The organism is Pseudomonas sp. ADAK7 (assembly GCF_012935675.1).
Taxonomy (GTDB): Bacteria; Pseudomonadota; Gammaproteobacteria; order Pseudomonadales; family Pseudomonadaceae; genus Aquipseudomonas.
This window is the reverse complement of sequence record NZ_CP052861.1, coordinates 5,949,893-6,065,235: the sequence shown is the minus strand read 5'-3', so window position 1 is coordinate 6,065,235 and position 115,343 is coordinate 5,949,893. Positions and strand designations below refer to the sequence as shown.

Below are 115,343 nucleotides of genomic sequence, written 5' to 3'. Positions count from 1 at the left end.
ATCACCGCCACGCCGCCCGGGCCGTAGCCTTCGTAGGTCAGTTCGACCATGTCGTCGGTATCGGCAGCGCCGGCACCGCGGGCCACCGCGCGATCAATGATGTCGCGGCTCATGTTCGCGCCGAGGGCTTTGTCCAGCGCCAGGCGCAGACGCGGGTTGGAGCCTGGATCGCCACCGCCCTGACGGGCCGCAACGGTCAGCTCACGAATCCACTTGGTGAAAATCTTGCCCTTCTTGGCATCCTGACGTTCTTTGCGGTGCTTGATGTTCGCCCACTTGGAATGACCCGCCATATCTCGCTCCGAATTCTCTTTGAAACATTGCCCGCTGCGCGTCTTCGCGCCAGCCAGCAACAAAAAATCTCGACCTGTAAAAAAGGCGCACCCCATCAGGATGCGCCTTCAGGGTCAGCCTTACTCAGCCTTTGGCGTTTCGCGCAGACGAATGTGCAATTCGCGCAATGCCTTGGCATCTACAGCACCCGGAGCCTGCGTCATGACGTCAGCCGCGCTCTGGGTTTTCGGGAAAGCGATCACTTCACGGATCGACTGGGCGCCGGTCATCAGCATCACCAGACGGTCCAGACCGAAAGCCAGACCACCGTGCGGCGGCGCGCCGTATTTCAGGGCGTCGAGCAGGAAGCCGAATTTCTCTTCCTGTTCCGCTTCATTGATACCCAACAGACGGAATACGGTCTGCTGCATTTCCTTGCGGTGGATACGGATCGAACCGCCACCCAGCTCGGTGCCGTTCAGGACCATGTCGTAGGCACGGGACAGCGCGGTCGCCGGGTTGGCTTCCAGTTCTTCCGGGGTGCACTTCGGCGCGGTGAACGGGTGGTGCAAGGCGGTGAAGCTGCCGTCGTCGTTCTCTTCGAACATCGGGAAGTCGACGACCCACATTGGCGCCCACTTGCAGGTCAGCAGGTTCAAGTCGTTACCGACCTTGATCCGCAGCGCGCCCAGGGCTTCGCTGACGATCTTGGCTTTGTCGGCACCGAAGAACACGATGTCGCCGTCAACCGCGCCAACGCGATCGAGGATCACATTGAGGTTGGCTTCAGGGATGTTCTTGACGATAGGCGACTGCAGGCCTTCGACGCCTTTGGCGCGCTCGTTGACCTTGATATACGCCAGGCCCTTGGCACCGTAGATGCCGACGAACTTGGTGTAATCGTCGATCTGCTTGCGCGGCATGCTCGCAGCGCCTGGAACGCGCAGGGCGGCAATACGGCATTTCGGGTCGTTGGCCGGGCCGCTGAACACCTTGAAATCGACTTCTTTCAGCTGGTCGGCAACGTCAACCAGTTCCAGCGGGTTACGCAGGTCTGGCTTGTCGGAACCGTAACGGCGCATGGCTTCTTCGAAGGTCATGTGCGGGAAGTCACCGAATTCCAGATCCAGCACTTCCTTGAACAGGTTGCGGATCATTTGTTCGGTGATGGCCATGATCTCTTTTTCATCGAGGAAGCTGGTCTCGATGTCGATCTGGGTGAATTCCGGCTGGCGGTCAGCGCGCAGGTCTTCGTCACGGAAGCACTTGGCGATCTGGTAGTAGCGGTCGAAGCCGGCAACCATCAGCAGTTGCTTGAACAGCTGTGGCGATTGCGGCAAGGCGAAGAAGGAACCGGCGTGGGTACGGCTCGGCACCAGGTAATCGCGAGCGCCCTCTGGCGTGGCACGGGTCAGGATCGGCGTCTCGACGTCGAGGAAGCCGTTCTCGTCCAGGAAGCGACGGATGCTGGTGGTCATGCGCGAACGCAGGCGCAGCTTCTCGAGCATTTCCGGGCGACGCAGGTCGAGGAAGCGATAACGCAAGCGGGTTTCTTCGCCAACGTCGGAGAACTCGTTGAGCGGGAACGGCGGGGTTTCCGATTCGTTCAGCACTTCAAGCTCGTAGCCCAGCACTTCGATCATGCCCGACGCCATGTTGGCGTTGGTGGCACCGGCCGGACGCAGACGCACCTTGCCAGTGATCTTGACGACGTATTCGCTGCGCACGCGATCGGCGGCGGCGAAGCTCTCGGCGCGATCCGGATCGAATACCACTTGGGCCAGACCGTCACGATCACGGATATCGAGGAAAATCACCCCACCGTGGTCACGGCGACGGTGAACCCATCCGCAAAGGGTAATTTCCTGGCCTTCCAGGGCTTCGTTCAGTTGGCCGCAATAATGGCTGCGCATCATGGTAGTGGTTTCACTTCTCGTAATCGAAATTCGGTTGGAGGCCTTGCAGATGCTGCAAGAGCTCACTCGTGTCGTTCAACTCAGGGTCCAGACCCTAGTCAGCTTTGTCGCCGCCGGCCAGATTTTTCTTGGAACCGGTCTTGAAGTCGGTTTCGTACCAGCCGGTGCCGCTGAGGCGGAAGCCCGGCATGGACAGCATCTTCTTGAGCTCTGGCGCCTGGCATGCAGGGCAGTCGACCAGCGGTGCTGCGCTGATCTTTTGAATGGCTTCCAACTGATGACCACAGGAAGCACATTGATAGTCGTACATCGGCATGGGGGTTGTCTCGGCGATCAGATTGCTACCGCTTACACTGGGTTTTGCGGCAAAGAGCGGGATTATATCCATTAAATGCAGCCTGTGCAGCCGTAAGACTGCACAGGCCGACATACCACCCGCTGCGGCATGAGCCACGGGAGGAACGTGCACTACTTCAAGCTGTGTACGACGCAGACAACGCGCACCAGCCCGGTGAAATTCTTCACCCCGCCATGACGCAAATGCACCTCGCGATCCACGTGGGACAACAGTGCACTGACGGAGCAACCATTGAGCGTGGCCATTTCGCCCAGGATTTCCCAATAGACCTGCTCAAGCCGCAGGCAAGTCGCAAAACCGTTCAAGCGCACCGATCGGGATAACGGCCTGGCCAGCCCCATATCGAATTCACTGACGAACGGGTCAACCTTTATAGCCGGTTGCGCACCAGGCCTCCACTCGCTTCTACTTTCTCCATAAACCATACCGCTGACACTCCTTTGTCATCCCTGGTTTCGATAAGAGCAACCTCCTGTGCCCTTATCAAAACGCAGGTGCAAAGTTATATCCAGATGACTTTTTGACCATCAACGTAGGATAAGCCAACAGCTGGGAGAGGATCATGGACACGGTCCTACGCCGGACCGTTTCCTACAAAAAACGGGGTATTTTCTTTAGCTGAAAGGGCTTCTGGCTGAGAGAAAAAGCCGTGCGCGAACAACGCTCCCCGACGTCATCCGCGCACCTTCGCGGTTACTGATCGAGCAATGAGCGCAACATCCACGCGGTTTTTTCGTGAACCTGCATGCGCTGAGTCAGCAAATCCGCGGTGGGTTCGTCGCTAACCTTGTCCAGCAAGGGGAAGATCCCGCGGGCCGTGCGGGTCACGGCCTCCTGGCCGTCGACCAATTGCTTGATCATGTCTTCGGCACTCGGTACGCCCTCTTCTTCCTTAATAGAAGAAAGACGCGCATACACCGAATAGGCACCGGGTGCCGGGAAGCCCAATGCACGAATGCGCTCAGCAATCGAATCGACCGCCAGGGCCAGCTCGTTGTATTGCTCCTCGAACATCAAGTGCAGGGTACGAAACATGGGCCCCGTGACATTCCAGTGGAAGTTATGGGTTTTCAAATAAAGCACATAAGTGTCCGACAACAGCCGCGACAGCCCGTCGACGATGGACTTGCGATCCTCTTCACTGATACCGATATCGATTGCCATGCTTATCCCCTAAAGGTGATGAAATTCATCCGACAAGTGCAGGACCACTGTAGCAAGGCTGTCCACACCCTGCAGCCCTGGATGGCCAGTCGAGCTGCGACAAATCGACCACGGGGGCACCGCCGGCCTGCCTGATTTGAGTAGCCGCAGGCTTTGCTGTTAAATAGGCAGCGTGTCGCCATGCCCTATTTTTCCGGGTGCGGCGCATAGGCTGGTAGCGGGTACGTGTCCACCGCCTCTTATTGTTCTGAAGCGAACCGTGCTCAATCAGCTCTTCCTTGTGATCCGTCTTAACGTGAGTCAATCAAAATGTTGAAAATCGTCCACCTGCTAATGGGCGCAGCTGCTTTGCTGCTGTCCTTCATCCCTAGCCTGCGATCCGAAGCGGTACCTTACCTGCAACAACCCGATGCGCTGTACCTGGCCTTTTTCGGCCTGCTCAACCTGACCCTCGCTCCGGTTATCCCTTACTGGAACAAAGGTCCTCGTCACCAACTGCAAAACCTGGTCAGCGCCCTGCTGGTCCTGGCTGTCGTGCTGCAAACCCTGACGCTGATCGCGCCAATGCCGGTTATCGCCGGTCAACCCGCGGTCCTGTTCAGTCTCGTTGTTACCCTGGTCGCCGTGCTCCTGCACCTGGCCATCAGCTTCTACAAATCGTCACCGGCCGCCTCCTCGCCAAGCTATGACATGAGCAACCGCGATACCGGCACCGTCAAGTGGTTCAACACGTCCAAAGGCTTCGGCTTTATCTCCCGGGATTCCGGCGATGATATTTTCGTGCACTTCCGGGCTATTCGTGGCGAAGGCCACCGCGTCCTGGTCGAAGGCCAGCGCGTGGAGTTCTCCGTGATGAATCGCGATAAAGGCCTGCAAGCCGAAGATGTGATTGCCGCACTGCCCCGTCGCTGATTCCCAGCGATAAAAAAACCGCGAACAGCCTGGCTGTTCGCGGTTTTTTATTGCCCGGCGTTTTGTCGTCCACTCAATAGTGTGGCGGCGGCGCCTCTTCTTCGGAGGACTCGAACTGGCCGGCCATTTCTTCCTGGCGCCGCAGCAGCGCGGCCATTTGCAGTTGCAGGCGTTCGACCGCCCGCTGCTGCGTCACCAGGATATCGTTCAGTGACTGAATGGTGTCGTCCTGGAACGCCAGTTGGCTTTCCAGATCGTTGACGCGTTCTTCCAGGCCCATGGCTCAGCCCTCCAGAAACGTTAAGTGATCGGTCAAGACCAGGCGCAGCCGTTCGCGGATCGCCACGACCTGCTCGGCGCTGTAGGGCTTGGCCGGGTGTTTGCCCCAGACCGGGGCGGGCCAGGCGGCATCTTCGCGTTTGCGCACTATCACGTGCATATGCAACTGACTGACGACGTTACCCAACGCGGCAACGTTCAACTTATCGGCGTCGAACGAATCCTTGAGCATTTCCGCCAGCGCGGTGGTTTCCTGCCACAGCTGCTGCTGATCGGCGACATCTAACTGAAACAACTCGCTGATATCTTCGCGGCGCGGTACCAGGATGAACCAGGGGTAGTTCGAATCGTTGGACAAGAGCAACCGGCACAGAGGGAAATCGCCGATGGGTAAGGTGTCTTGTTGAAGTCGTGGATCTAAAGCGAACACTGTGCGCACTCCCGCCTGTTTCATCATTTTCAGCTTAGCGCCGCTCCCCGGAGGCTGCGCGCCAAGCGACAGGACCGCAGCATACCTGCGAATGACCCGGGCTTCACGACGAACCTTATTGCACAACCTTCAGCCCAGCCAGCCGCACGGAACAACGCCCCGTCATGAGACATTTTTCGCCGGAGCGCACCATTACAGAACCGACCACGCTACGAAAAATGCTGAAGTGACCCATGAACCCTCACCCGTTCCCACTGAGCCATCGACCCTGCTGTATGAATTCAGCACAGCGATTGAAATTTTTTGCACCAAAACCGCACATCGCGTCTACGCTCAGGCCGTCGGGGATCCGCCAATTACTCACTTACGGGGTGAACCGGTAACGTTTTTTGTGGTCGCGCAATTGTCATCAGCGTGCAACACAATGCCGTGGATGGCGTCAAGCGCAAACAAAAGGCGCTTGGAACCCCCGGCTTTATGAGGTTTTTACAGAGACAAGCGTGCCAGTAGAAAAAAACGGCAACAGAATTCTGGTTTGAGCACGCTTGTTGCATTCACACCCATATGGTCTACAAGTGCCCCGCTGGAAGTGGGAGCCTTGAAGGCAAATAAAAACAGCGGCAGGGTTGCCCGATGGAGATTCAAACGTTTCACCAGGGACTCTTTTTATCGACGCTAAAGCTTTGGAAAACAGCGCCTAAGTTGTTAATCCGCTTGCATCGAGGTTGTAAATTTGCGACATCTACCAAGCTGTTTGCGACAGTGTCGTAAAGAAGCTGAAAGGTTAGATGCGCAAGTATCGCCAACATTGTCGGCGTGATATAAGTTTGCGCCGACACAAAAAGAAAGAGCCGCCCAGATAATAAAACAGGTGGGACGGCAGTACTCTTCTAAAAACCAAAGGAGCAAATCACGATGCGCGTGATGAAGTGGAGCATGATCGCACTGGCTGTTTCAGCAGGCACCTCGCAGTTCGCAATCGCGTCCTCCCAGGACGACGCTAAAGGTTTTGTTGAAGATAGTCATCTGACAGCAAAAACCCGTATTGAGTACATGAACCGCGACTTCCGTAATGGCGCTGGCAACATTTCAACGGGGCCAAATACCTTCAAAAGCGGTTATCGCCAGGACACCGGTATCAGCGAACTGCTGACCTACGAATCGGGCTTCACTGAAGGCACTATCGGGTTTGGCCTTGATGGCTTCCTCGGGGGCACCGCCAAGCTGGATGGCGGCTCGGGCCGCGCTGGTAACGGCCTGTTCGCTACCGACAGCGAAGGCAACCCTGAGAACACCCAATCCAAAGGTGGCGCAGCTGTTAAATTCCGCCTCTCCGACACCACGCTGAAATACGGCCGTCAATTCGTTGCCAGCCCTGTATTCGCTACCGATGACAGCCGTCTGCTGCCAGAAGTCGCTGAAGGCACCTTGATCACCAGCAAGGAAATCAAAGGCCTGGAAGTCAGCGCTGGTCGTTTCACAGCCCTGAGCTCGCAAACCGGCATGGGCAAGGACAGCATCAACGGCAAGCACACCCCGGGCTTGACCAGTGCCAACATCGCTGGCGCAACCTATCAGTTCACCGATAACTTCGTTGCTGGTGTGGCTGCATCCGACGTTGATGACTACTTCAAGAAGCAGTACATCAACGCCAACTACACCTTCCCGATCAATGACGAACAGTCGCTGAACATCGACTTCAACGGCTACAAGACCAAGTCCCAGGGTCAAGAGCTGTACGGCGATCTCGACAACAAACTGTGGAGCCTCGCGGCGGCCTACAGCATTGGTGCGCACAAATTCACCATTGCTCACCAGCGTTCGACTGGCGACACCAACTACCTGTACGGCGTGGACGGTAACGGCACGATCTTCGTAGCCAACTCCATCCAGATCTCCGACTTTATCGGTATTGACGAACGTTCGTGGCAGGCTCGCTACGACTTGAACATGAAAACCTACGGCGTTCCTGGCCTGAGCTTCATGACTCGCTACGTATACGGCGACAACATCAAGACGTCTTCCGATACCGAAGGTAAGGAACACGAGTTCAACTTCGAAACCAAGTACGTTCTCCAGGAAGGTCCGGCCAAGGATCTGTCGTTCCGCCTGCGTAGCGCGATTTATCGTGCAAACGGTGCCTATAACGCCGACTACACCGCAGACAACAACGATGTGCGTCTGATCGTTGAGTACCCGCTGACCATCCTGTAATCAGGATGTAAACCGGTCGTACTGTAGAGCTCTGCTCTAACAAAAACCGCTCACCTGTTTCAGGTGGGCGGTTTTTTTATGCCGGTTGCACGGCAACTTCGCAAGCAAGCTAATTAACTTCAACTAATAACATTAGGAAGCTATCTTTTATTAACGACAACCATAAAAAAACCCAAGAGCCTTATCGACTCTCGGGTTCACGGTTTTAACTTGACCGAACAGCCAAGTTAAAAAAAGCACCGTTACTGTGGCGTTGCTTCCTGAACCACACGAATAACTCGCTGCGGGAACGGGATATCGATACCGGCAGTCTTCAAGCGATCACGGGATTGTTCATTGAACATGAACATCACATCCCAGTAATCCGCAGTCTTGACCCACACTCGCAGGGACACAGTGATCGAACTGTCACCCAGGGTCGAAATAACGGCCTGAGGAGCCGGTTCGGCCATAATGCGCTCATCCTTGGCCAGTTCCAGTAACACTTCACGGGCCTTCTGCAAGTCCGCTTCGTAATCCACGCCCACATCAAACACGACTTTACGGGTCGGCTGACGGTTGGTGTTGGTGATGATGCCGTTCGACAGGTTGCCGTTCGGGACAATGATGGTTTTGTTGTCACCGGTACGCAGCACGGTGTGGAAGATCTGGATGCTGTCGACCGTACCGGCCACACCTTGCGCTTCGATCCAGTCACCAATACGGAAAGGACGGAACAGCAGAATCAGCACGCCGCCGGCGAAGTTGGCCAGGCTGCCCTGCAATGCCAGGCCGATGGCCAGGCCAGCCGCACCGATCGCCGCGACGAACGAAGTGGTTTCCACGCCGATCATCGAAGCGACGCTGACAATCAGCAGCACCTTGAGAATGATGTTGGCCAGGCTGCTGATAAAACCTTGCAGCGCCAGGTCGGCGTTACGCAGGGCCAGCAAGCCGCCGAGCTTTTGCGTGACCTTATTGATCAGCCACCAGCCGATGGCCAGGGTAATCACCGCCAGCAAGACGCGGCTGCCGTATTCCATGATCATCGGAATCCAGGCTTGCGATGCCTTGACCAGATTGTCCACTTCGCTATTCAAATCCATCTACTTTCTCCTGATTTCCGGCCATCCGGCACGCGAAAAATAAGCGGCAGAAAAGACCATACCCATAGGAATTTGATCGTTTCTGCCATTGCTGGGGCCTCGGACGCCGAAAACGCCAGGAGGTTCCCGCGTTAAAGGTCAGTCGCGGAAGTTGTTGAACTGCAGCGGCATGTCGAACGTCTTGGCGCGCAGGGCTGCAATGGCTTCCTGCAAATCGTCGCGTTTCTTGCCGGTGATGCGCACTTGCTCGCCCTGGATGGAGGCCTGGACCTTGAGCTTGGCGTCCTTGACGTGGGCGACGATTTTCTTCGCCAGCTCCTTATCGATGCCTTCCTTGAGCACGGCTTCCTGCTTCATCAGCTTGCCCGAGGCGTAGGCGTCCTTGACTTCAAGGCACTGCACGTCGATCTTGCGCTTGACCAGGGACAGCTTGAGGATTTCGATCATCGCTTCGAGCTGGAAGTCGGCTTCAGCGGTCAGGTTGACGGCCAGGTCCTTTTCCTTGAACTCGAAGGAGCCCTTGCCTTTCAGGTCATAACGACGATCGAGTTCCTTGACGGCGTTCTCGACCGCGTTGGTGACTTCGTGTTTGTCCAGTTCGGATACCACGTCGAACGACGGCATGTAGTTTCTCCAATAAAAAGGCGCGCTCGATCACGATGGAGCGCGCTTGGCTTGCGGTTAAAATCGGGCTCATTATAACGGGTCTTTTCCAACCGATACTGCGAGCCGCACATGCCAGCCTCAAACCGAGCAAAAAGCTGATGTCCACCACCTGGCATGTCCTGGGCGCCGGCAGTCTCGGCATGTTGTGGGCCACCCGTCTGGCGCGGGCCGGTGTTCCGGTTCGGCTAATTCTGCGCGATGAGCAACGCTTGCAGGCGTATCAGTCCGCTGGCGGTCTGACACTGGTGGAGCACGGCGAAGCGAAAACCTATGCGGTGCCCGGCGAAACGCCTGACAGCGGCAAGCCGATCAACCGCCTGCTGGTCGCCTGTAAAGCCTACGACGCCGAGAACGCCGTGGCCCGACTGGCGTCGCGCCTCACACCGGGCGCCGAGCTGATCCTGTTGCAGAATGGCCTCGGCAGTCAGGATGCCGTCGCCGCCAAAGTGCCCCAGGCACGCTGCATCAGCGCCTCGAGCACCGAAGGCGCGTTTCGCGATGGCGACTGGCGCGTGGTGTTCGCCGGCCACGGCTACACCTGGCTGGGGGATGCCGGCCATCCGGTGGCACCGATCTGGCTGGACGACCTGACCGCCGCCGGGATTCCCCACGAGTGGAGCATCGACATCCAGACACGCCTGTGGCGAAAGCTCGCGCTCAATTGCGCGATCAACCCACTGACCGTGCTGCACGATTGTCGCAACGGCGGGTTGCAGCAGCACCACTGCGAAGTCGCCACCCTCTGCGCCGAACTCACCGAATTGCTCGAGCGTTGCGGCCAACCAGCCGCCGCCGAAGATCTCCAGCAGGAAGTGGAACGGGTGATCCACGCCACCGCCGCCAATTACTCCTCAATGTACCAGGACGTTGCCAATCAGCGCCGCACCGAAATCAGCTATCTATTGGGGCATGTCTGCAAAGTCGCGGCGCGACACCAGTTGCACCTGCCGCATCTGCATCAATTACAGCAGCGACTGATCGCCCATCTGCACAGCCTTGGATTGCCCAGCGACTGAGCAGCGGCTACGCTGGCCACTTGTTCCTTTGCAGCGATGAACCTGATGCCACTGCGCCAGCGCCTCGAAAACCTTCCCGTCGGCCAGAAACTGCTGGCCGCCCTGCTGGTGCTGTTGATCACTGTCCTGCTGGTCGCCAACCTGACGTTCATCAGCGCCGCGTACTACATTTCCCAGGAAAGCATGGCGCCCCAGGCCCTGCAGACCATCGGGCGACTGGTGTCCAACCCGAGCCTGGTGGCCGAGGCACTGAAGTCGCCGCAAAGCGCCGAGCGCCTGCTCAACGAACTCAACAGCTATTCACCTTTGCGCGCAGCGGCGCTGTATGACGGTGACGGCGTGCGTCTGGCGCAGTTGCAGCACGGCGAGAAACTCAAGTTGCCGGAGCGCTACCGGCATATCGAAGCGTGGCAAGCCACGGAATTTCGCAGCAATCAAATCATCACCCTGCCCCGCCCCGGCACCGAGCCGGGCCACCTGCTGCTGGTGGCGAGCAGCGAACTGCCGGTGGCGTTCTATACCGGGACCCTGACCGCAAGTTTGGGAATCCTGATCTTCAGTGTGCTGCTGTGGCTGGTGATCGCCCGGCAGATCAAACGCCTGATCACCCGCCCCATCCACGAACTCGAAGAACTGTCCCGACAGGTCACCCGAGAAGAGAACTACGCCCTGCGCGCCTCTCGCGGCAACCATGACGAAATCGGCAGCCTGGCCGAGGCGTTCAACACCATGCTCTCGCGCATTGAAGCCCGGGAGCAGCAACTCAAACGCGCCCGGGACGATTCCCAGGCCGCTTACGATCAGGCCCAGGGCCTGGCAGAAGAAACCCGCCATACCAACCGCAAGCTGGAGCTGGAAGTCCAGGTGCGGAGCAAGATCGAAAAGAAACTCACCGGGTTCCAGAACTACCTCAACAGCATCATCGACTCCATGCCCTCGGCGCTGATCGCCCTCGATGAGCAGCTCTACGTGACCCAGTGGAATCAGGAGGCCAGCGCCCTGTCCGGCACGCGCCTGGATGAAGCGCTGAACCAGCCGATCTTCCTCGCCTTCGAACCGCTCAAGCCATTTCTGCCGCAGCTCAAGCAAACCGTCGAGCAGCACACCGTGGCCAAGATCGAGCGCGTCACCTGGATCAAGGACGATGAAGCCAAGCACTACGCCCTGACTTTCTACCCGTTGATGGGCGGTGCCGGGCGTGGCGTGGTCATTCGAATCGATGACATCACCCAGCGCCTGTCCCTGGAAGAAATGATGGTGCAGTCGGAGAAAATGCTCTCGGTCGGTGGCCTCGCCGCCGGTATGGCCCACGAAATCAACAACCCGTTGGGCGCGATCCTGCACAACGTGCAAAACATCCGTCGACGGCTGTCCCCGGACCTGCCGAAGAACCTCGAACAGGCCGAGCACGTCGGCATCGAGCTGGAAACGGTCAATCAGTACCTGCAAGCGCGGGAAGTCCCGCAGTTGCTCGATGGCATCCAGCAGGCCGGCGCGCGGGCGGCAAAAATCGTCACGCACATGCTCAGCTTCAGCCGCCGCAGCACCCGGCAAATGGCCCCGTGCGACCTGCCGGCGCTGATCGATCAAGCGGTGGAAATCGCCGGTAATGACTTCGACCTGGCCATCGGCTTCGACTTCAAGGGTCAGGCGATCATTCGCCAGTTCGACCCGGCGCTGGGCCCGGTGCCCGGTACCGCCAACGAACTGGAGCAGGTGCTGCTCAATTTGCTGAAAAACGCGGCCCAGGCGATCCACCAACGGGGAGACGACCGCGAACCCGGGCGGATCATCCTGCGCACCAAGCTCAATCCACCGTGGGCAGAAATCCAGGTCGAGGACAACGGCATCGGCATGAGCGAGAACGTGCGCAAACGCACCTTCGAGCCATTCTTCACCACCAAGGAAATCGGCCAGGGCACCGGCCTTGGGCTGTCGGTGTCGTATTTCATCATCACCAACAACCACAAGGGCCAGATGGAAGTGCAATCGACCCTCGGCCAAGGCACCTGCTTCACCTTGCGCCTGCCGTTGGCGGGCACCCCGCTCGTCTCCCAAGAACTCAATCAGCTACCGAGGTAACCCATGGGCTTTCGCTTGTCGAAGATTTACACCCGCACCGGCGACAAAGGCGAAACCGGCCTGGGCGATGGCCGCCGCGTGCCCAAGGATCACCCGCGGATCGAGGCCATTGGCGAAGTCGATACGCTGAACAGTCAGGTCGGCGTATTACTCGCCGGATTGGCCGCGCAAAGCGCCACTTATCCAGGCTTGCAGGAAGTGATCGAAGTGTTGGCCCCGTGTCAGCATCGGTTGTTCGACCTCGGCGGCGAACTGGCGATGCCGGTGTATCAGGCGCTCAATGTCGCGGAAATCGAACGGCTGGAAGCGGCCATCGATGTGTGGAATGAAGAGTTGGGGCCGCTGGAGAATTTCATTTTGCCGGGCGGTTCGGCGCTGATTGCCCAAGCCCATGTGTGCAGAAGCCTGGCGCGCAGTGCCGAGCGGCGGTGTCAGCATCTGAACGCGATTGAGCCGTTGGCCGGGGTCGGCCTGGCGTATATCAATCGGTTGTCGGATGTGTTGTTTGTAGTGGCGCGGGTGATTGCCAAACGTCAGGGGATTGCCGAGATTTTGTGGCAGGCGGCGGCGAAACCCTCTAACTGATCATTCCCACGCTCTGCGTGGGAATGCAGCAAGGGACGCTCCGCGTCCCAAAAGCGGACGCAGAGCGTCCGCAGAGGCGTTCCCACGCAGAGCGTGGGAACGATCGGGTGTTACGCCTCAGGCCAAAACGCCCGAATCCCCGCCACACCCTGCGCCCCAACTTCCCAAGCCTTCTGCCGATCCGCCGGGCCAACGCCACCCAACAAGAACACCGGTTTGCTGAAGCCTTCGATCAGGGCCGCTGCCTGTTCCCAACCCAACGGCTCGCCATCCGGGTGCGTCTGGGTCAGTTGCACCGGCGACAGGGTGACAAAGTCCACGTCCATCTGCTCGGCCAATGCCAATTCTTCAGCGTTATGGCAGGACGCCGCCAACCAGCGCGACGCCGGCAGCGGTCGGCCCTTCTCCGCGTACTTGCGTAATTGCGCAGCCGTAATGTGCCAACCGGCGGACGGGAAGTCGCCCAGCCACTCGAACGGGCCTTTGATCATCAACTGCGCCTTGCCGGCACACAGCCCCGCCGCGTCCACCGCCAGGTCGCGGTATTTCGGGTCGTAGCCGTTGGGTGCGCGCAACACAATCAACTTGATGCCACCGGCAATGGCTTTCTGGATACCGCGCAACAAGGCCGGGGTTTCCAGGTCTTCCGGGGTAATCAGGTACTCCGCCGGCAACCTGGCGGCGGCGACGATTGGCTGGTTGGCCGCCGGGAATTCGTAGTTCAGCAGATCGCGAGGCGCGACCCATTCCAACGGTTGGCCTTCGGCGCCATGGGGTTCGCCGGTAAACGCCGAAACGTCCCAGACATCCAGCAATACCTGCTTGTCCGGGTAGTCGTGGCGAACCTTGATCAGCGGCCGCGCGGCAGCGACGACAATCCCCAACTCTTCCTGAAGTTCCCGGGCCAGGGCGGTTTCGACCGATTCGTCAGCCTCGACCTTGCCACCGGGAAACTCCCACAGGCCGCCCTGGTGCTGGGTATCGGCACGACGGGCAATCAGAATCCTGCCAGCGCTGTCACGGATGACGGCGGCGGCGACGTGTATTCGTTTCACTGCATTACCTCCGCAAGACCGGCCTTCTGCCAGGCCTTGAAAAACGGCCATTGGTAAATTGTTTCCACGTAAGCCTCATCGGCCGCCGGCAACTGCACCCGGTAAGTGCGCAAGCGCACGGCAATCGGCGCGAAGAACGCATCGGCCAGCGTTGCAGCGCCAAACAGAAACGGGCCGGTTTCGGTGGCAACGGCGCGGCATTCCGCCCACAACGCCAGCATGCGATCGATTTCCGCTTGAACGTCTGACGGCGTCGATGGCAGCGCCTGGTCGCGGCTCAAGTCGAACGACATGTTGCTGCGCAGGGCAAAAAAGCCGCTGTGCATCTGAGCGCAGGCCGAACGGGCCTGGGCGCGGGCGGCGGTGTCTTTCGGCCAGAGATTGGCGTCGGGAAACTGCTCGGCCAGGTACTCGGCGATCGCCAACGAATCGGCAATGATGCCGTGTTCGGTTTTCAGCAGCGGGACTTTGCCGGTGGGCGAATGCTTGAGTACACGCTCACGGGTGTCCGGTTGGCCGAGCTTGATCAATTCTTCGGTGTAGGGAGCGCCGGTCAGGTCGAGGGCCAGTGCACCGCGCAGGGACCAGGAGGAAAGCAGCTTGTCGCCGATGATCAGGTGGAGGCTCATGTTCGGGACCTTTTGATGAGGAATGCACGCCAGAATCTCTAGCGTCTGGTCGGCCGTCATCGCGGTCAAGCCTTGCGCCTACAGATCACATTATCCATAGGAGCGAGACTTGCCCGCGAATGACGCGACTCGGTCTTACGTGCGGTATTCGGCGTTGATTTTCACGTATTCGTGGGACAGGTCGGTGGTCCAGATGGTTTCGCTGCAATCGCCGCGACCCAGCTCGATACGGATGGTGATTTCTTCCTGCTGCATCACCGCCGAGCCCTGGGCTTCGGTGTAGGTTTCGGCACGAGCGCCACGGCTGGCGATGCACACGTCACCGAGGAACACGTCGATCTTGCTCACGTCCAGGTTCGGCACACCGGCACGGCCGACAGCGGCGAGGATGCGGCCCCAGTTCGGGTCGGAGGCGAACAGCGCGGTCTTGATCAGCGGCGAGTGGGCCACGGTGTAGCCGACGTCCAGGCATTCCTGGTGATTGCCGCCGCCGTTGACTTCAACAGTCACGAACTTGGTCGCGCCTTCGCCGTCACGGACGATGGCCTGGGCCACGTCCATGCACACTTCGAACACGGCCTGTTTCAGCTTGGCGAACAACTCACCGCTGGCGGAAGTGATTTGCGGCAGCGAAGCCTGACCGGTGGCAATCAGCATGCAGCAGTCGTTGGTCGAGGTGTCGCCGTCGATGGTGATGCGGTTGAACGACTTGTTGGCACCGTCCAGCAGCAGGTTTTGCAGGACGTCGCGGGCAACTTTGGCGTCGGTGGCGATGTAGCCGAGCATGGTCGCCATGTTTGGGCGAATCATGCCTGCGCCTTTGCTGATGCCGGTGACAGTGATGGTCACGCCGTCATGCTGGAACTGGCGGCTGGCACCTTTAGGCAAGGTGTCGGTGGTCATGATGCCGGTAGCGGCGGCTTCCCAGTTATTCACAGAGAGGTCGTCGAGGGCGGCTTGCAACGCGCCTTCGATCTTTTCGACCGGCAGCGGCTCGCCGATCACACCGGTGGAATATGGCAGCACCAGGCTGGCATCGACGCCGGTCAGTTCAGCCAGTTTGGCGCAGGTGCGCTCGGCGGCGGCCAGGCCCGGTTCGCCGGTGCCGGCGTTGGCATTGCCAGTGTTGGTCAGCAGGTAGCGCACCGGGCCTTGCACTCGTTGCTTGGCCAGGATCACGGGAGCGGCGCAAAAGGCGTTGAGGGTGAACACGCCCGCGACCGTGGAACCTTCGGCGCAGCGCATGACCACGACATCCTTGCGCCCAGGGCGCTTGATGCCGGCCGAGGCGATACCGAGTTCAAAACCGGCAACCGGGTGCAACGTTGGCAAAGGACCAAGACCAACAGCCATGAATGCGCTCCTTAATAAATGATGTCAGCACCGGCGTCGCAGCGTCGGTGGTTTAAATGGCAAAACGCCGCGACGGCTGATGCCGGTCGCGGCGCGGGTATTTCAGCGATTGAAACGGGTTTTACTGGATCTGCCCGTGGCAATGCTTGAATTTCTTGCCCGAACCGCAGTAGCACAGTTCGTTACGGCCCAGCTTCTGTTCGTTGCGGACCGGCGCGGTGGCGAGGGCAACATCGACCTCTTCACCGAGCAGCTCAGGCTGCTCAAGACCCGGCGCTTCGTCGTGCTGGAACTGCATGCGCGCCGCCAGTGCCTCGGCTTCCTGACGCAGGCGTTGCTCTTCTGCTTCCGGATCTTCGCGGCGAACCTGAACGTGGGACAGCACACGGATCGAGTCGCGCTTGATCGAATCCAGCAGCTCGGAGAACAGCGTGTACGACTCGCGCTTGTACTCTTGCTTCGGGTTCTTCTGCGCATAACCACGCAAGTGGATGCCGTGACGCAGGTGATCCATGGTCGACAGGTGGTCTTTCCACAGGTCGTCGAGTACGCGCAGGACGATTTGCTTCTCGAAGGAGCGCAGCGCTTCGGCGCTGGCCGCTTCTTCTTTCTCGTTGTAAGCCGCCAGCAGCTCGGTCATGAGCTTCTCGCGCAGGGTTTCTTCGTACAGGTGATCGTCTTCGTCGAGCCATTGCTGGATCGGCAGCGCCACACCGAAGTCGCTCTGCAAGGCAGCTTCCAGACCGGCCACGTCCCACTGCTCAGGCAGAGATTGCGGTGGAATGTGCGCGCTGACAGTCGCGTTGAGCACGTCCTGACGGAAATCGGCGATGGTTTCGCCAATGTTGTCGGCAGCCAACAAACTGTTACGCATGTGATAGATCACTTTGCGCTGTTCGTTGTTGACGTCATCGAACTCAAGCAGTTGCTTACGAATGTCGAAGTTGCGGCCTTCAACCTTGCGCTGAGCCTTCTCGATGGCGTTGGTCACCATGCGGTGCTCGATCGCTTCACCGGACTGCATGCCCAGGGCCTTCATGAAGTTCTTCACCCGGTCAGAGGCGAAGATGCGCATCAGGCTGTCTTCCAGCGACAGGTAGAAGCGGCTGGAACCGGCGTCGCCCTGGCGACCGGCACGACCACGCAGCTGGTTGTCGATACGACGCGATTCGTGACGCTCGGAGGCGATCACCTGCAGGCCGCCGGACTCCAGCACTTGCTGGTGACGTTTCTGCCAGTCGGCCTTGATCTGGGCGATTTGCTCAGGGGTCGGGTCTTCCAGCGAAGCCACTTCCACTTCCCAGTTACCGCCCAACAGAATGTCGGTACCACGACCGGCCATGTTGGTGGCGATGGTCAGTGCGCCTGGGCGACCGGCCTGGGCGATGATCTCGGCTTCTTTTTCGTGGAACTTGGCGTTCAGGACCTTGTGTTCGATGCCTTCTTTGACCAGCAGGCTGGACATGTGCTCGGACGTTTCAATGGTCGCAGTACCCACCAGCACCGGACGGCCCTGGGTCATGCATTCCTTGATGTCGGCAACGATGGCCGCGTACTTCTCGTCCGCGGTGAGGAACACCAGGTCGTTGTAGTCTTTACGCGCCAGCGGTTTGTTCGGCGGGATAACCATCACCGACAGACCGTAGATCTGGTGGAATTCGAACGCTTCGGTGTCCGCGGTACCGGTCATGCCGGACAACTTGTTGTACAGACGGAAGTAGTTCTGGAACGTGGTCGAGGCCAGGGTCTGACTTTCGGCCTGGATGTTCAGGTTTTCCTTGGCTTCGATAGCCTGGTGCAGGCCTTCGGACAAACGACGGCCCGGCATGGTACGGCCGGTGTGTTCGTCGACCAGGACAACCTGACCGTCCTGCACGATGTATTCGATGTTGCGGTGGAACAGCTTGTGCGCACGCAGGCCGGCATACACGTGGGTCAGCAGGCCCAGGTTATGCGACGAGTACAGGCTCTCGCCTTCCGCCAGCAGGCCGACGCGGGTCAGCATGTCTTCGATGAACTGGTGACCGGCTTCGTTGAGCTCGACCTGACGGGTCTTCTCGTCAACGGTGTAGTGGCCAGCCTTGGTGACTTCGCCTTCGACTTCTTCGACGTGCAGTTCCAGTTGCGGGATCAGTTTATTGATCTCGACATACATTTTGGAGCTGTCTTCGGCCTGACCGGAAATGATCAGCGGCGTACGGGCTTCGTCGATGAGGATGGAGTCGACTTCGTCGATCACGGCAAAATTGAGTTCGCGCTGGAATTTTTCTTCCATGCTGAACGCCATGTTGTCGCGCAGGTAGTCGAAACCGAATTCGTTGTTGGTGCCGTAGGTAATGTCGGCAGCGTACGCCAGGCGTTTCTCTTCCGGCGGCTGGAATGGCGTGACCACGCCGACGGTCATGCCGAGGAATTCGTAGAGCGGACGCATCCAGTTGGCGTCACGACGGGCCAGGTAGTCGTTCACGGTAACAACGTGCACGCCTTTGCCGGACAGCGCGTTCAGGTAAACGCCCAGTGTGGCCACCAGGGTCTTGCCTTCACCGGTACGCATTTCCGCGATCATGCCTTCATGCAAGGTCATGCCGCCGATCAACTGGACGTCGAAGTGGCGCATACCCATGACACGCTTGCCGGCTTCGCGGGCGACCGCAAAGGCTTCTGGCAACAGCTTGTCGAGGGATTCCCCTTTGGCGATGCGGGCCTTGAACTCATCAGTCTTGGCACGCAATTGATCGTCCGAAAGGGCCACCATTTGCTCTTCGAAGGCATTGACGAGTTGCACCGTCTTGAGCATGCGTTTGACTTCACGCTCGTTCTTGCTTCCAAAAAGTTTCTTTAACAAAGGCGCAAACATATCGGCAGGATCTTCCACACTAAAGGGATGGAGGGCGGCCCCGTGAGTCGCCCGAGCAGCCCTCATGGCCGCATGCGAACGAGCATTCTACCCGGAAACGATGGTGAGGAAAGTGGCGTTATTCCACGATGCATGCACTGCGCTGTTACGGGGCTCACTTAAAATAAGGGCTTTTTGCTGAACTTCAACCCACTCGAGGCAGAAGTTACTTGTTGATTTAATGGGTAAAGCGCTCGCAAAGCAATGGGTCAGGCTCATCGAGTGCTTTCTGCTACCATGGCCGCTCTGTTACTTCAGGTGTCTGATCATGGCATTTCGCCCTCTCACGGCCAGAGCACCCGCCGTTCTGCTTCGCGAAGCCAAACCGCTGAAAGCCATCTTTGGCCAGGCTCAACGCCTGGGTCATTTGCAGCGTCTGGTGGAAAGCCAACTGCAACCCGCCGCGCGCGAGCACTGCCATGTGGCGTCGTGGCGCGAAGGCAGTTTGTTGCTGATTGTCACCGACGGTCATTGGGCCACCCGCCTGCGTTACCAGCAAAAGCGTCTGCAACGGCAACTGCAGTTGTTTGACGAGTTTGCCAGCTTGACCCGGATCCTGTTCAAGGTGCAACCGCCAACCGTCCAGCAGGGCGCGGCGGGGCATACCATCAGTTTATCCAGCGATGCGGGTGCGACCATTCAGGCGACGGCCGACGGGATCAGCGATCCGAATTTGCGGGCAGCGCTGGAGCGCCTGGCGGCGCACGCCAAACCCAAGGATTGACACACATCCTGTAGGAGCGAGGCTTGCCCGCGAAGAGGTCCTTGAGGACGCCAAAAGCTTCGCGGGCGAGCCTCGCTCCTACATTGATTATGGCCATTCAGGTATTCAACGGCGTTTGCTGCCTCCGAGCAATGAGCCCATCAACCCGCGCACCAACTGTCGGCCCAATTGATTCGCCGCCTGTCGCATGGCCGATTTCAGCGCCTGCCCCGCCGCCGTGCCGAGGAATTCCCCGGCCTTGTCGGTGAAGCTCGGCTCTTCAGCGACCGGTTTGCCCGGTACAGCTTCAGCCTCCGGCGCCAAGCCCTTACGTCCCATCAACACTTCATACGCCGATTCGCGGTCGACCGGCTTGTCATAACGCCCCTTGAACGGCGACCCGGCAATCAGCATGGTGCGTTCGGTTTCGGTCAACGGCCCGATCCGCGACTGCGGCGGCGCCACCAACACCCGCTGGACCATCTCCGGCGTGCCCTTCTCCTGCAAAGTACCGACCAGCGCCTCGCCGATCCCCAGCTCGGTCAACACCGACAAGGCATCAAACGCCGGATTCGGCCGGAAGCCATCCGCCACGGCACGCAAGGACTTCTGTTCCTTGGCCGTGAACGCCCGCAAGCCGTGCTGGACCCGCAGACCAAGCTGGGCCAGCACGTCGTCCGGCAAATCCCCCGGCGACTGGGTGACGAAATACACACCCACGCCCTTGGAACGAATCAAGCGCACCACTTGCTCCAGACGCTCTTGTAACGCCTTGGGCGTGTCGGCGAACAGCAAGTGCGCTTCGTCGAAAAACAGCGCCAGCAGTGGTTTGTCGGCATCGCCGCGCTCTGGCAGTTGTTCGAACAATTCCGCCAGCAGCCACAGCAGGAACGTCGCGTAGACCTTCGGCGCTTCGTGCACCAGACGACTGGCATCGAGCAGGTGAATGCGCCCGCGGCCATCGGCGGCCGGTTGCAGGATGTCTTCGAGTTGCAGCGCCGGCTCGCCGAACAAGGCTTCGGCGCCCTGCTGTTCCAGGGTTGCCAGCCGCCGCAACAGCGCCTGGCTGGAACCGGTGGTCATCAAAGCCGCGTCTTCGCCGAGCAATTGCGGGTTGTCGCGCAAGTGATTGAGCAGCGCTTTCAAATCCTTGAGATCCAGCAGCAACAGGCCTTCGCGGTCCGCGACCTTGAACGCGGCGTACAGCGCCGATTGCTGGCTGTCGGTCAATTCCAGCAACGCGCCGATCAGCAGCGGGCCCATTTCGCTCAGGGTGGTGCGCAATGGATGACCGGACTCACCGTGAATGTCCCACAGCGTCACCGGATACGCCTGAGGCTTGTAGTTCAGCCACGGCATCCCGGCGATCCGCTCGGCGACCTTGCCTTGCGGGTTACCGGCGGCGCCGAGGCCGCACAGGTCGCCCTTGATGTCAGCAGCGAACACCGCCACGCCGGCATCACTAAACGCTTCGGCCAGGCGCTGCAAGGTGACGGTCTTGCCGGTGCCGGTCGCGCCCGCGACCAGACCGTGACGGTTCGCCAGGCGCATGGCCTGGGCGATCGGCTGCCCCGCGAGGTCGGCGCCGATAACGAGTTGCGATGAGTCAGGCATTTTGTCACCCATGGTTAATCTTTGATCCTGCACGGCCGATAAAAAGAGGCGAGAGACCAGACTGAAAAGAGCGTCGGTAATTCCCTAAGGAGAGACGGAATATCAGCTTACTTTCAACACCGCCCATTTTGCGCGCCTTTATAAAAGCACGCCCTGGACATTAAGACCTTAGCGGACACCCCAAGCCATGAACAAAAATCTGCGTTTCAGCCATAAGATACTGCTTGCCGCCGCCCTGATCGTCATTGCTGCCTTTGCCTCGTTCACGCTGTACAACGACTATTTGCAGCGCAATGCGATTCGCGAAGACCTGGACAACTACCTCAACGAAATGGGCGAGGTCACCGCCAGCAACATTCAAACCTGGCTGGCCGGTCGTATCCTGTTGATCGACAACCTGGCGCAAAACATCGCCATCAACCCTGAACAGTCCACCGTTGCCAGCCTGCTTGAGCAGAAAGCCCTGACGTCGACGTTCATGGCGTCCTACCTCGGTGACGCCACCGGCCACTTCAGCATCCGCCCGGATGTGAAAATGCCTGACGGCTTCGATCCTAGGGTCCGCCCTTGGTACAAAGGCGCCGAAAGCAGCAGCACCGCGACCCTGACCGAACCGTACATCGACGCGGCCACCGGCCAGACCATCATCTCCATCGCCACCGCCTCGAAAAAGGCCGGACAGAGCGTGGGCGTGGTGGGCGGCGACCTGAGTCTGCAAACTCTGATCGACACCCTCAGCGCCCGGGACTTCGACGGCATGGGTTATGCCTTCCTGGTCAGCGCCGACGGCAAGATCCTGGTACACCCGGACAAAGCCCTGGTGATGAAATCCCTGAGCGAGGCCTACCCGAAAAACACCCCGCGCATCAGCAGCGATTTCAGTGAAGTGGACGTCGAGGGCAAGACTCGCATCGTGACCTTTACCCCGATCAAAGGCCTGCCATCGGTCAACTGGTACATCGGCCTGTCGGTGGACAAGGACAAGGCTTTCGCCATGCTCAGCGAATTCCGTGCCTCGGCGGTGGTTGCCACGATCATCGCCGTGGCCATCATCATCGCCCTGCTCGGCATGCTGATCCGCATCCTGATCCAGCCGTTGAATGTCATGACCCGCGCCATGGAAGACATCGCCGATGGTGAAGGCGACCTGACCAAACGCCTGACCATCCAGAACAATGACGAATTCGGCATTCTCGGCACCGCGTTCAACCGCTTCGTGGAACGGATTCATACCTCGATCCGCGAAGTGTCCTCGGCTACCGGCCAGGTCAACGAAGTCGCCTTGCGTGTGGTCGCGGCCTCGAACTCGTCGATGTTCAACTCCGACCAGCAAGCCTCGCGTACCAACAGCGTGGCCGCCGCAATCAACCAGCTCGGTGCCGCCGCCCAGGAAATTGCGCGCAACGCCGCGCAAGCGTCGAACCAGGCCAGCGATGCGCGCAGCCTGGCCGAAGACGGCCAGCAAGTGGTGGATCGCAGCATCAAGGCGATGAATCAACTGTCGAGCATGCTCAGCGCGTCGAGCACCAATATCGAATCGCTGAACAGCAAAACCGTGAACATCGGGCAGATTCTGGAAGTGATCACCAGCATTTCCCAGCAAACCAACCTGCTGGCGCTCAACGCGGCGATTGAAGCGGCGCGTGCCGGTGAAGCCGGGCGCGGGTTTGCCGTAGTGGCCGACGAAGTGCGCAACCTGGCGCACCGCACCCAGGAATCGGCACAACAGGTGCAGACCATGATCGAGGAGCTGCAAGTCGGCGCCCGCGAATCCGTCAGCACCATGAGCGAAAGCCAGCGCCACAGCCAGGACAGCGTGGAAATCGCCAACCTGGCCGGCGAACGCCTGAACAGCGTGACCCTGCGCATCGGCGAGATCGACGGGATGAACCAGTCGGTGGCCACGGCGACCGAGGAACAGACGGCAGTGGTGGAGTCGATCAACGTCGACATTACCGAGATCAATACGCTGAACCAGGAAGGCGTGGAGAACCTGCAATCGACCTTGCGCGCGTGTTCGGACCTGGAACAGCAGGCGGCGCGGTTGAAGCAGTTGGTGGGTAGTTTCCGCATTTAGCGTTTTCGAGGGCGCCATCGCGAGCAAGCTTTGCTCCTACGGAGCGAGGCTTGCCCGCGAAGGCGGTCTGCAAAACCCCGCAACACCTCGCTGACACCCCGCCCGCAAAACCCCAACCGAACATCTATCCTTCATAAAGGTCAACCTAGGGAGAGCTGAGACCGGAGGGATGTTCATCGTGCATATCGCTGACATAACCATGTTCTACGCCCCTGCCAGCGGTGGCGTGCGCACTTATCTGGATGCCAAGCACCGTCGCCTGAGCGTCAAGCCGGGAATTCGTCACAGCCTGCTGATACCCGGTTCGCACCTGAGCGAACAGGACGGCGTGTACAAGGTTCCCGCCCCCGCCCTGCCCTTCGGCAAGGGTTATCGCTTCCCCCTCCGTCTCGCGCCTTGGCGCAATGTTCTGCAGGGTCTGCAGCCCGATCTTATTGAAGTCGGCGACCCCTATCTCACTGCCTGGGCGGCGCTGGATGCCCGACGGCAACTGGATGTGCCGGTGATTGGCTTTTATCACTCGGATTTGCCGCTGCTGGTCAGCAATCGCATGGGCAATTGGGTGACCACCAATGTCGAGGCTTATGTCAGCAAGCTCTATGGCAACTTCGACCGGGTGCTGGCGCCGAGCCAGGTCATGGCGGACAAACTGACTGGCCTGGGGGTGCGCAATGTCTTCGTGCAGCCGCTGGGCGTCGACCTGCAAACCTTCAACCCGAGTGCCCGGGACCCGGAACTTCGGGCCGAACTGGGGATTGCCGAAGACACCCGGCTGCTGATCTTCGCCGGCCGCGGCTCCAAGGAGAAGAACCTGCCGGTGTTGCTCAATTGCATGAAACGCCTGGGGCCGCGCTATCACTTGCTGCTGGTCGGTTCATCGATGCCGGCCCAAGTACCAGACAACGTCACGGTGATCGATGAGTTCTGCCCGGCGACCCAGGTCGCGCGCTTGATGGCCAGTGCCGATGCGCTGCTGCACGCCGGCGATCAGGAAACCTTCGGCCTGGTGATCCTCGAAGCCATGGCCAGCGGCATTCCGGTGGTGGCCGTGGCGGCCGGGGCCTTCAAGGAAATTGTCCCCGATCACTGCGGCCTGCTCTGCGCGCCCAACAATCCCTTGGCCATGGCCAATGCAGTACGCGAATTGTTCAGCCGTGGCAGCGTCACGCTGGGCGAGCAGGCCCGCCAGCATGTGGAACGGCATTACGCCTGGGACGCGGTGGTCAACAGCCTGTTGGGCCATTATCACGCCGTGCTCGGCGATCCCTGGCCGCTGACCGCCAATGGCTGAGCCCCCGCTGCCACCCGCCCTGTTGTTGGTGCTGCACGACGTGGCTCCGCAGACTTGGGCCGATTACCAGCCTTTCGTCGAAGCCGTCGATGCGCTGGGCGCGGTGCCGATGACCTGGCTGGTGGTTCCCGATTTTCATAAACACAACGATCTGGAGGCTCATCCGGGATTTCGCCGGATGCTGAGCGGTCGCGTCGACCGGGGTGACGAACTGGCCTTGCACGGCTACTTTCATTGCGACGACAGCCCGGCGGCGACGACACCTCGAGACTGGTTCATGCGCCGCATCTACACCCACGAAGGCGAGTTCTACAGTTTGTCTCAAGCAGCAGCCCTCGCCCGCCTGCGTGCTGGCATCGAACGGTTTCACCGTTACAATTGGCCGCTCAAAGGCTTTGTCGCCCCTGCCTGGCTGATGAGCGAAGGAACACGCCAGGCCTTGCGACAGTTGCCATTGAGTTACACCAGCGACCCGCAACATCTGTATTGTCTGCCCGACTTCACGGCGATCGACGCCCCCGGGCTGGTCTGGAGTGCGCGCAGTGCCTGGCGCCGCGGGCTATCGAAAATCGTCAGCGAGCAACGGCAACAACGCTGGCAGCATGCGCCAGTGATCCGCCTTGGCCTGCACCCGGTGGACATGCGTCACCGATTTTCCCGTGATTATTGGCTGCAAACTCTTAAACGCTTACTCGACGAGGGCCGTGTGCCAATGACCAAGGCCAACTGGCTGACCCTGCATCAAGACCGCATCGGCCGCGCCGCATGAGTCGGGGGATTCTGCTGTTTCTCGCCCTGCTGGCGGCGGTGCTGATTCCGTTGGTGCTGGGCGGCAACGAAACCTGGTCGCGCCTGCAAAGCTTTCCGCTGAGCGGGCTGCTGATCATGTTCGGCATGATTTTGCTGTGCTGGGTGGTCAATACCATGCGCTTGCGCCTGTTGCTGGGCGATCAGCGGGATAAGGTCAGCCGCCTCAAAAGCCTCGGCGTGGTGATGGCCGCCGAGTTTGCCTACTGCGCCACGCCCGGCGGCAGTGGCGGACCGCTGACCATCATGGCCCTGCTGGCGCGTAACGGCGTGCGCCCGGCCAGGGGCAGCGCGGTGTTTGCCATGGACCAGTTGAGCGATCTGCTGTTTTTCCTCTGTGCCCTGAGCGGGATTCTGATTTACGCGCTGTTCCAGCACCTGAGCCAGCGCATGGAGTGGCTGCTGATGGTCAGCGCCGTCTCGCTGTTTGGCGGGCTGGTCAGCTGCGTGGTAGTGGCTCGCTACCACCGACTGCTGATCCGACTGGGCGGCCGGTTGCTGGCGCGCCTGAATGTCAAAACCACCACTCGCCTGCGCTGGGCACGCAAACTCCTGCATTTCCTGGCGGCGTTCACTGACACGTTGAAGTTACCCGTTCAGACACTGGCCAAGGTGTTTGCCTTGACCTGCGTGCATTGGCTGCTGCGCTATAGCGTGCTGTACCTGGCGTTACGCGGGCTCGGGGCGGACTTGCAATGGGCGTGGAGCTTTCTGATCCAGATGCTCTCGTTGGGTGCGGGGCAATTCAGCCTGTTGCCGGGTGGAGCCGGCGCGGCGGAATTGACGTCGGCGGCATTGTTGGCGCCGATGGTGGGGAAATCCACCGCAGCGGCGGCGATCCTGATCTGGCGGGCAGTGACGTATTACTTTTACCTGGTGGTCGGCGGGCCGGTGTTCTTGCTGATGCTGGGGCGGCCGCTGCTCAAGAAGTTGATGAAGTTCAAGCAGGCTTAGGTTTGTCGTCGGACTCTTCTTGCAACTGCTCCCACAACTCGGCGGCGCCGGGGAATTCGGTGCCGTCTTCAGGGCTCATGTCATCCGGGTCATAGCGACTCAAACACCCCTCGCCCAAGGTGGCAGGCGCCTTGGAAGTGGCTTTGTCCAGTGGATCGGCCATGGTCAATATCCTCTCGCTACACAGATCGTTCCCACGCCGAGCGTGGGAACGATCATTGCGTAGTTTAGAACACGACGGTTTTGTTGCCGTGTACCAGCACCCGGTCTTCCAGGTGATAACGCAGGCCACGGGCCAACACCATCTTCTCGACGTCGCGGCCGAAGCGCACCATGTCTTCGATGCTGTCGCTGTGGCTGACACGCACCACGTCCTGCTCGATGATCGGACCGGCGTCCAGCTCTTCGGTGACGTAGTGGCACGTGGCACCGATCAACTTCACGCCACGCAGGGACGCCTGGTGATACGGCTTGGCCCCGACGAACGACGGCAGGAAGCTGTGGTGAATGTTGATGACCTTGTGGGCATATTCGCTGCACAACGCCGGCGGCAGAATCTGCATGTAACGGGCCAGTACCACCACTTCGGCATCGTGCAGTTTGACCAGGCGCGAGACTTCGGCAAACGCTGGCTCTTTGTCCTGCGGGTTGACCGGCACGTGGTAGTACGGAATGCCGTGCCACTCGACCATGCTGCGCAAGTCGTCATGGTTGGAAATCACGCAGGAAATTTCGCAGTCCAGTTCATCGCTGTGCCAGCGGTGCAGCAAGTCCGCCAGGCAATGAGACTCACGGCTGGCCATCAGTACCACGCGTTTTTTCTGCGCGGTATCGGTAATACGCCAGTTCATCGAGAACTCTTCGGCGATCGGCGCAAAGGCTTCGCGGAAAGCTTCAATACCAAAAGGCAGCGAATCGGCACGAATTTCGTGACGCATGAAGAACCAGCCACTGAGATTATCCGAGTGATGGCTCGCTTCAGTGATCCAGCCGTTATGTGACGCCAGAAAGTTACTGACTTTAGCAACGATACCGACGCGGTCCGGGCAAGCAATCACCAGCCGAAAAGTGCGCATGAGGGTCAAACTCCAGAACTTCGCAAAGGCCGCCATTCTAGCGATTGCGCAGCAAAACTGCAGTATTGATGACGGGTCACCCTGCACATCGGCCAACGGCCCGGGTTCGGTCAGCGTCACGCGCCAGCGCGATGGTGCTGTTGCAGACCATGTTCAAGCACTCATTTGTGAATATCTGTGTTGACTGCGTCACACTATTTAACTGCACATCGAGTTCATGCCCTATTCACCGCAACTCATTTAAATAAAACTTCGGTTAAATGTTTACTTGATGAAACACCCTGACTATTATTGCCGCACTGTCCCTGCCATCCTGCGTCCTACATAAGGTAGTCCTCAATGTCCTTGATCAACGAATACCGCGCCACCGAAGAAGCTATCAAAGAGCTGCAAGCCCGTTTGAAGAATCTGTCCCAAGACGACAAACTGCAAACCGAGCTGGAATTCGAAGGCAAACTGCGCACCCTGATGGGCGAGTACTCCAAATCCCTGCGTGACATCATCGCGCTGCTGGATCCAGAGTCCAAAACCAAAGCACCACGCGGCGGCGCAGTAAAAACTACTGGCACCAAGCGTGCTCGCAAAGTTAAACAATACAAAAACCCGCACAACGGCGAAGTCATCGAAACCAAAGGTGGCAACCACAAGACTCTGAAAGAGTGGAAAGCCAAGTGGGGCGGTGATGTGGTTGAAGGCTGGGCTACCCTGCTGGGCTAAGCCGCACGCCTGCCGCAGATTAATTCTGCGACAAAAAATAACGCCAGCGGATGCTGGCGTTTTTTTATGCCTGGCATTCAGACTTCAATCATTGCATTTCAAAGACTCAAACGTTTGCGTAATCCCTGGACATAATGCTGCCATTCATTCAGCACCTCTTGCTGAAACGATGTAGCGCTATTCGCCAATTGTGCCGCCGCTTGCGCAAAAGATTCGAGGGTATTTGGCGCGCCCCATTCCGCAGCGGACAAACGTTGCTGACAAAACATCCGCCAGCGTTCTTGCTCTTCGAAATTCAACGTGTCCGGGAAGTTGCGTGCGCGGTATCGAAACAATAATTCAGGTAAACGTTCATCATCGAACGGCCATTGTTGTTGCGCTAATTGCGCCGGGTCTGCGGCCCGGACTTGCTCACATAGACGCCGATCCCGATCGCCGATAAAGCCGTCGTATAACTGTTGCTCCGGATCCTGACTGGCAGCAAAAGCTTCGCTGGCATAAATCGCCATGACTTTATCTCGCCAAACTTGTTGTGCGTCACTTAGCCGCAGCGCCCGCGCCTGATATAGCGCCATATCCAGCCCCAGGCGTTGCTGATCTTCAGGACGCAGTACCGACAGCGGCGCCACCACCGGGCATTTATTGATGTGAATGAGTTTGAGCGGCACCGGCAGTTCGCCTTCGACCAACTCATCGCGGCGGGTATACAACCGCTGGCGCAGCGTTTCGGCATCCAGATCCAGTAAACCCTGAGGGTCGAGGTGCAAGTCACAGACAATCAGCGCGTTCTTGTTACGTGGATGCCAGGCCAGGGGCAGTACCACGCCGATATAACTGCGCGCCGCCGAAAACCGCCCGGAGATGTGCACCATCGGCTGCATCAGTCGAACCTGATCCATGACCTTTTGTTTGCTGCGCAACTGGAACAGCCAGTCATACAACTTCGGTTGTTTCTCGCGAATCAAACGAGCCAGGGCGATGGTCGCGCGCACATCCGACAAGGCTTCGTGGGCATTGCCGTGGTCGATGTTATTGGCGACCGTCAGGCGGTCGAGCTTGAGCGTCACCCGCCCTTCGTCATCCGTGGGCCAGACCAGGCCATCGGGGCGCAAGGCATACGCTGCGCGCACTACATCGATCAGGTCCCAACGACTGTTGCCGCCTTGCCACTCCCGCGCATACGGGTCGAAAAAGTTTCGATAGAGGCTGTAGCGGGTCATCTCGTCGTCGAAACGCAAGGTGTTGTAACCCGCCCCGCAGGTACCGGGGGCCGCGAGCTGGGCATGCACCCGGGTCATGAAGTCGGCTTCGCTCAAGCCTTGCTCGGCCAGACGACTGGGGGTGATGCCGGTGATCGCGCAGGCGGCCGGGTGCGGCAGGATGTCGTCACTGGGCTGGCAATACAGATTGACCGGCGCGTCTATTTCATTGAGTTCGAAATCGGTGCGAATCCCCGCCACTTGCAACGGCCGGTCGCAACGGGGATTGATGCCAGTGGTTTCATAGTCGTACCAGAAGATGGAGGTCACGGGCTGTTCCTGTACTTAAGACCGGCGAAGTCTAGGCGCAGACAAGTCGCCGCGGCCAGTCCTCTTGTCATTCAATCACTTCTGGCTTTGCATCATGCAATACATAGTTATGTCGTTTTCCCCCAAGAGGCTGCTAGCATCTGCGCAATATTGAATCCCGATCCGGCCCGATCATTCAGGTTGCCCATGCTCGAGACCGCAGCACTGCCAAGGAAAGCGACGCTGTCCCCGCCACTGGACACGCGGTATCAAGTCGAAACGCCCGAAGGCATCGACTTGCCACTGCGCCCGGCCGGGTTGATGGTCCGTGCGCTCGCGTTCTCTATCGACCTCGGCCTGCGCGGGTTGATCCTCGGCGTGCTGTTCATCGTCCTGGCATTTCTCGGCCAGCTCGGCGCCGGGCTGGGTTCGATCCTGCTGTTCGGGGTCAGTTGGTGGTACATGGTGCTGTTCGAGGTGCTCAACCAGGGGCGGTCACCGGGTAAGCAATGGATGGGGCTGCGCGTGGTGCAGGACGATGGCACGCCAATCGGCTGGTCGGCCTCGTTGCTGCGCAACCTGCTGCGTTTTGTCGACCTGTTGCCGTTTGGCTACTTCCTCGGGGCCATCAGTTGCCTGCAACACCCGAGCTTCAAGCGCCTGGGCGATCTCGCCGCCGGTACGCTGGTGATTTACAGCGAAAAACCGCTCACCCGCCCCGAATTACCCGAAGCCCAACCCCGGCGCCCGGCGTTTGCCCTGACGCTGACTGAGCAGCGCGCCATCCTCGGTTTTGCCGAACGCCAGGGTGAACTCTCCGCCGCCCGGGTCAATGAACTGGCGAGCATCCTTGCTCAACCGTTGCAGGTTCCGCCGCCGCAGGCCGTGGCCGAACTCAATGGCATCGCCCGCGGCTTGTTGGGCTCCACATGAAGCAAAGCCTTTTCGAAAGTCGCCACAAGGCCGAATGGGAACAGTTCGCCCTGGTCCTCGACCGGTTGGAACGAGGCAAGGATGCCTCACGCATCGCCAGTTTCCCCAAAGACTATCGCCGGCTCTGTCATCACCTGGCCCTGGCCCGGGAGCGTGGCTACAGCAGTTTCCTGGTGGACGTGTTGCAGCATCAGGTGCTGCGTGGCCATCAACAGTTTTATCGGCATCGCAGTCGGCTCGGGGCCAACGCGCTGGCGTTCATCCTCGCCGGCTTCCCGCAACTGGTGCGTCAGCAGTGGCGGTTTGTGCTCGCCGCCGGCCTGATGTTTTTCGGCAGCCTGATCGGCATGGGCGTGCTGGTGTACCTGTTCCCGGACCTGATCTACAACCTGATCCCGGCCGACCAGGTCAGCGAGATGCAAAGCATGTACGACCCGGTCGCCGGGCACCTCGGCCGTTCGGCGGAACGGGCGTCCAGCGAAGACTGGGTGATGTTCGGCTACTACATCATGCACAACATCGGCATCGCCTTTCAGACCTTCGCCAGCGGCTTGTTGTTTGGCTTGGGCAGTGCGTTTTTCCTGGTCTTCAACGGTTTGATGATCGGTGCGGTGGCCGGGCACCTGACCCACATCGGCTATGGGCAAACCTTCTGGCCCTTCGTGATCGGCCATGGTGCTTTCGAATTGAGCGGCATCGTCCTGTCCGGCGCCGCCGGCCTGCAATTGGGCTGGGCCCTGATCGCACCGGGACGCCTGCCCCGGGCCGAAGCCTTGCGCCTGGCCGCGCGCCAAAGCGTGTTGCTGATTTGCGGGGTCATGCTGTTTCTGCTGCTGGCGGCGTTTGTCGAAGCCTACTGGTCGTCCATGACCGCGCCCACGCCGATGACCAAATACCTGGTCGGCGCCGCGCTGTGGTTAGGGGTGGCGCTGTATTTGCTGTTGGCCGGACGGACTCGCCATGCGCCTGAGTGACGCCACCGTGGTGATTCGCCCGCGCAATACCTGGGAAGCCATGGACCTGGGCGTGCAGCTGAGTCAGCGACACCGCCGGTTGTTGATGACCAGTTGGGCCATCGTCACCTTGCCGATTTTCGCCCTGATCAGCCTGCTGCTATGGGATTCGCCGTCGCTGGCGGTGGTTATTTTCTGGTGGCTCAAACCGGCGTTCGATCGCCTGCCGTTGTTCATCCTGTCGAAAACCCTGTTCGGTGAAACGCCCACGCTCAAAGAGGCGTTGCGCCAATGGCCGCGACTGCTCAAGCCGCAATTATTGGCCAGCCTGACCTGGCGCCGCCTGAGCCTGAGCCGCAGCTTCCTCATGCCAGTGGTGCAACTCGAAGGCCTGGGCGGTACGGCACGCCAACAACGCTTGCACGTCCTGTTGCAACGCAACGCCGGTGCCGCGCAGTGGCTGACGATCATCGGCGCGCACCTGGAAAGCGCCCTGTGGATCGGCTTGGTGGTGCTGTTCTACCTGCTGGTGCCGCAACAGGTCGAGCTGGACTGGAGCTGGCAAACGCTGATCGACGCAGCCAATCAGGATTGGCTATGGCTGGCGCACCTGACCAACTCCTTTTACGCCCTGGTGCTGGTGGTCTGGGAACCGGTTTATGTGGCGTGCGGTTTCAGCTTGTACCTGAATCGACGCACGGTGCTGGAGGCCTGGGACATCGAACTGGTGTTCCGTCGAATGCGCCAGCGCCTGAGTAGCGCGGCAGCCGTCCTGCTGTTGGCGGTGGTTGTGCTGATGCCGAGCGCGCAAAGCGTCTGGGCCGCCGAGCCGGTCATTTCACCGGACACGCCGCGCTTGCTGGACCAGCCCCTGACCAGCCAGGCGTCCCGGGACAGCATCAAGGCGATTCTCGATCAGCCGCCGTTCAAGAATAAGGAAACCGTCACCCGTTATCGCTTTGGCGAGGACAAACCCGCCACCCAGACCGCGGACGATGGCAACACCCCGGAATGGCTGAAGGGGTTGGCGAGGATGCTCGACAATCCGCGTTTCGGTGCATTGGCCAATTTGATGGAAGTGCTGTTGTGGGGCGTGCTGGCGGCTGGACTGGGCGTGTTGATCTGGCGCTATCGCGAGTGGTTGCAGGCGTTTGTCAGCCGCCGGCCGGCCCTGCGCCGCAAGGTTGATCACCCTATGCCCAAGCAACTGTTCGGGCTGGACGTGCATCAGGAAACCCTACCCGCCGACGTCGCAACCAGTGCCGAAACCCTCTGGCAAACCCATCCTCGCGAAGCCCTCGGTTTACTCTACCGCGCCCTGCTCAGCCGCTTGCTGCACGACTTCAACTTGCCCTTGAAAGACGCCGACACCGAAGGCCAGGTATTGGAACGGGTCGGGCAACTGCAACAACCGGCCTTGCTGGCGTTCAGTCAAACCCTGACCCGGCACTGGCAGAACATGGCCTACGGGCATCGCTTGCCGCCGGAGCAGCTGCAACAGGAACTCTGCGACGGCTGGCGCGCACTGTTCAATCCGGGAGCCGCCCGTTGAGCCGGCGTGGGTGGCTGGTGCTCGGCGCGGTGTTTGCCGTGTTGTTCGGCGCGTTGTGCCTTTATCTGTACCTGAAAGCCACGCCTTATCAGGAGATCGTCGATCACGGTGCCTCCCCCGAGGCTCGGGCCAATCCCTATCTGGCGGCGGAGCAGTTCCTGCGCAAACAGGGCATAGCTGTGAACCACGCCAACAGCCTCGACGTGCTGCCCGGCATTGACCCGCGCCAACACAGCCTGTTGCTGTTCGGCGACCGCTCGAACATGACCCCGCGCCAGATCGATCAAGTGTTGAACTGGACCCGCGCCGGCGGACGCCTGGTATTCGTCGCTGAATCGCTGTGGGACGAAAAGACCAAACAGAGTAATGACCTGCTGCTCGACCGCGTGCAGGTGCATCAGTCCTTGAGCAAAGACCTCAAGGACCCGCCGCCCGATCCGACCGACGATCCGTATCCGAACCTGACCAAGCTCTACCTCGAAGACGAGGACGCCCCGGCTTACGCCAGCTTCGATACTGCGTTCCATCTCGAAGACCCGAAAAATCTCGCCCAGGCCTGGGCCAACAGCGGCAAGGCCACGCACATGATGCAACTGAGCCATGGGCTCGGCTCGATCACCGTGGTCACCGATGCCGACGTGTGGAAAGCCCCGGCCATCGAGCAGTACGACAATGCCTGGCTACTGTGGTACCTGAGCGCCGACACCAGCGTGACCTTGCTGTACAACACCGATCACGACTCGCTGCTGACCTTGCTGCTGCGCTATTTCCCCCAGGCGCTGGTCGCACTCGTCGCCCTGATCGCCCTCGGTGGCTGGCACGTCGGCGTGCGTCACGGTCCACTGCTGCAACCGGCGCCAAGGGCGCGCCGACAGCTTCAGGAACACTTGCGTGCCAGCGCCGATTTCATGCTGCGCCGCAACGGCCAGGTCCACCTGTTGCAGGCCTTGCAGCACGACATCCTGCGCCGCGCCCGGCGCCGTCATCCCGGTTTCGAACACTTGGCGGTTGCCGAACAATGGCTCGTATTGTCGCGCCTGACCCGGCAACCCACCCGCGCCATCAGCCAGGCCCTGAGCCCGCGCCCGAAACAGCGGCTGTCCAGCGCTGAATTCAGCCGTCAGGTCGCCCACCTGCAAACCTTGAGGAATGCCCTATGAGTGACATCGAGCCCGGCACACCCAACCACGCCGCCCAACAACGCCAGCGCGCCAGTCAACTGGCCCAGGCCGTGCGCGGCGAATTGCAGAAAGCCGTGATCGGCCAGAACAGCGTGATCGACGACGTGCTCACCGCGCTGATCGCCGGCGGCCACGTGCTGCTCGAAGGCGTACCGGGGCTGGGCAAGACCTTGCTGGTGCGCGCACTGGCGCGCTGCTTCGGCGGCGAGTTCGCACGCATACAGTTCACCCCGGACCTGATGCCCAGCGACGTCACCGGGCACGCGGTGTACGACCTGCAAACCGAGCAGTTCAAGCTGCGCAAAGGCCCGCTGTTCACCAACCTGCTGCTGGCCGACGAGATCAACCGCGCCCCGGCCAAGACCCAGGCCGCATTGCTAGAGGCCATGCAAGAACGCCAGGTCACCCTTGAAGGCCGGGCGCTGCCGATTGCGCAACCGTTCATGGTCCTCGCCACGCAAAACCCGATCGAACAGGAAGGCACGTATCCACTGCCGGAAGCCGAGCTGGATCGCTTCATGCTCAAGGTGCGCATGGACTACCCCGACGCCGAGCAAGAGCTGGACATGGTGCGCCAAGTCAGCCGCTCGACCCGGGCCGACATGCTCGACGTGCAGCCCTTGCGCACCGTGCTGCAAGCCAAGGACGTGATGGCGCTGCAACGGATTGCCAGCGATTTGCCCCTCGATGAACAGGTGCTCGACTACGCTATTCGCCTGTCCCGCGCCACCCGTACCTGGCCCGGTCTGACTCTGGGCGCAGGGCCGCGGGCATCCATCGCGCTGGTGCGTTGCGCCCGCGCCCGGGCGTTGCTGCGCGGTGGCGAATTCGTGATTCCGGATGACATCAAGGGCTGTGCCCTGGCGGTGCTGCGCCATCGGGTGCGGATTGCCCCGGAACTGGATATCGAAGGGCTGGATGTCGATCAGGTGTTACAGCAATTGCTCGATCAAGTGTCGGCGCCGCGCCTGTGAAACCGTCGCGCCTGCTGCTGATCTGGCTCTCGGTGCTGCTCGGTCTCGGCCTCCTGCTGGGCGCCTTGCGCGCGCTGGAAATTGCGATGCCGCAAAACCTGCAATCGATCAGTTGGGGGCTGCTGCTGGCGCTTCTGGCCTTGGCCATTCTCGACGCTATCCGCCTCAAACGCCTGCCCTCGCCGCGCCTGAAACGGCAGATGCCCGGCAGCCTGGCCCTGGGACGTTGGGGTGAGGTGCAACTGGCGATCGAGCATGACTTTACCCAACCCTTGAACGTGCAGATGTTCGATCATGCGCCCGAAGGCCTGGTCTTCGAACACTTGCCGCAATCAGTTGAATTGCAGCCCGGTCAACATAGCCAGATCACCTATCGCCTGCGCCCGCTGCAACGTGGCCATTTCCATTTCCAACACTGTGAAATCAACCTGCCCAGCCCGTTTGGCCTGTGGTCCGACAAACGCGTGTTGAGCGTGAACGACAGCACCCGCGTCTACCCGGACTTCGCCCGCCTCTATGGCGGCGAGTTGCTGGCGGTGGACAACTGGCTCAGCCAGCTCGGCGTACGGCAACGCCAACGGCGGGGCCAGGGGCTGGAATTTCATCAACTGCGCGAGTACCGCGAAGGCGACAGCCTGCGCCAGATCGACTGGAAAGCCACGGCCCGCCAGCGCACGCCGATTACCCGGGAATATCAGGACGAACGCGATCAGCAAATCATCTTCATGCTCGACTGCGGCCGGCGGATGCGCAGCCAGGACGGCGAACTCAGCCATTTCGACCACGCCCTGAATGCCTGCCTGTTGCTCAGCTATGTCGCGTTGCGCCAGGGCGACTCGGTGGGGTTGTGCACCTTTGCCGGCGAGACGCCGCTCTACCTCGCCCCGGTCAAAGGTGCGGGCCAGCTCAAGGCCGTGCTCAACGCCGTCTACACGCTCAACACCACCCAACGTCCCGCCGATTACCAGGCCGCCGTCAGCCAATTACTGGCCCGGCAGAAACGTCGTTCGCTGGTGGTCATGGTCACTAACCTGCGGGATGAGGACGACCAAGAGTTGCTCAACGCCGTGCAACGCCTGAGTCAGCAACACCGGGTGCTGGTCGCCAGCCTGCGCGAAGAAGTCCTCGATCAATTGCGCCAAACACCCGTGCAAACACTGCCCGATGCGTTGCTGTATTGCGGCACGCTGGATTACCTCAATGCCCGAGCCGAACTCCATGAACAACTGAACGCCCATGGCGTGCCGCTGCTCGAAGCGCTGCCCCAGGAGCTCGGTAACGGCTTGGTGACCCGTTACCTGAGCTGGAAGAAGGCCGGGGCGCTCTAGCTGTTGATCACCCGGACTGTCATCGACATCGACACCGTGCCCACAGGATTTTCCACCGCCGCCGCAATCGCGAATGTGCCAGCCACCGAACTCACAAATCTGAACGGGGCCCAGCCCTGATCGTTACTGTAGGTCTGCTCCCGCTCACTGCCATCGACCGACCACCTCACCAAAATACCCGCCACCGGTGCCGTCAGCCCCACCACCTGGATCTTGACATCCGATGGCCGGCCTACTTGGACAATGGCAGGCACCGCGTATATGCCACGCAACAATACCGCGGGCAAAGACTCCACACTGATGCGCTGCGTCTGGGTCCCTGGCAGGCCAGATGCCAGAGAAGCCACCAAATCGAACTCCCCAACGTCGCGTGTCTCGAAGGTTATCCGGGCGATGCCGCTGACGTCGGACGTGGAAACCGGCAGCGCCTGCCCCGCAAAGCGCCAATTGATCTCGATGCCCGGCAGGGGGTTGGTGCTGTCGGACTCCAGAACCAGCGCTCGGGCGGTCACCCTGTAACCGGTGAAGCTCTGTGTCCGGTCACAGATCAGCGACTCGATGACCGGCATCGTCGTCAGATTCAACCCGAGCAACGCCATGTCCCAGCCAGCTTCACCGCCTTCCACCATGGCCACTACCACGCTCTCCTCCCCTGCGGCCGTTACAAAGTCCAACCAGGCAAAACCATCCGCATCGGTCTCGCCGAACGGCAAGCGTGAACCGTTCAACTCCCACATCACCTTCACGTCTTGCAGCGGTTCGCCGGTGCGGCTGGAGGCGACCTTGACCCGAACCCGCGCCGAATCGTGCTCCGTACCGCCCACATTGATTAATTCAACGATTTTGCGCGGTTCGTTCAGGGTGAAGCCCGACGTTATCGACTCCGAGTACAGCGTATCCCCCACCGTCGCCGTCAGTTGCGCCGGGCCCGGCTGCGTCGGGATGAAGCTGATCTTCGCCACGCCGTAGTAGTCCGTCACCGATATCACCGTCCCCAGATCCGAGTTACGCCAGGTCACGGGCAAACCCGCCATCGATTTGCCACTGACCGACGACACCACCGTGACCTGTTCAAACAGTGTCTGCCCCCAATCCAGCGTCTGCGTCACGTGGTTGTCTACCTTGAACTTGACCACCTGGACCCCTGACCCGAGCGACATCGCATTGGCCAGTGACAATCGGGCGAGCCGGCTGGCGGCCAATCGCAGGGCAAATGCGCCGTCCTTCACATCGCCGACCACAAAGCCGTATCGCAGGCCGGAACTGGAAAACCAGCGCGCGGTCCCGAGCGCGTTGATCGGATCAAAACGAATACCCAGCTCTGCCGGCCCGGTGCCGGTCAACCCCAACACCAGATCCTGATCGAATAAAGGACTGTTGTCGGCCGCCATGATTTCGATGAGGTGATTGCCTTTGCGGCGCGGGAAACAGGTTTTACTGCCCCAGGGTTGTGGCGGCTGACCGTCAAAGCTGATCGTGACCCCTTCCCATGGATCGCTCGTCAACACGGTGACCATCATCGAGCGCTTGTCTTCATAACCGTCGTAAGGGCTGACAAGCACAGCCTCGACCACCTGCTGCCGTACGGCCGTAGGCACTAAGCCGAAACCGGTCCAACCTTTGGCATCGGTTTTTGTTTCGGCGGATTGCTCGCCGGCCAGCCATGTCACTGGCACCTGTTCAACAGCGAGGCCGGTGAAATGGGAAAACACCTGGATCCACGCCCAGGCGGGCTCCTGTCCCACCACCGGATCCACTGCCGCCTCGCGCCAAGCCTCAATCCTGACTTTGTTGTGCGCCAAAATCATCGAGGTCGCGGCCGAATCCAGACCCAACTGCGGCAGTTTCAGCGCCAGGGCAAACGTTCCCGGCGCGGGGCTGGCGGTGAAGTCCAGGGACCAGCGTGCACCGCCGTCGTCGATCACCTGCGACTGCGCCAAGGGCGGATCGATGCTCGCGCCCAACTGTTCAGGCAACGCTCCCGTCCACGACAACGTCGTCGAAAGCCCCACCAGCGGACTCAGCGCATTAGGCAATAAACTGAAACGGTGCACGGCCCCCAGGCACGGATACAGTGCCTGATCGCCGGGTACCACTGAAACCTGATCCAGTGTCAGGCTAGCTTCCTGGGCCAGGTCGGGGGCGACCAGACGCCCAAACAATTCCCGATCCAATGACAGCCGTGGGCTGCTCAATTTCAGTTCGAACAGGCTGCTTAGACTGGTCCCGAGCGCAGACGTAAACGTCCATTCCAGCCCTGCGGCAGTCAGGTTTCTGGGTGTTCCGATGTCGCTTGCCTCCAGCCCGATGGCCGGAGGTGTACCCCGCCAGTTCAACGTCACGGGTTGGCCGATCAAGGTGCTGCCGGGCAGTGGCTCGACTTTCAACGTGTGAGCGCGGCCACGCCAGCAAAGCACGCCCAGCACCAGACGATCGACCTCGACGTTGTCGAGCAGGATCCTGACCTCACTCTTCCACGGACTGGAGGCCAGGGCTCTGACATCAAAGTTACGTTCAACCGCCACAGCCTCTTCGTGCGCCCTGACACGGGCGGTGACAACCCAATTCCCGGCACTTTTCGGCGTATACAGCAAACTGGCCCAACCACCGGCCCCGGTGACGACAGTCGGCAGCGGGCCCTCGGGGGTGATCCAGTCAACCAGCGCATTGAAGACAGGGTCGCCATCGCCGCTGACCAGCACATGCACGACCTGAATCCGCAGCAGCACGTTTTCGTTTTCGTCCACCACCGGAAACCTGTTGGCCTCGCGTACCTCGCCGATACGGACCAGATTGCGTGCCAGCGACATGGTTTTTTTCGGTGACGGCAACAACAGCTTCGAGCAAACCAGCGATAGTTCGAACCGGCCGTCGAGGCGATCCTCGCTGGTCAGTGTCCAAGTCAGGTCGCGGCCATTGACCGGCACCGGCGATTCCAGCGCCGGGCTGACGACAACACCCAACTGTTCGGCGGAGTCGCCACTCCAGCGCAACTGCATCTCGCTGCCGGATAACAGGTGGTCGGCCGTCAGGCGTACCTGGAGCGGATAACCCGAGCCGCGATTGGGGTAGCCATTCGTGTCCTCCCAGCGTTTCTCGATGCCTTCGACGACGGACAGCAACGTCTTCCACGGATCAGTCGCCAGCACCCGCACCGCCAGCGTTGTTGAAACAATGCCGCTGGCGTAATAGAGGCTGGCGACCGTCGCTTCGATGGCGAAGTCCCCGGCCGTCGTCGGCACATACTTGAAGTATGCCCAGCCATCCTCGTCAGTCAGGCTGGCGCCTCTGACGCCCTGCCCGGCCACTGTCCAATTCACCGTGAGTGCGTCGAGTGTCTGGCCAGTGTAGAAAGACGCCACCTGAACCCCCAGCAGCGCCGTTTGCCCATGTTCCATCACCGGGTAATAGGCTGCCTCCAGTACGTCACGGAACACCAGGCGGTGATGGCCCAACGAAACCTCTATCGGGTAAGGCTCGGCGGTGTATTGATTGACCAACTGCATCGTCAACAAACGCGGGCTTGGGTCATCGAGCAACGGGCAGTCGAGTGACCACGGCGCCTCCAAAGGATGATCGACGCCCCAGTCCGGTTGCGCGAGGATGGCGCCTCGCGGATTGTTTTCAAGGGTCAGGGCTGCCTGGGTACCCAGCCACGGGTGTCCCGGCATGGGCACACATTCAAGACGATGCCGCGAACTGGCGGAGGCCCCCAGGCACAACGGCAGGACACCGGCCGCCGGCAACAACTCCTCATCCAGCTTCAGCGTTTGCAACTCCATCCGTGGTAAGTGCAGGGCCAGGTGTATACGGGTGATGCACGTCATCACATCGCCGGTTCCCCCCGTCGGACTGAACACCCTCACGCGAATCCGGTCATTGCTTTGCAGCGGCAGAGTCAGCCGGACTTCGTACTCGATCGGCAAAAACTCCAGCGGTTGCCCGCTCAGCAGACGCGCCCGGTCTTCTTCCTCGTTGCGCGCCTGGCCGAGCAGCAAAGGAATGTCCTGATTGTTCTCGGGATGGTCGACCATCTCGATCAACACCCGGCCCGTCCCGCTGTAACGCACCTCGCAGAGAAAGCTGAGCCCATACCAGACGTCGGTTCTCGCGGCCATGGGAACCGCGATCACCTGACTGACCGAAGCACCGTTACCGACCCTGAGAAAACGGGTCATCTCCCCCTGATAAAATTCCTCGGCCAGGCTGACCTCTCGTGTATTGGACGGGTGCTTGTTCCAGTGGTCGATGGCATGGCTGAAATCACCATTGACCACCAGGTTCTGATTAGCCTGAACGGCGGGATCACGCATGACCGCTTTCTCCTCTGCCTGTACGTTCGAGTTCGGGCGTTTCGGCTATGCTCACCAGATTTTCAACAGCGAGCCTGAAGCTCGGCTCACCGCCCTTGGCCGTGTAGCGAATACGCACAATGACATCGGTCAAAGAGCCCAGCATCGCGCTTTGCGCCTCTCTCTTGGGCCAGGGGAAAATCAATTGCCAGCGCGAGACAGCCCCCGTGTTCTGAAACGAATTGAGCAAACCTTCTTCGGGTTTGCTGACCGTCATGCCATTGTCCGCAATGCCCACCGACAGCGCGATCTGCTGCCCGCTGCGCAGGTCGAAGTGCACATCGGCCGGCGCTACCGAGTCCTCAGGCATGAGCAAATACCCGACCGAATGCGCCGACGGTTTGGTGGCGGTCATGCTGCCAATCTGCTGCAAGGTTGCGCGCACGTCCTCGTAAGGACCGACCAGCACCGGCAGATCGACCTCGACGGAATTGATCAGCCGGCAGTATTCGCCGGGGTGTTCTCGGTCGAACAGCAACTGCGTCAGCTTGAACTCCAGAACACCGGTGTCTTGCAACTTCGCCAGCGCCGCATTCCAGTCGGCATGCAGCGCTTGCGGATCGCTGGCGTCGTCGAACAATCGCCGCAGGGAAACGGTCTTGACCCGTTCCAGCCGTCGCTCGTAGCTTTGCAAGTGCTTGCGTTCCATGCGCAACAGGAATTCGCGCAAGTGCTCCCCGGCCGTCAATCCATAACGGTTTTCGAGCCACACCTGGGGCAAGGTAGCGGCTGAATCGTAATCGCCGGTTTCAGCACTCAGGGAGGCCTGGGCACTCAGGCACAAACTGACCACTGCGTCGTGAGCCTGGTAGTGCAAGGCCTTGAGCTGGCCCAGCAGCCAGCCAAACAGTTCAGCACTGGTCGAGCGTTTTTTCAGGAAGTCATGAACCGCCAGCGCCTGGGCATTGGCTCGCAGGGTCTGATCGAGGCTCGCCCTGGCCGCGTCTACCGCGATGCGTTGCGCGGTAATCTGCTCATCGATGGCCAGCAACTCCGCCAGGGCCTGATTGCGTTGCAGCTCCCATTCGCGACGACGCAGGCGATAGCTTTCGGTGACGGATTGCTTGTCGGCATCCAGTTGCACGATTGCAGCAGCGAGTTCCAGGCCTTGACCCACGACGGTAGGAAGGGCGCCAGGACGATGGCCGCCACTGGCCACGCCAAAAATGTTCGGCAAGGCGTCGAACACCCCCCCCAGGGAACGAAGCGCCGTTGACGCAAAGTTCAGTTTTTTGGCCGAATCCAGACTTTCCATGACCTCGTATTCCATCTTGCTGACGTTTTCGTCATACCAGCGGGCATAGGTGTCGGCACGCTCCTGCACCGTGGCGCGGCTTTGACGCAACGCCGACACATTCGCTTCCAGTTGGGCGATGCTCTGCTCCTGGACCGTGCGCGCGTAATCCCCCAGTTCCACCAGATGGTTTTGTTGCATCTCCTCCTGTTCGGCCCGATCCCGTTGTTCAAGCAGGCGCAATACTTGACCGCCGTAGTCTTGCAATGTCTGCACGGCACGCAGCGCGACCTCGAATGACACCCGCCAATGAAAGGCGCCCACCACCAGGCGTCCACCCATCGGGCGTGGCCCGCCGACGCCACCGGCGGCCAGGGTACGCAACAATTGGTTCGGATCGGTCGGCGGGCTGAACAGCGGCGTATTCAGCGGCTTGCCATCCAGCGTCAGATTGTTGCGCAGGTTATTCAGACGCCTGCCAGGCAGGTCGTACAGCTCGAGCAACTGCTCGTTGATCGGCAGTTTGAACGGCTCGTTGGCCAACAGGCCGAGCAAGGGTGAGGCCGGCGCTGAAGGCGGAATATCGCCCAGGGAAACCTCCAGGGTTTTCTCGAACTTTTCCAGCGCCGGGCGCGTGCTGCTGGACTCCAGCAGTTGAGCGACTGTTAGGGGTTCCCACGCAGTCACCGCCCGTGCCACCGGTGGTTTTCCCATCAGGAATTCGGCCTGCACATAGCACAGCTTGGCCGCCACCAGACTGTCCCGAGTGAGTTGGCGGTAATACCAGTCGCCCCAGGCAATCAGGTTTTTCACATACTCGGTAAACACCAGAATCCGCAAGTGCTGGGGCGCCGAGTAGCCGATGGCATCCGGATCGGCCGGCATTTGGGTTTCACAGCCCAGGTTACCGTCGCTGATTATCGGCCGGCAGCGCCAGTAAGCCGGTTTGTCTGTATCTTCCGGCGGTACGGATACCTCGCCCGCCGGTGCCCGAGGGTCGAACAGGTAATGCAGCCAGTCCTGCGCTTCCTGATAACGATCTTCGGTGCGCAGGCGAGTAGCAACCAGGTGCGGCAGGTGAAACGACAGCTCCCAGAAGTACAAACCGTTGGCACCGTCGTAGGCACCGTTCGGTTCGTCGAGGGGAGCGGAATCAGGTCGCGGTTCCGGCAGGAATTGCGTGTCCCAGTCCAGGACGGCATCCACTGAAACATGGGCGCGTTGCACCAGTTCGGGCCCGAACAACGAATTCAAGCGGGCATGGGTCAGTGTTCCGGGCTGCCTGAAGGCGATGAACTGCGCGGCGTTGGCGATGTTTTTTTCCAGGGCTGCCGGCACGAACCGGGGAAGACCGCTCATCGTCAGGACAAATCTATTTGTGCCATAGGGCGCGGTCCCCCCTAATGTAAACTGTGCATCCGAAGCAAAACCGCCTGCCGTCCGTGTGAGCTCCATCCAGGCCGTCGACCAGCCGCCGGCAGTCGACGCGCTCAGAGTAACCGGTCTCGGATCACCGCTGGCCCCATTGAGCAACGTCAATGTGAACAGCGCATTCGCAGGGGTAAGCGGAGTGGACTTGCACACCCCTCTGACCAACAACCGATCCTCGGCGCTACCGCTGATAAACAACACCTGTAAGCCGTAATAACTTGTCAATGAGCCCGCAGCCTCCACGGTAGCGGTGACCTTCGGCTGGTTCTTCGCGAACAACGGATGCTGCACAATCAAGGTACTGGTGAAGCGACGGGACGCCAGATAATTCAGCCACGTGCCGTCGTCTTCCGGCACCGGACGCATCAGCACATCGCGCATCGCGTACACGTTGTAGCTGGTCAATAACACGCCCAGCATGCCTTTGGGCTGACGCTCATCAACCGCTATCGTTGCGATCAACCGAGCGTTGGTGGACAAGTCCTTCTCAGGCTCGCTGCTGTGCAAGTTCAACGGTGCCGACCATTGCCCGTTCTGGGTCATGAACGCCAGATTGATCTCGAGTTTGTATGGCAAACGCACGATTGTCTCGTCGCCGAGTACCTCGACGACCTGGTCACGCAACTGCGCCCACAGCACGCACAACCGTCCGCCCCAAAACACCGGGCGAATGTCCAGCACGCGGTCGCCCGTGCCGATCTCAACTGCCTGCCATTCCCCCCACGCCACCGGATTGATGGCGGTGCCGCCCGGAGAGAGTTCAATCTCGGCCTTGCGCCAGAAATACTGGAACGGCGGCACGCGCTGGCGGCCGATAAAGTAATAGTCGGCATGCATCGGCGTGGCGCCGTCCATGTAACTGCTGAGCACATCCAGGTTGCAGATTTGCTCGAAACCTTGCAGGTAGTTCTGCAAGGCCCGTTGCACCGAATCACTGTTGAGGCGTGTCTGGTTCAGGTCGTTTTCAAGCGCCTTGAACAGGTTGGTCTTGCGCTGGCGCACGAACGGGGTGATGTAGTTCTCCGGATAGCACCTGATTTTTGTCACCGCCACCCAGTCCGGGTAGTTGCTGTACAGCTTCCAGAGTTGCAGATTCCTTTCCCAGTTCTGCTGAGCCTCCGGGCTGAGCGGCGTTTGTCCATAGCCCGGTTCCAACTGGCGATACACCGCATGGATAAATTGTTGGGCGCAACTGATCGCCTCGGCCACCCAGGAACTCTGCACCGGATAGTTGTCCAGCGGATCCAGGCGCAGCAGCTCGAACAGATCCCCCGGCGTTCTCAAGAAGCGGTACTGGCCATCGCCGGTTTTGCTGACCTGCCCGATGCAGTACTCGACCAGGGCAGAACGGCGTTTCTCTAGCAGATCGTCAATGTTGTGCTGTGCCATGTTCCTTGCTCCTGTACCCGTCGGCGCCAACCGCCATACGGCCGTCGTCATTCGGTGTCATTGCCGGCAAATGTGATGGGGTCGAACACTACGAAACCCTCCGCGCTCTCGATGAGCGCGGTGACGTTGAAACGCCCACCGTTGGCGCTGGAGACAAAGGCCCGTGCCAGCCCCTCCTGATTGCTGCGCCCCTGTGCCGGCCGGATGGTCGCGGACCCCGTCGTGCCGCTGAACGGCTCCACAAACCAGCGCACCAACTGATCTTTGCCAAGGTTCCTGTATCGATCCCTCAGGGTGCCGTAAAGCTCGAATTCCCGGCCCGCCGGCACTGGCTCCGTCGGCACCAGAGACATGGATGCCGGCAGCATCGTCAGGGTGGTCACGTCGGGGATGACGTTGATGGTCCGGGTTTTTTCGGGCTCCATCAGATCCAGCCAGTACAACAGTTGCTGCGGCCCCAAGACCTTGCCCACGTACTCGGCCTTGACCTGGCCGTTTTCGTCGGTCGCTTGCGTCTCGATGGTGCCGAGGCTGTCCTGCCAGTGCACATTGACGTGCGGCACAACCGTGCCGTCGGGGTTAGTGAGCGTCATGGTAAAGATGATCTTGTCGGTCGGGGAGTTGGCGACCACATTGGTCTTGTCTGGGTGACAGTCCAGCTTGACGATTGGCTCGGGCACCTCGTCGTGGTAGGCAGCCGCCGGAGCACTGGCTTCGGTAAGACTCAGCAAGGCACTTTCAGCGGCGAGCCGGTAAGCCTCTTTATCGACCGGCGTATCAATTGTCTCCGGCAAATTGCCTACCCGGAAGATCGTCAAGGCATCCATGCCGGTGTGCCGCGCCAGCACGCGGATTCGCATCAACAGATCCAGTTGAATCAGGTTTTTTATCAGGCGCTCTTCGGGGTCGATATGCGTGACGCACGCCCGCACTTCTTCAACGCTCCAGTCGAAAAACGCGGCCAGGCGGATCGAGGCCGCCTTCTGCGCAATGCCCAGCGCTTCCGCGGAAATCGACTCCGGCAGTGAATTGACCTCGCGCAGGTAATCCAGCAGTTTCCCGGCCGGCTGCTCACCGAGTTCAAACGCCCGGGTCAGCGCCGTCAGGTAGTAAAGGGGGCGCACGGAAAAATCGTGCCGGTCGAGCTGATCCAGCCACGCCTTGTGGCCATATTGCAGATAGTCCTGCAGCAGCGTGGCACTCAGATCAAGTTGCAATACGACGTTGCTGCGCCGCCGTACATCGGCCAGCAAGGTGATCGTGGGATCCGGCTCGTCACTCAACGTGCCCGTCCACTCGCGCCCGGACTGCTCCAGCACTTGGCGCAGCAGTTGGTAAACCGTGCTATTTGCCCAGACCAGCACATGGGACACCCGCTCGGCATCAAGGCCGGTGTACACCGCCAGGGTTTCCTTGACCACCGATGCCTGCGCATCCCGGGCCTGCAGCAACACCGTGAGCATCCTCTCGACAATGACCGCACGCACTGAGGCGTCTGCCTCACCCAGGCCATCGCGAACCGCCTTATCCAGTTCGCTGCGGGCGAACAGCAGATAGTCGGTTTCAGTTAGGTCAGAACTCATCACCAACCCCGAGGGATCGACCAGCGTCCCCAGCAGGTCCAGCCAGTCGGTGCCGACCAGCGGCGGGACACCGACCATCAGCAGGGTGGCATTGGTGAACAACGCGGCGGGTAACAGATTGCCCGCCTGCTCGAACAGTTGGCGTTCCTTCTCTGAGGCCACCACCAACGCCGCTGGCGGTGACACCTGCTGCAGCATCCACAGCACCGGCAACTGGCGATCCCGGCACCATCCCACGCAAGCATGCAGGGCATAAATGAGGTTCAGCACATCGGGAACGGTATCGCTGCCAGGGGCCGCCTTGATCGACGGAATGCCCGCCAGGCCATCAACCCAGTTTTCACCACCCAGCAAGGTCAACATCAGCACGCCCTCGACCGGAGTGATGCCCAACAGACGCGGCAGCTTCACCAACCGGTAGAACGCGGAAATGATCGCAGGGCTGCGTTGCAAGGTGGTGGTACAGTTCTGCGCCCGGGCGACCGCCATGGCCAGGTATTGGTAGGTCTTCAGATCAATGCCCAGGCCGCTGCACAAGCGGTTGATCGTCAGATCCGTGGCCCCGGTCGCCGGGATGATCGGGAACTCATCGTTATCCAGTATCAGCGGTTCGCGATAGCTGCCCTGGTTATTGAACACCTGGTCGAACGGCGACAGCGCATCGCCCCGCCCGTAGATCGCCATCTCATCGATAAACGCCGCGAAGTCCTGCGCCGTGCAACCGTAACGCTCGCGCAATGTTTGAAACAAACCCAGGGCATGCACCGTGGAATTGCTTATCCACCACGTGTGCGGGGCTTCGCGCTTTTCGGCCTTGATCGCCGCGACCAACAGCGCATCCACCTGATCGCTGGGCAACTCCAGCCATTGATCCAGGCGCAGTTTGCGATTCATCCGGTCATAACGGGCAAATGCGCTGACCGGATCCGCACTCAGGCGGTGGAATGCCCCGCCCGCTTCGTTGTAATTGATCGTGATCGCCGGAGAGGCGCCACCATTGACATAAACCGAGCCTGAACGCTCGCTTTCGCCAACCGCAGGCGCCTGAGGCGACTCATACACGGTCACATTGGCCGAGCGGGTCGGGGCAAAATCACGCACCGATAGCAGTTTCTCAACGCCCCGGGCATCGAGCTTGGTGCGCTCACCGAAAAACTGCACCTGATTGAGGTTGTTAAAGGTCGCACCTTCCACGCCGAAATCGCTCAGGTAAAATGCTTCCCACCCGTCCTCGTCAACCGGCGCCTCAGTCAATAATTGCCGTTGATAAGGTCCCAGCCGCGAGGCGTGAGCCAGGGCCCGTTTCGCATCGTTGTCCCAGGCCAGGGGCTGAAGGAAATAGGGCGAGTGCAAATCCACCATATGGGCAAAGTTACCCACCGACAGACCATAATGACGACCGACCACATCCAGCGTGACCCAGTGCCGGAAATACGGCAGCCCATTGGGGTAGCGGGCCGCGATCAAGGCGGCTTCAAGATCGGTCGAAGGATTCACACCGTTGATGAAGGCCTCCAGCACCGAGACGATGATGTCTACGGCAGAGACCGATTGGTGCACCGCGTTGAAATCAATGCGCAACGGCATCAGGTCCTTGCGACGGTCATGCAAGAGCAACTTATCGTCCGCGCCGAGCGGTTCGATCCGGTCGCGGATCCAGCGCATCAGCTCGACCAGATACGCCACGGGCGAGGTCTCCGATTCCAGCGCATCATGCGGACACAATTTTTCAAAGTTGGGAGAGAACAAACGCTCATAACTGGGCCCCGAAACCAGCGACAACAGCCCGCTCGACGACGTGCCGGCGTGCTCCCCGGAACCTGTCAGGCTGTGCTCGATAAACTGGCGTTGCACATACATGGCCAGGCTGTTGGCCCGGCGCAAGAACTGCTGGGCCTCCTCACGGCCCAGCCCGTAATCACGCATCAGCCCCAGCACGCCCCGCTCCACCAGAGGAAAGATCGATCCATCCTGATTGATGTAAGTCGCCAGGTCGGCATGGGTGACGCGTTGTTCCTCATCGAACACCTGCTCGAACAATTGTTGGATAGGACGATTACGGGAGTCCGCCATGGCCAAGCTCCTTGATGTGTGTAGGAACCCGAACTGCTGTCGGGACATTCATCTTGTCGTGCCAATCTGCGCGTGAAGGCTGGAGCCGTCTACTGTCAGAACTGACAGTAGACGTGACCGTTTATCGGGCGGGGGGGGCTCAGCGCGACGGTGGCTCTTCGACTTCAAAACGGCCACTCTCGCTCCAGTCGGAGATCGTCGAGGCATCGGCGCCATCGACGATGGTCTGATGGAACCGGCACCAATTGCCGCCTGCCGACAGCGTCCGAGCCGACACCCCTTGCCAGCCCTGCGCACTGACGGCGAGATTCGGCGCCCATGGCTGATCGGGGTCGAACCAGCTGTGCAACTGACCGGTTCCCGCTCGGCCCTGACCGCTGAAGGTCACAGAATTTCTGACCCAGCGTCCCGCCTGCGGTGAATCGATGATGGGCAAATAGCTGCCGAGCACCACCGGCTGTCGTGCGGAACGGTCCGACTCAAACCCGTCATACGAAGCCACCGCCACCAGTTCGTAAGCTCCACCGGGTTGAGTGAGGGAGGTGAGGATCGACCAGGTGCGATCCTTCGCTACCAGAGCGCTGCCCAGCCGGACATCCTTCAGGAAACTGGTGATCGTATCCCCCGGCACACCGAAACCGGACACCACGGTCGAGTAGCCGACGTGTCCATCCTTGACCGGTGTTTCGATGTAAGGCGCGGCGGGCACCACGTTGCACGTCAACAGCGGACTTTCCCTGGAAACCTCCAACCCAATGGCTTGCCTGGCCCGCAACTTCGTTACCCCGACGGGCAGCGTCACTAAACCCTCCCAGAAGCGTGCGTCATTGACCGGGACACCCTTGAGCAAAAAATCAACGTGATCGTCCAGCCACACGTCGACAGTTGCACCGGGCGTTCCCTCGCCGGAAATCATCGACATCCGCGGCAAATCACCACCCGGCTGTGGCACCGTGAACACCGGTGGCGTCAACACCACGTTCACCACGACCGGGTCGCTGCGCTCGGACGGCCGATCGTCCAGGGTCTGTTGTGCGTCAAGGATGCGTCGGCCGAATGGCAGGCCCTTGAGCTCGATGGACCAGTCGCCATCACTGGTCAACAGTTTGGCCGTCCCCGCATTGATGCCGTCGATACGCAGCTGCATCGATGCCCCGGTCATACCTTGTCGGCCACGGATGGTCAGGTCGCGCTCCACCTCTATCTCGTTCGTGGGATAAGTGATGACGGGTTTGAGCAGCGTCCGTCTCACCACGAACGTACGCGTTGTGGGCGGCGAGGTTTGCTGCGCCGCGATCTGGGTGACCTTCACCGTATGGGTCACGTAGGGAGCGAAGGGCGTACTACGCCGGAAGGTCCAGGTGCCACCCGTTACGGTAGCAATTTCGACCTTGCCTGGGTTATCGCTAAAGGTGAGCCTGACCAACGTGTCCGTTTTCCAGCAGGTGCCCTCGATAGTGGGTGATAAATCGTTGTCCACCAGGCGGGTGATCGGCGGTGCCAGCGGCGGGATCTTCACCACAAGCCGGACCCAGTTCGCCGAGTCCCGGCCGTTGAGACGCTGCTTCAAGTCAACGTTCTGGTGGAGCGTCGGTCCCCATTCTTGCTCCGACTCGCTGAACCAGCGACCGTTGACCACTAGAGCATTCGGTACGGCATTGTCACCGCCTTGTTTTTTGATCAGCACAGTGGCGCCGTTCGTGCCTCTGCCGGTAAACGTAGGCCTGTAACTATATTCATTGGGCCGATCGGGCACCGGGTCGGGGACTGGCTCGAGTTCCGGCGGGAGGATGGTGAAATTGAAACGAAGGTCATGCGAAGGGATCCAGCCGCCAGCATTGTCGGAAATCTTTTGGATTGCCGAGTAGGTATAGGCTCCGGGGGTCCAGGCCGTAGTGCTGATCTGCCAGACACCACCGGCCACCACGATTTCCGGCAATGGTTTGTTGGCCGGCCCACTGACGTAGCTCAGCACCAGGGTGGCGCCGTTGTAGCCCGTACCCGAAAATTTCGCGCCTTGGTTGTCTTGTTGCGTGACGGTAATACCGGCCACCCTGGGAGGGCGAACCTTGAAAAAACGCACAACGCTAAGAGCACCCGGCCGGCCATTAACAAACTGTCGGGCAACAATCGAACGTGGGCCCGGCACGAAATGTATACTCCCCCCCCAGCCCCCCGTCAGCGCGACCGGTGAGCTGCCCAACTCGCGGTGGGTCAAATCTTCGAGAATCTTCACGTTGGCGGAATAATCGCCGCCCGTTCCGCTGACCCAGGTATTCACATCTTGCGTCGAGCCCTGCTCAGGCTTGTTGATCTGCGGCGCGGGCAGCGCCAGCCGGACCGAAAAGGTAACGGGTTTGCTGGGAAACTCTTGCCCGTCGACGCCGATCGCCACGGCGATGATCGTGTGTGTCCCCTCACCCAGCACAACTGAAATCGACCAAGGGCCACCCACTGTGGGAAAAGGATAGGCTGTAGCCAGTAGAAGCTCGGTACCGTCGGCATTGCGCTTGCGCACTTGAACGAAGACCGGAGCCAAGACACCGCCCTTGACCGCAAAAATCGACCTCGTCTCCACTTTGCCATTTACAGGGGATGAAATGTGAGCAACGTCTGCACTGAGCTCGTTGCCTGAAAGTCCATCGTCATCGCTGGCCATGTTTTAGCGCTCCATACAGCACATTCGCAATACGCACTGTTTTACGTTGCCTGCGCGACGGTTTCTACCTGTAATAACTGACAGTCCTGACGAACGGTCTTACGGACTTTTCCCACGTTTTTTGAGGCCTACGAAGCCTTGCGCCTTTGCCTACAAGTCCGCCAGAATCGGCCGGCTTGTGCACTTTTGACCTGCCCCGTAACTTGATTCGTGTCGCTGATAGGCAGCGGCCGGGTTTAGTCGCCCGGGAGGTGGATGCGAAGGTGCAAAGCATGCCAGACGGTCGGGATGTCCCTATCCCCCTTCCTGAACGTTATGGTGGCTGTGCGCAGGGCGCCCTCGGGCGCGCCGGTTTTTCGCATTCCTTCCCGGTCGACTAACCTGTGTACAGCCGCCACCCCTTCGTTTAGTCGCGACTCGGAGGCAGGCTCCACTGGAAGGATGCAAATATGTTCAAAGCAACACCCAATCCGCCGAAAACGGACTCGTTTTCGGCCACCCTCGATGCAAAAAAACTCCGCGAGGCCGCCGACCGCGCCCTCGACCACTACCTCAAACCCAACGCCCACCACTTGCACGCGCCAAAGGATCGAGCCATGCACACCATGTTCACCGTCGCCCCTGAAGCCAAAGCCCACGCCATCAACATCCAGACGTTCGAAACCTTTTCATCGGTCAACATCCTGCTGCTCGACCTGGCCGAAAGCCTGGAGGACAAGCCACGGCACCTGGCGATGGCGATATATCAGTTGAGTGAGATGGGGTTGTTGCTGGTGGAAAAGTCGCTGGAGAATGAGCCGGCAGTCAGCGCGACGTAGGTTTCGGCGCAGCCCTTGCAGGAGCATGGCTTGCCCGCGATGGCGATTTCGAAACCGCCATCGCGGGCAAGCCATGCTCCTACAGGGGAAGGCATTGCAAATGCACAGCTAATATCAAGCCGAAGCAGGCAACGGCTGAAAACTGAAGTACTGGCGCAGCGCACTCACCAATTGCCCATATTCCGGCGGCGCCCGTTGCAGGCTGAACCCGGCGTCATAGTGGTGGGGCGTTGCGTCTTCATGGCACCACAAACAACAGGCCCGCACATCAATGACCTGCTGGCAGCCATCACCCGCGGGGATCTTCAGACGCAAATCGAAGTCAGCGCCAATCATCATCGGTAACTGGCTGATAAGCATCAGCCCGTCTTCGGACACATTGCCCAGGAAGCCGATGGGTTTGTCGGTGACGCTGTTGAACACTTTCAGAAAATACGGCAGTTGATGCCGCTCGATCCGGCGGTCAGTGAACATGCTGAATTCGCTACGCAAGGCCCTTAAGCAGAGCCGCACTAATGCTTCGGAACAGGCCTTCTTATAGAGAAGAGGCGTGCTCTCCCCGCTTCCGGTGTGACAGTCCATCCCGACCGCTGCCACTTACCGCTGCCAGTCGCAGGTGTTACGTCAGTGTAGAGGCAAGGCTCTAAACCGATTTATTCGACTATAGCTCACCCTATACAGTCAGCCAGACTTTGTATGAGAACTGTCCTCAGAAGCGAGTCGGCCGCACCGCCGCCGCACTGCGGGTCGGGTAGTGACCCAGGGATTCCAGGGTTTCCAGGCGCGCGCGGGCCCGGTAGGCGTATTCGCTTTGCGGGTACGCAGCAATGATGTACTGGTAGGTCTGGGCCGCATCGATAAACAGCTTCTGCCGTTCCAGGCACTGGCCGCGCATCATCGACACTTCCGGTTGCACATAACGGCGCGCGCGGCTGGCGCGATCGACCTTGGACAACTCGAGCATCACCTGCTCGCAATTGCCCCGGTCATAGGCGCTGTAGGCGTTATTCAAATGATGGTTCATCGACCAACGGGTGCAGCCCGTAACGCTGAGGGCACTGAGGGCAAGGACGGCAATGAGCGCAAATCGCATGAGGGTTCTCCTGTCTTGAGCTCTGTATCGACCCGTTGGCGGAAATCTTCAGGCTGCCTGTAACCAAAAGTATTCGTTTCAAGATAAAAACGAATAAGTAGTGCACTCGAACAATGACTACAGCCAGAGAGCATAGTAGCCTCACTCAGCGCTTGAACTCAGGAGTCTATGCATGTCCGTCCGTCGCACCAAAATCGTCGCTACCCTTGGCCCGGCCAGTAACTCGCCGGAAGTTCTCGAACAGCTGATTCTGGCTGGTCTGGACGTCGCCCGCCTGAACTTCTCCCACGGCACCCCCGACGAGCACAAGGCTCGCGCGAAGCTGGTGCGTGACCTGGCTGCCAAGCACGGCCGCTTCGTTGCCCTGCTGGGTGACCTGCAAGGCCCGAAAATCCGAATCGCCAAATTCGCCGGCAAGAAGATCGAGCTGAAGATCGGTGACCAGTTCACCTTCTCCACCAGCCATCCGCTGACCGAAGGCAACCAGCAAGTGGTCGGCATCGACTACCCGGACCTGGTCAAGGACTGCGGCGTGGGCGACGAGCTGCTGCTCGACGACGGCCGTGTGGTAATGCGCGTTGATACCGCCACCGCCACCGAACTGAATTGCACCGTGTTGATCGGCGGTCCGCTGTCGGACCACAAAGGCATCAACCGTCGCGGCGGTGGCCTGACCGCCCCAGCCCTGACTGAAAAAGACAAGGCCGACATCAAGCTCGCCGCGGAAATGGAAGTCGACTACCTCGCCGTGTCCTTCCCGCGCGACGCCGCCGACATGGAATACGCTCGTCAACTGCGCGACGAGGCCGGCGGTACTGCCTGGCTGGTGGCGAAGATCGAACGCGCCGAAGCCGTGGCCGACGATGACACCCTCGATGCCCTGATCAAGGCCTCCGACGCCGTCATGGTGGCCCGTGGTGACCTGGGCGTGGAAATCGGCGACGCCGAGCTGGTGGGCATCCAGAAGAAAATCATTCTGCACGCACGCCGCCACAACAAGGCTGTGATCGTTGCGACCCAGATGATGGAGTCGATGATCCAGAACCCGATGCCGACCCGCGCCGAAGTGTCCGACGTGGCCAACGCCGTGCTCGACTACACCGACGCCGTGATGCTCTCTGCCGAAAGTGCTGCCGGTTTGTATCCGCTGGAAGCTGTGCAAGCAATGGCGCGGATCTGCGTCGGCGCTGAAAAGCACCCGACCAGCAAGACCTCCAGCCACCGCATCGGCAAGGTCTTCGAAAGCTGCGACCAGTCCATCGCCCTGGCGGCCATGTACACCGCCAACCACTTCCCCGGTGTGAAGGCGATCATTGCCCTGACCGAAAGTGGCTACACGCCGCTGATCATGTCGCGCATCCGTTCCTCGGTGCCGATCTACGCGTTCTCCCCGCACCGCGAAACCCAGGCCCGCGCGGCCATGTTCCGTGGCGTCTACACCGTGCCATTCGACCCGGCATCGCTGCCGCCTGAGCAAGTCAGCCAGGCCGCGATCGACGAGTTGCTCAAGCGTGGCGTCGTGGAGAAAGGCGACTGGGTCATCCTGACCAAGGGCGACAGCTACCACACCATCGGCGGCACCAACGGCATGAAAATCCTGCACGTTGGCGACCCGATGGTCTGAGTGATCGGTTGCTGAAAAAAAGCCCTGCCGCTTATAACGGCAGGGCTTTTTTATGTCCGAATGGTTTAATCCACTGTCAGTTCTGACAGTAGCCCGCTGCTCTCGCATTCTTTACCTTGGGCCCCGACACGGATCGTTCGGCGTCAGGACAACCCCCCCATCTCACAGGGAAGGAAAGCGAGCATGACGACTCAAAACAAGCCAGGCACACCCGATCTTTCGTTTGGCGGCAACGGAGTAGCAGACCTGAGCCGAGAAGGTGACGGCACGACGGTCACTGCTCTCACTGTCAGCACAGCCGGCAAAGTGGCCAAAAAACTTGGCGACAGCAGCTTTGTCACACTCATTAAGGATAGCGAATTCATATTAACCAAGCGCCTGGAGAACGGGGGCCCCAATCTCTCGTTCGGAAATAGTGGTTCCGGTTATTCAATCGCTCAGTTTGAAAAAAATACCGCCCGCAACGTTCCCGGACAAATCCACCTGGTCGACGACGAAAAGAAAATCCTCGTGATCGGACAATGTGAACCGGACCAACATAACGATATGTGTTTCATCGGCATCACCTGCTTCAATGCCGACGGTACGCTGGACAACGATTTTGGTGTCGAAGGCAGCACTGTTATCAGGTTCAATGACATTCCAGAGGGTCATAAATTTTCAAAGACTGCCAGTGCGGTACAACCCGACGGTAAGATCCTGGTGGCTATCTCAGCCAGCGTCGATACTCGATTGGCTCGCCTCAATAGTAATGGAACACTGGACGATTCTTTTGGCGCGGGGGGTGTTGTAAACGTTCACCTTCCGGAAACTGTCCTCCAGATTGAAGGCATACTTGTGCAGATAGATACCAGCAAGCATGTGAAGATTGTCGTCGGCGGCACTGCCATCCCTGCGGGGAGAGATTACGGATTTGCTGCCCGTTTTAATGCACAGGGACAGCTCGACGATGGGGACGATGGTCGACCAGTGTTTGGCGATAAAGGATATGCAACATTGAAGATTGCTGAGCGGCGAACGGTCATCCGCGCGGTTATTCAGGATAGCGAGCAAAACATTTATCTCGCCGGGAGCTCTCCAGCTGCTGGAAACACGGGGGCTGCCGTCCTTGCGTCTTTTACGGCTGACGGCGAAAAAAATCCCGGCTTCAATAAGGGTGAAGGCCCGGTCTTGACCCGAGTTCCCGATGCAAACTTCCGCTGGCTAGGCGCTGTGGCGACTACCAAGCATCTGAACGTGCGTGGCTACGCAGCCGGCCCGGGTATTGAGGACATTAAACTCGCGCGATTCTTGCTTGACGGCAGTCGTGATGCAGATTTCGGCGAGGATGACAACTTCACCACCCTCAAGAAAGAAGGCGAGGGAACTATAGCGGCACAACCCAATGGGCGTTTGCTGCTAACCCAAAACCACAAAATGCACCGCTTCCTTGGTTAGTCGGGCCCGACGATCCCACAGCGAAAAAACAAAAGCCCCGCCGTGTGAACGGCGGGGCTTTTGGTTCCTGGACCTGGAAGTGTGGTGACAGAGATGACGCCGTCGCGGGCAAGCCTCGCGCCGACAGAGCCTTGTGGTTGGCACACATTCCGTGAACACCCACGCCCCTCGTAGGAGCGAGGCTTGCCCGCGAAGAGGCCCGCCCGATCACCACAAGACTCAATGCCGGTTGATAAACCCCGACAACGCCGCCAGCGCTTCCGGCGAACGCAGCCGTTGGGTAAACAACACGCCCTCTTCTTCGATCACTTTGCGGATCACTTCCCGATCCGGCGCTTTCATCAATTGCTTGCTGATGCGCACGGCCTCGCTTGGCAACGATTCAAACTTCAACGCCATCTCCCGCGCCTTGGTCAGCGCCGCTTCGCCACTATCCAACGCTTCGGTGGCAATGCCCCATTCCGCCGCTTGTTCACCACTGAACCCTTCGCCTAGCAACAACAACTCCGCCGCTTTCGCGTGGCCGAGCAATCTTGGCAGGATCAGGCTGGAACCAAACTCCGGGCATAACCCGAGATTAACGAACGGCATGCGCAACCGCGCATCGCGGCTGACGTAGACCAGATCGCAATGCAGCAACAGCGTGGTGCCAATCCCCACCGCCGCGCCGGCCACGGCGGCGATCAGCGGTTTGCGGCAGTCGAGCAGGCTGAGCATGAAATGGAACACCGGGCTGTCGAGGTTGCTCGGCGGTTGCTGGATAAAGTCGGCGATGTCGTTGCCGGCGGTAAAGCATTCGCTGCTGCCGGTGATCAGCACGGCGTTGATTTCCGGGTCGCTGTCGGCCTGTTTCAGCGCTTCGGCCAAGCGGCTGTACATGGCGCGGGTCAGGGCATTTTTCTTGTCCGGGCGGTTCAGGCGCAAGGTCAGCAGACCGCGCTCGCGTTCAAGTTGGATGGCATCGGGCATGGCGAGTCTCGCGTCGTTATACGATCAGCGCTCAACCACGGGGCAGGAAGGTATCGGCCAGCAGTTGATTGCGCGGCAGTCCCGCCAGGTACAGGCGCCGGGCAAAGGCGTCGACACTGTCGGGGCCACCGCAGAGTAAGGCCAGGGTTTGCCGGGAAACAAGCCGCAGTTGCGCCAACGCCTGCGGCAACTCGGCCGGGGTCCAGAGCTCGACCGTGAGGTTGTCACGGCCCGCGGCCATGGCTTGCAGGGGTTTGGCCAGGTAATGCTCATCAGCGTCATGGGCCAGGTGAATGACGCGGATGGCGCCCTGGTGATCCTGGCGCAACGCTTCGCGCAAGATGCCGAACAACGGCCCCAGACCGGTGCCGGCCGCCAACAGCCACAGCGGTCGAGTGTGCCAGTCCGGGTCGTAATGCAGGGCGCCGCCGCGCAGTTCGCCGAGGCGCAGCGTATCGCCGATCTGCAGCTGACGCGCGGCGTCGCTGAATTCGCCGGGCTGGCGGCAATCGAGGTGAAACTCCAGGAAGCGGTCTTCGTCCGGCAGGCTCGCCAGCGAATACGGACGCGCCACGCGGCCGGCCCACAACACCAAATGCTGGCCGGCGCCGTAGCGCAGCGGTCGTTGGGTGATCAGGCGCAGGCGCAGCACATTGGCACTGAGCCAATCGACGGCGGCGACTTCGGCGGGGCTGCCATCGCGCTGCGGGTCGAAGGTGTGCACCTGCAAGTCCTCGACCACCGCACACTGACAGGCCAGGCGCCAACCTTGCTGGCGTTGCTCCGCGCTCAGGGCATCGGGACGACTGTCGCTGGGCAACCCTTGCACACATTGCACCAGACACGCATGGCAACTGCCGGCGCGGCAGCTGTAAGGCACTGACACGCCGTTCTGATTCAAGGCATCGAGCAGGTTGCTGCCCGCCGCCACCGACCATTGGCGTTCGCCGACGCGCAACTCAGGCATCAACGTTCTCCCACGCTGCCGCGCAACGATTGCGGCCGTCGCGTTTGGCGCGATACAGCGCCTGGTCGGCGCGTTGCAAGGCGTCGTCGAGGTCGTCGCCCAGTTCCAGCAAGGTCATGCCGGCGCTCAGGCTGAGGTTGCTCACGCTCAGGCCGAACAATTCGACATCGGTGAACGCGATGCGCAGCCGCTCGCAGCAGGAGGTCAGGCGTTCGGCATCACAGTCGGGGAGCAACACCACGAATTCTTCGCCGCCGTAACGGGCCAGTACATCGCCGTTGCGCAGGCACGCCGTGGCCACTCCGGCGAAGGCTTGCAGCACCTGATCGCCGGCGGCATGGCCGTGTACGTCGTTGATGCGTTTGAAGTGGTCGAGGTCGATCAGCGCCAGGCCGTGGACTACACCGGCATCCATCGCACTGAGTTCGCGGGAGGCCAGGCGCAGGAAGTGGCGGCGGTTGAACAGGCCAGTGAGTTCGTCGGTGGCCACCAGGTCTTCGAGCTGGCGCATCATCCCGCGCAGGGTGTCTTGATGCGCCTGCAAGGCGAAGCGGCGCTGGCGCATGAGCTGGCGCGAGGCCTGGACGTAACGGGCGTAAAGCACCAGCCACACCAGCACGATAAACAGCACACACACCTGCAACAGCGCCAGGGCCGGCTCGGGCAACTGGAAGTGGTAGCCCTCCCACAGCGTGATCGCGCTGAAACTGAAGAACACCAACAGCGCGCACCGCACGAAGGCGCGGCGTGACAAATGGAACAGGCCGAACAGCAAAATCAGGATGTAGAAGACCAGGAACGCGCCGCGGGCCTCGTCCAGGTGAAAGATCAACCAGGTTTGCCAGCCCAGCCCCAGCAATACCTGGACTTCGGTCAGGCTCGGATCGCTAAAGCGCAGGTTGCAACCGCTGTAGAACACCGCAAACAACGCCGCCTGAGTGATGACCACCAGCGCACTGCCCACCGCGACACTGGCCAGGGGTGCATCGAAGTGCCCGGTAAAAAACGCCAGCCACAGCAGCAGTAATGCCAGGGCATAGGTGCCGGCCGCGAGGGCAAAACGTTTGAGCAACAGGCGCTGGATGGCGTTATGGGTCAATCGTTGACTCACCGAAGGAGGAGAGGCTGAAAGAGTGTCCTACTCTACAGACCGATTGCCACTTTAGTGGGGTGACCGATAAATGACCATTCAATTTTCGGAGCGGAAAACTGGCGTCAGAACGCTGACTGGAATCCGCTGTGTCCCTGTGCGTACGCCCCCCGGTAGGAGCTGTCGAGTGAAACGAGGCTGCGATCTTTCTGCGTTCGTTTGAGTCTCGAGTGAACCTGAAAAGATCGCAGCCTCGTTTCACTCGACAGCTCCTGCACAGCCCCTACAGGGAACCGTGTGCTCCCTATACGACCAACGATTGACTGTCGGCGCGTGTACCCGCCACCGAGCCGCGTTATACTGCCGCGCCTTTTTAGCGTCGCGCCAGCTGCCCCGGCGTGCCTTGTAAAGGTGCTTGCAACCGACCGATGCACCCAAGCTGCAAGCACCTTATTGAATGTTCCCGTCTTTTAGAGGAGCGCGACTCATGACCGTGATCAAGCAAGACGACCTGATTCAGAGCGTTGCCGACGCCCTGCAGTTCATTTCCTATTACCACCCCGTTGACTTCATTCAGGCGATGCACGAAGCCTACCTGCGCGAAGAATCGCCAGCGGCCCGTGATTCGATGGCGCAAATCCTGATCAACTCGCGCATGTGCGCCACCGGCCACCGTCCGATCTGCCAGGACACCGGCATCGTCACCGTGTTTGTCCGTGTGGGCATGGACGTGCGTTGGGATGGCGCGACCATGAGCCTGGACGACATGATCAACCAAGGCGTGCGCCAGGCGTACAACCTGCCGGAAAACGTCCTGCGTGCCTCGATCCTCGCCGACCCGGCGGGCGCTCGGAAAAACACCAAGGACAACACCCCGGCCGTGATCCACTACTCCATCGTTCCGGGTAACACCGTGGAAGTGGACGTGGCGGCCAAGGGCGGCGGCTCCGAAAACAAATCGAAGATGGCCATGCTCAACCCGTCCGACTCGATCGTCGACTGGGTGCTGAAGACCGTGCCAACCATGGGCGCCGGCTGGTGCCCACCGGGCATGCTCGGCATCGGCATCGGCGGCACCGCCGAGAAAGCCGCAGTGATGGCCAAGGAAGTGTTGATGGAATCCATCGACATTCACGAGCTGAAAAAGCGCGGCCCGTCCAACCGTATCGAAGAGATGCGCCTGGAGCTGTTCGAAAAGGTCAACCAACTGGGCATCGGCGCCCAGGGCCTGGGTGGCCTGACCACCGTGCTCGACGTGAAGATCATGGATTACCCGACCCACGCCGCTTCGTTGCCGGTGTGCATGATCCCGAACTGCGCCGCCACCCGTCACGCGCACTTCGTGCTCGACGGTTCCGGCCCGGCTTCGCTGGAAGCGCCACCGCTGGACGCCTACCCGGAAATCGTCTGGGAAGCCGGCCCATCGGCCCGTCGTGTCAACCTCGACACCCTGACCCCGGAAGACGTGCAAAGCTGGAAGCCGGGCGAAACCGTGCTGCTCAACGGCAAGATGCTCACCGGTCGCGACGCCGCGCACAAGCGCATGGTCGAGATGCTGAACAAGGGTGAAACCCTGCCGGTGGATCTGAAAGGTCGCTTCATCTACTACGTCGGCCCGGTTGATCCGGTGCGCGAAGAAGTGGTTGGGCCTGCCGGTCCGACCACCGCGACGCGGATGGACAAGTTCACCCGTCAGATCCTCGAGCAAACCGGCCTGCTGGGCATGATCGGCAAATCCGAGCGCGGCCCGACCGCGATCGAAGCGATCAAGGACCACAAGGCCGTGTACCTGATGGCAGTCGGCGGAGCGGCTTACCTGGTGGCGCAAGCGATCAAGAAATCCCGCGTCGTGGCGTTCGCCGAACTGGGGATGGAAGCCATCTACGAGTTCGACGTCAAAGACATGCCGGTCACCGTTGCCGTAGATAGCAACGGTGAGTCGGTACACATCACCGGTCCTGCGATCTGGCAGAAAAAGATCAGTGAAAGCCTGGCGGTCGAAGTGCAGTAAGCGCTTCACCCACCAGACACGGCCGGGTCGTCTCTCCAGATGACCCGGCCGTTTTTTTTGCCTGCCGTTTGACCGCTCGTTATAAACAGCCACGATTGCCAAGCTATTCGTTCTAGAAAACCCAAGTCCACCTGTCAGATCTGACAGGTTACGCGCAGCCGTCATCTTGATAGCGTTGATCTACCACGACACCTGTTACCGACACGGAGCAGGCTCGAGACAGGATCAAGCAAAATGGAAGACCAAGCGTCGCTGAGCATCACCACGCCCTCCATTTCCCGGAGTGCCTCGATTGCCACCGTGGGTAAAAGCTGGGGGCCGGTCGGTTTTACCGGCAGTGCTTCATTCGAGCTGCCTTTGCCGCTGTCGGCCGGGCGTGGCTTCGACCCGAGCCTGATGCTGCGCTACGACAGCCTGTCCGGCAATGGCTCGTTCGGGATCGGCTGGGGTATCCACCACAGCGCGATTTCCCGCCAGACCAGCAAGGGTGTGCCGCGCTACCTCGACGATGATGTGATGATCGGCCACGACGGCCAGCAGTGGCGCCCCGAGCGTGATGAACAGGGGGCGATCAAGTCCCGGACCGAAACCCAATACCGCGGCTTGCCGATTGGTCCGCACAACGTGGTGCGTTATTACCCGCGCGTCGAATCAGCCTTCGAGCTGATCGAATTCTGGCGCTCGGACGCCAACCCTCAGGGTTTCTGGCTGGTACACGGCGTCGACGGCAGCCTGCACCTGTTCGGCAAAGCCGACACCGCACGGGTGGCCGACCCGCAAGACCCGCAACGTGTGGCCTCGTGGTTGTTGCAGGAAAGCTTGAACGCCCACGGCGAACACATTGGCTACGAGTACAAGGCGGAGGATTCAGCGCCGGCGCCCGGCCAGGCCCATGACTACCGGGCCCAGCGTTACCTGCATCGGGTGCTCTATGGCAACGCTGCAGCGAGCAGCCATTTGTATGGCTGGAACGAGCAGGAGCAGCCTTCGTGGCACTTCCACCTGCTGTTCGACTACGGTGAACGCACCCTGGATCTGGAACAGAAGCCGATCTATGGTCCGGAAGGGTTGAACCCGTGGCTGATGCGCAGCGATCCGTTCCATCACTATGGCAACGGGTTCGAAGTCGGCACCCGGCGCCTGTGTCATCAGGTCTTGATGTTTCACCACTTCCCCGACGAATTGGGGCCGACCCCGGCGCTGGTTCGGCGGCTGTTGCTGGAATATCGCACCACGTCGCTGGCGTACAACCAATTGGTCGCGGCGCACTATCAGGCATACGACGCCAGTGGTGCGGTGGAAAACATGCCTCCGATGGAGTTCGACTATTCACCGTTCGAACTCAACACTCAGCCCAGCGCATTCTTCCCGTTCGATCACATGCCCGGCCTCGAAGACGGCCAACGCTTTCAATGCATCGACCTGTTCGGCGAGAGCCTGGTGGGGTTTCTCTGTCGCTACGGCCAATGCTGGTATTACCGTGAGCCCTTGCGCGTCGAAGCTGGCGGCGATGCCGTCGCCTATGGCCCGTGGACAGAACTGAGCCAGATACCGCGCGCCGATCACTCCAGGCCCGTGCAGCAGATCCTCACCGACCTGACCGGTGACGGGCGTCTGGACTGGATCATCGCCCAACCGGGCATGAACGGCTTTCGTGCCCTCAAGCCGGATCGCAATTGGTCCGAGTTCATCCCCTTCACCGCGTTCCCGCCGGAGTACCTCCAATCCTTTGCGCAAATGGGCGACTTGACCGGCGACGGCCTCAGCTCCCTGGCACTGATCGGCCCCAAGAGCGTGCGCCTGTACGCCAACCGGCGCGACAAAGGTTTTGCCAAGGGCCAGGACGTGCCCCACACACCGGTCGACGACCGCTTGCCGTTGTTCAGCGACTCGCCCAGCGAACTGGTGTTTTTCGGCAACATGCTGGGCAGCGACATGAGCGAGCTGTGCCGCATTCGCCACAATGAGATCAAATGCTGGCCGAACCTGGGCCACGGGCGGTTCGGCGAGGGTTTTTTGATGAGTGCCCTGCCCTTCACCTACCCCGAGTTCGATGCCGCGCGCGTACGCATCGCTGACCTGGATGGCTCGGGGGCGCCCGCGCTGATTTACCTGCAATCCGATGGCTTCGATATCTACTTCAACCGCGGCGGCAATGGCCTGGAGCAGACACCGGTGCGGGTGCCGTGGCCCGAAGGTGTGCGCTACGACAACCTGTGCCAGGTCACCCTCGCCGACCTGCAAGGCCTGGGTTGCAGCAGTTTGATCCTGACCGTGCCACACATGAAGCCACGGCATTGGCGCTATGATTTTGTCCACGCCCGTCCCTACCTGCTGGGTATGAGCAACAACAATATGGGCTGTTGCACACGGGTCAAATATCGCAGCTCGGGCCAGGAGTGGCTGGACGAAAAACAACAGTTGCTCAAGCGCAAAATGCTCCCGGTGTCGTACTTGCCGTTTGCGGTGCAAGTGGTCAAGGAACAGTTCCAACGCGATGAAATCAACGGCAATCGCCTGGCGCAGACACTGACTTATGCCCAAGGCTACTACGACGGCATCGAACGCGAGTTCCGCGGCTTTGGCCTGATTCGCCAGACCGACAGCGAAGCCAGCCCGGACGAGACTGACAGCGGTTTCACGGAACCGGCGCTGGTCTGCACCTGGTTCCATACCGGCCGCCAGGTGGACATGCCGCGCGAGGGTTATTTCAGCGCGGACTCCGAGGCCCAGGCACTGGGCGATACGCTGTTCTGCCGCTACCACGTCAGCGATGGCTGCGATGAACCGGTCACGCCAGACGCACCGACTGCCGACGAAATCGCCTATGCCCTCGCCGGTTCCGTGATGCGGACGGAAACTTACGCGTGGAACGACGACCGGCCCTATCAGGTGCAGGAGTACCGCTACAAAGTCCGTGAACTGCGGGCCATGGATGAGCATTCGCCCTACGCGGTGCTGCTGCCTTCGCTGCTGGAAACCATCAGCTACCAGTACGAACGCTTTATCGACGACCCGCTGTGCCAGCACGAAATCACCTTGAGCCAGGATCAGTTTGGCCTGCCGAGCCATTCGCTCACCGTTCACTATGCCCGACGTAAAACCGCTCTCGACACGCCACCGTTCGATGATGCGGATGAGCAAGCCTGGTGGCGGGATGCCCACGACCCGGCCCAGCAGTCTTACTACCTGAGCGAATCGCGCGCCGAGTTCATTCACCTCACCGAGCCACAAGGCTGGCGACTGGGGCTGCCTTATCGGCAACGCGGTAACGCATTGAAGTTGCCCAAGGGCTTGTTACCGGCAGGGCTCAATCCGGAACAGATCAACTATGAGTTGATCCTCGCCCATCTCAACAGCGTTGAATGGAACAACGGGCGGGAATTGACGACGCAGGTGGTCCAGCGTTATTTCAAAACAACTGATCGCACGGTGCTTGCCGATGGCGAGGCAGACTTCGAAGCCCTGGCTGCCCCCCAGGAGATCGCGCAGCTGGATGAAACTGCGCTGAACGCCTACAACCAGTTGGCTCCACCGTTCGACATTCGCGCAGAACTGGCGAAGATCGGCTACGAGCCCATGCCGCTGTTCCTTGAGCCAAATGCCGAGGAAGACCTGAAGAAAAACCTGTGGTCCTCCCGGTACGGGTTTGCCGAGTACGGCGACCCTGCCGACTTCTACAAAGTGCGCAAATACCACGAAACCCTGAGCCATGGGGTCACCCTCGCCGACTACGACGCCTATCACCTGGCAGTCATCCGGGTCGAACTGCCGGATGGCTGCACCACCCACGTCAAATACGATTACCACGCCCTGCTACCGTTGCGCATCATCGACGCCAACGAAAACATACAGGAAGCAATTTACGAACCCTTTGGCCAGCCGCTGGCGGACAGTTTTTATGGAACCGAAAACGGCGAACGCGCCGGGTTCCGGCCGCTGAGTGAATACGAGCTCCCCGACAATCACCTGCCGGATTCGGCGATCGCCGACCCACACGCCGCACTGCAACAAGCGGCCAGCATCCTGCGCAAGGACTTGTTCAGCTGGATGGGCCGGCTCCCCGAATCCACCCGGCAATCCTCCGCCTGGCTGGCCGGCTGGATCGCGGACGGTTATGTGTTGCCGAGCCTGCACATTCGCGCCAGTGCCCGGGTGCGCCTGGCCAGGCTCAAGTCCCGGACTTCGGCTGAACAGGCACTCAAGGAATTGATCGCGGCGGCACCGCGCGAACCGGTGCACAGCGTGGTCCTCACCGCTGACCGCTACCACGATGATCCGCTGCAGCAGATCCAGATCGTCAAAGCCTGCGTGGATGGCTTCGGCCGTGCCTTGCAAACCCAGCAAAAGGTCGAGCCGGGGATTGCCTACAGCGCCGACGAACACCTCGAACTGGAGCTGGTGGATGGCAAACCGTTGGAGCAACACACGGATTCGCGCTGGCGCATCAGCGAACGGGTGGAATACAACAACAAGGGCGCGGCGACGCGAGTGTTCCGCCCCTATTTTTGCAACACCCATGGCTACATCCGCGACCAGTCCTTCCGCCTGTTCGGCTATCACGATCAACAGTTCTACGACGCGTTGGGCCGTCCGATCAAAGTGATCAGCGCCAAAGGTTACATGTCGTTCGATTCCATCAATCCCTGGTACAGCACCCATCACGACTTCAATGACACCTACACACCGCCCGTGACACCCAAGGTACTTGCGCCATGAACAACACGGTGCACTGGCGTACACCTTCGCTGGTGGTCAACGACAGTCGCGGCCTGTCTGTTCGCCAAGTCGCGTACTGGCGTAAAGAAGCCGGGTCAACCGCGCAAGCGCTCATCACCCACCAACACCATGACGTCGTTGGCCGGCTGACCGAGCAATGGGATCCGCGACTGTCGGGCAACGCACCAAAACCCAACCTGAGCACGATTTATCGACTGTCCGGCGAGCCCGTCAGTGTCGACAGCGTCGATGCCGGCTGGCGCCTGAGCCTGGCCGGGGTGGCCGGTGAAGTGCTGCAACGCTGGGACGCACGTGGCAGTCATTGGCGCACCACTTTTGACAACCAACTGCGCGTCATCGCCCTCGAAGAAAACGCCCGGCCGGACGTCGAACGCTTCACCTATGCCGACGCCTCGGCCGACGCCGGCCATAACCTGCGCGGACAGCTGATCGAGCAACGTGATCCCTCGGGCAGCCTGCGCTTCGACAGCTACAGCCTGGACGGCCAGGCACTGCGCGAAAGCCGCACGTTTGCCGATGATCGCGCCTATCGCAGTACCCGGCTCGTCAGTGCGCTCGGTGTGGTGTTGAAGCAGAGCGATGCCGGCCAGCATGAGCAGCGGTTTCGCTACGACATCGCCGGGCAACTCAAGCAGGTGCAGTTGTTGATCGATGCCGGCGGCGATGTGCAGGACATCCTCAGCGATGCGCAGTACAACGCCGCCGGCCAGATCATCGCGCAACACGCGGGTAACGGCGTGCTCAGCACCTGGACCTACGACCCGGCCGATGGTCGCCTGAGCCAGCTCAAGGCGCAAAAAAACCAGGAAAAACCGCTGCAGGATTTTGCGTATGTCTACGACCCCATGGGCAACGTGACGCGCATCGAAGACCTGGGCTTCACACCCGCCTATTTCCGCAACCAGCGCATCGACGGCCACCGCGACTTCCGCTACGACTCGCAGTATCAACTGCGCAGCGCCACCGGCTACGACGACGCCCCGCCGTCGGACCTGCCGGGGCGACCGCAGCCTGGCGACCCGAACAATCGCCATAACTACACGCAGCGTTATGACTATGACGCGGGCGGCAACCTGATCACGTTGTCCCACGAACGCGACGGCGCCAGTTATACCCAGCGCATGTTCATCTCCCCGACAAGCAACCGTGGCGCACGCTGGAAAGACGGCGATCCGCAGCCGATCCTCGACGAACTGTTCGACCGCCACGGTAACCTGCTGGCCCTGCAACGGGGTCAGCCCATGAGCTGGAATGCCCGGGATCAACTGAGCCAAGTCGTCCTGCTCGAACACAGCAACGGCCTGCCCGACGACGAAGAAACTTACCTTTACAGCCAGGGCGTCCGCGTCCGCAAAAGCCATAAGAGCCACACGCCCTCGACCACGCATTTCCAAAACGTACTGTACCTGCCGGGCCTGGAAATCCGCACGCGCGACAACGGCGAAGAACTGCACGTGATCACCGTCTCAGGCGGGCGCGGTCAGGTGCGTTGTCTGCATTGGGTGGCGGGCCAGCCGGAAGGCATCGAAGCCAATCAACTGCGCTACAACCTCGACGACCATTTGGGTTCCTGTGCGATGGAGCTCGATCAACAGGCGCGGGTGATCAGCCACGAAGGCTACTACCCGTTTGGCGGCACGGCCTGGCTGACGGCCGGTTCACGGCTGGAAGTCAGCTACAAGACCATTCGTTATTCGGGCAAGGAGATGGATGACAGTGGGCTGTATTACTACGGTGCCCGGTATTACGCGGCGGGGTTGCAGCGTTGGGTCAGTGCCGATCCGGGGGGTGATGTGGATGGGCTGAATCTGTATGGGTTTGTGGGGAACAATCCGTTGCGCTATGTGGATCCTGAAGGTGGGGTCAAAGCGGAAAATGCGATTACCTTCTACGCGGAATTCATTTCCGTCCTCGGCGAGCTTTCCACCAAGACACTCGGACAGGTGCATGACGTCGTCAATAAAAAGCACATCAAGCGGAATCTGCTAATGAATTTCGTCAGCGTGGTGCCCGCCGGGGTAATCGGTTATGAAGCCGGCAACGTCTTCGGTGCGCAAGCAGGCCAACTCATACCGGATGTCCCTCACGCGACCTCCGTCGGTGGCACCGACAGGTTGCCGTACGTCGAGGCGGTGACTGGCGGCAATTTTGGTGGGGATATTGCCGGCTCAATAACCGACACGGTTACGCAGCTGGGCGGTCAATTAACAACTTTTGCGCAAAACATGGGACGCACGGGCCCGCTCATACCGCAAACCTCCACGATGTCCGTTGCAGCGATTGATCGTGCGCTAGGCGTCCCTGAAGTCGCCAACGAAATACAGCTCAACTGGAGCAGTATCAAGGATGAGGTGATTGATCCGACGCTGAACGCAATCCTCAATCCGGACTTCATCATAAATAGAGGCATGGGCGCGTGGATATCGATCCTCCCTGGAGCATTCACAATGTTTCAACGGGCGGTAGAGGCTGAGGACATCAAGAACGGGCTCGACCCGGCCAAGATCGCAAAAATCGACGGCATGCTGGCTGATTGGAAAACCGCCACCCTGCAACGTAGCGCCTGGATGGAAAACGCTTTCGATGCACTGGGCACAAACGTCGTCCAGTTGGGACAAGGCCCCAATGGAGCGCGTGCACCGATTACCCGGGCAGGCCTGCAACAGGCAACCACCGCAACGCTCCATAACATCCATCAACTTCAAGGGGCCATGGCCGCCTATAAGGAGGCGGGCACCACGGATAATCAGTTTTTAGCGCAGCAACGCAACACTGCCGCCAAAAAGGCCTCGCTAAGATGACAACCTTCCAAAGGGCCGGTGGGCCATTCGCGTCTGTGCATTCGGGGACGCCGACGTTAAGTGTCAACGACAGCCGAGGCCTTATCGTTCGTCGGGTCGAGTACCTGCGCAAGGTCGCGGGTGCAGCAGTGGAAACACTCATCGACCGTCACCTCCACGACGTTCCGGGCCGCGCCGTCGAACAATGGGACCCCAGACTGTTCGATCACGCGCCGACAGCGAATGTGATCACGGTCTATCAACTGACCGGCGCCCCCGTGCGGATCGACAGCGTCGATGCCGGTTGGCGTTTGAGCCTGTTCGGGGTCGGCGGTGAAGTGCTGCAACACTGGGACCAACGCGCCAACCACTGGCGAACCACCTATGACGATCAGCTGCGCGTTATCGCCCTGGAAGAAAACGCCCAGCCAAACGTCGAGCGCTTCACCTATGCTCACGGCTTGGCAGAGGCCGGCCACAACCTGCGCGGCCAGATGATCGAGCAAGTCGATCCTTCGGGCCGCGTCAACATCGATAGCTTCAATCTCGGCGGCCAGGCGTTGCGCGAAACCCGGACATTTGCCCAGGGTCAGGCTTATCTCAGCCACCGAAACTACAGTGCGCTTGGTGCCGTGCTCAACCAGACTGACGCCGGCCAGCACCAGCAACAGTTGCGGTATGACATCGCCGGACAACTCAAGCAGGTGTTACTGCAGCTCAAAACCGACCTTGCGCCGCAACCGATCTTGCTCGATGCCCAATACAACGCCGCCGGCCAGCGCCTGGCGCAAACCGCCGCCAATAACGTGATCAGCAACTGGACTTATGACCCGGCCGACGGGCGCCTGTGCACCCTCAAGGTTGGGAAACCCGGCCAGGCGTTGCTGCAAGACCTGATGTACCAATACGATCCGACCGGCAATGTGCTGCGTATCGATGACCACACCCTGGCCACGGTGTATTTCGCCAACCAGCGCGTGGAAAGCAACCGACAGTTCAAGTATGACTCGCTGTACAGATTGATCCGGGCCAGCGGTTTCGAAGCCGAAACACCCAACCGTCGACCTGGCTTGCCACCCGTGCAAAGCCCGATCGACACCGCACGCCGCTATAACTACGTGCAGCATTATGACTACGATGCCGGTAGTAACCTGACGACCTTGCGCCACGAGCGTGACAACAACAATCACACCCATGTCTTTCGCATCAATCCCCACAGCAACCGCGGTGTGCGCTGGGAGGAAGGTGATCCCGATCCGGTCTTCGAAGAGCACTTCGATGCCCAGGGTAATTTGCTGTCACTGCAAAAGGGTCAACCGTTGCACTGGAATAGTCGCGGTCAACTGGCAGTGGCCCGGCTGATCGAACGCAGCGACGCTACCGACGACGAAGAAACGTACGTCTATAGCCAAGGGGTGCGAGTCAGTAAACAAGCAGTGTCACAGGCTAGAGCGGTCACCCACACGCGCACTGTGCTTTACCTGCCGGGCCTTGAAATCCGCACGCGGGACAACACCGAAGCGCTGCACGTCATCACTTTGCCCGGCAACGTGCGTTGTCTGCATTGGGTCACCGGCCAGCCAGCCGATATCGAACCCGATCAACTGCGCTACAGTCTTGACGATCACTTGGGTTCCAGCTCACTGGAACTGGACCGTCATGGCGAACGGATCAGTCAGGAAATCTACTACCCTTTCGGTGGTACCGCCTGGTGGGCGGCGCGCTCGGCGGTTGAGGCGAGTTACAAAACGATTCGATATTCCGGCAAGGAGATGGATGTCAGCGGGCTTTATTACTACGGTGCGCGCTATTACGCACCATGGTTGCAACGCTGGGTGAGTGCCGATCCGGCGGGAGATGTGGATGGGCTGAACCTCTATGCGTTTGTCGGCAATAACCCCATCATCTTCGTTGACGCGGACGGTGAAGCCAGACGCAGCTTCATGAAACTGATGATCGAACCTGACGACGAGCGCGCAGCCAGAAGAGCGAAAGCCGCAGCGGTTCGGCGGCAACAGATAGCCAACCGGAATTTATCGGATGCGATCGAGCGCCACTTGAAGATTCTTGAGCTTACCAGCCGCAGGGCCAAGGAAGCGCGAAGGCAAATTGCCAACCATCGCTCGGCATCCTCCCATGGTGCCTCCGCCGCCATTCGCACTGTGGCTCATATCGGTGGGCAAGCGCTCAGCTACGGTCTGGGAGTCGGCGTCGGTGGCGCCGCTGCCGCACTGGGTAGCGTCGCCGGACCGGTTGGCGTTGCATTTGGCATCATTCTCGGATTTCTTACCAAAAAGGCTATCAGCTCCGGTATCGACTTTGCGGCCGAAAGCTTGAGCTTGAGCGCTTCGGTCAAGTTCAAGGCAGGCAAGCTGAACCCCGAGCGAATCGTCAGCAAAGGTGATTACAAAACGATGGACTTCGCCCCCTACGTCATCAGAAAGTTCAAGGGCATCGCCAGAGGCGTCGTTCAATTGAACAAAGCGGGTTGGCTGAAGGCCAGCAAAGAAGGTGGGACCGCGGCAGCCAACACCGTCGCCAAAGTCGCCAATCCCGAATTGGCCAGCGAAATCGGCGCGATGGTCAGTACGCTGGCGGGTGCTTTCGAAATACTGCATGAAGTCGTTGGCGCCGGAAAAACACTCACCCCGGAAAAAGTCGGCAGAGGGAATTCTTTCATCAGCGGCATGATCGATGTTCTGAACAAGAGCGTAGAGGAAATAGGAAGTCTTTTTGAAACGGCAGGACGTGACTCCATTAATACCTATAGACCGTTTAGTAAAGTTTTCGGAACGCCAGAAGGCGATACACTCGACAACATCAAAAGCAGGACGGACGCGACCATCACCCAGTTGCGCAAAACGCAGGCAACCCTGCTGGCTTAATCACGCCATCAGGGCATCGGGGAAACGGGGCGGTGCATGTTATCGTGCTCGCCCTACCCCGCGCCTGACTCTTCCCATGTTTGCGACCTCCCGCCCTCTGCGTCTGCTGCTCCATACCCTGCTGATAGGCGCGGGCGCTGTGTTTGCTGCCGGGTTGGCAATACGCCACGCCGAACACCAGGCTTTGGAAGAAGACGCCGCCCGCGCCAGCCAGCAACTGGCGCTGTACGCCAACTCCCTGCACACGCTAATCGACCGCTACCGAGCCCTGCCCGCCGTGCTGGCGCTGGACCCGGAATTGCGTGCGGGCTTGAACGGTCCGGTGAGCCCTGAACAGCAGGACCTGTTGAACCGCAAACTGGAAAAGATCAACGGCGCCGCGCAATCCTCCACCCTGGAATTGCTCGACTACACCGGCCTGGCCGTGGCCGCCAGCAATTGGCGTTTGCCCAGCAGTTACGTGGGCCACAACTACGGTTTTCGCCCTTACTTCAGCCAGACCCGCACCCAGGGCACCGGGCGCTTTTATGCGGTCGGGGTGACCAGCGGCATTCCCGGTTACTTCTTGTCCAGTGCGGTGACCCGCGACAACGGCGAGTTCCTCGGCGCGATGGTGGTGAAACTCGAATTTCCCGAACTTGAGCGCGAATGGCGCCAGGGCAGCGATACCCTGCTGGTCAGCGATGCCCGCGGCATCATCTTCATCGCCAACCAGCCCGGCTGGCGTTATCGCACGTTGAAACCGCTGAGCGACAGCGATCACACCGAACTGAAAGTCACCCGCCAATACGACAAGCAACCGCTGACACCGCTCAAGTATCAGTCGGTGCGGCGCTTCGACGACAACAGCAATCTGGCCCGGGTCGATGGCCCCGACGGCGCAGCGGATTACCTGTGGGAATCCCTGCCGTTGCCCGCCGAAGGCTGGACCCTGCACCTGTTACGCCGCCCGCAAATCGCCTTCGAAGACAGCCGCAATGCCGGCCTCGCTGCCGCCGGTTCGTGGCTGGCGCTGGTGTTTCTGCTGCTGTTCCTCAACCAGCGCTGGCGCCTGGCGAAGATGCGTCAGCGCAGCCGCGAAGAGCTGGAACAATTGGTGGAAGAACGCACCCGCGACCTGCGCACCGCCCAGGACGGTCTGGTGCAATCAGCCAAACTCGCGGCACTGGGGCAGATGTCGGCAGCGCTGGCCCATGAAATCAACCAGCCGCTGACCGCACAACGCATGCAGTTGGCGACGCTGCGGCTGCTGCTCGATCACGGCCGGGTCGATGACGCCTACAAGGCGCTGAAACCGGTGGACGACATGCTCACACGCATGGCTGCGCTGACCGGTCACCTGAAAACCTTCGCCCGCAAAAGCCCCAGCGGCCTGCGCGAACGGCTGGACCTGGCGGCGGTGGTCGATCAATCCTTGCAGTTGCTCGATGCGCGGCTGCGCGATGAAAACGTCAGCACCGTGCTGCACCTGACGCGCCCGGCCTGGGTGCGTGGCGATGCGATTCGCCTGGAGCAGGTGCTGATCAACCTGTTGCGCAATGCCCTCGACGCCGTGCAGGACAAACCCTGCAAGCGTTTGGAAATTCGCCTCGAAGCCGATGAACAACTGTGGCGCCTGACCGTCGCCGATAACGGCGGCGGCATTGCTGAAGAACATCTGCCGAACGTGTTCGATCCGTTTTTTACGACGAAACCGGTGGGTGATGGTCTGGGCCTGGGGCTGGCGGTGTCGTTCGCTATCGTGCATGAATCCGGCGGACGCCTGAGTGCCGACAATCACGATAACGGCGCGGTGTTCACCGTGACCTTGCCGATCGATCTGGAGGAACCCGTCTCATGCTGAATTCGGTGATGGTGGTCGACGACGAAAGCAGCATCCGCAGCGCCGTCGAACAGTGGCTGAGCCTGTCGGGTTTCGAGGTGCAGCTGTTCAGCCGCGCCGATGAATGCCTGGCGCAGCTGCCGGCACATTTCCCCGGGGTGATCCTCAGCGACGTGCGCATGCCCGGCATGACCGGTCTGGAACTACTGGCCGAAGTGCAACGCCGGGATGCCGATCTGCCGGTAATCTTGCTGACCGGCCATGGCGATGTGCCGATGGCGGTCGAAGCGATGCGCGATGGCGCCTACGACTTTCTGGAAAAACCGTTCAGCCCGGAAACCCTGCTCGGCAGTTTGCGCCGTGCCTTGGAAAAACGCCGGTTGGTCCTGGAAAACCGCGCCCTGCACGTCCAGGCCGACAACCGCGCCAAACTCGACGCGACGCTGTTGGGCGTGTCCCGTGGCTTGCAGACCTTGCGCCGGCAGGTGCTGGATTTGGCGACGCTGCCGGTCAACGTGTTGATCCGTGGCGAAACCGGCAGCGGAAAAGAACTGGTCGCCCGTTGCCTGCACGATTTCGGCCCGCGCGCCGACAAGCCGTTCGTGGCGCTGAACTGCGCGGCAATTCCCGAGCAGTTGTTCGAGGCCGAGTTGTTCGGTCACGAGAGCGGCGCGTTTACCGGCGCGTCGGGCAAGCGCATCGGCAAACTCGAATACGCGGATGGCGGCACGCTGTTTCTCGATGAGATTGAAAGCATGCCCTTGGCGCAGCAGGTCAAGTTGCTGCGGGTATTGCAGGAACAGAAGCTTGAGCGATTGGGCTCGAACCAGAGCATCCGCGTGGACTTGCGGATCATCGCCGCGACTAAACCCGACCTGCTGGACGAAGCCCGGGCCGGGCGTTTTCGCGAGGATTTGGCGTATCGCTTGAACGTCGCCGAGTTGCGCCTGCCACCGTTGCGTGAGCGGCGCGAAGACATTCCGTTGCTGTTTGAAACCTTCGCGCAGAATGCCGCCGAACGCCTGGGCCGGACCTTCCCACCCTTGAGCGGCCCGCAACTGAGTCACCTGCTGAGCCATGACTGGCCGGGCAATGTGCGGGAACTGGCGAACGTGGCCGAGCGGCAGGTGTTGGGGCTGGGCGAGCCGGAGCCGGTGGGGATTGATCCTGGCCAGTCGCTGGCGGCGCAGCAGGAAGCGTTTGAAGCTCATTGTTTGCGGGCGGCGTTGACCCGGCATAAGGGCGATGTGAAAGCGGTGCTTGAAGAGCTGCAACTGCCACGCCGGACCTTCAATGAAAAGCTGCAGCGGCATGGACTCACCCGCGAGATGTTCCTCTAACTGATCGTTCCCACGCTCCGCGTGGGAACGATCTTTTCGGCGGTTATCCGCTTATCTCCGGCCACCAATAAGCGGATTTCCGCTCATAAAAGCCTGCCACCCCCCTCTAAACCGGCCCTCCGCCCCTTGGCACACCTCCTGCTATAGCCCTTGCAGGCTGCGTTTACACGCGCTCCACAAAAACAATTAAACGAAGGATCCTTCAATGGATAACTCCAACGCCCTGCCTCTTGGGTCGGCCGCTGCGCCTGCCAAAGAAAGAACCACCGCCAGCCGGATCAAATCGATCTTCAGCGGCTCGGTCGGCAACATGGTCGAGTGGTACGACTGGTACGTCTACGCCGCGTTCTCCCTGTACTTTGCCAAGTCCTTCTTCCCCGCCGGTTCCTCCACCGCACAGCTGATGAACACCGCCGCGATCTTCGCCGTGGGCTTCCTGATGCGTCCGATCGGGGGCTGGCTGATGGGCCTCTACGCCGACCGCGCCGGTCGTAAACGGGCATTGATGGCTTCGGTGTATTTGATGTGCTTCGGCTCGCTGCTGATCGCCCTGAGCCCCAACTATGAAACCATCGGTATCGGCGCGCCGATCCTGCTGATCTTCGCCCGTTTGCTGCAAGGCCTGTCGGTCGGTGGCGAGTACGGCACCTCGGCGACGTACCTCAGCGAGATGGCGACCAAGGAACGTCGCGGTTTCTATTCCAGCTTCCAGTACGTGACCCTGATCTCCGGCCAGCTCATTGCCCTGGCGGTGCTGATCGTGCTGCAACAGACCCTGACCACCGAACAGCTGTACGCCTGGGGCTGGCGCATCCCGTTCGCCATCGGCGCGCTGTGTGCGGTCGTGGCGCTCTACCTGCGTCGTGGCATGGAAGAGACCGAGTCGTTCAACAAGGTCAAGAAAGAGAAGAAAGAAAGCGCCATGCGCACGCTGATGCGCCATCCGAAGGAACTGATGACCGTGGTCGGCCTGACCATGGGCGGCACCCTGGCGTTCTACACCTACACCACCTACATGCAGAAATACCTGGTGAACACCGTCGGCATGAGCATCACCGACTCCACCAGCATCTCGGCGGCCACGCTGTTCCTGTTCATGTGCCTGCAACCGATCATCGGCGGCTTGTCGGATAAGGTCGGGCGTCGGCCGATCCTGATCGCCTTTGGTGTACTGGGCACGCTGTTCACCGTACCGATCCTGACCACCCTGCACACCATCCAGACCTGGTGGGGCGCGTTCTTCCTGATCATGGCGGCGCTGATCATCGTCAGCGGCTACACCTCGATCAACGCAGTGGTCAAAGCCGAACTGTTCCCGACCGAGATTCGGGCTCTGGGCGTTGGCCTGCCGTATGCGCTGACCGTGTCGATCTTCGGCGGCACCGCCGAATACATCGCGCTGTGGTTCAAGAGCATCGGCATGGAAACCGGTTACTACTGGTATGTCACGGCGTGTATCGCCGTGTCATTGCTGGTGTACATCACCATGAAAGACACCCGCAAACATTCGCGGATCGAGACGGACTAAGTCCCGCTGCAACACCAATAAAGGGCAGACCCGAACCAGGTCTGCCCTTTTTTATGGGCGAAGGGTTTGTATGAAAAATCTGTCACCCAGGCAGCGAATTGATTAATCACCGGTTAATGCCCGGAACACATCCTGTCCCTGTCTGATCGATGCATTGCGATGTGCTCACTCGAACCTTGAAAGCGAGAACGCCTCACGGCCTTAACATCAATTTAATCGATAGTTACTAGCATTAATTTGCGCTTTTTAATCAATTTATCGAGCGTAAGATAAAACCCATACCCAAGGCACACAACGCCAACGAACCCGGAGTAACCGCCATGAAAACCCGACTGATCCTCGCCCTGACCCTTTCCGTACTGGCCGGTGGCGCCTTCGCCGCCGATGGCTATGACCGCACCGGCTCCGCTGTAGCTGCCGACGGTTACGACCGCACCGGCTCGGCCACTGTTGCAGCAGATGGGTACGACAAAACCGGCTCCGCTACTTTTGCTGCTGACGGCTACGACAAAACCGGCTCCGCCACCTTCGCGGCTGACGGCTACGATCGCACCGGCTCGGCTTCCATCAGCTAACCCCCAAACGCGGCATCACAGCCCGGCTTCGGCCGGGCTTAGTCGTTTCTGGGAGACGGTAAAATGTCAGCCTCCACATTCCCTGTAGGAGCGAGGCTTGCCCGCGAAGGCGGCCGGTCTGACACCTCAACGTTGAATGTGCCGCCGCATTCGCGGGCAAGCCTTGCTCCTACAGGGTCGCGCTTGCACTATGCGTTTATCCCGAACATCGCCCCAGGAACCCCAAGCATGCCCGACGACATCCACTACTACGAACCCGCCAACGGCCACGGCCTGCCCCATGACCCGTTCAACGCCATCGTCGGCCCGCGGCCCATCGGCTGGATTTCCTCGCAGGACGCCAACGGCCAGCTGAACCTGGCGCCTTACAGCTTCTTCAACGCGTTCAACTACATTCCGCCGATCATTGGATTTTCCAGCGTCGGGCGCAAAGACAGCCTGAACAACATCGAACAGACCGGCGAGTTCGCCTGGAACCTCGCCACCCGGCCACTGGCCGAGCGGATGAACCAGAGCAGTGCCATGGTCGCGCCTGACACCAACGAATTCGAACTGGCCGGACTGACAGCCGCCCCGTCGACAATCATCCAGGTGCCACGGGTCGCCGAAAGCCCGGTGTCCTTCGAATGCAAGGTTACGCAGATCATTCAGTTGCAACGCGCGAACGGCGATGTGGTGCCGAGCTGGCTGATTCTCGGCGAAGTGGTCGCCGTGCATATCGCCAAGTGGCTGTTGAAGGATGGGGTGTACGACACCGCCGCGGCAGAACCGATTCTGCGCGGCGGCGGGCCAGCGGATTACTTTCAGCTGGGGCCAGAGGCATTGTTCAAGATGCATCGCCCAGGGGCGAAAAAATAACTTACCAGAGCAGGTCAGCGTCTTCTTTGACGTCTTTGAGGCGGGTCAGCTCTTTGGCGGCGGCCAGATCGGCTTCGTTGGCCGTCTTGAAGATTTGATCTTCAAGCACTTTATGAAAGCGTGGCGCACCGGTGCCACCGATGGCTTTGACGGCGATCGCGGCGTGGTAACCACCCTCGCCCGGTACTACAGCGGAAACAGCTTCAAAATGATCAAAGGCTTTGCGTGCCATGGTCGCGCATCCTGGCTAAGTTGAGATTGCCGCCATTAAACCCTCAACCGACCAGTTTGTGCACCTGTGCTTTGGTCTGACCGAGCGCCTGAGCCGCCGAGACGTCCTTGAACGTGTGGAAATCCAGGCTGTTGACCACCAGGTCCTGCACCAGATCGGCAAAGATCTGCATGGCGGGGGTGCTGAAATACGCGGTCATCGCCTGTTGATGGGTCCAGAAACCGGACACCAGCCACAGGTCGGGATCGCATTGCGAATGTTGCAGGGCAAAGCTCAGGCAACCACTGGCCGAACGGGATGGCTCGATCAACGCGCTCAGGCGTGCACCGAGTTCCGCCGAACGCCCGGCGCGAGCACGAACAAAGGCCATATGACTGACGGGAATCTGCGTAGACATGTTCAACCCTCCCAAGGAGTTGCGTGGCAGCCAGGGACGGGCTGCGACAGGATCCAAGGTTAGGCGGCGTGCCGCTGTTGCCGTTAGTCGATTCCTGCCAGCTTGTTGCACAATCCTGCGAGGATGCGTTAATCGCCCTGAAAGCCGGCCCGGGCCTGCTTCGACGATGACCGGGGGGTTTCAAGCAAGTTTCAGGGCGGCGACGGGGTTACAGCCATGTCGCCCATCAAGCCAATGCAGAATCAGGCAAGCATCAGGCAGGATGTGTCTACCGCTTTGCCTTGCACAAACTTAAGCTCTGCCCATCAACAACGCCTCACCGAGGATGTCCTGCATGTCGTCGTTCGATCACTTTGAAGCCCCGCTGGATGCCGACATGGAGAAACAGCGCGAGGAACTGGCTGCGATCATCCGCCGCAACACCACGGAGGATGGCAATTACGCCACTGCCGTCGATTCGTTGATCATGTCGCGTCACAGCCAGACCCATCAGTTTGCCCCGGTGCTGGCGCAACCGGCGCTGTGCATCATGGCCCAGGGGCGCAAGGAAGTGCGGTTGGCCGATGAGGTGTTCAATTACGACCCGCTCAATTACCTGGTGGTCTCGGTCTCGATGCCCGTGAGCGGGCGCGTGGTGACTGTCACCTCCGAGGAGCCGATCCTCTCCGTGCGGCTGGACATCGACCCGGCGGAAATCACCGCGCTGATCGCCGACGCCGGCCCCATGGGCGTGCCGACCCGGCCCACCGGGCGCGGGTTATATGTCGAACGGCTGGATGCGGCCATGCTCGACGCGGTGCTGCGTCTGACCCGTTTGATCGACACGCCCAAAGACATCGCCATGCTCGCGCCGCTGATTCGACGGGAGATTCTCTATCGTCTGTTGCGCAGCCAGCAGGGCCATCGCCTGTATGAAATCGCCATCGCCAACAGCCAGAGCCATCGCATCAGCCAGGCGATCAAATGGCTCAACGGCCACTATGAGCAACCGTTGCGTATCGATGATCTGGCGAAGGAAGTGAACCTGAGCGTGTCGACCCTGCATCACCGCTTCAAGGCGATGACGGCGATGAGTCCGTTGCAGTATCAGAAGCAACTGCGCCTGCAGGAAGCGCGGCGCCTGATGCTCGCCGAAGGGCTGGAAGCGTCGGCGGCTGGGTATCGGGTCGGGTATGAAAGCCCGTCGCAGTTCAGCCGCGAATACAGCCGGTTGTTCGGGGCGCCGCCGTTGCGGGATCTGGCGCGGATGCGCTTGACCGTTTAACACCGCCCTCGCTCCTACAGGTTTGACGGTGTACTCAGGCGCTGAGTACCCGGCAAGCTTCTGCCGGCAACGTCACCGAAACCGGATTCCCGATACTCAACCCAAACCCCTGACACGGCGTGCTCAACGCGGTAAACGACACTCCGGAACACTCCACCGTCGTTTCAATCGTCGCACCGATGTCTCGCACAAACGTCACCTTGCCCAGCAACCGATTCCCCGCCGTCGCCTGGGGCTGCGACAGTTGCAGGTCCTCTGGGCGAATCAGCATCTTGATCTTCTCCCCCACCACAATGCTGCTGCAGATCGGCACTTCCAGGGCATCGCCGCCCGGCAATCCAACCTTGCCGTTGCCCAGCGCGGTAGCCGGAAAAATGTTGCCCGAGCCGATAAAGTCCGCGACAAATTCATTGGCCGGGTGCCGGTAGATTTCAATCGGCGTGCCCACCTGCTGCACCTTGTGCTCACCCAACACCACGACGATATCGGCCATGGTCATCGCCTCACGCTGATCGTGGGTCACCATGATCGTGGTGATGTTCAGGCGTTGTTGCAGTTGACGAATTTCCACCTGCATCGATTCACGCAACTTGGCGTCCAGTGCCGACAACGGCTCATCCAGCAGCAGGATTTTCGGCCGCGAAGCAATCGCCCGGGCAATCGCCACCCGCTGACGTTGCCCGCCGGACAGCTTCGCCACCGGGCGATCAATCATTTCCTTCAGCTGAATCAGCTCCAGCAACTCCACCACCCGCGCCTGCTGATCGGCCTTGCTCACGCCACGCAGTTTCAGCGGGTAAGCGATGTTCTCCCCCACGGTCATGTGCGGAAACAGCGCCAACGACTGAAAGACCATGCCGAAGTTACGCAGGTGCGCCGGGGTATGGCCGATGTCTTCACCGTCCAGGCGAATCTCGCCGCCGGACAGGGTTTCGAGCCCGGCGATCATCCGCAGCAGTGTGGTTTTTCCGCAGCCCGACGGGCCGAGGAAACACACCAGTTTGCCCTCGGGCAAATGCAGGTTTACATCCTTTACCGCGCAGGCCGAGCCGTAGTGTTTCTCGACGTTTTCCAGAATCAGACCAGTCATGTTGCACCTCAAGAATCAGAACGAAACGCCACCTTCACCGACCAGCTTCTCCAACGCCCAGATCAGGACGAAGTCGATCAGCACGATCAGCACGGCAAACGAAAATACGGTTGGGTCGAGCGAAGACACGGTGCGGCTGTACATCCAGATCGGCACGGTCATGACGTCGATGGTGTAGAGGAAATAGGTCACGGTGAATTCGTTGAACGAGACGATGAACGCCAGCAGCATCCCTGCCAGGATTCCCGACTTCATCAACGGCACCACCACGTCGATAATCGCCCGGGTCGGCGAGGCGCCGAGCATCTGCGCCGCCTCTTCGACTTCGCTGCCGATGGAGAGCATTGCTGCGGTGCAGTTCTTCACCACAAACGGCAAGGCGAGGATCACGTGGGCAATCACCAACCGCGACGTGGTGATCTGGAACGGCAAGCTGTCGAACACCAGCAGCAACGCCAGGCCCAGCACCACCATTGGGAACACCAGCGGCAATGACATCAATTGCAGGGCCACGGCTTTGCCACGGAACTCGCAACGGGTCAGCGCGTAAGCGGCCGGCACCGCGATGAGGGTGGCGAAGACCATGGTCAGGCACGCGACCATCAGGCTGGTGGACATGGCTTTACCGAGGCTCAGCACGTCGCTGGCGTCCGGCGAAACAAAGGTGTGCCAGGCCGCGCGATACCATTGCAGGCTATAGCTGCTGGGCGGGAAGTCGAGGTTCGACGCGCCGCTGAACGACATGACGATCATGGTCAAAATCGGCAACACCGCGAGCAGCAGAATGAAGCCCGAGAGGATGCCGGCGAACTTGCCGGTCTCGCCCGGCAACAGCCCATAACGTTTTTTGGTCAGGGTGCTCATTGCGAAGCCTCCAGCATGCGCCGGCGACGGCCGGTGATGTATTCGGACAAGGTCATGATCGCCAGTGTGGTGACGATCAACACCACCCCGGCAGCGGAGGCGGCGGGCCAGTTCATCAGCGGGGCGATCTGGTCATGCACCATCACCGCGAGCATCGGCACCCGGCGACCACCGAGCAGCAAGGGCACGACGAAGCTGCTGGCGTTGTAGGCGAACACCAACGTCGCGCCAGTGATGATCCCCGGCAGACTCATCGGCAACACCACTTGGCGGAACACCTGGAAGCGACTCGCACCGAGGGTCGCGGCGGCTTCTTCATAGGTGCGCGCAACGCCACGCATGGCGCTGGCAATCGGCAGCACGGCCAATGGAAACGCGGTTTGCACCAGCCCCATCAGCACGCCGTTCTGGTTGTAGAGCAGCATGATCGGGCGCTTGATCAGACCGAGCCCCATCAGTGCCTGATTGAGCATCCCGGCCGGACCGAGAATCACCAGCCAGCCGTAGCTTTGCAGCAGCAGGTTGACCAGCAACGGCAGCAGCACCGCCGCGAGAAAGATCCGCCGCAGAAACGGTGAGGTCAGCCGCGACATGGTGTACGCCACCGGGATCGCCAGCAGCACCGCGATCACTGCGCTGAACAACGCCAGGCGCAGGGTCAGCATCAGGGATTTGAGGTAGTAGGGTTCCAGCAACTGCGCGTAACTGGCGAGGCTGAACCCGCTCCATTCCGCGCCTTTGGTGCCGACGCTCATGCGCAGTACCAGGAGGCTGGCGGCAATCAGCACGCCGAGAAACAGCATCGACGGCGACAGGAAAAGCCAGGCGCGGGCAGTCGGCGACACGCCACGGCGCGACAGCTTCGGCGTGGTGGCGAGCGGATGAGTCAAAGGTGGTTGGTGTTCCATAGCAAGGGTCTCGTCAATGGAAAGCAGCAAGACTGCGATTTGAGTAACCCTGTGGCGAGGGAGCTTGCTCCCGCTGGGTCGCGAAGCGGCCCCAATCAATCACCGCGTCGATACAGAAAGGGTCGCGGTGTCCGGTTGTACGGCTGCTGCGCAGCCGAGCGGGAGCAAGCTCCCTCGCCACAAAAGGATCTTCAAACCTCAGAAATCAGGAAGAAAAGATTTCCGTGTAACGACGAATCCATTGGTCATGCACGCTGGCCAGGAAGGCGTTGTCGTGCATGATCGCCTTGTCGGCAATCTGCTCTGGCGTGAGGATGAACGGGCTCTTGCGCGCTTCGGCGGAGATGATCGCCTTGGCGTTGACCGGGCCGTTGTAGATGTCTTCGGCCATCTTGCCCTGCACCAGCGGGTCCAGGGAGTGGTTGATGAAGGCGTAGGCCAGGTCGGTGTCGCCGGGGCGATTTTTTGGCATCACCGAGAGCATCAGGTCGGTGTAGAACCCTTCCTTCATGCCGAAGGTGGCGCCGAGGCCGTAGTTCGGATCGCGAATTTGTTTCGGGAAAAACGCCGGCGCGTACAGGCCGCCCATGTCCAGGGAACCGGTGCGGAACAGCTCGGCGATCTGGTTCGGGTTTTCACCCAACGTGACCACGCGGTCCTTCAACTCGGCGAGTTTCTTGAAGCCCGGCTCGATGTTGTGTTCGTCACCACCGGCCAGTTTGGCGGCGATGATGATCAGGTCCATCGCTTCGGTCCAGTTCGGCGGCGGCAGGAAAATGTTCGGCGCCAGGTCGGCATCCCACAGCGCGGCATAACTGGTCGGCGCTTCGGTCTGGGTGCGAGTGCTGTAGACCAGGCTGTTGCACCACAGCAGGTAACCGATGCCATGACCGTTGGCGCCAGTGCGGTATTTCTCCGGCACGTCCACCAGGTTCGGGATGCGGTTGAGGTCGGGTTTTTCCAGCAGATCGGCAGCAGCCAAACCTTCAGCGCCGACGCCGGCCAGGGTGATGATGTCGTACTGCGGACGATCACCGCCGGCCTTGAGTTTGGCGACCATTTCCGAGGTGCTGCCGGTGCGGTCGGCGATGACCTTGCAGCCGTACTGGGCTTCGAAGGTCGCCGCGATATTGCGCAGTGCCGCCAACCCGGTGTCATCGGACCAGGTCAGCAGACGCAGGGTCTTGCCCTGGAAGCGGGTGTCGCTGGCATTGGCACGGATGAAGGGCATGCTCATGGCCGCCGCTGCAACCGAAGCCACGCCCACGGTTTTGATGAATTGCCGTCTGTTCAGATCATGCTGGCCCATGAAGGACTCCCTTTGTTTTTGTAGGTATGAGGTTGGTCGCAACCGTTGCATCCGCCCGTTCAAATCAGCTCGAAGCCCCCGGTTTCACGGGGCTTTAGCTGAGCCGACGGGTTCATCCTGAGGTCGTGCAAAACACCTGACTATCGATAAAAACTCATTGAAGCCATGACGCCAGCGCATGCCTCAGAACGAGGCATGCGCTCACCTTTTTCGAGCGCTCAGACGGCCCGGATCACGTGTTTGATTTCCTGGAAAGCCTGCAAACCCCACGGCCCCAACTCGCGGCCGAGGCTGCTCTGCTTGTAGCCACCCCAGGCGGTCTGCGGGAAGATCACTTGCGGCGCGTTGATCCACACCAGGCCCGCCTGCAAGGCGTTGGCGACCCGATCGGCGGCTTCGTTGTCGCGGCTGACCACACTGGCCACCAGGCCAAACTGGCTGTCGTTGGCCAGGGCAATCGCCTCGGCTTCGGAGGCGAAACTGCGCACGCAAATCACCGGGCCGAAAATTTCTTCACACCACAGCGCACTGTCGAGGGGCACGTCGGTGAAGATCGTTGGCTGCAAAAAATAGCCGCGCGGCAGGTCCGCCGGACGATTGCCGCCGCAGATCAGCTTGGCGCCGATGCTCAAACCGCGATCGATGTGACCAAGCACACGCTGGTACTGCGCCTGATTGACCAGAGCGCCCATTTCCACGTTCGGGTCGAACGGGTCGGCCACGCGAATCGCTTCGGCGCGGGCCTGCAAACGGATGAGGAATTCATCGGCCAATTCATCGGCGACCAGCACACGGCTGGTGGCGGAACACATCTGCCCGGCGTTGAAAAAACCGCCGCCACAGGCCACTTCCACGGCCAGGGCGATGTCGGCGTCTTTCAACACCAGCAGCGAGGATTTGCCGCCCAGTTCCAAGCTCACACCCTTCACGGTTTCGGCGGCGCGCTGCATGACCTGAACGCCCACTGCGTTGCTGCCGGTGAAGGAAATCTTGGCGATGCGCGGGTCGGCGGACAGCGGCGCGCCGACCGCCAGACCGGTGCCGCAGACCAGGTTGAACACGCCTTTGGGCAAACCGGCCTCGGCGATGATCGCCGCCAGTTCCAGCTCCGGCAGCGGCGTGACTTCGGACGGTTTGAGCACCACGCAGCAACCGGCGGCCAGGGCCGGGGCGAGCTTCCAGGCCGTGGTGACCATCGGAAAATTCCACGGCACGATCAGCCCGACTACGCCGCACGGTTCACGGCGCAGGCGTGCGCTGAAGTCGTCGGTTGGCAATTCCACGTTGCTGTCTTGCCTGGCATCGAGCCCTTCGGCCAAACCGGCGTAGTACTCGAACGTGGCGATCACGTCGTCAACGTCAATGGCCGCTTCGAACAGTGGTTTGCCGTTGTTGCTCGACTGCAAATGCATCAGTTGTTCGCGACCGGCCTGCACGCCGGCGGCGATGCGACGCAGGATCGCGCCGCGTTCGCTACCGGTGGTTTTCGACCAGTCAACGAAGGCTTGGGTCGCAGCGGTTATGGCTTGATCGACGGCTTTTTCATCGCCGCCATTTACGGTGGTCAACAGGGCTTCGGTGGCCGGGTTGATCACGCGCAGGTGTTCGCTGCCAGCGGACCATTGGCCGTCGATGTACAGACCATCCAGCGTTGTGGGGAAGCTCATTTCGACACCGCCTTCATCCACTGGGTCTGATCGATTTCAATCAGGGTCGGGCCCTGGCGATCCGTGGCGGCGCGCAGTGCGCTGCGCAGTTGCTCGACACCGTTGGCCGCTTCAGCCGCACAGCCGAGGGCCTTGGCCACGCCGATAAAGTCCGGGGTGTAGATGTCCACGCCCACCGGCTCAATGGCGCGGTTGACCATGTACTTTTTGATTTCTTCGTAGCCCTGGTTATTCCACAGCAGCACGATCACCGGCGTGCGCGCTTCCACGGCGCTGGCCAGTTCCGGCAGGGTGAATTGCAGCCCGCCGTCACCGATCAGGCACACCACCGGAGGACGCGAACCGCCCTCGACGCTGCCGCCGAGCCATGCGCCAATCGCCGCCGGCAAGGCGTAACCCAACGTGCCGTAACCAGTGGACGAGTTGAACCAGCGGCGCGGACGCTCCGGGTTGAAGGTCAGGTTGCCGGTGTACACCGGTTGGGTCGAATCGCCGACGAACACCGCGTCCGGCAACTCGTGCAGCACGGTTTCGAGGAAACGGGTCTGGGCCAGGGTCGGCGCATCCCACGTTGCGGCCAACGCTTCACGCAACCGCGCGGCGCGGACCTGACCCCAATCGTTGCGGCGCTCGGCCAACGACTTGTGCGACAACGCAGCGAGTAAGGCTTGCGCGGCGTTGCGCGAGTCGGACACCAGCGCCACGTGCGGCGGGTAGTTGCGCACGGTCTGGTCGGGGTCGATGTCGACGCGCAGCAGTTTGCCGGGGATCTCGAAGCCGCCGGCGAAGGTCACGTCGTAATCGGTTTCGGCCAGTTCGGTGCCGATGGCCAGTACTACGTCGGCCTCGGCGACCAGGGCGCGAGTGGCGACCAGACTTTGGGTCGAGCCGATCAGCAGCGGATGATTGGATTCGAGCATGCCTTTGGCGTTGATCGTCAGCGCCACTGGTGCGTCGAGCAACTCAGCCAGTTCTGTCAGTTCTGCGGCAGCGTCAATTGCACCGCCACCGGCCAGGATCAGGGGGCGTTTGGCACCGGCCAGCAGTTCAGTCATGCGAGACACGGCAGACGGCGAAGCACCGGCGCGGTCGATGTTAACCGGGACGCTGGCGAGCAAGTCGTCAGCCTCTTCGACCAATACGTCCAACGGAATTTCGATGTGCACCGGGCGCGGACGCCCGGCCTGGAACAGCGCAAATGCTCGGGCCAACACGCCCGGCAATTCCGACGCCGACATCAGGGTGTGGGAGAACGCCGCCACGCCGCCGACCAATGCGCTCTGGTTCGGCAGCTCATGCAACTTGCCGCGACCGCCGCCCAATTGGTTGCGGGTCTGCACGCTGGAAATCACCAGCATCGGGATCGAATCGGCATACGCCTGACCCATCGCGGTGGTGATGTTGGTCATGCCCGGGCCGGTGATGATGAAGCACACACCCGGCTTGCCGCTGGTGCGCGCATAGCCGTCGGCCATGAAACCGGCGCCCTGTTCATGCCGCGGCGTGACGTGGTTGATGCTCGAACGGGCCAGCCCGCGATACAGCTCCACGGTATGCACCCCGGGAATGCCGAACACCTGCTCGACCCCGTAGTCTTCGAGTAACTTGACCAATACTTCGCCGCACGTCGCCATGTCTTTGCCCTTCTTGTTCGTTTGAGACGCCGGGCCTGCGCAGTGTTTATGATGCGTAGGCAAGCCCAGGGATGGCCTCATTGGAACGGGCGACACGTAGCCGCAACAATGGATAAAAAGTCATACTAGCCATGTCCTCACGTCATACCTTGGGTCCTCATGAAACGACTGCCTCCCCTGCCCGCCCTGCACACTTTTCTGATCACGGCACAGTGCTGCAACTTCACCCGGGCGGCTGAGCAGTTGCATATCACCCAGGGCGCGGTGAGCCGGCAGATCGCCGGGCTGGAAGATCACTTGGGCTATGAACTGTTCATTCGCCAGGCCCGCGGCCTCGATCTGACGGCTGAAGGGCGGGAGTGGCTGCCACGGGTGCAGCAGATTTTCGGCCTGATCGGCGAGGCGGTGGAGCAGATCGGCGCCAAGCGCGAAACCCTGCAACTCAAAGCCCCGACCTGTGTCATGCGCTGGTTGTTGCCGCGTTTGATGCAGTGGCAAAAGGAACGCCCGGACGTGCCGGTGGAACTGACCACCACCGTCCGGCACGGCGTGGATTTTCATCGTGAGCAGTTTGATGCGGCGGTGGTTTATGGGGTTCCGCCGGATACTTCGCTGGCGTCCCATCGGCTGTTTGACGAGCAACTGACGCCGGTGTGTTCCAAGCCCTATCTCGAAGGACCGGTGCCGTTGCAGGCGCCGGAGGATCTGGAGCAACACATGCTGCTGCACCCGACCCGCGATGAACGGGACTGGAAAGCCTGGCTGGCCTCGGCGGATGTTTATTTGAGCAATGTCGGCAAAGGTCAGCATTTTGAAACGCTGGATTTGGCGATGTCGATGGCGTCCCAAGGGACGGGTGTGGCGATTGGTGATTGGTCGTTGATCGGCGATGACCTGAGCGCCGGGCGGCTGGTCATGCCGTTTGAGTTGAAGGTGAAGACCGGGCTGGCGTATTACCTGGTGCTGCCGCAGAAGCCGGCACCTTCGCCGAAGTTGCAGGAATTGTTGGGGTGGTTGGTGGAGCAGGCTCAGACGCGGTGATGATCGTTCCCACGCTCCGCGTGGGAATGCAGCCCGGGACGCTCCGCGTCCCATCCAGAGCCGAACGCGGAGCGCCCGTTGAGGCATTCCCACGCAGAGCGTGGGAACGATCAGCAACGATCAGTGGGCTCAGTAACCGACGGCAAACCGCTGCCGCGAATGCTTCGGCGCTTCCACTTCATCCAGCAGCGCAATCGCGTAATCGGCGAATGTAATCCAGCTCCGACCTTCCGCGCTCACCAGCAAATCATCCTTGCCGATCCGAAACGTGCCAGTGCGCTCCCCTTCGACAAACTCCGCCGACGGCGACACAAAAGTCCAATCCAGCTCCTGCTCCTGACGCAGATTCTCCAGGAACAACGCCCCGGCACCGGCCTCGGCCTTGTACTCCTCGGGAAAGCCTTCGCTGTCGATCACACGAGCGCCATTGGGCAGCAACAACGAACCGGCACCTCCCACCACCAACAGCCGTTTAACCCCGGCCTTCTTCACCGGCCCGATCACGGCGCTGGCCGGCAGGGTCGAGAAGTGCGCGGCACTGATCACCACGTCATGCCCGGCGATGGCGGCTTGCAAGGCTTGGGCATCCAGCGCATCGACATTCTGGCTGACCACACCGGCACGCTGGCCGATCTTCGAGGTATCGCGGGCGATGGCGGTAACGCTGTGACCACGACGCAGGGCTTCTTCCAACAGTTGGCTACCGGCACGACCGGTGGCACCGATGATTGCGATTTTGCTCATGACGTTCTCCAGTTGGCTTGAATGTATCTGTAGATCGTTCCCACGCTCTGCGTGGGAATGCCTCAACGGACGCTCCGCGTTCGGCTGTTGATGGGACGCGGAGCGTCCCGGGCTGCATTCCCACGCAGAGCGTGGGAACGATCAGGGTCAGCGGGTTACCACTTCATCTCGCCCTTGGCGACTTTGGCGCTCAGCTCCAGCGAGCTTTCTTCGCCCAGGGTCGGGTAGCGTTTTTTCATCGCGGCAATCAGCGCGGCAGAATCCTTGGCCTTGGCGGTTTCTTCGTCGAAGGCCTTGATGTACTCGGCAGTGAACTGCACGGCCGCCAGCGAACGAGCGCTCTCGCCCAGGTAATGCCCCGGCACGATGGTTTTCGGCTTCAACGTTTCAATCGAATGCAGCGTAGTCAACCAATCGGCATGGGACTGCGGCGTCTGTGTATCCGCCATCCACACATGAATGTTTTCCGCCACGACCACGCCACCGACCACAGCCTTGATCGACGGAATCCACACGAAACTGCGATCCGGTTGCTTACCGTCCAGGCCCACCACCTGCAATTTCTGCCCTTCCAGCATCAGGCTGTCGCCCTTGAGCACGCCCGGCACGATGGTTTTGGCTGGCACGTCGGCGCCCATTTTCGGGCCCCAAAAGGCCAGTTTGCCGTCGACGGTGTGCTTGATGTGATCGACGGTCGGCTGCGAGGCCAGCACTTTGGCGTTCGGGAACGCAGCGGTCAGGGTGTCGAGGCCGAAGTAGTAATCCGGGTCACCGTGGCTGATGTAGATGGTGGTCAGTTGCTTGCCGCTGGCGCGGATCTTCTGCACCACTTGCTCGGCTTGGGATTTGCCGAACTGCGCGTCCACCAGGATCGCCTCTTTCTCGCCGCTGACCAGCACCGAGGTCACCGGGAAAATCGCCTTGTCGCCCGGGTTGTACACGTCCAGGGTCAAGGTCGATGCGGCTGCGGCGTGAGCGGCGAAACCGAGGGTGGCGGTTGCCAGGAGAATGCGCTTGATTGCGGTGAAACCGATCATCTGTTGCTCCGTTGTCCGAATGCCGTGTTTGGCGATGGGACAGAGCTTAGTTGCCAATCTCAGTACAAAAAATGCGATGCTGAAACATAGTTTGTTTCTAAAAGTGGGCAAATCATGGATCGTCTTCAAGCAATGCAGGTGTTTGTCTCGGTGGTGGACCTGGGCAGCCAGTCGGCGGCGGCCGATCACCTGGACCTGTCGCGGCCGGTGGTGTCGCGCTATCTGGCGGAGCTGGAGGATTGGGTCGGCGCCCGATTGATGCACCGCACCACACGCAAGTTGAGCCTGACCGCGGCAGGCAGCGAAATCCTGCCGCGTTGCCGGCAGATGCTCGACCTGACCACCGACATGCAAGCCGCCATCAGCGAACCGGACGAAGCACCCCGTGGCCTGCTGCGGATCAGCGTCAGCACTTCGTTCGGCCAGGCGCAACTGGCAGACGCCATGGCCGCGTACGTCAAGCGCTACCCCGGCGTCAGCATCGACATGCAAATGATCGACCGCACGGTGAACCTGGTGGACGAACGCATCGACCTGGCAATCCGCACCAGCAACGACCTCGACCCCAACCTGATCGCGCGGCGGCTGACGGTTTGCCGCTCGGTGATCTGCGCCTCCCCGGCGTATCTGGAAGAACACCCGGCGCCCCAACGGGTCGAGGACCTGAGCCAGCACAATTGCCTGACCCACTCCTACTTCGGCAAAAGCCTCTGGCATTTCGAGCAGGACGACGAACAGGTGTCGGTGCCGGTGCAAGGCAATATCAGCGCCAACGAGGCCAGCACCCTGCTGCGCGCCACCATGGCCGGCGCCGGGGTGGCGATGCTGCCGAGTTATCAGGCTGGCGTGCACATACACAGCGGCGAGCTGATCCGCTTACTGGCGCATGCCGAGCCGCGGCAGATGAACATGTACGCGGTATACGCCTCCCGCAAGCACATGCCGTCGACGATGCGCAGCATGCTGGACTTCCTGGTGCTCAGGTTTCCCGAAGAGCCTGAATGGGATGTCGGGCTCTAAAATCAAAAGATCGCAGGCTCCGACAGGATGCATGCCGATCCAACGTAGGAGTTGCCGAAGCCTGCGATCTTTTGATCTTGACCTATGCTGAATGTAAGTACCCAAGGGTATTCGTTCAGAGGTCAACGCCATGAACATCAGAACAAGAAGATACCTCGCCATTTTCGTCACCTGCGCGGCGACGCTGGCGCTGTATGGCACCGCGGCCTGGCGGGTGGAGCAGTTGCGCAACCTGCCCCGTGAGTTCGCCAGCTGCAATTATGAGCGCTGCATCCCCCACAACGCGACCCTCAACGCCCTTCGCTAGCGAAGAACGTCAGGCCTCGCTGTCCTGATCGGCCTTCAAGCGGTCGCGAAAGGCTTTGGGCGAGATCCCCACGCGGCGCCTGAAAAGACGCGTGAAGTTGGTCGGATCGGAAAAACCCAACACGTCGGACATTTCGTAGATGGTCATGCTGGTGTAAGTCAGCAGGCGCTTGGCTTCCAGCAATTGGCGTTCGTGCATGATCTGCAACGCCGGTTGCCCCGCCAGCTCACGGCAGGTGCCGTTGAGGTGCGACACGGAAATCCCCAGCCGATGGGCCAGGTCCTCGACCTTGACGTGCTGGCGGTAAGTCTCTTCCACCAGTTGAATAAAGCCGTTGAGGTATTCCCGGGCGCGCTGCGGTCGCTGGCTGGCGTTGCGGCGCTGGATCACCTGGCGGCTGACCCAGACCATGATCACGCTGACCAGCGAATGCATGAGCATTTCCCGGGCCGGTTGATGGCCGGTGTATTCGCTTTGCAACGCCAGAAACAGACTGTTGAGGTACTCGCCGTCCTTGCCCGCCGGATAGCTTTCGGCCTGGGCCAGGACATTCTCCGAATTACCCAGTTGTGACTGCAAATGAGCCACCAGGGGTGCGGCCAGGGTCACGACAAACCCTTCGACATCTTCGGAAAAACGATAACCGTGCACCGACAGCGGCGGCAGGATCAGCATCGCCGGCTCGGTCAGTTGCGTGCGTTTACCTTCGATTTCAAGCTCTGCCTGACCTTTGAAGACGAAGAGTAACTGGCACAGATCAGCGTGGCGGTGGGGTTTGATTTCCCATTGATGTTCGCGGCTGCGTTTGGAAATGGTTTCACAGTGCAGCAAGTCGGGGGTCGGCCAATCCAGGCTTTCACCGTAGAGCTTGAACACCGGAATCGAAGGCAGGTCAGGCTTGTTCATCACTTCAATCCAGGCCTCGTAGTAGACGGGGCGATAATCGCACCGATTGGCAGAATGTACAGGTATCGGCTCAGTTTTCACCTTCAATTGACAGACCCGCAAGGGAAAAATGCAAGCACTCGATCCATAAAAATTACTCACCGGCCCTGGTCGCGTGAAGCTTGCGAGTCATAAAAACAATGAAAACGCTGAAAACTCAAATCGCCATCATTGGTGCCGGCCCCTCCGGTTTATTGCTCGGTCAATTGCTGCACAACGCCGGTATCGACACCCTCATTCTGGAACGCCAGACGCCGGAGTATGTGCTCGGCCGAATCCGCGCCGGGGTCCTCGAACAAGGCATGGTAGAGCTGTTGCGCCAGGCCGGCGTGGGTCAGCGCATGGACGCCGAAGGGCTGGTCCATGGCGGCTTCGACCTGGCCCTCGATGGCCGCCAGGTACACATCGATCTACAGGCCCTGACCGGCGGCAAAACCGTGATGATCTATGGCCAGACCGAAGTCACCCGCGACCTCATGGCCGCCCGTCGGGACGCCGGGGCACAGACGATTTATCAAGTGAGCAATGTCGTTCCTCACGGGATGAAAACCGATGAAACCTTTGTCACTTTCGAAAAGGATGGCGAGACCTGGCGCCTCGATTGCGACTACATCGCCGGCTGCGACGGCTTTCACGGCGTAGCGCGGCAGTCGATTCCCACGGATTGCCTGAAGGTCTTCGAGCGGGTCTACCCATTCGGCTGGCTGGGGATTCTGGCTGACACCCCGCCGGTCCACGAAGAACTGGTCTACGCCCGCCACGAACGCGGGTTCGCGTTATGCAGCATGCGTTCGGCGACCCGCACCCGTTACTACCTGCAAGTGCCGGCCGAGGAGCATGTCGAGGACTGGTCCGATCAACGCTTCTGGGACGAACTCAAATCCCGTCTGCCGCAGGCCTTGGCGGACAAACTGGTCACCGGGCCGTCCATCGAGAAAAGTATCGCGCCGCTGCGCAGCTTTGTCGTGGAACCGATGCAGTACGGGCGGATGTTCCTGGTCGGCGACGCCGCACACATCGTCCCGCCCACCGGCGCCAAGGGCCTGAACCTGGCGGCCAGTGATGTCAGCACGCTGTTCAATATTCTGCTGAAGGTGTACCGCGACGGGCGCGTCGATCTGCTGGAGAAGTACTCGGAAATCTGTCTGCGCCGGGTGTGGAAAGCTGAACGGTTTTCCTGGTGGATGACCTCGATGCTGCACCGCTTCGACGAGCACGATGCCTTCAGCCAACGCATCAGCGCTTCGGAGCTGGACTACTTTGTGAACTCCGAGGCCGGCCGAAAAACCATTGCAGAAAATTACGTCGGACTTCCGTACGAGGCTATCGAATAGCTTGCTACCGACTTACACTGGCGAGCATCCCCGCTCGCCGTGTCTGCAGGTTTTACCCGTGACCAATCTGAACCAGCCTGAAACGCCCAAACCGGCCATTCGCAGTGTGTTGATCGCCCTGATGCTGGCGATCTTTCTCGGTGCGCTGGACCAGACCATCGTCGCCGTGTCGATGCCGGCCATTTCCGCGCAGTTCAAGGATGTCAGCCTGCTGGCCTGGGTGATTGCTGGCTACATGGTGGCGATGACCGTGGCAGTGCCGATCTACGGCAAGCTCGGTGATCTGTACGGCCGGCGCAAGTTGATGCTGTTCGGCATGGGGCTATTCACCGTGGCCTCGTTCTTTTGCGGCATGGCCCAGAGCATGGAGCAACTGGTGCTGGCGCGGATCCTTCAGGGGATTGGCGCCGGCGGGATGATTTCGGTCAGCCAGGCAATCATCGGCGACATCGTCCCGCCCCGTGAGCGCGGCCGTTACCAAGGTTACTTCAGCAGCATGTACGCGGTGGCCAGCGTCGCCGGGCCGGTACTCGGCGGGTACATGACCGAATACCTGTCGTGGCGCTGGGTGTTCCTGATCAACCTGCCACTGGGCCTCGGCGCGTGGCTGGTGGCCAATCGCACGCTGGTCGGGCTGCCGGTGCCGCAGCGCAAACCGATCATCGATTATGTCGGCACGGTGCTGATGATCATTGGGTTGACCGCTTTGTTGCTCGGCATCACTCAGGTCGGCCAAGGGCATTCATGGCGCAGCGCCGAAGTGCTGGGGCTGCTCGGTTGCGCAGTGGCGGTGCTGGCGCTGTTCGTGTGGCATGAGCGCCGTGCGCGGGAGCCGTTGCTGCCGATGCATTTGTTCGCCAACCGCGACGCGATCTTGTGCTGGTGCACGATTTTCTTCACCAGTTTCCAGGCGATTTCCCTGATCGTGCTGATGCCGCTGCGCTTTCAGAGCGTCACCGGCGCCGGGGCCGACAGCGCCGCGCTGCACCTGTTGCCGTTGGCGATCGGCTTGCCGATTGGCGCTTATTTCGCCGGGCGCCGCACGTCGGTGACCGGGCGCTACAAGCCGATGATCCTGGCGGGGGCGCTGCTGATGCCGATCTCGATTCTCGGCATGGCCTTCAGTGCGCCCCAGGCGCTACTGATGAGCAGCCTGTTTATGTTGCTTAGCGGGATCGCCAGCGGCATGCAGTTCCCGACGTCGTTGGTCGGCACGCAAAATTCGGTGGCACAACGGGACATCGGCGTCGCCACCAGCACCACCAACCTGTTTCGTTCGCTGGGCGGCGCGGTGGGCGTGGCGCTGATGTCAGCGCTGTTGTTGGCATTGTTGCAGGATTCGAGTTTCGCCCACTTGGCCGGCTCGGCGATTGGCGAAGGCAGCTCGGGAAATGTCTTGCTCGACGGTTTGAACGCCGCGCCGGGGGAGGCACAGAATGCCTTGCGCGGGGAGTTGCTGGTGACGTTCCGGCATTTGCTGATGGTCAGTGCGGCGGTGTCGTTGCTGGGGTTGGCGGCGGCGATAGCGATGCCGAACAGAGTGTTGCGGGGGCGGGAAGATAAGGTTCGTTAGCCGATCGTTCCCACGCTCCGCGTGGGAATGCCTCAACGGACGCTCCGCGTTCGGCTTTGGATGGGACGCCGAGCGTCCCGGGCTGCATTCCCACGCAGAGCGTGGGAACGATCATTGCTCAAGGGCTGTAATACCCGACAGCCACCAGAAAAAGCCCAACCTTCTTCAGATAAGCATGCTTGTCCTCGACCTTCCCGGTCACCGGGTTCTTCCAGCGGTATTCGTATTCCCCCTGATCCTGCTTGGCGATCAACGCCAGAATCGGCTCGCCCACCGGTTTGCCTTCCGGATCATTGACCTTGCCGAAGTCGGTGTTGATCAGCCTTAGATTGGTGCCATGGGCGACGTAGCGCTGGTTATTCAGATCGACCACGAAGACGTATAGATCGTCCTGCAAGTAGCCGCCCTTGAGCGAGTTGATCGCCGTCAGCGTGCCCTTCTCATCCTTGGCCAAGTCGGCCGCGGCTTTATCGAGCAAGGCCTGGGCTTGTTGCGCGGAGGCGCGGGGCAAGTAGTAACCGACCGCCAGGATCCGCTGGCCGATGCGCTGATAGAACACGTGCTTGCGTTCGACCTTGCCGTCGGCCCAGTTCTGCCAACGGTATTCGGCCTGCTGAATGCCATTGCCTTCCGGCACTTTCAAGGCGTCCTTGAAGGCTTTCTGCAAATCCGGCGGCAACGTCTCGGACACATCACGCCCGATCAACGCCGAGGACGGCCCACCGCTGGCGAGCATGACACCCTTGGTGTCGACCACGAATACGTAACGGTCCTTGTCGACAAACTCGCCCTGACGACTGAATGCCGCAAAAGCCCTGTCGCCGTTGTCGTGGTAATACGCCAGAGCTTTTTCCAGCAAGGCCCGGGCCGCCTGGCCGTCATCCTTGGCTACCGTCGCCGCCTGAACCTGGCCCAGGCTCAGCAACAACATCCCCCCCAACCAGGCCAACTTGTGCACAAACCCCATAGCGCATCCCTCGTTCTTGTTGATGTTTCAAGAGCGTAGACGGGGTTGGGAATATGGATGGATATTCAGCGATCTGTAGCCGCTGGCGAAGCCTGCGTCCGGCGGCGAAGCCGTCGTCGATCAGACGACGCGGTGTGTCATGCAAACCGCGTTGTATGGATTTACGACGGCTTCGCCGCCGAACGCAGGCTTCGCCAACTGCTACACAAGGCGTGCCAGGCTATTTCGCCCGGGCGTTGATCTGCTGCTGCAAATTCTGGATCTGCGCCTGTAGCGTGTTGAGGTTGCGGGTGGTTTGGGCGCGGAAGGCGTCGAACTCGGCGGTGTTGGTCGGGTTTGGCGTGGGGGTCGCCGGACGGTTGTCCTGCTCGCTTTTGAGCACGACGATTTCCTGTTCCAGGCGATCGATCGCGGCAGTCGGGTTGCCCTGTTTCTTCAGCGCCGCGATGTCGGCGTTGAGGCTTTTCAGCTCGGCATCGACTTTGCTGGTGTCAGCGGGCGCGCTTTTCAGGGCCGTCAACTCATCGCTCAGGGTTTTGACCTGGGCCTGCAATTGGGTGCTGGCCGCGGTTTGCGCGGTAGTCTGCGCGGTCATCTGCGCCAGACGCTTGTCCAGGTCGCTGGTCTGGCCGACCACACCCAGTTGGGCCTGGCTCTGGTCCTGGAGTTTGCTTTCCAGTTGTTTGATCTGCAGTTTCAGGGCTTCGCTGTCGCTGGAGACATTCGACTGGCTGGCCACCACCTTGCCGGAAATGTCCTGCAAACGCCCCGCCGCTTCCTCACTGATCCGCGCGAAACTTTCCTGGGTCGCCACCAGTTGCTGCTCCATCAGCGAGATCTGCTGGAAACTCCACCAGGCCAGGCCTGCGCAAGCGAAGAACAAGGCACCGACCAGTGCCCACAACGGCCCGGTGCTGGCGCTTTTGACCTTGGCCACTGGCACTGGACGCGAGTGCACGGTGGTGCGTTCACGGGCGGCCGGTGTGGTTGGAAAGTCGTCGTCATCGAGGGGGTCGGCACGCAGGCTCGGTACATCATCGAAGTCGTCGTTGGCATCGTTACGCATGGACATTGAGGCAACCTTTGTGAAACGCGGTGATGGCTTGATGCGGCGAAGTATAACCCTCACTGCCGCATGGGTTGACCCTCAACCCCGCACTCGGTTCAGTATCGAGACAGGTCCTACGCCTGTCAGCGAATATCCTGAGCCTTCCACCAGGTGCAGAACTCGTCGAGGGCGGTCCAGAGGCTGACTTTCGGATCGTAGTCCAGATAATGCCGGGCGCGGCTGATGTCCAAGGTGAAATTTTTGTTCATCACCTGCATGCCCAGGCGCGACAGGGTCGGCTCGGGGCGCCCCGGCCAGAGTTTGCAAACACCTTCGTTGAGCGCCGCGACGCTGTAGGCCAGACCGTAGGAACGGTAGCGGGTGACCTGTGGGACGTCCATTTTGCGCATCACGTAATTCACCACATCCCACAACGGCACCGGCGTACCGTTGCTGATGTTGTAAGCCTTGCCCAGCGCCGAACCGCTGGCCAGCAAACTGCTGAGCAACGCTTCGTTGAGGTTTTTCATGCTGGTGAAATCGACCTTGTTCAAGCCGTTGCCGACGATTGCCAGCCGCCCCTTGCGCTGCATCTTCAGCAGGCGCGGGAAGATGCTCATGTCCCCGGCACCGGTGACGAAACGCGGGCGCAAGGCGATGGTTTCGAGGCCGAACTCCTGGGCGCCGAAAACCTTCTGTTCGGCGAGAAACTTGGTCGCCGCATAGTGATGCTTGAAGCGCTTGGGCACCTGCTCTTCGGTCAGGCCCAGATGATCGCGGCCATCGAAGTAGATCGATGGCGACGACAAATGCACCAGGCGCCGGACCCGTTGCTTGAGGCAGGCTTCGACCACGTTTTCGGTGACCTGGACGTTGCCCTGATGAAACTCCTGATAGCGCCCCCACAAACCGACGGCGCCGGCACAGTGCACCACGGCTTCGACGTCCGAGCACAGGTCGCGCACCAGTTCCGGGTCGCTCAAGTCACCCTGGATAAATTCGGCGCCCCGGCGTACCAGGTGCTCGACGCCCTCGGCCCGGCGACCGTTGACCCGCACGTCCAGGCCCTGCTCCAGGGCGAAACGCGCAAAGCGCCCGCCAATGAAGCCGCTTGCGCCGGTGACCAGAATTTTCATGTAGAGCTCCGATGTCTTTCGTTTTGCGTAATGCGTGAGTCTTGACGCTGCCCATCAGTCCAACGGCACCAGCCATTGCTTCGACGAACGTACCAATTGGTCAGTGAGTAAACCCAGCAGCTGACCGCCATTGCGCCAATGATGCCAGTACAGCGGCACATCGATTGGCTTATCTGGCAAAAGCTCCACCAAATCGCCGCGTTGTAGCTGCTCGCGCACCTGCAGTTCCGGCACCAGGCCCCAGCCCAGCCCGGCTTCCGTGAGGCGGATAAAACCTTCGGACGATGGGCACAAATGGTGTTCGAAACCGCCGTCCACGCCGAGGGAAGCAAGGTAGCGATGCTGTAGGAAATCATCCGGGCCAAACACCAGTGCAGGGGTGCGCGGCAATAATTCGGCGCGCACACCTTCGGAGAAATGTCGGGCAATAAATGCCGGACTGGCCAATGCCCGGTAACGCATGGCGCCCAATAGCACGCTGCGAGCCCCGGCCACCGGGCGCTCGCTGGCACAGAGACACGCCGCCACTTCTCCGGCGCGCATGCGCTTGAGGCCCACGGTCTGGTCTTCAACGACCAAGTCCATCAGCAAATGTTGCTCGGCGCAAAAATCCCCCACCCCATCGGCCCACCAAGTGGCGAGGCTGTCAGCGTTGAGGGCGATACGCAGGCGTTCCGGCAGGCCTGCTTCATCCAGCGCCGGCACCAGGGTCAGCAAATCCCGCTCAAGCAAGCGCACCTGCTGCACATGGTTGAGCAAACGCCGACCGATTTCAGTCGGCGCTGGCGGCGTCGCCCGCACCAACACCGGTTGGCCGACCCGCGCTTCCAGCAACTTGATCCGCTGGGAAATCGCCGATTGCGACAAACCCAACACCTGCGCGGCGCGTTCGAATCCGGCCTGCTCGACCACGGCGGCCAAGGCAGAAAGCAATTTATAGTCGAACATCAGTTTTCCTAATGAGCGATCAGCACTATTGGTTTTTCTTATACAGCGTTGCGCTGGAGAATGGCCAGCAAGAACTCTTTCACAAGGAATACCGACATGGCTGGCGAAACCTCATTGGCAACCCTGCTGCGCAGCATGAGCCCGCAACTCAACGTCGGCGAGTACGTGTTTTGTACATTGCGCGACGGCACGTTGCCGGCGGGCCTGGAGCTTGTCGGCAGCTTCCGCGAGCAGGAAGGCCTGACCGTCATTCTGGAAAAATCCCACGCCGAAAAGGCCGGTTTCAGCTTCGACTACATCGCCGCGTGGATCACCTTGAACGTGCATTCGGCCCTTGAAGCCGTCGGCCTGACCGCCGCGTTCGCCACGGCGCTGGGTAAGGCCGGGATCAGTTGCAACGTGATCGCCGGTTATTACCACGACCATTTATTCGTCGGCCAAGCCGACGCCGAACGCGCCATGCAAGTGCTACGGGACCTGGCAGCCAACGCGGAGTAGACCCTCATGTGGCAAAGCTATGTAAACGGCCTGTTGGTCGCGGCGGGGCTGATCATGGCGATCGGCACCCAGAACGCGTTTGTGCTGGCCCAAAGCCTGCGCCGCGAACATCACCTGCCGGTGGCGGCACTGTGCGTCGTTTGCGATGCGCTGCTGGTGGCTGCGGGCGTGTTCGGCCTGGCGACGGTGCTGGCGCATAACCCGACGCTGCTGGCGGTGGCCCGTTGGGGTGGCGCGGCGTTTCTGATTTGGTACGGCAGCCAGGCATTGCGCCGGGCCTGCGCGAAACAGAGTTTGAGTCAGGACGAAAACCAGACCGTGCGTTCGTTGCGGGCGGTGATGCTCAGTGCCTTGGCGGTGACCCTGCTCAATCCGCACGTTTATCTGGATACGGTTTTGCTGATCGGCTCCCTCGGCGCGCAACAAACCGAGCCGGGCGCCTATGTCGTCGGCGCGGCGAGTGCTTCTTTATTGTGGTTCTTTACGTTGGCGCTGGGCGCGGCATGGCTGGCGCCGTGGCTGGCACGGCCGAGTACCTGGCGGATTCTCGACTTGTTGGTAGCCGTGATGATGTTCACCGTAGCGTTCCAGCTAATCACCGCTCCTTAACTTATTCCAAAAGGCTCTGGAACCTCTATTCCACACAGTTGTTGCGTGGTTATGCCGCACCCCCGGTGCTATGATCCGGTTCGATGCGCCGCAAAGAGTACAAACTCCCCGGCGCTTGTCTGGCCGCCCGTGATCGGCCTTGCGCTCACCGCAACTGACCTGATTAGGAGAATCATCATGGCTTTCGAATTGCCGCCGCTGCCCTACGCACACGATGCCCTGCAGCCGCACATTTCCAAGGAAACTCTGGAATATCACCACGACAAGCACCACAACACCTACGTCGTGAACCTGAACAACCTGGTGCCAGGCACCGAGTTCGAAGGCAAGACCCTGGAAGAAATCGTCAAATCTTCTTCGGGCGGTATCTTCAACAACGCCGCTCAGGTCTGGAACCACACCTTCTACTGGAACTGCCTGGCGCCAAACGCCGGCGGTCAACCTACCGGCGCGCTGGCTGAAGCCATCAACGCTTCGTTCGGTTCGTTCGACAAGTTCAAAGAAGAATTCAGCAAAACCTCGATCGGCACCTTCGGTTCCGGCTGGGGCTGGCTGGTGAAAAAGGCTGACGGTTCCCTGGCCCTGGCCAGCACCATCGGCGCCGGCAACCCGCTGACCAACGGCGACACCCCGCTGCTGACCTGCGACGTCTGGGAACACGCTTACTACATCGACTACCGCAACGTTCGTCCGAAGTACGTCGAAGCGTTCTGGAACCTGGTCAACTGGAAATTCGTGGCTGAGCAGTTCGAAGGCAAAACCTTCACCGCTTAAGATCGAAACCAGTCAAAAAAACCCGGCTTAGGTCGGGTTTTTTTATGGGCGTCGGGAAGGTGGGGTTTGTTCTGACGCCTTCGCGGGCAAGCCTCGCTCCTACATTTGGAATGCATCCCCCTGTAGGAGCGAGGCTTGCCCGCGAAGAACGATGACACGGTCAATCTGACGAAACCTAGTCCTGAGGATCGACGATATCCAATGCCCGGTTCACGGCAAGATCCGCCAGCATGACGACCTGCGCAATGGCTAATGCCGTGCTGCGTTGGGAACCGCTCAGGTAGGTGGCGAAATCGCTGGCCAGGACACTTGCCGAAGCCAATGACTCACAGGCGTGGGCCAGGAGGGTTTCGATGTTCATGTCCTGGGAAACCTGGAACATGGGGTTGGATTTGTAGGGTGGGTCTGGGATTAATTTATCCAAAGGAATGCCTATGCGTTGGGTGCCGATCCCTTGCCGTTTCTCACGCGACGAAGAGGTGGCAGCTATGTGCGAGGTGAGAAACCGGTCATAGACACCCGGCCGGACCGAAGTCCGCCCGCACACAGCCGCCATAACGCATTTGCAGCAGATTGGCGGCAATTATGCGGATACTGGCGCTGGATGACTATGACTAGCCGGGTTCTCACACCCGATCGCTGAGTTTTCAGCGACCCCCAAAAGGTTATTGAACCCACTTCCTACCGGCAACCTGAAAACCTCGTGGGAAACGTCTGGTATTTTCGCAAACAATTAAACAAAAACGGAACGCGGAGCGTCCCTGGCGGCATTCCCACGCAGAGCGTGGGAACGATCAAAAAGCAAAAGCAAAAACGGCGCACGCCAACCGCTTTTCACCACTCATTAGGCCGAGCGTTAGCTCGCCTGCCCTTGATCTTGCCCTACCCGCCCCTTCGGGAGGCCGAGTGGAGGTTCTGCGCAGTGGGCAGCCCGGCATGGATGCCGGGCTAGCCGCCCCCGGCCATGGATGGCCGATGGCGGCGGGCCCACGGAGCAGGACCGGAGCGAGGGAACACCGAGCCCAGGCGAGGGGCCGGACGCCGGGGCGAGACCTTTGGTTCCTTTGGGGCGTTTGCCAAAGGGACTCGCCGTAAGGGCGAAACCATAATCCGCCGTTACCGCAGCAACGGATATGTACACCATCACCAAGAGCATGGTCGGCCCGAAGGCCGCCAAGGTGCCCCACAAGCCCGATCGCAATTTCCTACGATGAAACAAGCTGGGAGCCCCTTGCCCCAACGCCACAGCGGACTAACATCAACCCAAAGGAAAAATAGTCCCGATCCCCCTCAAGTTGAAGGCCAAAACTACCGACACAATACAAATAGGACAAACACTCAAAACACCAGCATATTGGCCAAGCTACAGGCAAAATCCCCTGAGCTTGATTGTCCCTTTGACTGCCATCACGGGATTGCCAATACTCATGGCAACTTGATGCTACCCGCACGGAACAAGGAATAACCCTTTGAAGCTGGAACTCAAGAACAGCTTGTCGGTGAAGTTGCTCCGGGTCGTGCTCCTGTCGGCATTGATCGTCGGCGTGGTCTTGAGCTGCGCGCAGATCGTTTTCGATGCCTATAAAACACGCCAGGCCGTGGCCGGTGATGCCCAGCGCATCCTCGACATGTTCCGCGACCCCTCGACCCAGGCCGTCTACAGCCTGGACCGGGAAATGGGCATGCAAGTCATCGAAGGCCTGTTCCAGGACGACGCCGTGCGCCAGGCCTCCATTGGTCATCCCAACGAAGCCATGCTCGCGCAAAAGTCCCGCGAACTGCAGCATTCCAACAGCCGCTGGCTGACCGACCTGATCCTCGGCCAGGAACGCACGTTCACCACCCAACTGGTGGGCCGTGGGCCCTACAGCGAATATTACGGCGACCTGAGCATCACCCTCGACACCGCCACCTATGGCCAGGGTTTCATCGTCAGTTCGGTAATCATCTTCATTTCCGGCGTGTTGCGCGCCCTCGCCATGGGCCTGGTGCTGTACCTGGTTTACCACTGGCTGCTGACCAAGCCGCTGTCGCGGATCATCGAGCACCTGACCGAAATCAACCCCGACCGCCCCAGCGAACACAAGATCCCGCAGATCAAGGGCCACGAAAAGAACGAACTGGGGATCTGGATCAACACCGCCAACCAGTTGCTCGAATCCATCGAGCGCAACACCCACCTGCGCCACGAAGCGGAAAACAGCCTGCTGCGCATGGCCCAGTACGATTTCCTTACTGGTTTGCCGAATCGCCAACAATTGCAGCAACAACTGGACAAAATTCTCGTCGACGCTGGTAAGTTGCAACGCCGGGTCGCGGTGCTGGTCGTTGGCCTGGATGACTTCAAGGGCATCAACGAACAATTCAGCTACCAGACCGGCGACCAACTGTTGCTGGCCCTGGCCGATCGACTGCGCGCCCACAGCGGCCGCCTCGGCGCCCTCGCCCGCCTGGGCGGCGACCAGTTTGCGCTGGTCCAGGCCGACATCGAACAACCCTACGAAGCGGCCGAACTGGCGCAAAGCATCCTCGATGACCTGGAAGCGGCGTTTGCCCTCGATCATCAAGAGATTCGTCTGCGCGCCACCATCGGCATCACCCTGTTCCCCGAGGATGGCGACAGCACCGAAAAGCTGCTGCAAAAAGCCGAGCAGACCATGACCCTGGCCAAGACTCGCTCGCGCAACCGCTATCAGTTCTATATCGCCAGCGTCGACAGCGAGATGCGCCGACGCCGCGAACTGGAAAAAGACCTGCGCGATGCCCTGACCCGGGATCAGTTCTATCTCGTCTACCAACCGCAGATCAGCTACCGCGATCACCGGGTGGTGGGCGTCGAAGCGTTGATTCGCTGGCAACACCCCGAGCACGGGTTGGTGCCGCCAGACCTGTTCATCCCGCTGGCCGAGCAGAACGGCACCATCATCGCCATCGGCGAATGGGTGCTGGATCAGGCCTGCAAGCAGTTGCGCGAATGGCATGACCAGGGTTTCGCCGACCTGCGCATGGCGGTGAACCTGTCCACCGTGCAACTGCACCACGCCGAGCTGCCACGGGTGGTCAACAACCTGTTGCAGATCTATCGCCTGCCGCCGCGCAGCCTGGAACTGGAAGTTACCGAAACCGGCCTGATGGAAGACATCAGCACCGCCGCCCAGCACTTGCTGAGCCTGCGCCGCTCCGGTGCGTTGATTGCCATTGACGACTTCGGCACCGGCTATTCATCGCTCAGCTATCTGAAAAGCCTGCCCCTGGACAAGATCAAGATCGACAAGAGCTTCGTCCAGGACCTGCTCGATGACGACGACGATGCCACCATCGTTCGAGCGATCATCCAGTTGGGCAAGAGCCTGGGCATGCAGGTGATTGCCGAAGGCGTGGAAACCGCCGAGCAAGAGGCCTACATCATTTCCGAAGGTTGCCACGAAGGTCAGGGTTACCACTACAGCAAACCGCTGCCGGCACGGGAGTTGAGTGCCTACTTGAAGCAGGCCCAGCGCAGTAACGCGGCCATCCTCTGATACAGGAACTATGTAGCAGCTGGCGAAGCCTGCGTTCGGCGGCGGAACCGTCGTAAATTCAGGCGCTGCGGTCTGCCTGCTACACCGAAGTGCATGATTTCACGACGGCTTCGCCGCCGAACGCAGGCTTCGCCAGCTGCTACAGGGCTGCGATCTTTTGATCTACCGCACCACAACCCCTGAATAAGAAATATTTCCAACCACAACCCCTTTACACATAATGCGAAAGATTTGCATTATGTCGCAGCTTTGCGCGCCCCTGGCGCCATTCCACCCCCAATCGAAGCAGGATGTTCGCCATGATTCGTATGCCTCTGGCTACCGCCAGTCTGTTGGCCATCGCTATTTCCCTCGCCGGTTGCGGCGAAGGCAAAGACAAGAACGCCGCTGCGCCAACGCCTGCGCCGGCCGCCAGCACCACTGCCGCGGCCCCAGCTGCAGCGCCAGCCGCCGCCGGTAAAGTCGACGAAGCCGCCGCCAAAGCCGTGGTCGCGCATTACGCCGACATGGTCTTCGCCGTTTACAGCGATGCCGAATCTACCGCGAAGACCCTGCAAACTGCCGTCGACGCCTTCCTCGCCAAGCCGAACGCCGACACCCTGAAAGCCGCCAAGGCTGCCTGGGTTGCCGCTCGCGTTCCTTACCTGCAGAGCGAAGTGTTCCGCTTCGGCAACACCATCATCGACGACTGGGAAGGTCAGGTGAACGCCTGGCCACTGGACGAAGGCCTGATCGACTACGTCGACAAATCCTACGAACACGCACTGGGTAACCCGGGCGCTACCGCCAACATCATCGCCAACACCGAAGTCCAGGTCGGCGAAGACAAGGTCGACGTCAAAGACATCACCCCGGAAAAACTCGCCAGCCTGAACGAACTGGGCGGCGCCGAAGCCAACGTCGCCACCGGCTACCACGCCATCGAATTCCTGCTCTGGGGCCAGGACCTGAACGGCACCGGCCCTGGCGCCGGCAACCGTCCTGCTTCCGATTACCTGGAAGGCAAAGGCGCGACTGGCGGTCATAACGATCGTCGCCGTGCCTACCTGAAATCCGTGACCCAACTGCTGGTCAGCGACCTGCAAGAAATGGTCGGTAACTGGAAGCCGAACGTGGCCGACAACTACCGCGCCACCCTGGAAGCCGAGCCTGGCGAAACCGGCCTGCGCAAAATGCTGTTCGGCATGGGCAGCCTGTCCTTGGGCGAACTGGCGGGCGAGCGCATGAAGGTGTCCCTGGAAGCCAACTCCCCGGAAGACGAACAGGATTGCTTCAGCGACAACACCCACAACTCGCACTTCTACGATGCCAAAGGCGTGCGTAACGTTTACCTGGGTGAATACACCCGCGTCGACGGCACCAAAATGACCGGCGCCAGCCTGTCGTCCCTGGTGGCCAAGGCCGACCCGGCTGCCGACACCGCACTGAAAGCCGACCTGGCTGCGACCGAAGCCAAGATCCAGGTCATGGTCGACCACGCCAACAAGGGTGAGCACTACGACCAGTTGATCGCTGCCGGCAACACCGCTGGCAACCAGATCGTTCGTGACGCCATTGCATCGCTGGTCAAGCAGACCGGTTCGATCGAAGCCGCCGCTGGCAAACTGGGCATCAGCGACCTGAACCCGGACAACGCTGATCACGAGTTCTGATCAACGCAGGCTGGATAAAGAGGCGACCTTCGGGTCGCCTTTTTCATTCCCGCCAGAACACAATCCCTTGTAGGAGCGAGGCTTGCCCGCGAAGACGGCTTAACATGCAACCTCTTTGGTGACTGACACGCCGCTTTCGCGAGCAAGCTTCGCTCCTACATTGGATCGCAGTGACCGTGGTATTCGGGGAAACCTGTCCCACATCAACCAAACGATAATTCCTCTTATTCAAATTCCCCCGCCCTGTTAGACTTTGCGCCCTTATTTTGCTCGCCCGTCAGGAAGTCTGATGCCATCGTTGCCTCTTCGCTGGTGCACCCTGTTCATGGCCCTGGGCCTGAGTGCCTGCGATGACGCCCCGCGTTTTACCCAGGCCGAACCCGGTGAAGCCCGGTCCGGTGGCAGCGCGACGGTGCGCAAGACCGATCAGAATTCCTTTTCCCTGCCCTCGGCCAATCTGCCGCCGTCACGACGGGTGGATTTCAGCGTCGGTAACAGTTTTTTCCGCAGTCCCTGGGTGATCGCGCCGTCGACCACCACCGCCCGGGATGGCCTCGGCCCGTTGTTCAACACCAACGCCTGCCAGAACTGCCACATCAAGGACGGTCGCGGTCATCCGCCGACGCCTGATGCGGCGAATGCGGTGTCGATGCTGGTGCGCCTGTCGATCCCCGATACGCCGGCCTACGCCAAGGTCATCGAGCACTTGGGCGTGGTCCCGGAGCCGGTCTACGGTGGCCAGTTCCAGGACATGTCGGTGCCCGGTGTCGTCCCGGAAGGCAAAGTCCGCGTCGACTACACGCCCGTGCCGATTCGCTTCAAGGACGGCACTGAAGTCGAACTGCGCAAACCGGTTCTGCAGATCACCCAACTGGGCTACGGCCCGATGCACCCCGACACGCGGTTCTCGGCGCGCGTCGCCCCGCCGATGATCGGCCTGGGCCTGCTCGAAGCGATCCCCGACGAGGCAATCCTGGCCAACGCCGCGGCCCAGGCTAAAGACAAAAACGGCATCGCCGGGCGCCCGAACCAGGTCTGGGACGACGCCCAGCAAAAAACCGTTCTCGGCCGATTCGGCTGGAAGGCCGGGCAACCGAACCTCAATCAACAGAATGTTCACGCATTCTCTGGTGACATGGGCCTGACCACCAGCCTGCGGCCCTTCGATGACTGCACCGACGCGCAAACCGCCTGCAAGCAAGCGCCCAACGGCAATGGCCCGAATGGCGAGCCGGAAGTCAGCGATAACATCCTGCGCCTGGTGCTGTTCTACAGCCGCAACCTCGCCGTGCCCGCTCGCCGCGATGTCAGTGCGCCGCAAGTGCTGGCCGGCAAGAATCTGTTTTTCCAGGCGGGATGCCAGTCCTGTCACACGCCGAAATACACCACCGCCGCCAACGCCGCCGAACCTGAACTGGCCAATCAAGTGATTCGCCCCTATAGCGATCTGCTGCTGCATGACATGGGCGACGGCCTGGCCGACAACCGCACCGAATTTAAAGCCAGTGGCCGCGACTGGCGCACCCCGCCGTTGTGGGGCATTGGCCTGACCCAAGCGGTCAGCGGTCACACCCAGTTTTTGCATGACGGCCGCGCGCGCAATCTGCTTGAAGCCGTGCTCTGGCATGGCGGCGAAGCGAGCGCGGCGCAGCAACAGGTTTTGTCTTTCAATGCCGAGCAGCGCGCTGCGTTGCTGGCGTTTTTGAATTCTCTCTAAGCACTTTAAAAAAGAATCGGGAGCCCGACATGTTCCGTCCCAAATTGTTGTTCACCAGCCTTGCAGCGCTTGCCCTCGGCGCCTGTTCGCCGCAGGATCCGCAAGCCGTGACCTCGGCGGCCATCGCCAAGCAAGTGATCCTGCCGACGTACAGCCGTTGGGTTGACGCCGACCGCCAACTGGCCATCAGCGCCCTCGCCTATTGCGAAGGCAAGGCAGACCTCGAAACCGCTCGCAACGACTTCCTGCACGCGCAGAAAGCCTGGGCCGAACTGCAACCGTTGCTGATCGGCCCGCTGGCCGAGGGCAACCGTTCGTGGCAGGTGCAATTCTGGCCGGACAAGAAGAATCTGGTCGGCCGTCAGGTCGAGCAACTGGTCACCGCCCAGCCGCAAATCGATGCCGCCGCCCTGGCCAAATCGAGCGTGGTGGTTCAGGGCCTCTCGGCCTACGAATACATTCTGTTCGACAGCAAGCCTGACGTGGCCAACGACGCGCAGAAAGCCAAGTACTGCCCGCTGCTCAAAGCCATTGGCGAACGGCAGAAACTGCTGGCCGAAGAGATTCTGCAAAGCTGGAACAACACCGACGGCATGCTCGCGCAGATGAGCAAGTTCCCGAACCAGCGCTATGCCGATTCCCACGAAGCGATCGCCGACTTGCTGCGGGTGCAAGTCACCGCCCTCGACACCTTGAAGAAAAAACTCGGCACGCCGATGGGCCGCCAGACCAAGGGTGTGCCGCAGCCGTTCCAGGCGGATGCGTGGCGCAGCCAGTCTTCCCTGACTGGCCTCGAAGCCAGCCTCGCCGCCGCCAAAACGGTCTGGGAAGGTGTCGACAACAAAGGCCTGCGCGGTCTGTTGCCGAGCGAGCAGAAACCGTTGGCCGACAAGATCGACGCCGCCTACGCCGCCTCGCTCAAACTGTTCGCCAGCAACCAGCGCTCGCTGAGCGAAATGCTCAACGACGATGCCGGTCGCCAGCAACTCAACGATCTCTACGACAGCCTCAACGTCGTCCATCGCCTGCACGAAGGCGAACTGGCCAAGGCGCTGGGCATCCAACTGGGCTTCAACGCCAACGACGGTGACTGATGAGGGCAAGTGCCATGCTGCGACGTCAGGCTCTGACTTTAGGTAGTTTGCTGCTGGGAGCAGTGACGCTGGGCGGCTGGACGCTGTTCAAACGCAAGGACCAGAGCCCGCTGCTGCTGTCGGCGCGGGACGATACCGACGGCAAGCATTACGCCGTCGGTTATCGGTTGGACGGCACCCGGGTGTTCGCCACAGAGGTCGGCCAGCGCTGTCACGACATCATCAATCACCCGACCCTGGCGATGGCGCTGTTCGTGGCGCGGCGTCCGGGGACCGAGAGTTACTTGATCGACCTGCGTGACGGCACGTTGCTGCAGACCGTGACCTCGCAGCCGAACCGGCATTTCTACGGGCACGCGGTGATCCACAAGGATGGCGAATTCTTGTACGCCACCGAGAACGACACGTCCGATCCGGGTCGTGGCTTGCTCGGTGTGTATAAGTTCGAGGGCGAGCGACTTATCCACAGCGGCGAGATTCCTACTCACGGCGTCGGCCCGCATCAGGTGTCGTGGATGCCCGACGGTGAAACCCTGGTGGTGGCCAACGGCGGGATTCGCACCGAGGCCGAAAGCCGGGTCGAGATGAACCTCAACGCCATGGAGCCGAGCCTGGTGCTGATGCAGCGCGACGGCACGCTGTTGAGCAAGGAAACCCTCGCTCAGCAGATGAACAGCGTGCGCCACCTAGGCATTGCCAGCGACGGCACCGTCCTCGCCAGCCAGCAATTCATGGGGCCGTCCCACGAGTCCTCGGAGTTGCTGGCGATCAAGCGTCCGGGCCAGCCATTCGTGGCGTTCCCGGTGCCGGAGCATCAGTTGCAGGCGATGGGGCACTATACCGCCAGCGTCGCGGTGCACAGCGAGTTGCGCCTGGTCGCGTTGACGGCGCCGCGAGGCAATCGCTTTTTCATCTGGGACCTGGACAGCGGCGAAGTGCGCCTGGATGCGCCGTTGCCCGATTGCGCCGGCGTGGGTGCCGTGGCCGACGGGTTTGTCGTGACCTCGGGTCAGGGCCGCTGCCGGTACTACGATTGTCGCCAGACAGATCTGGTTGCAAAACCGCTGGAGCTGCCGGCAGGGCTCTGGGATAACCATCTGCACCTGATCTGATTCCCCCTCCTCTGTAGGAGCAAAGCTTGCTCGCGATGGCGGTGTATCAGCCAGCCTATTCGTACGCTGACACACCGCCATCGCGAGCAAGCTTTGCTCCTGCAGGTTTTGCGTCATCCTGTAATAAGTGCCAGTTGGATTCACTGCCACACTCGGAGTAATGTTCCCGCCTGTCTCACCTGATTTTCTCCAAGGAAGTGGAAATATGCTGCGTCGCCGCATGCTGATCATGTTGGGAGTTGTCCTGCTTATTGTGCTGGCCCTGGGCGGGTACAAAGCCTTTTCGATCTACACGATGGTCCAGGGTTTCGCCAAGCCGAAACCGCCTATCAGCGTCGCCGTGGCCACGGCCGCCGAACAGCCGTGGCAGATGCGCTTGCCCACCGTCGGCACGCTCAAGGCATTGCAGGGAGTGAACCTGAGCCTGGAGATCGCCGGCACCGTCAAAGAGCTGATGTTCGAGTCAGGGCAGAAGGTCAAGGCCGGGCAACCGCTGTTGCAATTGGACAGCGCCGTGGAAAGCGCCCTGCTGGAAACCGCCCAGGCCGACCTCGGGCTGGCGCAACTGGATTTCGGTCGCGGCAGTCAGTTGGTCGATAGCCGGGCGATCTCCAAAGGCGAGTACGACCGGCTCTCGGCGCAGTTGCAAAAGAACAAGGCCACGGTCAATCAGCTCAAGGCATCCCTGGCGAAGAAACGCATCCTCGCGCCATTCAGCGGCACCATCGGCATTCGTCAGGTGGACGTCGGCGACTACCTCGCCAGCGGCACCATGGTCGCGACCCTGCAAGACCTTAGCAGCCTGTACGTCGACTTTTTCCTGCCCGAGCAATCGGTGCCGAAGATCGCCCTCGGCCAACCGATCCAGGTCATCGTCGCCGCCTACCCGACGCAAAGCTTCCCCGGCACCATCAGCGCGATCAACCCGAAGGTCGAAAACAGCACGCGCAACATCCTCGTCCGCGCGACCCTGGCCAATCCGGATGGCAAGTTGCTGCCGGGGATGTTCGCCAGCCTGCAGGTGATGCTGCCGGACCCGCAAAAGCACATCGTCGTACCGGAAAGTGCGATCACCTACACCCTGTATGGCAACTCGCTGTACGTGGTCGGGCAGAAGAAAGCCGAAGACGGCACGCTGGAAAAAGACGACAAGGGCCAACCGATCCTGATCGCCGAGCGACGGTTTATCGAAACCGGTGAACGCCGCGATGGCCTGGTGATGATCAACAAAGGTGTGCAGAGCGGCGAACAAGTGGTCACGGCCGGCCAGATCAAACTGGACAACGGCGCACACATTGCCATCAGCGACGACAAGACCCTGACCGATAAGAACAGTCAGCCACGTACTGACTGATCAAGGAATCCTCATGGCTTTTACCGATCCGTTCATCCGCCGCCCGGTGCTCGCCACGGTGGTCAGCCTGCTGATTGTGCTACTGGGCTTCCAGGCTTGGAGCAAGCTGCCGCTGCGCCAATACCCGCAAATGGAAAACGCCCTGATCACGGTGACCACCGCCTACCCCGGGGCCAACGCCGAAACGATCCAGGGCTACATTACCCAACCGATGCAGCAAAGCCTGGCAAGCGCCGAGGGCATCGACTACATGACCTCGGTCAGTCGCCAGAACTTCTCGGTGATTTCGATCTACGCGCGTATCGGCTCCAACAGCGACCGCCTGTTCACCGAGTTGCTGGCCAAGGCCAACGAGGTGAAGAACAAGCTGCCCCAGGACGCCGAAGACCCGGTGCTGAGCAAGGAAGCCGCCGACGCCTCGGCGCTGATGTACATCAGCTATTTCAGCAAGGAACTGAGCAACCCGCAGATCACCGATTACCTGTCCCGGGTTATCCAGCCGAAACTGGCGACACTGCCCGGCATGGCCGAAGCCGAGATTCTCGGCAACCAGGTGTTCGCCATGCGCCTGTGGCTCGACCCGGTGAAACTCGCCGGGTTCGGCCTGAGTGCCAGCGACGTGACCAACGCGGTGCGCCAGTACAACTTCCTCTCCGCCGCCGGCGAGGTGAAAGGCGAATACGTGGTCACCAGCATCAACGCCAACACCGAACTCAAGTCCGCCGAGGCCTTCGCCGCGATTCCGCTCAAGGTCGACGGTGACAGCCGGGTGCTGCTCAGCGATGTGGCGCGGGTGGAAATGGGCGCCGAGAACTACAACGCCATCAGCTCGTTCGGTGGCACACCGTCGGTGTACATCGGCATCAAGGCGACACCCGGCGCCAACCCGCTGGACGTGATCAAGGAAGTGCGCAAGATCATGCCGGAGCTGGAAGCCCAGTTGCCGCCCAATCTGAAAAGCGAAATCGCCTACGACGCCACGCTGTTTATCCAGGCTTCGATCAATGAGGTGATCAAAACCCTGTTTGAAGCGGTGCTGATCGTCATCGTCGTGGTGTTCCTGTTCCTCGGCGCCCTGCGTTCGGTGGTGATCCCGGTGGTGACCATCCCGCTGTCGATGATCGGCGTGATGTTCTTCATGCAGATGATGGGGTACTCGATCAACCTGCTGACCCTGCTGGCGATGGTGTTGGCCATCGGCCTGGTGGTGGACGATGCGATTGTGGTGGTGGAAAACATTCACCGCCACATCGAGGAAGGCAAGACACCGCTCGACGCGGCCATCGAAGGCGCCCGGGAAATCGCCATGCCGGTGGTTTCCATGACCATTACCCTGGCGGCGGTGTATGCGCCGATCGGGTTCCTCACCGGGCTCACCGGGGCGCTGTTCAAGGAGTTCGCCCTGACCCTGGCCGGGGCGGTGGTGATTTCCGGCATCGTTGCCCTGACCCTGTCGCCGATGATGTGCGCCTATTTGCTGCGCCACGACACCAATCCCAGCGGCCTGGCCCATCGCCTCGACCTGATTTTCGAAGGCCTCAAGCGCCGTTATCAAAGCATGCTGCACGGCACACTCAACACCCGGCCGGTGGTGCTGGTGTTCGCGGTCATCGTGCTGTGCCTGATCCCGGTGTTTCTCAAGTTCGCCAAAACGGAACTGGCACCGGACGAGGACCAGGGCATCATTTTCATGATGGCCAACGCCCCGCAGCCGACCAACCTCGATTACCTGAATACCTACACCGACGAATTCATCACAATCTTCAAGGAGTTTCCCGAGTACTACTCCTCGTTCCAGATCAATGGTTTCAACGGTGTGCAATCGGGTATCGGCGGCTTCCTGCTCAAACCGTGGAACGAGCGCGGTCGCACGCAAATGCAGATCCTGCCCGAGGTCCAGGAAAAACTGGGGAGCATTCCCGGCTTGCAGATTTTCGGCTTCAACCTGCCGTCCCTCCCGGGCACCGGTGAAGGCTTGCCGTTTCAGTTCATCATCAACACCGCCAACGACTACGCGTCGCTGCTGGACGTGGCCGATCGGGTGAAAAAACGCGCGCTGGAGTCCGGCAAGTTTGCCTTCGTCGACATCGACCTGGCGTTCGACAAGCCGGAAGTGGTGGTGGATATCGACCGCGCCAAGGCGGCCCAGATGGGCGTGTCGATGCAGGACCTCGGTGGCACCCTGGCGACGTTGCTGGGTGAGGCGGAGATCAACCGGTTCACCATCGAAGGGCGCAGCTACAAGGTCATCGCGCAGGTCGAACGAGCGTACCGGGATAACCCCGACTGGCTGAACAATTACTACGTCAAGAACACCAAGGGCGAACTGCTGCCGCTGTCGACCCTGATCACCGTGACCGACCGGGCACGGCCACGGCAGTTGAACCAGTTCCAGCAGCTTAACGCGGCGGCGGTGACCGGGTTCCCGCTGGTCAGCATGGGTGAGGCCATCGAGGTGGTGCGCCAGATCGCCCAGGAAGAAGCGCCGGTGGGTTTTGCCTTTGACTATGGCGGCACGTCACGGCAATTCGTTCAGGAAGGCAGTGCGCTGTGGGTCACGTTCGCCCTGGCGCTGGCGATCATTTTCCTGGTGCTGGCGGCGCAGTTCGAAAGCTTCCGCGATCCACTGGTGATTCTGGTGACGGTGCCGCTGTCGATCTGCGGGGCGTTGATTCCGCTGTTCCTCGGCTGGTCGAGCATGAACATCTACACCCAGGTCGGGTTGGTGACGTTGATCGGGCTGATCAGCAAACACGGGATCCTGATCGTGGAGTTCGCCAACAAGCTGCGCAAGGAGAAAGGCCTGACTCCGCGCGAAGCGGTGGAAGAAGCGGCGGCCATTCGTCTGCGGCCGGTGTTGATGACCACGGCGGCAATGGTGTTCGGCATGGTGCCGTTGATTCTGGCGACCGGTGCGGGCGCTGTCAGCCGCTTTGATATCGGCACGGTGATCGCCACGGGGATGTCGATCGGGACGTTGTTTACCCTGTTCGTGTTGCCGTGCGTTTATACGTTGCTGGCCAAGCCTGATAAACCCTCGGCTCCATGATCGTTCCCACGCTCCGCGTGGGAATGCAGCCCGGGACGCTCCGCATCCCATCAACAGCCGAACGCGGAGCGTCCGTTGCGGTATTCCCACGCAGAGCGTGGGAACGATCATTGTCGCGGAGCGTGGGAACGATCAGCCAAAAAAAAAGGCCTCGCATCTGCGAGGCCTTTTATTTTGGCTTCAATCTGTTCAACTTTGCGGCCTCAATCCCTGTGAAAGTCCGAACATGAACAGTAACAAGTCATGATCAGGTTGTGTGGCCACGGCTGCCTTGGCAACCCGTGGCAACGGGCAGTGAGCACCATCGTTCACTGCACTGAGGACTTGCGTGCGGGGCTGCTCCCAAGCCGCCACCGCCAATGAAGCAACTGCCAAGGCTCCTAGAAGAAACACACCTCGTGCAATTTCGAGTTTCATCGCTATAAACCCTTGATAGCGCTGCCAAACGCCGTCTCATAAAAATAGACCAGATTCTTCCAGTCTGTATCGCTGAACGACGAGTGGCGACGCAGTTGCTTCATGTCATGGGCGGCGGCGCGCTGGGCAGTCAAACGCTGGCGGCACTTCTCCAGATCGATGAGCGCCACTTCCACCGTGGCCGTTTCGCCTTCGCCGACAACCCGCACAAACACATGCTTGATGTAGATGCAGCTGTGCTG

89 protein-coding genes and 1 pseudogene (2 of these 90 running past the window's edge) are annotated in these 115,343 nt (G+C 60.5%); 46 read left to right on the top strand and 44 right to left on the bottom strand.

Annotation, left to right across the window (positions count from 1 at the left end; translation table 11 throughout):
- The 5 genes from HKK53_RS27810 to HKK53_RS27790 form a co-directional block, all read right to left on the bottom strand.
- Positions 1-293, bottom strand: the 5' portion of a protein-coding gene (locus tag HKK53_RS27810) for a YebC/PmpR family DNA-binding transcriptional regulator (protein WP_008072427.1). Its footprint begins 454 nt before the window's first position; 293 of the gene's 747 nt are visible here — the first part of the coding sequence; it begins with the start codon at positions 291-293; its stop codon lies beyond the left edge, outside the window.
- A 120-nt stretch (positions 294-413) separates the two neighbouring features.
- A complete protein-coding gene (gene aspS, locus HKK53_RS27805; protein ID WP_169373408.1) occupies positions 414-2,189 on the bottom strand; it encodes an aspartate--tRNA ligase in 1,776 nt (591 codons plus the stop codon).
- A gap of 94 nt (positions 2,190-2,283) precedes the next feature.
- Complete coding sequence (locus tag HKK53_RS27800) at positions 2,284-2,505, bottom strand: FmdB family zinc ribbon protein (protein ID WP_010457489.1); 222 nt, start codon at positions 2,503-2,505, stop codon at positions 2,284-2,286.
- 152 nt (positions 2,506-2,657) lie between these two features.
- Positions 2,658-2,972 (bottom strand): ribbon-helix-helix domain-containing protein, encoded by a 315-nt coding sequence (locus tag HKK53_RS27795; protein WP_169373407.1) that lies wholly within the window; start codon positions 2,970-2,972, stop codon positions 2,658-2,660.
- Between the two features lie 268 nt (positions 2,973-3,240).
- Positions 3,241-3,711 (bottom strand): Dps family protein, encoded by a 471-nt coding sequence (locus HKK53_RS27790; protein WP_054045005.1) that lies wholly within the window; start codon positions 3,709-3,711, stop codon positions 3,241-3,243.
- 309 nt (positions 3,712-4,020) lie between these two features.
- On the opposite strand from HKK53_RS27790, the gene HKK53_RS32825 reads away from it, so the two are divergent.
- Positions 4,021-4,623: a cold-shock protein gene (locus HKK53_RS32825; protein ID WP_169373406.1), complete on the top strand. Its 603-nt coding sequence runs from the start codon at positions 4,021-4,023 to the stop codon at positions 4,621-4,623.
- A 73-nt stretch (positions 4,624-4,696) separates the two neighbouring features.
- Here HKK53_RS32825 and HKK53_RS27780 read toward each other — a convergent pair whose 3' ends face one another.
- Complete coding sequence (locus tag HKK53_RS27780) at positions 4,697-4,903, bottom strand: SlyX family protein (protein ID WP_169373405.1); 207 nt, start codon at positions 4,901-4,903, stop codon at positions 4,697-4,699.
- A gap of 3 nt (positions 4,904-4,906) precedes the next feature.
- The gene (locus HKK53_RS27775) at positions 4,907-5,332 is read right to left on the bottom strand and encodes an HIT domain-containing protein (protein ID WP_169373404.1); all 426 of its coding nucleotides are present in this window, start codon (positions 5,330-5,332) and stop codon (positions 4,907-4,909) included.
- Between the two features lie 915 nt (positions 5,333-6,247).
- Between HKK53_RS27775 and HKK53_RS27770 the strand changes: the two genes are divergently transcribed.
- A complete protein-coding gene (locus HKK53_RS27770) occupies positions 6,248-7,546 on the top strand; it encodes an OprD family porin (RefSeq protein WP_169373403.1) in 1,299 nt (432 codons plus the stop codon).
- Positions 7,547-7,788: 242 nt separating this feature from the next.
- Here HKK53_RS27770 and HKK53_RS27765 read toward each other — a convergent pair whose 3' ends face one another.
- Both HKK53_RS27765 and HKK53_RS27760 read right to left on the bottom strand, forming a co-directional pair.
- Positions 7,789-8,631 (bottom strand): mechanosensitive ion channel family protein, encoded by an 843-nt coding sequence (locus HKK53_RS27765; RefSeq protein ID WP_169373402.1) that lies wholly within the window; start codon positions 8,629-8,631, stop codon positions 7,789-7,791.
- Positions 8,632-8,769: 138 nt separating this feature from the next.
- Positions 8,770-9,255 (bottom strand): YajQ family cyclic di-GMP-binding protein, encoded by a 486-nt coding sequence (locus HKK53_RS27760; protein ID WP_133838103.1) that lies wholly within the window; start codon positions 9,253-9,255, stop codon positions 8,770-8,772.
- Between the two features lie 140 nt (positions 9,256-9,395).
- Here HKK53_RS27760 and HKK53_RS27755 point away from each other — a divergent pair, with 140 nt between their 5' ends.
- From HKK53_RS27755 to HKK53_RS27745, 3 genes are read left to right on the top strand one after another with little or no spacing between them, the layout of a single operon-like run.
- Complete coding sequence (locus tag HKK53_RS27755; RefSeq protein ID WP_169373401.1) at positions 9,396-10,313, top strand: putative 2-dehydropantoate 2-reductase; 918 nt, start codon at positions 9,396-9,398, stop codon at positions 10,311-10,313.
- Positions 10,314-10,358: 45 nt separating this feature from the next.
- Complete coding sequence (locus HKK53_RS27750; RefSeq protein ID WP_169373400.1) at positions 10,359-12,395, top strand: sensor histidine kinase; 2,037 nt, start codon at positions 10,359-10,361, stop codon at positions 12,393-12,395.
- A gap of 3 nt (positions 12,396-12,398) precedes the next feature.
- On the top strand, positions 12,399-12,980 hold the full coding sequence (locus tag HKK53_RS27745) for a cob(I)yrinic acid a,c-diamide adenosyltransferase (RefSeq protein ID WP_169373399.1): 582 nt from the start codon (positions 12,399-12,401) through the stop codon (positions 12,978-12,980).
- A gap of 110 nt (positions 12,981-13,090) precedes the next feature.
- Here HKK53_RS27745 and HKK53_RS27740 read toward each other — a convergent pair whose 3' ends face one another.
- The 4 genes from HKK53_RS27740 to secA all read right to left on the bottom strand — a co-directional run bounded on the left by HKK53_RS27740 (position 13,091) and on the right by secA (position 18,874).
- A complete protein-coding gene (locus tag HKK53_RS27740; RefSeq protein ID WP_169373398.1) occupies positions 13,091-14,035 on the bottom strand; it encodes a Nudix family hydrolase in 945 nt (314 codons plus the stop codon).
- Complete coding sequence (locus tag HKK53_RS27735) at positions 14,032-14,664, bottom strand: glutathione S-transferase family protein (protein ID WP_169373397.1); 633 nt, start codon at positions 14,662-14,664, stop codon at positions 14,032-14,034. Before HKK53_RS27735 ends, HKK53_RS27740 begins: the two co-directional genes overlap by 4 nt.
- Before the next feature lie 135 nt (positions 14,665-14,799).
- Complete coding sequence (gene argJ, locus HKK53_RS27730) at positions 14,800-16,017, bottom strand: bifunctional glutamate N-acetyltransferase/amino-acid acetyltransferase ArgJ (RefSeq protein ID WP_169373396.1); 1,218 nt, start codon at positions 16,015-16,017, stop codon at positions 14,800-14,802.
- A gap of 121 nt (positions 16,018-16,138) precedes the next feature.
- Positions 16,139-18,874, bottom strand: coding sequence for a preprotein translocase subunit SecA (secA, locus tag HKK53_RS27725; protein ID WP_169373395.1), 2,736 nt, complete (start codon positions 18,872-18,874; stop codon positions 16,139-16,141).
- A 307-nt stretch (positions 18,875-19,181) separates the two neighbouring features.
- On the opposite strand from secA, the gene HKK53_RS27720 reads away from it, so the two are divergent.
- Positions 19,182-19,637: a DUF721 domain-containing protein gene (locus HKK53_RS27720; protein WP_054613720.1), complete on the top strand. Its 456-nt coding sequence runs from the start codon at positions 19,182-19,184 to the stop codon at positions 19,635-19,637.
- A gap of 105 nt (positions 19,638-19,742) precedes the next feature.
- Here HKK53_RS27720 and HKK53_RS27715 read toward each other — a convergent pair whose 3' ends face one another.
- On the bottom strand, positions 19,743-21,230 hold the full coding sequence (locus HKK53_RS27715) for a helicase HerA-like domain-containing protein (RefSeq protein ID WP_169373394.1): 1,488 nt from the start codon (positions 21,228-21,230) through the stop codon (positions 19,743-19,745).
- Positions 21,231-21,417: 187 nt separating this feature from the next.
- Here HKK53_RS27715 and HKK53_RS33090 point away from each other — a divergent pair.
- The 5 genes and pseudogenes from HKK53_RS33090 to HKK53_RS27695 form a co-directional block, all read left to right on the top strand.
- A pseudogene (locus HKK53_RS33090) lies at positions 21,418-22,449 on the top strand (HAMP domain-containing protein); the annotation flags it as partial.
- A 93-nt stretch (positions 22,450-22,542) separates the two neighbouring features.
- Positions 22,543-23,307, top strand: a complete 765-nt coding sequence (locus tag HKK53_RS33085) for a methyl-accepting chemotaxis protein (protein ID WP_375538741.1) — start codon at positions 22,543-22,545, stop codon at positions 23,305-23,307.
- Positions 23,308-23,476: 169 nt separating this feature from the next.
- Entirely contained in the window at positions 23,477-24,598 is a 1,122-nt protein-coding gene (locus HKK53_RS27705) for a glycosyltransferase family 4 protein (protein WP_169373392.1), read from the top strand.
- On the top strand, positions 24,591-25,367 hold the full coding sequence (locus HKK53_RS27700) for a DUF2334 domain-containing protein (RefSeq protein WP_169373391.1): 777 nt from the start codon (positions 24,591-24,593) through the stop codon (positions 25,365-25,367). Before HKK53_RS27705 ends, HKK53_RS27700 begins: the two co-directional genes overlap by 8 nt.
- On the top strand, positions 25,364-26,359 hold the full coding sequence (locus HKK53_RS27695) for a lysylphosphatidylglycerol synthase transmembrane domain-containing protein (RefSeq protein WP_169373390.1): 996 nt from the start codon (positions 25,364-25,366) through the stop codon (positions 26,357-26,359). Before HKK53_RS27700 ends, HKK53_RS27695 begins: the two co-directional genes overlap by 4 nt.
- Here the strand turns inward: HKK53_RS27695 and HKK53_RS27690 are convergent.
- Together HKK53_RS27690 and purU are read right to left on the bottom strand one after the other, a co-directional pair.
- Complete coding sequence (locus HKK53_RS27690; RefSeq protein ID WP_169373389.1) at positions 26,346-26,522, bottom strand: hypothetical protein; 177 nt, start codon at positions 26,520-26,522, stop codon at positions 26,346-26,348. The genes HKK53_RS27695 and HKK53_RS27690 overlap by 14 nt on opposite strands.
- Before the next feature lie 64 nt (positions 26,523-26,586).
- Positions 26,587-27,435 (bottom strand): formyltetrahydrofolate deformylase, encoded by an 849-nt coding sequence (purU, locus tag HKK53_RS27685; RefSeq protein WP_169373388.1) that lies wholly within the window; start codon positions 27,433-27,435, stop codon positions 26,587-26,589.
- Positions 27,436-27,774: 339 nt separating this feature from the next.
- On the opposite strand from purU, the gene mvaT reads away from it, so the two are divergent.
- Positions 27,775-28,152: a histone-like nucleoid-structuring protein MvaT gene (gene mvaT / locus HKK53_RS27680; RefSeq protein ID WP_007933316.1), complete on the top strand. Its 378-nt coding sequence runs from the start codon at positions 27,775-27,777 to the stop codon at positions 28,150-28,152.
- A gap of 98 nt (positions 28,153-28,250) precedes the next feature.
- Here the strand turns inward: mvaT and sbcB are convergent, their stop codons facing one another.
- A complete protein-coding gene (gene sbcB / locus HKK53_RS27675; RefSeq protein ID WP_169373387.1) occupies positions 28,251-29,681 on the bottom strand; it encodes an exodeoxyribonuclease I in 1,431 nt (476 codons plus the stop codon).
- A 186-nt stretch (positions 29,682-29,867) separates the two neighbouring features.
- Between sbcB and HKK53_RS27670 the strand changes: the two genes are divergently transcribed.
- The 6 genes from HKK53_RS27670 to HKK53_RS27645 are packed head-to-tail and all read left to right on the top strand — an operon-like array spanning position 29,868 to position 36,581.
- Positions 29,868-30,593: an RDD family protein gene (locus tag HKK53_RS27670; RefSeq protein WP_169373386.1), complete on the top strand. Its 726-nt coding sequence runs from the start codon at positions 29,868-29,870 to the stop codon at positions 30,591-30,593.
- On the top strand, positions 30,590-31,567 hold the full coding sequence (locus HKK53_RS27665; protein ID WP_169373385.1) for a stage II sporulation protein M: 978 nt from the start codon (positions 30,590-30,592) through the stop codon (positions 31,565-31,567). Before HKK53_RS27670 ends, HKK53_RS27665 begins: the two co-directional genes overlap by 4 nt.
- Complete coding sequence (locus HKK53_RS27660; RefSeq protein WP_169373384.1) at positions 31,554-33,098, top strand: DUF4129 domain-containing protein; 1,545 nt, start codon at positions 31,554-31,556, stop codon at positions 33,096-33,098. Before HKK53_RS27665 ends, HKK53_RS27660 begins: the two co-directional genes overlap by 14 nt.
- Positions 33,095-34,258 carry a DUF4350 domain-containing protein gene (locus tag HKK53_RS27655; protein ID WP_169373383.1) on the top strand — a complete coding sequence of 388 codons (1,164 nt, stop codon included), beginning with the start codon at positions 33,095-33,097 and terminating at the stop codon, positions 34,256-34,258. The genes HKK53_RS27660 and HKK53_RS27655 overlap by 4 nt, the downstream gene beginning before the upstream one ends.
- Positions 34,255-35,253: an AAA family ATPase gene (locus HKK53_RS27650; RefSeq protein WP_169373382.1), complete on the top strand. Its 999-nt coding sequence runs from the start codon at positions 34,255-34,257 to the stop codon at positions 35,251-35,253. The genes HKK53_RS27655 and HKK53_RS27650 overlap by 4 nt, the downstream gene beginning before the upstream one ends.
- Positions 35,250-36,581, top strand: coding sequence for a DUF58 domain-containing protein (locus tag HKK53_RS27645; RefSeq protein WP_169373381.1), 1,332 nt, complete (start codon positions 35,250-35,252; stop codon positions 36,579-36,581). Before HKK53_RS27650 ends, HKK53_RS27645 begins: the two co-directional genes overlap by 4 nt.
- Here HKK53_RS27645 and HKK53_RS27640 read toward each other — a convergent pair.
- From HKK53_RS27640 to HKK53_RS27625, 4 genes are all read right to left on the bottom strand, one after another.
- Complete coding sequence (locus HKK53_RS27640) at positions 36,578-40,894, bottom strand: Ig-like domain-containing protein (RefSeq protein WP_169373380.1); 4,317 nt, start codon at positions 40,892-40,894, stop codon at positions 36,578-36,580. The two genes, HKK53_RS27645 and HKK53_RS27640, sit on opposite strands and share 4 nt — an antisense overlap.
- Positions 40,887-44,987 carry a neuraminidase-like domain-containing protein gene (locus tag HKK53_RS27635; protein ID WP_169373379.1) on the bottom strand — a complete coding sequence of 1,367 codons (4,101 nt, stop codon included), beginning with the start codon at positions 44,985-44,987 and terminating at the stop codon, positions 40,887-40,889. Before HKK53_RS27635 ends, HKK53_RS27640 begins: the two co-directional genes overlap by 8 nt.
- A 47-nt stretch (positions 44,988-45,034) precedes the next feature.
- Complete coding sequence (locus HKK53_RS27630; RefSeq protein WP_169373378.1) at positions 45,035-48,643, bottom strand: Tc toxin subunit A; 3,609 nt, start codon at positions 48,641-48,643, stop codon at positions 45,035-45,037.
- A 139-nt stretch (positions 48,644-48,782) separates the two neighbouring features.
- Positions 48,783-51,302 carry a hypothetical protein gene (locus HKK53_RS27625; RefSeq protein WP_169373377.1) on the bottom strand — a complete coding sequence of 840 codons (2,520 nt, stop codon included), beginning with the start codon at positions 51,300-51,302 and terminating at the stop codon, positions 48,783-48,785.
- Between the two features lie 449 nt (positions 51,303-51,751).
- On the opposite strand from HKK53_RS27625, the gene HKK53_RS27620 reads away from it, so the two are divergent.
- Entirely contained in the window at positions 51,752-52,120 is a 369-nt protein-coding gene (locus tag HKK53_RS27620) for a DUF6124 family protein (RefSeq protein WP_169373376.1), read from the top strand.
- A 114-nt stretch (positions 52,121-52,234) separates the two neighbouring features.
- Here the strand turns inward: HKK53_RS27620 and HKK53_RS27615 are convergent, their stop codons facing one another.
- Both HKK53_RS27615 and HKK53_RS27610 read right to left on the bottom strand, forming a co-directional pair.
- Complete coding sequence (locus HKK53_RS27615) at positions 52,235-52,594, bottom strand: PilZ domain-containing protein (protein ID WP_169373375.1); 360 nt, start codon at positions 52,592-52,594, stop codon at positions 52,235-52,237.
- 235 nt (positions 52,595-52,829) lie between these two features.
- Entirely contained in the window at positions 52,830-53,213 is a 384-nt protein-coding gene (locus tag HKK53_RS27610) for a tetratricopeptide repeat protein (protein ID WP_169373374.1), read from the bottom strand.
- Between the two features lie 172 nt (positions 53,214-53,385).
- Between HKK53_RS27610 and pyk the strand changes: the two genes are divergently transcribed.
- Together pyk and HKK53_RS27600 are read left to right on the top strand one after the other, a co-directional pair.
- The gene (gene pyk / locus HKK53_RS27605; RefSeq protein ID WP_123600008.1) at positions 53,386-54,837 is read left to right on the top strand and encodes a pyruvate kinase; all 1,452 of its coding nucleotides are present in this window, start codon (positions 53,386-53,388) and stop codon (positions 54,835-54,837) included.
- Positions 54,838-55,020: 183 nt separating this feature from the next.
- Positions 55,021-56,274 carry a delta-60 repeat domain-containing protein gene (locus tag HKK53_RS27600; protein ID WP_169373373.1) on the top strand — a complete coding sequence of 418 codons (1,254 nt, stop codon included), beginning with the start codon at positions 55,021-55,023 and terminating at the stop codon, positions 56,272-56,274.
- A 219-nt stretch (positions 56,275-56,493) separates the two neighbouring features.
- On the opposite strand, the gene HKK53_RS27595 is transcribed toward HKK53_RS27600, so the two are convergent.
- From HKK53_RS27595 to HKK53_RS27585, 3 genes are read right to left on the bottom strand one after another with little or no spacing between them, the layout of a single operon-like run.
- A complete protein-coding gene (locus HKK53_RS27595) occupies positions 56,494-57,243 on the bottom strand; it encodes an enoyl-CoA hydratase-related protein (RefSeq protein ID WP_169373372.1) in 750 nt (249 codons plus the stop codon).
- 31 nt (positions 57,244-57,274) lie between these two features.
- Positions 57,275-58,210 (bottom strand): iron-sulfur-binding ferredoxin reductase, encoded by a 936-nt coding sequence (locus tag HKK53_RS27590; RefSeq protein WP_169373371.1) that lies wholly within the window; start codon positions 58,208-58,210, stop codon positions 57,275-57,277.
- A complete protein-coding gene (locus HKK53_RS27585; RefSeq protein WP_169373370.1) occupies positions 58,203-59,309 on the bottom strand; it encodes a GGDEF domain-containing protein in 1,107 nt (368 codons plus the stop codon). The genes HKK53_RS27590 and HKK53_RS27585 overlap by 8 nt, the downstream gene beginning before the upstream one ends.
- A gap of 478 nt (positions 59,310-59,787) precedes the next feature.
- Between HKK53_RS27585 and HKK53_RS27580 the strand changes: the two genes are divergently transcribed.
- The 9 genes from HKK53_RS27580 to HKK53_RS27540 all read left to right on the top strand — a co-directional run bounded on the left by HKK53_RS27580 (position 59,788) and on the right by HKK53_RS27540 (position 77,839).
- The gene (locus tag HKK53_RS27580; protein WP_169373369.1) at positions 59,788-61,311 is read left to right on the top strand and encodes a fumarate hydratase; all 1,524 of its coding nucleotides are present in this window, start codon (positions 59,788-59,790) and stop codon (positions 61,309-61,311) included.
- 234 nt (positions 61,312-61,545) lie between these two features.
- Complete coding sequence (locus HKK53_RS27575; RefSeq protein ID WP_169373368.1) at positions 61,546-66,030, top strand: SpvB/TcaC N-terminal domain-containing protein; 4,485 nt, start codon at positions 61,546-61,548, stop codon at positions 66,028-66,030.
- Positions 66,027-68,852, top strand: a complete 2,826-nt coding sequence (locus tag HKK53_RS27570; protein ID WP_169373367.1) for an RHS repeat domain-containing protein — start codon at positions 66,027-66,029, stop codon at positions 68,850-68,852. The genes HKK53_RS27575 and HKK53_RS27570 overlap by 4 nt, the downstream gene beginning before the upstream one ends.
- Positions 68,849-71,716, top strand: a complete 2,868-nt coding sequence (locus HKK53_RS27565) for an RHS repeat domain-containing protein (protein WP_169373366.1) — start codon at positions 68,849-68,851, stop codon at positions 71,714-71,716. The genes HKK53_RS27570 and HKK53_RS27565 overlap by 4 nt, the downstream gene beginning before the upstream one ends.
- 76 nt (positions 71,717-71,792) lie before the next feature.
- The gene (locus HKK53_RS27560; protein WP_169373365.1) at positions 71,793-73,559 is read left to right on the top strand and encodes a sensor histidine kinase; all 1,767 of its coding nucleotides are present in this window, start codon (positions 71,793-71,795) and stop codon (positions 73,557-73,559) included.
- Positions 73,553-74,878: a sigma-54-dependent transcriptional regulator gene (locus HKK53_RS27555; protein WP_169373364.1), complete on the top strand. Its 1,326-nt coding sequence runs from the start codon at positions 73,553-73,555 to the stop codon at positions 74,876-74,878. The genes HKK53_RS27560 and HKK53_RS27555 overlap by 7 nt, the downstream gene beginning before the upstream one ends.
- A 205-nt stretch (positions 74,879-75,083) precedes the next feature.
- Entirely contained in the window at positions 75,084-76,406 is a 1,323-nt protein-coding gene (locus HKK53_RS27550; RefSeq protein ID WP_169373363.1) for an MFS transporter, read from the top strand.
- A 320-nt stretch (positions 76,407-76,726) separates the two neighbouring features.
- Positions 76,727-76,981, top strand: coding sequence for a hypothetical protein (locus HKK53_RS27545; RefSeq protein WP_169373362.1), 255 nt, complete (start codon positions 76,727-76,729; stop codon positions 76,979-76,981).
- Between the two features lie 228 nt (positions 76,982-77,209).
- A complete protein-coding gene (locus tag HKK53_RS27540) occupies positions 77,210-77,839 on the top strand; it encodes a flavin reductase family protein (RefSeq protein ID WP_169373361.1) in 630 nt (209 codons plus the stop codon).
- Between the two features lies 1 nt (position 77,840).
- On the opposite strand, the gene HKK53_RS27535 is transcribed toward HKK53_RS27540, so the two are convergent.
- A complete protein-coding gene (locus HKK53_RS27535; RefSeq protein ID WP_054045089.1) occupies positions 77,841-78,071 on the bottom strand; it encodes a hypothetical protein in 231 nt (76 codons plus the stop codon).
- Positions 78,072-78,114: 43 nt separating this feature from the next.
- Positions 78,115-78,468: a putative quinol monooxygenase gene (locus tag HKK53_RS27530; protein ID WP_169373360.1), complete on the bottom strand. Its 354-nt coding sequence runs from the start codon at positions 78,466-78,468 to the stop codon at positions 78,115-78,117.
- 334 nt (positions 78,469-78,802) lie between these two features.
- On the opposite strand from HKK53_RS27530, the gene HKK53_RS27525 reads away from it, so the two are divergent.
- Positions 78,803-79,732 carry an AraC family transcriptional regulator gene (locus tag HKK53_RS27525; RefSeq protein WP_149657937.1) on the top strand — a complete coding sequence of 310 codons (930 nt, stop codon included), beginning with the start codon at positions 78,803-78,805 and terminating at the stop codon, positions 79,730-79,732.
- A 34-nt stretch (positions 79,733-79,766) separates the two neighbouring features.
- On the opposite strand, the gene HKK53_RS27520 is transcribed toward HKK53_RS27525, so the two are convergent.
- From HKK53_RS27520 to HKK53_RS27495, 6 genes are all read right to left on the bottom strand, one after another.
- A complete protein-coding gene (locus HKK53_RS27520) occupies positions 79,767-80,822 on the bottom strand; it encodes an ABC transporter ATP-binding protein (protein ID WP_169373359.1) in 1,056 nt (351 codons plus the stop codon).
- Positions 80,823-80,837: 15 nt separating this feature from the next.
- Positions 80,838-81,686, bottom strand: a complete 849-nt coding sequence (locus tag HKK53_RS27515) for an ABC transporter permease (RefSeq protein ID WP_169373358.1) — start codon at positions 81,684-81,686, stop codon at positions 80,838-80,840.
- Positions 81,683-82,594 carry an ABC transporter permease gene (locus HKK53_RS27510; RefSeq protein ID WP_169373357.1) on the bottom strand — a complete coding sequence of 304 codons (912 nt, stop codon included), beginning with the start codon at positions 82,592-82,594 and terminating at the stop codon, positions 81,683-81,685. The genes HKK53_RS27515 and HKK53_RS27510 overlap by 4 nt, the downstream gene beginning before the upstream one ends.
- Positions 82,595-82,799: 205 nt before the next feature.
- The gene (locus tag HKK53_RS27505) at positions 82,800-83,903 is read right to left on the bottom strand and encodes an ABC transporter substrate-binding protein (protein ID WP_169373356.1); all 1,104 of its coding nucleotides are present in this window, start codon (positions 83,901-83,903) and stop codon (positions 82,800-82,802) included.
- Positions 83,904-84,121: 218 nt separating this feature from the next.
- Positions 84,122-85,570, bottom strand: a complete 1,449-nt coding sequence (locus tag HKK53_RS27500) for an aldehyde dehydrogenase family protein (RefSeq protein WP_169373355.1) — start codon at positions 85,568-85,570, stop codon at positions 84,122-84,124.
- Positions 85,567-87,204 carry a 5-guanidino-2-oxopentanoate decarboxylase gene (locus HKK53_RS27495; RefSeq protein WP_169373354.1) on the bottom strand — a complete coding sequence of 546 codons (1,638 nt, stop codon included), beginning with the start codon at positions 87,202-87,204 and terminating at the stop codon, positions 85,567-85,569. The genes HKK53_RS27500 and HKK53_RS27495 overlap by 4 nt, the downstream gene beginning before the upstream one ends.
- Before the next feature lie 159 nt (positions 87,205-87,363).
- Between HKK53_RS27495 and HKK53_RS27490 the strand changes: the two genes are divergently transcribed.
- The gene (locus HKK53_RS27490; protein ID WP_169373353.1) at positions 87,364-88,245 is read left to right on the top strand and encodes a LysR substrate-binding domain-containing protein; all 882 of its coding nucleotides are present in this window, start codon (positions 87,364-87,366) and stop codon (positions 88,243-88,245) included.
- 129 nt (positions 88,246-88,374) lie between these two features.
- Here the strand turns inward: HKK53_RS27490 and HKK53_RS27485 are convergent, their stop codons facing one another.
- Both HKK53_RS27485 and HKK53_RS27480 read right to left on the bottom strand, forming a co-directional pair.
- The gene (locus HKK53_RS27485) at positions 88,375-88,989 is read right to left on the bottom strand and encodes an NAD(P)-dependent oxidoreductase (protein ID WP_169373352.1); all 615 of its coding nucleotides are present in this window, start codon (positions 88,987-88,989) and stop codon (positions 88,375-88,377) included.
- 155 nt (positions 88,990-89,144) lie between these two features.
- Positions 89,145-90,026, bottom strand: coding sequence for an MBL fold metallo-hydrolase (locus HKK53_RS27480; protein ID WP_169373351.1), 882 nt, complete (start codon positions 90,024-90,026; stop codon positions 89,145-89,147).
- 114 nt (positions 90,027-90,140) lie between these two features.
- Between HKK53_RS27480 and HKK53_RS27475 the strand changes: the two genes are divergently transcribed.
- Positions 90,141-91,046, top strand: a complete 906-nt coding sequence (locus HKK53_RS27475) for a LysR family transcriptional regulator (RefSeq protein WP_169373350.1) — start codon at positions 90,141-90,143, stop codon at positions 91,044-91,046.
- Positions 91,047-91,176: 130 nt separating this feature from the next.
- Positions 91,177-91,353: a hypothetical protein gene (locus HKK53_RS27470; RefSeq protein WP_169373349.1), complete on the top strand. Its 177-nt coding sequence runs from the start codon at positions 91,177-91,179 to the stop codon at positions 91,351-91,353.
- Positions 91,354-91,362: 9 nt separating this feature from the next.
- On the opposite strand, the gene HKK53_RS27465 is transcribed toward HKK53_RS27470, so the two are convergent.
- Positions 91,363-92,259 carry a helix-turn-helix domain-containing protein gene (locus HKK53_RS27465; RefSeq protein WP_169373348.1) on the bottom strand — a complete coding sequence of 299 codons (897 nt, stop codon included), beginning with the start codon at positions 92,257-92,259 and terminating at the stop codon, positions 91,363-91,365.
- 179 nt (positions 92,260-92,438) lie between these two features.
- On the opposite strand from HKK53_RS27465, the gene pobA reads away from it, so the two are divergent.
- Positions 92,439-93,632 carry a 4-hydroxybenzoate 3-monooxygenase gene (gene pobA / locus HKK53_RS27460; RefSeq protein ID WP_169373347.1) on the top strand — a complete coding sequence of 398 codons (1,194 nt, stop codon included), beginning with the start codon at positions 92,439-92,441 and terminating at the stop codon, positions 93,630-93,632.
- Between the two features lie 58 nt (positions 93,633-93,690).
- The gene (locus tag HKK53_RS27455) at positions 93,691-95,205 is read left to right on the top strand and encodes an MDR family MFS transporter (RefSeq protein WP_169373346.1); all 1,515 of its coding nucleotides are present in this window, start codon (positions 93,691-93,693) and stop codon (positions 95,203-95,205) included.
- 118 nt (positions 95,206-95,323) lie between these two features.
- On the opposite strand, the gene HKK53_RS27450 is transcribed toward HKK53_RS27455, so the two are convergent.
- From HKK53_RS27450 to HKK53_RS27435, 4 genes are all read right to left on the bottom strand, one after another.
- Positions 95,324-96,172, bottom strand: a complete 849-nt coding sequence (locus HKK53_RS27450) for a cache domain-containing protein (RefSeq protein WP_169373345.1) — start codon at positions 96,170-96,172, stop codon at positions 95,324-95,326.
- A 220-nt stretch (positions 96,173-96,392) separates the two neighbouring features.
- Positions 96,393-97,244, bottom strand: coding sequence for an ATPase (locus HKK53_RS27445; RefSeq protein ID WP_178117469.1), 852 nt, complete (start codon positions 97,242-97,244; stop codon positions 96,393-96,395).
- Positions 97,245-97,363: 119 nt separating this feature from the next.
- Positions 97,364-98,356, bottom strand: a complete 993-nt coding sequence (locus HKK53_RS27440; RefSeq protein WP_169373344.1) for an NAD-dependent epimerase/dehydratase family protein — start codon at positions 98,354-98,356, stop codon at positions 97,364-97,366.
- A 54-nt stretch (positions 98,357-98,410) separates the two neighbouring features.
- Positions 98,411-99,304 carry a LysR family transcriptional regulator ArgP gene (locus tag HKK53_RS27435; RefSeq protein ID WP_169373343.1) on the bottom strand — a complete coding sequence of 298 codons (894 nt, stop codon included), beginning with the start codon at positions 99,302-99,304 and terminating at the stop codon, positions 98,411-98,413.
- A gap of 96 nt (positions 99,305-99,400) precedes the next feature.
- Here HKK53_RS27435 and HKK53_RS27430 point away from each other — a divergent pair, with 96 nt between their 5' ends.
- The 3 genes from HKK53_RS27430 (at position 99,401) to HKK53_RS27420 (ending at position 101,185) form a co-directional block, all read left to right on the top strand.
- Positions 99,401-99,802 (top strand): ACT domain-containing protein, encoded by a 402-nt coding sequence (locus tag HKK53_RS27430; RefSeq protein WP_169373342.1) that lies wholly within the window; start codon positions 99,401-99,403, stop codon positions 99,800-99,802.
- Positions 99,803-99,808: 6 nt separating this feature from the next.
- On the top strand, positions 99,809-100,411 hold the full coding sequence (locus HKK53_RS27425; protein WP_169373341.1) for a LysE/ArgO family amino acid transporter: 603 nt from the start codon (positions 99,809-99,811) through the stop codon (positions 100,409-100,411).
- 177 nt (positions 100,412-100,588) lie between these two features.
- The gene (locus tag HKK53_RS27420) at positions 100,589-101,185 is read left to right on the top strand and encodes a superoxide dismutase (RefSeq protein WP_008034365.1); all 597 of its coding nucleotides are present in this window, start codon (positions 100,589-100,591) and stop codon (positions 101,183-101,185) included.
- Between the two features lie 175 nt (positions 101,186-101,360).
- Here the strand turns inward: HKK53_RS27420 and HKK53_RS27415 are convergent, their stop codons facing one another.
- Entirely contained in the window at positions 101,361-101,609 is a 249-nt protein-coding gene (locus tag HKK53_RS27415) for a DUF6124 family protein (RefSeq protein ID WP_169373340.1), read from the bottom strand.
- Positions 101,610-102,654: 1,045 nt separating this feature from the next.
- Between HKK53_RS27415 and HKK53_RS27410 the strand changes: the two genes are divergently transcribed.
- The 7 genes from HKK53_RS27410 (at position 102,655) to HKK53_RS27380 (ending at position 114,684) form a co-directional block, all read left to right on the top strand.
- Complete coding sequence (locus HKK53_RS27410; RefSeq protein WP_149657957.1) at positions 102,655-104,706, top strand: putative bifunctional diguanylate cyclase/phosphodiesterase; 2,052 nt, start codon at positions 102,655-102,657, stop codon at positions 104,704-104,706.
- 299 nt (positions 104,707-105,005) lie between these two features.
- Complete coding sequence (locus tag HKK53_RS27405) at positions 105,006-106,358, top strand: imelysin family protein (protein WP_169373339.1); 1,353 nt, start codon at positions 105,006-105,008, stop codon at positions 106,356-106,358.
- Positions 106,359-106,647: 289 nt separating this feature from the next.
- On the top strand, positions 106,648-108,075 hold the full coding sequence (locus tag HKK53_RS27400) for a di-heme oxidoreductase family protein (protein ID WP_169373338.1): 1,428 nt from the start codon (positions 106,648-106,650) through the stop codon (positions 108,073-108,075).
- A gap of 29 nt (positions 108,076-108,104) precedes the next feature.
- Positions 108,105-109,169 (top strand): imelysin family protein, encoded by a 1,065-nt coding sequence (locus HKK53_RS27395; RefSeq protein ID WP_169373337.1) that lies wholly within the window; start codon positions 108,105-108,107, stop codon positions 109,167-109,169.
- Between the two features lie 14 nt (positions 109,170-109,183).
- Positions 109,184-110,281 (top strand): DUF1513 domain-containing protein, encoded by a 1,098-nt coding sequence (locus tag HKK53_RS27390; protein WP_169373336.1) that lies wholly within the window; start codon positions 109,184-109,186, stop codon positions 110,279-110,281.
- A 205-nt stretch (positions 110,282-110,486) separates the two neighbouring features.
- Positions 110,487-111,635, top strand: coding sequence for an efflux RND transporter periplasmic adaptor subunit (locus HKK53_RS27385; protein ID WP_169373335.1), 1,149 nt, complete (start codon positions 110,487-110,489; stop codon positions 111,633-111,635).
- A gap of 13 nt (positions 111,636-111,648) precedes the next feature.
- Positions 111,649-114,684, top strand: a complete 3,036-nt coding sequence (locus tag HKK53_RS27380; RefSeq protein ID WP_169373334.1) for a multidrug efflux RND transporter permease subunit — start codon at positions 111,649-111,651, stop codon at positions 114,682-114,684.
- A 189-nt stretch (positions 114,685-114,873) separates the two neighbouring features.
- Here the strand turns inward: HKK53_RS27380 and HKK53_RS27375 are convergent, their stop codons facing one another.
- Both HKK53_RS27375 and HKK53_RS27370 read right to left on the bottom strand, forming a co-directional pair.
- Positions 114,874-115,101 (bottom strand): hypothetical protein, encoded by a 228-nt coding sequence (locus HKK53_RS27375; RefSeq protein WP_133838174.1) that lies wholly within the window; start codon positions 115,099-115,101, stop codon positions 114,874-114,876.
- 2 nt (positions 115,102-115,103) lie between these two features.
- Positions 115,104-115,343, bottom strand: partial view of a lipopolysaccharide kinase InaA family protein gene (locus tag HKK53_RS27370; RefSeq protein WP_169373333.1) — the end only. Its footprint extends 474 nt past the window's final position; the window shows 240 of its 714 coding nt (coding positions 475-714); its start codon lies off the right edge, out of view; it ends in the stop codon at positions 115,104-115,106.

What these genes read in the sequence shown, in the direction of transcription:
- aspS (WP_169373408.1), bottom strand. Translation starts at nt 2,189, where the DNA reads ATGATGCGCAGCCATTATTGCGGCCAACTGAACGAAGCCCTGGAAGGC.
- HKK53_RS27800 (WP_010457489.1), bottom strand. Translation starts at nt 2,505, where the DNA reads ATGCCGATGTACGACTATCAATGTGCTTCCTGTGGTCATCAGTTGGAA.
- HKK53_RS27795 (WP_169373407.1), bottom strand. Translation starts at nt 2,972, where the DNA reads ATGGTTTATGGAGAAAGTAGAAGCGAGTGGAGGCCTGGTGCGCAACCG.
- HKK53_RS27790 (WP_054045005.1), bottom strand. Translation starts at nt 3,711, where the DNA reads ATGGCAATCGATATCGGTATCAGTGAAGAGGATCGCAAGTCCATCGTC.
- HKK53_RS32825 (WP_169373406.1), top strand. Translation starts at nt 4,021, where the DNA reads ATGTTGAAAATCGTCCACCTGCTAATGGGCGCAGCTGCTTTGCTGCTG.
- HKK53_RS27780 (WP_169373405.1), bottom strand. Translation starts at nt 4,903, where the DNA reads ATGGGCCTGGAAGAACGCGTCAACGATCTGGAAAGCCAACTGGCGTTC.
- HKK53_RS27770 (WP_169373403.1), top strand. Translation starts at nt 6,248, where the DNA reads ATGCGCGTGATGAAGTGGAGCATGATCGCACTGGCTGTTTCAGCAGGC.
- HKK53_RS27765 (WP_169373402.1), bottom strand. Translation starts at nt 8,631, where the DNA reads ATGGATTTGAATAGCGAAGTGGACAATCTGGTCAAGGCATCGCAAGCC.
- HKK53_RS27760 (WP_133838103.1), bottom strand. Translation starts at nt 9,255, where the DNA reads ATGCCGTCGTTCGACGTGGTATCCGAACTGGACAAACACGAAGTCACC.
- HKK53_RS27755 (WP_169373401.1), top strand. Translation starts at nt 9,396, where the DNA reads ATGTCCACCACCTGGCATGTCCTGGGCGCCGGCAGTCTCGGCATGTTG.
- HKK53_RS27750 (WP_169373400.1), top strand. Translation starts at nt 10,359, where the DNA reads ATGCCACTGCGCCAGCGCCTCGAAAACCTTCCCGTCGGCCAGAAACTG.
- HKK53_RS27745 (WP_169373399.1), top strand. Translation starts at nt 12,399, where the DNA reads ATGGGCTTTCGCTTGTCGAAGATTTACACCCGCACCGGCGACAAAGGC.
- HKK53_RS27735 (WP_169373397.1), bottom strand. Translation starts at nt 14,664, where the DNA reads ATGAGCCTCCACCTGATCATCGGCGACAAGCTGCTTTCCTCCTGGTCC.
- argJ (WP_169373396.1), bottom strand. Translation starts at nt 16,017, where the DNA reads ATGGCTGTTGGTCTTGGTCCTTTGCCAACGTTGCACCCGGTTGCCGGT.
- secA (WP_169373395.1), bottom strand. Translation starts at nt 18,874, where the DNA reads ATGTTTGCGCCTTTGTTAAAGAAACTTTTTGGAAGCAAGAACGAGCGT.
- HKK53_RS27720 (WP_054613720.1), top strand. Translation starts at nt 19,182, where the DNA reads ATGGCATTTCGCCCTCTCACGGCCAGAGCACCCGCCGTTCTGCTTCGC.
- HKK53_RS27715 (WP_169373394.1), bottom strand. Translation starts at nt 21,230, where the DNA reads ATGCCTGACTCATCGCAACTCGTTATCGGCGCCGACCTCGCGGGGCAG.
- HKK53_RS33085 (WP_375538741.1), top strand. Translation starts at nt 22,543, where the DNA reads ATGTTCAACTCCGACCAGCAAGCCTCGCGTACCAACAGCGTGGCCGCC.
- HKK53_RS27705 (WP_169373392.1), top strand. Translation starts at nt 23,477, where the DNA reads ATGTTCATCGTGCATATCGCTGACATAACCATGTTCTACGCCCCTGCC.
- HKK53_RS27700 (WP_169373391.1), top strand. Translation starts at nt 24,591, where the DNA reads ATGGCTGAGCCCCCGCTGCCACCCGCCCTGTTGTTGGTGCTGCACGAC.
- HKK53_RS27695 (WP_169373390.1), top strand. Translation starts at nt 25,364, where the DNA reads ATGAGTCGGGGGATTCTGCTGTTTCTCGCCCTGCTGGCGGCGGTGCTG.
- HKK53_RS27690 (WP_169373389.1), bottom strand. Translation starts at nt 26,522, where the DNA reads ATGGCCGATCCACTGGACAAAGCCACTTCCAAGGCGCCTGCCACCTTG.
- purU (WP_169373388.1), bottom strand. Translation starts at nt 27,435, where the DNA reads ATGCGCACTTTTCGGCTGGTGATTGCTTGCCCGGACCGCGTCGGTATC.
- mvaT (WP_007933316.1), top strand. Translation starts at nt 27,775, where the DNA reads ATGTCCTTGATCAACGAATACCGCGCCACCGAAGAAGCTATCAAAGAG.
- HKK53_RS27670 (WP_169373386.1), top strand. Translation starts at nt 29,868, where the DNA reads ATGCTCGAGACCGCAGCACTGCCAAGGAAAGCGACGCTGTCCCCGCCA.
- HKK53_RS27665 (WP_169373385.1), top strand. Translation starts at nt 30,590, where the DNA reads ATGAAGCAAAGCCTTTTCGAAAGTCGCCACAAGGCCGAATGGGAACAG.
- HKK53_RS27660 (WP_169373384.1), top strand. Translation starts at nt 31,554, where the DNA reads ATGCGCCTGAGTGACGCCACCGTGGTGATTCGCCCGCGCAATACCTGG.
- HKK53_RS27650 (WP_169373382.1), top strand. Translation starts at nt 34,255, where the DNA reads ATGAGTGACATCGAGCCCGGCACACCCAACCACGCCGCCCAACAACGC.
- HKK53_RS27640 (WP_169373380.1), bottom strand. Translation starts at nt 40,894, where the DNA reads ATGCGTGATCCCGCCGTTCAGGCTAATCAGAACCTGGTGGTCAATGGT.
- HKK53_RS27635 (WP_169373379.1), bottom strand. Translation starts at nt 44,987, where the DNA reads ATGGCACAGCACAACATTGACGATCTGCTAGAGAAACGCCGTTCTGCC.
- HKK53_RS27630 (WP_169373378.1), bottom strand. Translation starts at nt 48,643, where the DNA reads ATGGCGGACTCCCGTAATCGTCCTATCCAACAATTGTTCGAGCAGGTG.
- HKK53_RS27625 (WP_169373377.1), bottom strand. Translation starts at nt 51,302, where the DNA reads ATGGCCAGCGATGACGATGGACTTTCAGGCAACGAGCTCAGTGCAGAC.
- HKK53_RS27620 (WP_169373376.1), top strand. Translation starts at nt 51,752, where the DNA reads ATGTTCAAAGCAACACCCAATCCGCCGAAAACGGACTCGTTTTCGGCC.
- HKK53_RS27615 (WP_169373375.1), bottom strand. Translation starts at nt 52,594, where the DNA reads ATGTTCACTGACCGCCGGATCGAGCGGCATCAACTGCCGTATTTTCTG.
- HKK53_RS27610 (WP_169373374.1), bottom strand. Translation starts at nt 53,213, where the DNA reads ATGCGATTTGCGCTCATTGCCGTCCTTGCCCTCAGTGCCCTCAGCGTT.
- pyk (WP_123600008.1), top strand. Translation starts at nt 53,386, where the DNA reads ATGTCCGTCCGTCGCACCAAAATCGTCGCTACCCTTGGCCCGGCCAGT.
- HKK53_RS27600 (WP_169373373.1), top strand. Translation starts at nt 55,021, where the DNA reads ATGACGACTCAAAACAAGCCAGGCACACCCGATCTTTCGTTTGGCGGC.
- HKK53_RS27595 (WP_169373372.1), bottom strand. Translation starts at nt 57,243, where the DNA reads ATGCCCGATGCCATCCAACTTGAACGCGAGCGCGGTCTGCTGACCTTG.
- HKK53_RS27590 (WP_169373371.1), bottom strand. Translation starts at nt 58,210, where the DNA reads ATGCCTGAGTTGCGCGTCGGCGAACGCCAATGGTCGGTGGCGGCGGGC.
- HKK53_RS27580 (WP_169373369.1), top strand. Translation starts at nt 59,788, where the DNA reads ATGACCGTGATCAAGCAAGACGACCTGATTCAGAGCGTTGCCGACGCC.
- HKK53_RS27575 (WP_169373368.1), top strand. Translation starts at nt 61,546, where the DNA reads ATGGAAGACCAAGCGTCGCTGAGCATCACCACGCCCTCCATTTCCCGG.
- HKK53_RS27570 (WP_169373367.1), top strand. Translation starts at nt 66,027, where the DNA reads ATGAACAACACGGTGCACTGGCGTACACCTTCGCTGGTGGTCAACGAC.
- HKK53_RS27565 (WP_169373366.1), top strand. Translation starts at nt 68,849, where the DNA reads ATGACAACCTTCCAAAGGGCCGGTGGGCCATTCGCGTCTGTGCATTCG.
- HKK53_RS27560 (WP_169373365.1), top strand. Translation starts at nt 71,793, where the DNA reads ATGTTTGCGACCTCCCGCCCTCTGCGTCTGCTGCTCCATACCCTGCTG.
- HKK53_RS27555 (WP_169373364.1), top strand. Translation starts at nt 73,553, where the DNA reads ATGCTGAATTCGGTGATGGTGGTCGACGACGAAAGCAGCATCCGCAGC.
- HKK53_RS27550 (WP_169373363.1), top strand. Translation starts at nt 75,084, where the DNA reads ATGGATAACTCCAACGCCCTGCCTCTTGGGTCGGCCGCTGCGCCTGCC.
- HKK53_RS27545 (WP_169373362.1), top strand. Translation starts at nt 76,727, where the DNA reads ATGAAAACCCGACTGATCCTCGCCCTGACCCTTTCCGTACTGGCCGGT.
- HKK53_RS27540 (WP_169373361.1), top strand. Translation starts at nt 77,210, where the DNA reads ATGCCCGACGACATCCACTACTACGAACCCGCCAACGGCCACGGCCTG.
- HKK53_RS27535 (WP_054045089.1), bottom strand. Translation starts at nt 78,071, where the DNA reads ATGGCACGCAAAGCCTTTGATCATTTTGAAGCTGTTTCCGCTGTAGTA.
- HKK53_RS27530 (WP_169373360.1), bottom strand. Translation starts at nt 78,468, where the DNA reads ATGTCTACGCAGATTCCCGTCAGTCATATGGCCTTTGTTCGTGCTCGC.
- HKK53_RS27525 (WP_149657937.1), top strand. Translation starts at nt 78,803, where the DNA reads ATGTCGTCGTTCGATCACTTTGAAGCCCCGCTGGATGCCGACATGGAG.
- HKK53_RS27520 (WP_169373359.1), bottom strand. Translation starts at nt 80,822, where the DNA reads ATGACTGGTCTGATTCTGGAAAACGTCGAGAAACACTACGGCTCGGCC.
- HKK53_RS27515 (WP_169373358.1), bottom strand. Translation starts at nt 81,686, where the DNA reads ATGAGCACCCTGACCAAAAAACGTTATGGGCTGTTGCCGGGCGAGACC.
- HKK53_RS27510 (WP_169373357.1), bottom strand. Translation starts at nt 82,594, where the DNA reads ATGGAACACCAACCACCTTTGACTCATCCGCTCGCCACCACGCCGAAG.
- HKK53_RS27505 (WP_169373356.1), bottom strand. Translation starts at nt 83,903, where the DNA reads ATGGGCCAGCATGATCTGAACAGACGGCAATTCATCAAAACCGTGGGC.
- HKK53_RS27500 (WP_169373355.1), bottom strand. Translation starts at nt 85,570, where the DNA reads ATGAGCTTCCCCACAACGCTGGATGGTCTGTACATCGACGGCCAATGG.
- HKK53_RS27495 (WP_169373354.1), bottom strand. Translation starts at nt 87,204, where the DNA reads ATGGCGACGTGCGGCGAAGTATTGGTCAAGTTACTCGAAGACTACGGG.
- HKK53_RS27490 (WP_169373353.1), top strand. Translation starts at nt 87,364, where the DNA reads ATGAAACGACTGCCTCCCCTGCCCGCCCTGCACACTTTTCTGATCACG.
- HKK53_RS27485 (WP_169373352.1), bottom strand. Translation starts at nt 88,989, where the DNA reads ATGAGCAAAATCGCAATCATCGGTGCCACCGGTCGTGCCGGTAGCCAA.
- HKK53_RS27480 (WP_169373351.1), bottom strand. Translation starts at nt 90,026, where the DNA reads ATGATCGGTTTCACCGCAATCAAGCGCATTCTCCTGGCAACCGCCACC.
- HKK53_RS27475 (WP_169373350.1), top strand. Translation starts at nt 90,141, where the DNA reads ATGGATCGTCTTCAAGCAATGCAGGTGTTTGTCTCGGTGGTGGACCTG.
- HKK53_RS27470 (WP_169373349.1), top strand. Translation starts at nt 91,177, where the DNA reads ATGAACATCAGAACAAGAAGATACCTCGCCATTTTCGTCACCTGCGCG.
- HKK53_RS27465 (WP_169373348.1), bottom strand. Translation starts at nt 92,259, where the DNA reads ATGAACAAGCCTGACCTGCCTTCGATTCCGGTGTTCAAGCTCTACGGT.
- pobA (WP_169373347.1), top strand. Translation starts at nt 92,439, where the DNA reads ATGAAAACGCTGAAAACTCAAATCGCCATCATTGGTGCCGGCCCCTCC.
- HKK53_RS27450 (WP_169373345.1), bottom strand. Translation starts at nt 96,172, where the DNA reads ATGGGGTTTGTGCACAAGTTGGCCTGGTTGGGGGGGATGTTGTTGCTG.
- HKK53_RS27445 (WP_178117469.1), bottom strand. Translation starts at nt 97,244, where the DNA reads ATGTCCATGCGTAACGATGCCAACGACGACTTCGATGATGTACCGAGC.
- HKK53_RS27440 (WP_169373344.1), bottom strand. Translation starts at nt 98,356, where the DNA reads ATGAAAATTCTGGTCACCGGCGCAAGCGGCTTCATTGGCGGGCGCTTT.
- HKK53_RS27435 (WP_169373343.1), bottom strand. Translation starts at nt 99,304, where the DNA reads ATGTTCGACTATAAATTGCTTTCTGCCTTGGCCGCCGTGGTCGAGCAG.
- HKK53_RS27430 (WP_169373342.1), top strand. Translation starts at nt 99,401, where the DNA reads ATGGCTGGCGAAACCTCATTGGCAACCCTGCTGCGCAGCATGAGCCCG.
- HKK53_RS27425 (WP_169373341.1), top strand. Translation starts at nt 99,809, where the DNA reads ATGTGGCAAAGCTATGTAAACGGCCTGTTGGTCGCGGCGGGGCTGATC.
- HKK53_RS27420 (WP_008034365.1), top strand. Translation starts at nt 100,589, where the DNA reads ATGGCTTTCGAATTGCCGCCGCTGCCCTACGCACACGATGCCCTGCAG.
- HKK53_RS27405 (WP_169373339.1), top strand. Translation starts at nt 105,006, where the DNA reads ATGATTCGTATGCCTCTGGCTACCGCCAGTCTGTTGGCCATCGCTATT.
- HKK53_RS27400 (WP_169373338.1), top strand. Translation starts at nt 106,648, where the DNA reads ATGCCATCGTTGCCTCTTCGCTGGTGCACCCTGTTCATGGCCCTGGGC.
- HKK53_RS27395 (WP_169373337.1), top strand. Translation starts at nt 108,105, where the DNA reads ATGTTCCGTCCCAAATTGTTGTTCACCAGCCTTGCAGCGCTTGCCCTC.
- HKK53_RS27390 (WP_169373336.1), top strand. Translation starts at nt 109,184, where the DNA reads ATGCTGCGACGTCAGGCTCTGACTTTAGGTAGTTTGCTGCTGGGAGCA.
- HKK53_RS27385 (WP_169373335.1), top strand. Translation starts at nt 110,487, where the DNA reads ATGCTGCGTCGCCGCATGCTGATCATGTTGGGAGTTGTCCTGCTTATT.
- HKK53_RS27380 (WP_169373334.1), top strand. Translation starts at nt 111,649, where the DNA reads ATGGCTTTTACCGATCCGTTCATCCGCCGCCCGGTGCTCGCCACGGTG.
- HKK53_RS27375 (WP_133838174.1), bottom strand. Translation starts at nt 115,101, where the DNA reads ATGAAACTCGAAATTGCACGAGGTGTGTTTCTTCTAGGAGCCTTGGCA.